This is a genomic window from Vibrio rotiferianus, from assembly GCF_002214395.1.
Classification (GTDB): domain Bacteria; phylum Pseudomonadota; class Gammaproteobacteria; order Enterobacterales; family Vibrionaceae; genus Vibrio; species Vibrio rotiferianus.
This window is the reverse complement of record NZ_CP018311.1, coordinates 57,672-170,299: the sequence shown is the minus strand read 5'-3', so window position 1 is coordinate 170,299 and position 112,628 is coordinate 57,672. Positions and strand designations below refer to the sequence as shown.

Here is a 112,628-nt window from a genome sequence, read left to right as displayed (position 1 = left end):
GCGAAGGGCGCGATCGCAGGCACCTCTATTGCGGCAATTGTGGGTGCGGTCATTATCTCATGTATTGGCTTAATGGCGATGTTAAATGGCGGCTTGGGTGCGATAGGAGAGTTCTTTGGGTTTAATGGCTTAACGGTTGATGTCATCCTTGGCGTTCTATTCTCTCCTGTTGCTTGGCTGATTGGTGTTCCTTGGGGCGAAGCCATGAGTGCAGGGGCATTTTTGGGCCAGAAAATTGCCCTTAATGAGTTCGTTGCGTTCGCAAGTATGGGTGGGGTAGAACTGAGCGATCGTACAACAGCGATCATGACCATTGCTTTATGTGGCTTTGCTAACATTGGCTCGGTTGCAATGGTTTGTGGTGCACTAAGCAGCATGATCCCAGATAGAGCGGGTGTTATCGGTAAGCTAGGCATGAAAGTACTACTTGCTGCAACTCTTGCAAACCTGATGAACGCAGCAATTGTTGGTTTGTTCGTTTAGATATTTAAAATTGAGTCGAGTTGCTCTAAAACGCCACCTTGTATCATTTACGGGTGGCGTTTTTTATTTGTTATGTTATACCGATGTTTCTTGGGTGCTAAGCGATGCACTTAGGGGTATTTACCTAAAAACAAACAACCAGTTGGAGAGACGATGTATCACGCTCATATCTATTATCCTTTAATCCATGAACAGAAAGCGCAGCAACTGAGTGACCTCATCCGCGAGCAAAGACAAGATGTACTTAGAGTATTCCCGCTGGTGAACAGACTTGTAGGTCCTCATAAAATGCCTATGTTTGAACTACACATGGAGTCGGTAAGCGATGAGTTTGTATCATGGTTAGATGCGCATCGTGGTGACTTCTCCGTGTTAATTCATCCCGTCAGCGAAGAAGAGCTTATTGATCATACTGTTCGCGCCATATGGCTTGGCCGTGAGCTTGGTATTTTTGAAGATAAGTTAGACGCTTAAGCGGTAAAGTCTCCCTCTCTCGGTAAGCGTGCTTAAGCAATGTGTGCTAAACCTAAATATGAGGCGGTAGTTATTTTTCCACCTCATAAATAGAGATAATCATTAGTGCTTAATCAGGCGTTAAGGTTAACTTAACTCTTAATTTTTAGGGAAGTGCAGTTTACGACCCCAACGCTATTGGCAATAAAAGTGACGTTTTCTGAGGGGGAGGGGTATGCTAACACTACTTCTAGTCGTACTTGCACTTTATATCTTTTGGTTGCTGTTTAGGAATGGACCAGCCTTTGCTGAGCATGAGCCCAAGAGCGATAAAAGCTGGGTTGGGCCAACAAGCAACATAGAAGAGTGGCGCGGCTATTGTCATAATGTTGTCCAACCGTTTAGTTCTCAAACGTCGTTTTATGCCATTGCCTACTTTGCGAATTTTGTTGCTGCCGCGAATGCGATTTCATGGTCTACGGTCTACGAAGGGGATTACCCAGTTATCATAAGTCGTTTTGGTAGCTATTTTATCCTGTCAACACATGATGCGTTGCTTACCTCAGGCTTTGTTGCATTAGCTATTTTTATTATCAATTGGCAACTTGCTGTCCATTGTGCAGGTATTCTTAGCCAGTTCCTTGTAAGAGTCTTAATTATTAATCGCACACGCTTTGTCGCGATTAGTCTGGTGTTTTGCAGTTATTTTGCTTACCTACTGACCGTCGGTATCTTTTGGTTGTTTCAAGAACGTTATTCTATTTGGGATGGTCTAAAACTATCCCCGGTATTTCTCATTCTGGCGCTTTTGCTTGCGTTTGGTTTACCCTCAATGAAGCGTAAGCCTTCCAAATAAATGATGAAGTTGCAGAGAATTAAAGGGGAGTGGACAGGAAGCGGAGCTATTCGCCTGTAGCATTTGTATAAGCATTGATGTAGCATTGCCGACCTTTTTCGTCAGTGGGAGGATTTATGTATATCGGCTTTGACTACGGCACCGCAAACTGTTCGGTGGCGAAAATGGAACAGGGTGAGCCTAAGTTGCTCAAGCTTGAGGGAGCGAATCCCTACATTCCTTCCACCCTTTCTGCACCGACTCGTGAGTCGGTTTCTGAACACCTTTTCCGACATCGAGACATCAAGCCTTTTGATCAGGTCGGGGAGCAGGTGTTACGTCGTGCAATTAACTTCAATCGTGAAGAAAGCATAGACCTTGAACTTGAAGATATGGCTTTTGGTCAAGCTGCATTAGAGCGCTATCTTGCAGATCCTCAAGACATCTATTATGTGAAATCGCCAAAATCATTTTTGGGCGCATCGGGTTTACGCGACGTACAGCTCAGTTTTTTTGAGGACTTAGTATGTGCAATGATGGATAACATTAAGTCTCAGGCAGAGAACGATGCACAACAGTCAATTACTGATGCTGTGATTGGTCGTCCAATAAACTTCCACGGTCGTGGAGGAGAGGCTGCCAATATTCAAGCTGAAAATATCCTGTTACGTGCGGCGCAACGAGCTGGTTTTCGGAATGTTGAGTTTCAGTTTGAACCGGTTGCTGCTGGTCTGGAATATGAAGCTACGCTTACCGAAGACAAAACTGTATTAGTGGTCGATATTGGCGGGGGTACTACAGACTGTTCACTTATCCAAATGGGCCCATCTTGGCGCGGAAAGGCTGATCGTACAGCAAGCTTGTTATCACATAGTGGGCAACGTATTGGTGGAAATGACCTAGACATTGCGTTGGCATTTAAAAAGCTGATGTTCCCGTTTGGTATGGAAAGCAAGATGGAGTCAGGAATTGTCATGCCAACGACTCAGTTCTGGAACCCAATTGCGATTAACAATGTTGAAGCTCAAAATGACTTCTACTCGCGTGAAAATCTAGCCGCGCTGAAACTGCTCCACAAACAAGCGCAAGAGCCACAAAAGCTTGCTCGTTTATTGGAGGTCTACCATGAATCGCTAGGTTACAACATTGTCCGCCGAGCAGAAGAGGCAAAGGTTGCTTTGTCTGAAGAGCCATCCTATCGAGCTGGCATTAATTTGCTATCTGAGCTGATTGAAGTTGATGTGTTACGTGATGAGATGATTGACGCTATTGAGTCTCCAAAAACAAAAATGACTGAGCTTGTAGCAGAAGCAGTAAACCTCGCAGGGGTAACTCCAGATGCAATCTTCATGACCGGGGGATCGGCACGCTCGCCAATATTGCGTGAAGCAGTACAAACCGTGTTGCCAAATATTCCTGTTGTTAGTGGCAACTACTTCGGTTCCGTAACCGCAGGTTTGGCGCGTTGGGCTGACGTTTGTTTTAAGTAGTTACTTCTTACTTCCTTTCTATGCAAACGCCTCGCTTCTTTGAGGCGTTTCTATTTCTTGTAAATGGCACACATTTCCCTAAATGGGTGGCTGCACATTATCCTTAATTTGTTGGTAAATAGTGCAAAGTGAATAACTAATCTTCGGTTGGCTCTCGTTTACTGAATTATGACAGTAATTTCGTTTAGGATACGTTACTCTCTCGCACCTTTATATCGCTCGTAGCGCCCGAAAAATAAGGGCTCTGCGGAAAAATAAGAATTTCTGATAATGAAATACGAACAACAAATCGGATATCGATATCCTAAAGGTCGATTTGCGATGGTGAGTGTTTACGCGTTCACTGGTGCAGCCATTTTAGCATCGACCATTTTTTCTCTTCTCTTGTTTTTGTCTATTGATGAAAACCCGATGATGCAAGCATTGTTTGGCGGTTTGGCAATTATCTTTGAAGCAGGTAAGTTCTACGCTTGGTATGAATATGGGGAGCGTAGAGCACATAGGAATTTTTCTGGCGCCCTGACTGCTTTAGTCTTTTATCTGGTACTTGCTGCTATTTCGATTGGAGGCAGTATTGGTGGTATTAACAGTGCGACTAATACAGCGCAAAGTCATATATCGGTAGAGCAAGCAAAAGTAGACGCGTACAACCGTCAAATCGCTTCGATAGATCAGCAGATTGAATTGAATAATTTGGCTGCTGAGAAATATATTCAGATGGAACGTATCGCAACAGGTGTTGCGCGCATTCAAGAGCAAAACAATAAGCTGCGTGAAGAGCAACAACGATTAGCTACAGAGCGTGATAGCTTGCCTCCAGTCGCACAAGGCTCAGTGATTGGTTTGATTGACAGCTTGGCAAAAGCATTTGGTACGACATCATCACAAGCGCAGTTGGGCTTAGTTGTGTTCTTGTCTATCTTGTTGGATTTTTTTGCAGCGTTCTTTGTTGGCTTGATTGGTGAGGAACAACGTTTCCGCCATTATTTCAGACGTTATAATGGAGTTACTCTGGAAGCTATAAAAGACATTGAACCAGAACCAGCGGGATATTTGCCTCACATTAAAGAAGAGGATGAATCTGAAGCGAACGACTCAATAGAGCCAGAAGAGCCAAAAACACTATTAGAACAGGTGAGTGAATCACTTAAGAATCACCAAATTACGTGTACCAAGAAGGCTGTAGCGAAACATTTCAGACTCTCAGCTGAAGAAGTCGATAAGGTATTTGAAGAGCTAAGCGAACTCGGTTTAGTCGGTAAGAAAGCCAATCACCATTATCATTGGATTGGTCAGGCTGAAGCGGCTTAAGCGCCGTGAATTAAGAATGAGAGAGCGTCCAGATGGACGCTCTTTTTTGTTTATTTTAAACCGATATTCACCCAGCCTATTCATATCGTTCTGAGATTAATCCGAGATGACCTTCTTGGTGGTGTTTTGAAGCGGTTTCTTTTGTCATTTCAGAAGACTAGTCGTTGGCGAGGTCAATTTCTCTTGCGATATTATGATCATTCATCACAACGCCATCGACCTCAATGGTTGCACCATCTAAGTTGGCTTCCTGAATACCATCAAGTTGAGTGTTGGTATCAATCAGCACGGTTTTGGTCTGGAATTCTGGTCCGTGGTCATTTTGACAGGCAAGGACAAAAGTTCGGGAGCTGGCATCGTAGCTGTTTACTAAGCCTGTACATTCAAAAGACTCTATTCTCTCGGACGTGTCATTGTTATCTGTTGCAGCAAAGCTGCTTGCTGAAGCAAAAGCGCCGAAAAACATAATTAAAGGCAGTGTCATTTTACGCATTATTATTCCCTCATTTGGTCATACGTATCTGTATTAAAGATTGAAAAGAAAAGTTGATACGAGTAAGAGGGAGAAGCACCACGGGCGCAGTGCTTCTGGTTGTGTTTTTGGGCTTAGTGGCTTTTTAATCCTCGGCTTCCCAAGGTTCAATCTCAAGTGCAACATTAGTGTTGTTGATGATAGTACCTTCCACTTCTACGTGTTTATTGGCGATGTTTGAAAATGACAGACCATCTTCATACATTGTTTTGCCATTTACGACCACGCTTGAGTTATCTATGGTTTGGTTTAGGTCATTCCAACAGTGGTCGATATCGAAAGTTGCTTTATCCACACCGTTTACTTTGTAGTTGGATACCCAGCCAGAACATTCAAACTCATTAACGTTCCAGTCATCATCGTTATCGTCTGCCCAGTCTGGTTTCTCAAACTCTACGTGAGTTGCAACAGGTGTGTTTGCGGTTCCCAATACAGAAGTGACTTCAACCTCAGCGCCTACTGCCAAGTTTGAAATCAACGACGGATTACAAAGTGCGTCATCATCACTTTGGAAGCAGGTTTTGCTATCAATTACAAACGTACCACGGTAGTTCAGTTCAAATGCACTCTGGTCTTGGTTTACCCAAGTAACGATACCTTCAACATCATTATCACCAGCTAATTGGTTGTAGTTTTCAATCTCTACATAAGAAGCATCGAAGACATTTCCATTGAAAGAACCTTCCGCTTCCACCCATTGACCTACTTGTAGGTCTGCAATGCGGTCATAAGCGACCGTGACATTTGCGCCAAGTTTGAACTCTTTCTTATTGAGATCAATGCTTGAAATTCGACCTTCGATTTCATCTTTTTCAGAAAAATCGGATTCAAATTTCACTACTGAAAGAACTTTATATTGGTCGTTCGCTGCGGGTAGAGAAGAAACCATTACCCAGTCACCACTTTCGATATCTGACTTATTAAGATCTGGATAGACAAGCTCAAAACCGTTAATGGTGAACTTGCCAGTGGTTTTATCAATGATCTGAATGTGACCCGTCATGGTTGGCTCTAGTGTGACAATAACGGGTGCGTTAGAGGATTTTTCTTTGCCAGAACCGACTTGTACCATCATATTAGGCTTAATCGAAGCCAGGTTGGTTTGCTTCCCGCCATACATCACTTCTGATACGCGGTAAGTGTAACCATTTACGGTGATTGAATCGTTTTCACTGTTCACAGACTCTACCGTACCGATAACGGTACTCGGTTTTGCAGTAGGCTGGGTAGAAGAGTTACTGCTGTCTCCAGAACCGCCACAACCTGATAATACCAACCCCACTGCTGCTACAAGCGCTAATTTTTTCATTATTTGGACCTATTTTTGAAAGCTTCTTTATGAATTTGGTTGTATCTTATGGCGCGTATTGTGAAGTGATCGTGAAGAAACGTGAGCCCTATGAAAATTTTAATTGTCGACGATAATCACAATGGCTCAGAGACCATTGCTGATTATTTGGAACTCGAGGGAATGACTATTGATTGCGCATACCATGGAGAGGCGGCGCTAAATCTAATCCGAGATAATCATTACGATGTCATCATTATGGACATCATGATGCCGAAGCTTGATGGCATCAGTACGGTCGAGAAACTTCGTCATGAATTCTTGTGCGGTACACCCATTCTATTCTTAACTGCGAAAGATACCTTAGACGATAAAGTGGCAGCATTTAATGCGGGTGGCGATGACTATTTGATGAAGCCTTTTGCCATGCAAGAGCTGAGCTTAAGAGTTCATGCATTGGCTAATAGAGGGCCTAGGCAAGATATCGGCACTCTAAAATTTGCGGACATAGCGCTGGATGTGAGGACTGATGAAGTCACCCGAATGGGCAAACACATTAAACTGAGTCGTATCCAAACTACCATTCTTAAATTACTGCTCAAGCGTGCCCCTGCCGCGGTATCGCGTTCAGAAGTTATTGATAACGTATGGGGTGATGAGCCGCCTGGTAGTGATGCATTAAGAAGCCATATTTACGGTTTGAGAACGGCACTTGATAAAGGTTTTGATGATTCCAGATTAGAGACAATTCATGGACAAGGCTACCGACTCAAAGCATAAAGAATATCCGAGCATATATCGTAAAATCCGTTGGGGCTTTGGCTTAATGACCTTTGCAATGTTTACATTGTTTTGGTCATTGATTTACGTTGCTGAAAATAAGCTTGAAGTATTGAGTCTACACCACTGGCTTGATACTGAAGTTGAACTCTACAAAGACAATTACCAAAAAATGGGCTGGGATGCACCGCTACCTAATGTAATGGAGTTTGATACCTATTGGAGTGAAGCTCCCACACCAAGTTGGTTATTATCGTTTAAGTTCCCTGGATTTTATGAGTATTTGCTAGGCGATGAAGACAAGCACTTTGTGGTGTTTGACCACCCTTCAGGAAAAGGGGTGATGTACATTGTTTTTCAAGATGACTCCGATGATTATCTTGATGAATACGAAAGCTCGTTACATCAATTTACCTTCCTGTTAGGCGGGGTGTTTTCAATAATCATGGTGGGATATGGCGTTTATATGGTGCGTATTCTGTCTCGCCCACTGACTAAGATTGAAGATAAAATTGCTTATATGCCGCCAGATCAACCAATGTTTGAAGTGGATACCAACTTTAGCGAAACACGCCATATAGAACAGACACTACTGGACAGTAAGAATGAAATCGCGGGTTATTTTCGCCGTGAGCAGGAGTTCAGCCGTTTTGCATCGCATGAGTTGCGTACCCCAATCATGGTAATCAAAGGTTCTGCTGATATTCTCAGTCGGGTGCCAGAGCAGCCACGGGTGGCACAGAAAGCAATAACACGAATGCAGTCAGCTGGTGAAGAAATGCGAGTGCTGACAGAGGCGTTCCTTTTACTAGGCAAAGAGAAAATTGAGCCACAACACTACGGCGACCATGAGTTGCTCTCATGCCTTAATAGACAGTTGGAAGAGCTAGCCCCTCTTTTTGCTAAACAAGGTGCGGAGTATCAGCTAAAAGAGAGCGCCAGTGGTGTAGCACATGCTCCGGAAAGCTTTGTCACCATTGTGATTAATAATCTGATTAAGAACGCGTTCAGCTACAGTGTGGGTGACATCGAGATCGAGCTAGATAGTACAGAGTTAGTTGTGACAAATCGTCACGATGGCAATGAAACATACAACGCTGGATATGGGTGTGGCTTAGTGATTGTGCAGCGTATCTGTGAGCGAATGAATTGGCACTTTGAGCTAGAAGACGATGGAGTAAGGTTTACCGCGAGAGTGGGCTTTAGAGCGGATATAGCGGAGTAATTAAAAGGCCTTGTCGTTGAGCGATAAGGCCTTTAAAGATTTAAAGCGTGTCACGCATTACTGGATATCTAGTAGCTCTACGTCAAAAATAAGTACGCTTGCTGGAGGGATAGGGCCTGAGCCACTTTTCCCGTAACCTAGAGTGCTTGGCACGAATAGGCGGATTTTTTCACCAACAACCATATGTTGAAGGCCTTCTTGCCAACCTTTGATTACTTGGTTAAGACCAAAAGAAATTGGCTCGCCGCGATTTACAGAGCTGTCAAATACAGTTCCATCAATAAGAGTGCCGTGGTAGTGCACTTTTACTTTGCTATTTGCAGTTGGGTGAACATCCCCTGTTCCTGCCTCTAGGACTAGATACTGAAGGCCACTCTCAGTGGTAATCACACCTTCTTTTTTGCCGTTCTCTAGTAGGAACTCTTGACCTTTAGCGAAGTTTTCATCTGCGACCTTGTGGTTTGTCCATGTACGATAGATAAAGAAACCGGCAAGAATGAAGATAATAATAGGAAACAGAAATTTAGACACAGTGGCTCCTTGTCTTACTTTGGTTGTTTTAGCAGATAGTTAATAGTGTCAGCCATAGCTTCAACAGTTTCATGGCCACCAGTAATAACTTGGTATTTACCATTCACAATGAAAGCGGGTACCGAGTTAATTTGACCACGGGTAGTGATTTCTTCTGCTTTGTTAATGTATTCAAATAGTCGAGTTTGCTGAGCTTCATCCAGTTGGTATGGGCTAATCAAATTACGAGATTCAAATGCCTTTTCAACTGCTGTTTGGCGCTGTTCTGCGGTTGCATCTGCTCCCATTTGAACAGCCGCAAATAAATCTTCCATAAATGCTTTATCTGGTGTGCCGTCAAGCTGCATTACCGCCGTGTAGAAGATGATTGCACTAACTTGCGCGCTCTCATTAAATGTCACGTGCATTTTTTCTACAGATTGTTCAGTGAGCGATTCAATTTGAGGAACAAAAGTTTCCATTGTTCGACAGTGACCGCAGGTAAGTGAGAATGCTTCTGTTAGAGGAGCAAGGTTGTACTCAGCGAGAGAAACTGGCAACACATCATATTGTTTGCCTTGTTGTGGCTGATTGTTGCCGTTATCACAAGCAGAAAGTCCAATAACTGCTGCAGCTAAAAGGATCCCTTTAAGAATAGGTTTAAGCATAAAGTGGCTCTAAATTAAGTGGTTATACCTTAGTTTATAGGCTAAAGCGCCATACGAAAACCGTTTAAATAGATTGTTACACTAAGAGTTTTAAAGTGCTTCAAAACTAAGCGAGATGGCATAGATTGTGCTTCACTTTTGCACAAGCAACATAAAGTTATGGTTCTATTCGGCTAAAGCTTAGTTCAAGCCCGCCGATAAACATCATAAGTAACTACTGTATTGGGATTCGTATGAAGTATTGGTATTTGGTCATTTGCGGCATTTTAAGTGGGTGCAGTAGTCTTGACTCGGAGATGATTCCGGGAAACATGCTAGATGTTGCACCAAGATCAAATGAGCAGTTAAGGCATCCAGAGTGGGGTTATAGCACGATACCTTATGTTTCTGCTAAACAGCACGTTACAGTGGTGAAGTACGATGAAAAAAAGCCTCAAGGCGTGACTTCCCTAGAGATGTACCTTGATCGCAATCAGATTGCGCATGAGGTGCTAGCTGGTGAGAATGTCATGATACGCTTGAAAGAAAAAATAAACTTTCAGTTTGATTCCTCTCGCTTATCAGCGAACTCTCAAAGTTGGATTCAAAATTTAGGCCAGTACCTGTCAAGTCGTCCTGATGTCGATGTTGTGATTGATGGGCATGCAGATAGCTCTGGCGCAGAGTCATACAACGAGGGGTTATCCGAAAGAAGAGCGAAAGAAGTCGAAAGTCAGCTGCTTACAATGATTCCTCGACAGCGTTTGTTTTCTAGAGGTTTTGGTGAATTGGTTCCTAAGTGCAGCAACAGTAGCTCTATAGGAAAAGCCTGCAATCGACGCGTAGAACTCATGTTGATCGTCAATCAATAAAAAGAGGCACTGACTAGGTGCCTCTTTTGCCTTTGTTCTAGGGGGAACTTAGGCAAATTCTTTTTCGATGTACGCCACGATGTCTGACGACTCGTATAACCACTGTGTTTCACCCTCTTTTTCAATGCGAAGGCAAGGTACTTTCACTCGACCGCCACCTTGTTCTAGTGCTTCACGGTGTGCTGGGTCGTTTTTCGCATCACGTACTTCAATATTCACTGATTGACGCTTCATCGCGCGACGAACTTTTACGCAGAAAGGACAAGCTTCAAATTGGTACAGTGCGTAGTTTTTCGCTTTGTCATCAACACTTTTCTGTTCTTCTGTTGAGCGCTTTACGCCGCGAGGTGAGAATACTGCGTTGAGAAGTAGAATGATTTTTCCCAAAATCCAACGGATAAACTTCATAATGATCCCTTGATGTTCAGTGGATGAGTGTCCTTGAGTGTCATGCAACGAACTTATTTCAGCGAAGGAAGTCGTTGCATGTGAGGGCGTAGTCTATCAGGTGTTTGGTTTTGACAAAACCATGTTTTTTATGAGGAAAATAAGCGCTTAACCCAACTAAACAGCCCTTGTTTTTTTGCTGGGTTCGCTTCTTTACCCATGTAGAAGCTTTGCATCAAATCAGTACGAAAGGCATCTAAATCCATTCGTTTTATCACGAGCTCATGTTGCAAAGTATTCTGGGTTTGCTCCGCGTGATCGTGAGCGAGGCTAAAATCCATATTTAGGTAACCTTGGGTGTATAGCCACAAGTGTGTCACCAATACTAAGTCCTCGGCTGACTGATTAGTGAACTTCTCCGCGTGCTCTTCACCTAGCGTGTCATTTAGAACTTGTTGCATGTGATGCGCTGACGTTGAATGCTGTTCATACAGTGCACTCGCTTCTATGTGAGATTTAGTCAACAATCCAAGTAGATGCAGCGCAGGTGCCGTATCAGGCTTGTTTTCACATACTTTTATGAACAGGGGCGCTTGTTCTTTTGTCCAACGTCGTCTAGCTGCTTTATGCTGACATACAAAGGGAATATTCTTGACGCCTATCTCTTCAATAAATTCATTAAGAGGCGTCATTCGTCTGCAATTCCTTTACTGTTACTTCGATATGTTGCTCGTTGATATCAACAAAAATAGAGGTGCCAGTAATCATCACAGACAGACTAGTACCACGATCAAGATGTTGTGCGATCAGGTCAATCGCGTCGTAATCTAGGCTTGCTACATCCACAGGGAGCATACCAAACTTACCAGCCATCTTATCCCACCATACCGACGCTTTTGTGTTGTAGGCATAAACCTTCACATGCTTTGCAAGGCGAGTCGCTTTTTTTATGCGGTCTGGCTCCGGCTCTCCAATCTCAATCCAGTGGGTAATGGATTGGTCGTCTTCCACATGCCATAGATCGGGTTCTTCTGTTGTAGAAAGGCCCTTGGTGAACTCAAGTTCGTCCTGTGCATTTAGGCAGAAAGCAAAAATGCGCGCTAGCATTCGCTGCGGTTTCTCTGAAGGGTGAAGAGCGATCGTCAGGTTTTTCGAATCGTAGTAGTCGTTGTTCATATCAGAGATAGCGATACGAAATTTATAAATAGTGGGCTTGATTGCCATTGTTTTTAAAGGGCTCCGAGAGTTTGAGGTGTACTATAGGTGTACCAACATGGTTTTGTTTGATTCGTAGTTAATATTTTTATGTCGGCTTTTTCCTTTTAGTAGACATCATATCAACTACTTACCATTGAGGTATACCTTAACGTATATCTAAATGTACGAATAAAAAATACAGTAAGGATTTTGGTAGAGTAATAAGCTCTCCTAACTTTGTTGCAAGTTGCGTTGAGACCACTGAGCCCGAGAGGGCTCAGATGTTTTACTCAGTAACTCCAACTCATATCCCCAACATCTAAGTTGAGGTCTATTCCTTTATCTACTTTGGCTTTTTCCACCACAACAGGTTTGTCCGACTGTATTCTTAAATCGATCTCTGACTTGTTGTTTACGGTTTGGGCTGTGAGAGGTTGGTAACCACCACTCAAGCTTGAATGGCCCAAAGGTTGGTACTTCTCGTTTTGTCTTGATTGCTTGTTGATTTGACTGCTATCGCTAGACACGTAGTCAGTGGAGGTATCCCAAACATCTTGCTTTTGTGAGCTCACCGATTGATTGACGGTTTCATTGGTAGTGATACCTAGCTCAATATTGCGGTTTTGCATCTCCTTCATCAGTTTTGCTTGAGCCTGTACTTGGTCCGCGCCGTTTATTTGAGTTTCGATAATGTATGGATTGTAGGGCTGAATGGTTGGTGGCTCATCACCTTGGTAAATGGCTGAGTAGTATTGCTCCTCATAACTTTTCTTTGTTTGGCTAGTGACCTCATTGGTGTTTAGGCCAAGCTCAATATTACGGTTTTGAAGCTCTTTCATCTGCTTGGCTTGGGCTTTGATTTTTTCCTGACCATTCACTTGGTGATCGACAACATAGGACTGTTGGTGCTGTTCATTCGTCACTGAGTTTGCCGTGTCATTTTTCTCAGTGATAGAGCGTTCAACTTGCTCTTTGTTAATCTGCGTGTTGGTAATATCCGTAGTTGTAACACCAAGCTCTACATTGCGGTTTTGAAGCTCTTTCATCTGTTTGGCTTGAGCTTTGACCTTTTCCGTACCTGTTACTTTGGTGTCTATCACATAAGGATTATATGACTGGTAGGTTGAAGGCTGTGCTAGCTGGTAACCTTGGGCTTGCGTTTTTTGATGGGTGGCTTTATCTGGATCCTCTTTTACTTCTTCGTCCTCACCCCAAAAGCTATTCCAGGTACTTTTGATTTTCTCGACTATGTCGCTAAAGCCCCCAAACTTTTCCAAAAGCATATCAATGCCATTGATAAAAATACCCAGTGGTGAGATGTCGAATAGAATTTCAAAGATGGAGTTCTCTGAGAAATACGCTTTCATCTTGCTAACTATCGCGGAAATGCCACCAAGCTTATCAATCAAATAGCCAGCGATAGCAATCACAGCACCAATAGCAATGATGATTTGACCAAAAGGGTTAGCGAGAGCGACGGCATTAACGCCAATGAGTGCAAGTTTTACCCCTGCAAGAACACCAATCACAGTGGACATATTATCACTCAGCCAAAGAACGCCACTGCCAAGTGTGCGAAATGCATTGAACGCGCTTTTCACTATTTCTCTGAGTTCTGCAATTTTCTCTTCCCGCCAATCCATATCTTTCATGTTCAGAGCTAGATCTTCCATGATGAATGAAAGCTCAGCCATGATAGGAGTAAGAGCACTGATTTTCAGTGAGTTTACGATCGCGCTTAGTTTGCCTAGTGACTCGCTAAATGCTTGGGCGTTCTTGGTGGATTCTGGCTCCACAGGACCACCTGTATCATTAAGTAGCTGCTTGGCTTGTCGGTAGCCTTCCACACCACCACGAAGGACGTTAAGCATCTTTTCACTGTCACCACCAAAGAACTCATCAGCCATGAAGTTCTGTTTGGCTGTGTCGGTTTCCTTGGCGATTTCACGCAATAACACTTGATAGGCTTCACCAGCATCTTTAGCGTTCATCAGGTCTTCATAGGCTTGATGGTTGCCCGTATCTTTAAAGTAGTCATTCATCGCGCCAGATTGGAAGGTTTTCATCTCTCCCCAACGCAATGCCATTTCTTTAATTGCTGCGTCCATATCTTCTGCTTCAGCACCCGATTGAGTTGCTTGCAAGCGCATAGCCTGAAGTTCTGCCACTGGCATGTTGATGTCGTCCGCAGCACGTTGCAGCTCATCAAGTTCATTTGCAGTGTCATTGATAATAATCCCGAAGCCGGCCATCGAACCCAATACACCAGTAGTGGCAAGCGCTCCGTTTTTTACCCCTTCAACCGTTGGCATTTTGAGAGCCTTGTTGATGCCCCGCGGAATCTTCATCACCTTTTGAAGGCCAACGTATTTCTTTTGCAGCTTGGTTATTTCTTTGCCGTGGTTCTTATAACTCTGGTTAAGCCGGTCATACTCGTTATCAAGTTGCTTGGTATTGATGCCGTTTTTCTTTAGCTGCCTACCGAGTTTCTTGAGATCGTTTCTGTAATCACTTTGCTCACCAGTTAGTTTGCTGAGCTTATCCTGCTGTTTGGCAATTTTCTCTGTTAGGGAAGCGTTTGGGGTTTGAGCTGCTTTTGCCGCTCGCTTCAATTCATCAAGCTTTTCACTGGCGGCCGCGACAGCAATATTGTTCTTTCTAAGCGCGTTGAGCGATTTGTTGTAGGTATCAATCATACCCATTGAGGTTGAGTCTTCCGCTTGGGCTTTTTCTACCTTTTTCATTTCTTCGCCGTAACGGTTAGTCTCTTCACTCATTTTTTTGAGTGGTGCTGTGGCTTTGTCGATCACTCCCATGACGACAGAGAGGCTCATTTTCATAATCAGTCCTTACAAAAAAGGAGAGCTATGTGCTCTCCTGTTGGTATCGTTCTATTGCTAGCTCCCGAAAATGCAGTAGCTCGTCAAAAGTCAGTTTGTCTATTTCGCTAGGCTGCCATCGAAACGCCATTGCCAAGTCTGCATAGAGAGGCTCTACATGCGGAACGTCTTCTACTAACGCTCCGTACTGACGAAAAAAGTCGCGAGTGTTGTAAGTAGCGGCGCCCAGTTCGCAGGGTCGAGGTTTAGCATGTCGCGTTCATCAAGCTCGGAAATTCGAGGAATGACTTGCTTACCTGCATCAAAATCTGCCTGGCAAATATCATTGAGGTTAACCCCACGAAGGTGACCAGAGTGTGGTTTTTGCAGCTCAACCTTAGTGATTTTAACCGTCTCTCCGCTCACCACTTTCTCAATTGGAATAGCAAGCACTGCAATCTTGCTTGTGCCTTTATCTTTAATCGGGTTGGTCATAGCCTAACTCCTGCTTCAGTTCTTTTAGTTTGCCTTTACAGCCGCCTTTGTTTGGGTCTAGTTTCATCACTAACTCAAACAGGTCATGAGCTTCTTTACGGTTGCCATCTTCGTAGTGCCAATCACCGACCAAGCGGAAGATTTTCACTTTGAGTGGAACGTTGGTTGCCAGCTCGCCTTTTTGAAGGTCAAGAACGGCACCAGTTAGGTACTCATGGTTAAAGCCTTTGTTGGCTTTATAGGCTTCGTGCGAGTATTTGAAAACATAGCCTAAGAAAGCGGTTTGTCCGTCCATCTTCCAGCTTGAAGGGGTATCTAACCCCCCATCAATCGCGAGCCTGAATTCATCGTGAATGGTTTCGAGTTTGCCTAAATCAACATGCCATAGAAACCAATGCCACATCACATCGAGGTTGCCGTAATTCCCCTTATGGGTTTGAAGTAACTTTTGGATAAGTGGGCGGTACTTCTCGATCAACGTTTGTTTAAATGGGTCTTTCTCTTTTGAGCCGGACAACGTGCGTAGGTAAGAGACATCCTGCTTTAGAATTTGCTGGACATCTTCCCACGGTTTATCAGCAAAGCTAGGGCGAGATATGTTACTTGCCACTGTGCTTGCTGCTAACGTTACTGCTTGGGGGGCTGCGTGTTGAGCGCTTCTCTTCATCAGTATGGCTAGCATTGGATCACTCCTTATTGTGGAATCATCTCAACACCATTAAAGAGCACTTCTAGCTGCCCGTCTTTGGTGTTCAAAGTCAGGGTTTCAACGGTCCATGCTTCTTTTAAGGTGTAGACCTTGCCACTGTCAGTTTCAACGGTGATCGTTTCATCCACAAACTCTGCGATGGTTTTTTCATCGGTATCTTTGGCGTGAATGATGGTGCACTTAATTGATGGAGCGTCTTCATAAGACTCTGAGTAGCCGAGAACGCCATCGTCACCTACCTGAGGCTCACGCTTAAGGTTACCAAAGCCAATCTCTGCGCCTTCTTTGATGGGTAAGCGCCCTAATGAGCCAGCATTAATGACGGCACGGCTAGTAATTTTTGTTGCCATAATTTACTTCCTGAACTGAATTTTACCCGCAACAATAATCAAGCCATTCACGAACTGTGGTGAGTCTTGATAGTTGACGCGTTGTTTGTTGTTGTCATCGAGCTCGACAATCAGTGAGGCTTTATAGCCGTCAAAGTCTTGCACGATGCCTGCTAATTCCAGATCTCGGTAGAGTGAGAGAAGCTGGCTTTTGAACATAGTCGGCGTAACAATGGGCTGACCAGGCGCAAACTTGGTGCCGTCTTTGGCGACCTTATGACGAGGGTACACACTCGTGATAAGAGAGCGTTGCTTTTGGCGGTAGTACATGGCTGTCGCCGGCGTCATTACGTCTAGGTAGCTGTTATCTGCCATGCCAGCCCCATTTTCGGTGTATGCCGTGACTGGGCGCTCAACCAATACTTCCTTGGCAGAATTGACGGTATAGGTACTTAGCCCTTCATAGAGGAACAGGTTACGCTCTGCCCAATCCCATTCACGTTCTGCAAGGCTATAAACGCCGTTTAGCTTGAGTGTTTGCAGTGGGCGACATGGGTCTATCGCCAGTGAAGGCGCGATTTGTCCAACCCATGCCCCGATCGCTTTTGCATCAGATAAGGCTTTGTCTTCTGTGTCACCAAAGTTGTTGATAGGCAAGAAGCTGATCAACGGGCAGTTACTGCCAGCACCGTAGGTAATGAGCTCCGCATGAGTGCCTTTTTTCGGGATGTAAGCAAGACCAGGGATTTGCTCTAATGCTTCATAACGCTTTTCAAGGAACAGCCCAAGCTCACGAACGGTAGTTTCATCATTGAGTGAGCACATAATGTGGTGATATTGAACATCCCCCAGTGCAGCAAGTGCGCTTGCAATGTCACCATTTTCGACACTAATCGCGAAAATAGGCATGGTTTCATCTTGCTTACGGAAGTACTCAATCATCTCAACAATGTCTGATTGGCTTGCATCTTTGCTGAATTTATCAGCCGCGATGGTTTCATCCATACATAGCGTGACTGTGTTTGGGGCAACCTTTGCTTCAGCCACCGCATTACCAATAGCAAGAATGCATTGCAGGTCTTCGGCGCTGTTGGCCAGGCTGTTGTCAATTTCGATATAGACACCGGGCACTCGTGCTGTGCTTGGTACCTCTTTAAAGCCAATTCCCATTAGTTCTGCTCCTTATTGGCTGTGGCTTTAGTAGTGGTTTGGACTTCCACCACGCTTTTGTCGCTAAGGCGGCGTAACCAATAAGCATTGCGAGGTTTGATTTCACCTGCGGCTTTTAGAGGATCGCGTGTCTCTGGGTCTCGAACGACCAGAGCTTTAGCGGGTTTAATTTTGAATGTGGGTTGTTCAGTTTTTTTCATTACGCTGCATCCTGTAGTGCAAAGTGTTCTGCTGCCATCGCCATGAGTTCGCGCTCTAGCTTTGGTGTCCAGCCGATAAAGGCACGTTGTGGCATTTCATAGTTTCGCTTGGTGAGAAGGCCACCTTCCCAACGACCCGTTTTATTATTGAAAAAACCATTTACTCGAGTTGAGAAGGTGATTTTTGAACCTTCGTTGTGCTCTCGGCCTACCTTGCCTGCAATGCCTTTTAACCCGACCGCAAAGTTTTCTTCTGAAACCTCTGTTCGCAAACCGCGAATAAAGCCATACAACATGTTTTTGTTGTTCACGGTGTTCAATGTCGCGTGTAAGCGTCTATGTTTTTCGCCATGTTTGCCGTGTTTACCACGCGATACCACAGTGACTTTGCGGCTGGTTCGCGCTTGATATGGGTTGTTCTCAATATCACGCTGTGAACGGATTTGACTGCGGAAAAACTGGCGTGCGTGATTCGCCATTTTTTTGTTTAACTCAAATTTTTCTGTTGCGGTGAGGACCAGGCTTTCAACAATCTGAGTGAGTTGCTCTGGGGTTTGAAGTGTTAGCATGGCAAATCATCCTGATGACCGATGAGGTGAACCAGCTCACCGAGCTCCTCTAAATCAGCAATTTGCTCAAAGTCACTCACACATCGATAACGAATGTCGTTTTGCAGCCAGTCACCTTGCACATCCTCTTCTAGTGAAAACTCCTCACTCAAATCAATCTTAAGGCGGATGTCGCACTTACCGTCGTCGAGCAATTGGGTGGCAAAGGTAGGGAAAGGCAGTCCTTTGCTTGGTCGCTCTGGGTCATATTTGTTCAACCAGCTCACCAAGTGCATGAAGAGTGCTTTCGGCCGAATCGCAACATCTTGCATGTCAACCACCGCGGTGTAGTCGACGGTAAACCCATCGACTTGTTCAGCTTGAGAGGAGAACATCACTCCGTTCTCTGCCCAAACCGTTAAGTTTTTGGCGTCGGTGACATGCTTCTTAAATAGCTCGGTTAAACTTTGTAGTGATTCCATTACACAACCTCAAAACAGTAGGTTTCTTCACCGTTAATCAGTAGGTCAACCGCTTGGCGATATTGCACTTCGCAGTGCTGCTTTTTATCGGTGAGTGCTTGTTGTCTGTCGGCAGCTTCGGCAGTGGTGTCACTGCTGAGTTGGATGCCAATCAATTCACTAGCAGTAAGCGCAAACACGGCCTGCTTGTAGAGAGTCTCGCCTGAATCTTCATCTTCAAACCGTGCTTGCGACAATTCGTTCAAGTGAGCAAAAGGTTCAATGGTGTCCTTTAGCTCTCGGTGCACCTTTATGCGCGATACCGTTGCTTGGTGCAAAATGCCCGGTTCTGTCTCATTGCTAAGGAAATGGAACAGAGACTGAAACTCTGACACCTTGAGCGCTGGGTATTTGTCAGTTTTTGGTAGCTCTGAATTAAAAATCTCATTTTTATCACCAACAAATTGCATTGCTTCACGCCTTTTGGTTGAAAAATGCGGGCAGACAAACACTGAAGGCTGCGCAGGCATTGGAGTAACCCAGACAGTTAGAGTGTTAACGCCCGCATTGAGGGGGTGTTAGTTAAGGGTTATACCCATGCTCCGTTAATCCAGAGCTTGACGTTTTTGAACTCGACAGCGGCCGCTTTGCCCAACTCTTCAATGACGTAAGCCATGTTCATTGATTCGAAGTTTTCCACCTGGTCTTTGGCGTCATTTTTCTTGCCAACAGAGCGACGTACTGAATCAATCTGAATGTATAGAGATAGGTTGTCGTAGCTAGTGACCATGATGCCCGTTGAAGGGAAGCCCGGTACTTTTACAGCGGGTAGTCCACCATAGGTTCCAATGACTTGAAGCTCTTGGATCTTGCCTTTTTCGCTTGGCGTGTTGCCGTGCGCTTCGTAGAACTTGGCTTTGTCGTAACCAAGCAGATCAGAACCGATAATAGCGACTAAGTTACTGTCGTCTTCACAGGCAGGGTGAAGCAGCGTTTTAACGTTAAGCACGGCTAAATCAAGGTTGATAAAATCACCTTTCTCTTTGCCTGCTGAACCATCACCACCTTCACCGATACGGATCTTGCTAGAGCCTTCTACTACTTCTGAAATCAGTCGGTCAGCATTGTGAGCACGCATCGCTTGATACCAACCGATATTGACATCTTCACCGTGTGGATTAGCTGCGCGGTCTGTGGTCTTCGCAACACGCTCGCCATACCAACCAATCGTGACTTTATTAGCATCAATCTGTTTACGTGTTTCAGAAGAGACGATCTTGTTGAAGTTTTTGTCGTGTGCCCATGCGTCTAACTTTTCATAACGTATTGCCGTATCAAAGTTGGTTTGTTCACACATGTATGGCATAGCGCCAATACTTGAAAAGTCTGTCGGTTTGCGCTCACCTTCGCCAGAGGTATCGGTACGGCTGGCAATCATGCCTGTAACACCAAGGCCGATAGATTCGCCTTTCTGGTTTTTAACCGGCACAACGTTTATTTTGCCTAAGAACCAGTTGCTCTCACGGATTTGAGCGATGATTTTCTGGGTGCCGTTTGGGGTTACGTTAAACTTCTGAGTTGGGTCGGCTACTTCATTTTGTTCACCGACCTTTTTAATGTAAGCACTCAGCTTCGTTTCTGTTTTTCTATCCATTTCACTACCTAATTGAATTCGTTATTGGTTGAGAAAGAACGCGTTATAGATACAGTTCTTCTTCGCCGTCTGAGCCCGCTGCTTGACGCTCATCTTCGTCAGTAAGTTTGCTGAACTTTTCGATTGTGCCGCTCAGTTCACCAACTTGGTTTGAAAGGGTTTCTACCTGGCTCTTTAGCTTGGTGAGTTCGGCGTCATCGCCAGTATTATCAGAACCTTCTTCTTGGCTTTCTTGCTTGTTGTTAGCTGACAGACAAGTCACGAGCTGACCTAACTGACTGTTTAGCGCTTTGTTCTGCTCAATGCTTTGCTTAAGCAGCTCTTCAGTTTCTTTACTCATCTCGGTTTCATCCTCTTGTTGAGAGAGCTGCTCATCAGCGTTATTGCCGTTGAGCCAGCATTTAAATTTGTTAAATAGGCTTTGCTCTGAGTGTTCAGAGTCCTGCACAGAGAGAGAAGACAAATTCACGGTCTGCCCTGTAGACACATAGGTTTTGTCAGCAGATTTATTTGACAGTTGGATTTGCGTAGTGCCAAGAGAAGCAGGGTTGTCAGTCAGCGCTAAGCCTGTGAGGTAGGCTTTACCTGTTTTGCCAAAGTCCTCTTGATACTCAACAGACGTATGCAGTAACTGACCATTTTCAACAGTGCGTAGAAGCATTGAGTTAGGCTTTATGACTGCCCAAAGCTCATCATCTCGTTTTTCAGTAGACAAGACTGAGCCGTATTTCCAGCTCCATTGAAAGTGCTCTTCGTTGATTAGAGCGTTGTACTTTTTCGGGTCGTAAGTTTCAGCAATGTCATCAATAACCTGCTGTGGCACCTCACGCCCATCGACGGTTGGGCCTGCCTTCAAAATACAAATTGGCTCAGACTTGAACATCATTTCTCTCCTAAATTCGATGACTCCAATCTAACGAATGCCCTTATCTTTTTGTATTCATGGTGATTCTAGAACTCTGATATAGAAACCGCTCAGGCTGAGTAATTACGGAGCCTGTAGCACTATGCAAGCATGGATACCAATGTAGTTACTGAGAATGAGCCAATCTACACCCATGCGCAGACCCAAGCGCTGGGGTTGTACTTGCGCCAATATAAACCTGCCGAGATTGCAGAGCAGGTAGACGTTGCCACGCGCACTGTACAGCAGTGGATTTCACGCTTTGGCTGGAAAAAAATGCGGGATGATTCGCCCGTAGAGCTGATGCTGCGTCAACGTATTGCTTACTTGATGTGGATTGACCACAAACTAGAGTGTCAAGAACGTGAACTGAAGATGCTGCTAGACCAGCACTACAAGCGAGTGGAAGCTGATAAAAAGCGCAGCCGACCTGCTGGAAGTGGGGAAGGGGAGAACAAGCGAGGACGCAAAGCAAACAAGGTCAAAAACGATATCTCTCACATCACCAAAGAGATGTTGGATGAGTATCGTGAGAAGACGTTTTTTGAGTACCAGAAAGAGATCCACCGGCACAAGCAAGATGATGCGATCAATGAGATTCGCTTTTACCTTAAGTCTCGCCAGATTGGTCTCACGTTTTATTTTGCATTTGAAGCCTTTGAGGATGCCGTGCTTAACGGAGATAACCAGGTGTTTATCTCGGCCTCTAAGAAACAGGCTTACATCTTCAAGAACTACATTCGGAAGTTTGCTCTAGAGATTGGTGATGTAGACCTTAAGGGTAAAGACGACCTCGAACTGAGTAATGGTGCCAAACTTGGCTTCATGTCGACGAACGTGTCGACATCTCAGGGCTTCAACGGTCACATGTATTGGGATGAGGTTTTTTGGATCCCTCGCTTTGCCGAGCTGGACGACTACGCGGGTGGTATGTCTATCCAAGCGAAGTTCCGCACCACATATATTTCTACCCCTTCGACTATGGCTCACGAGGCGTACCCGAAATGGGAAGGCAAGAAAGAGCACAATATCGACATCAGCCACAAGGCACTAAAAAATGGTGCGTTAGGGGAAGATTTTATCTTTCGTCAGATGATCACCGTCGATGATGCGATAGCCAAGGGTGCGAACTTCTTCAACATGGATAAGCTGAAGCGCAAATACCCAGTTAAAGAGGTATTCGATAACTTGCTACGTTGTAAGTTTTTGGATGACAGCGCTTCGTTCTTCTCTCTTAAAGCGCTACTGGGCTGTAAAACAGATACGTCACTTTGGAATGATGTGGACCATGAAAAAGCGCACCCTGTTGGTAGTGCAGAGGTATTGGTGGGCTATGACCCAAGAGGCGGCGGAACCGGGGACGGCTCAGACGATGCTGGCTTGGTGGTTTCTCTCAAGCCAAGACGTAAAGGCGGCATGTTCAGGCTGATTGAACGAGTGAGGCTCAAAGGCTCTAGCTATGAGCAGCAAGCAGAAGCCATTCGCGCTATTACCGAAAAATACAATGTTGTCCATTTAGCTATAGATACAAGCGGGGTTGGCTCCGCGGTTGCGGAACTGGTGCGTAAGTTCTACCCCGCGTTGCTTGAGCTGAACTACTCGCCCGAAGTTAAACGGATGATGGCGTATAAGGCGCGAGAAATCATTAACAATGGTCGATTGCAGTTTGATGCCGAGTGGGATGACTTGGTGCATTCCTTCCTGATGATCCGACAGCAGACGACCAACATTAGCAACCAAGTAACGTTTGTTTCTAACCGAAGTAAGATTGGCTCACATGCTGACCTTGCTTGGGCTTCAATGCATGTGATGTGTTGGGAGCCGATTGATATTAATACCGACGATGACACCACCGTTGAGATTTTCTAAGCCAAACCGTGGAGAGGCAAAGTGATTGAAATTGAATTTTCGAACCCTGTGAGCGTGATGAACAGTGACATACTCAGTTACTTAGAAACCGCGCTGATTGATGGATTGTACGAGCCACCTATCCCGCTTGATACGTTAGCAAAGGCTCTACGAGTGAATCCCATGCATTCCAGTGCGATTGAGTTTAAGCGCAATACTTTGGTGTATGCGATCACCTTAAGTGGTTTGCTCTCTCGCCAAGACTTAAAGCGCTGGTCACAAGATTACTTAACCTTTGGGAATGGCTATTTGCAGGTAATTCGTAATTTTGGGGGGCGAGGTCAGGTGGTCAAACTTAAACACCTTCCAGCGTTATATATGCGACGCCGTGAAGATTTAGGTTGGACGTACAAACCCAAAGAGTACGACGATGACGGACGAATCGACTTTAAACATGGTCAGGTGTTCCACCTTTGTGATTACGATATTGCCCAAGAGATTTACGGCTTGCCGGCACATGTGAGTGGGCTAACCTCCATTTGGTTGAATGATGATGCCACGCTCTTCCGTCGTCAGTATTACCGTAATGGTAACCATGCTGGCTATCTGCTTTATATGAACGATCCGAACATGACCCCAAAGCAAGAGCAAGAAATCAAAGACAAACTCAAGGCGAAAGACGGCATGGCGTTCAAAAATATGTTTGTCAATGCTAAGGGGAAGGACACCAACCCACCAGAACTGAAGCCGATTGCTCAGGTAGAAGCGAAAGACACGTTTAAGGACGTAAAGAACCAAACCATGAATGATGTGTTAGCCCTCCACCGTGTTCCGATTGAGCTGATGAGCGTCCGTCGTGAGAGCATCACGTCTCTGGACTTAAACAAAGTGGATTGGTTATTTCACAAGAATGAGTTATTGCCCCTGATTGACTCCATGAAAGAGTTGAATGACTTTGTGGGGCAAAAAGTTATCAGTGAGAATGAGTATAAAAAACTCGAAGTTGCTTAGTATCGAGCTTAGATAGATTTGTTTTTAATTATTGGCTTCGTTCAACAAATTTACGGTTGAACATCTGTTGTTCTTCGGTATTGTTTGTGTGCTTAAGGTGTTCGAGCAAACGCCGAGTTGTCCGCTTCTCTTAATATAGATCTGACTATTGTGGTGGCTAATTTAAAGTTTGTTTTAAGTCAATGCTTTAAAAGAATGCCAGCACAAGCTGGCATTTCGTTCTTTTGGCTAAAATATTAATAGAAAGGGCTTAGTCATTAAATGACGATAGTGCACTCTTCAAGACGACCTTATTGTAGTTTTTATCTAGATCGTCCTTGTAAGGCGTCGACTTTCCATTTCGGAAGCTGTAGTACGTTTGAATGGAAGGCAGTGAGAAATCATACTGAACCTTAGACACACCTTTGTACGGGTACAGAGAGAAGTGGAATAAAACGTCACCTTCATTTGTTCTAAAGACGCCAGACTTCTCTGAGTCATTTTTCTTGTTTGAGCTCAAATATGTAGAATTGTGGAGGCGCTGTATATTTGCAAAAGCGGTGACATCATCGTTAGATAATGTGATACTCCCATTATAACGTGTTGTCGCGGGAATTGAGATGGCGATTCCCTCTAGCTTTTTCAGTTTTGAATTGACCTGTTTCCCAAATTTCTCAAAATTAAATTGATAGTTTTCGACCTTGGCTCCGTTGTTAAAATAGAGCGCTCGCTCAAAGTTACCCTTGCGGCCTTCACCAATCTCGATCTCTCTTGGAGTGACAGTGAATACGTGATAATCACCTTCAGTGGTAAATCTCATATCAAGCCAAGGCGTGTAATATTCAATCATTTTGCCCGCACCCAACTCTTTTGAGTTGACGAACGAGTTATAAGCATTACTTTTGTCAAAGAAATTTAGGCTATTTTTGTCAAAATCATAGATGGTCGAATGAAACATCACTTCGGATGCCGTTCCGTCCTTATGAGATAGGGTATAATAAACCCGCTTTCGAAACTCCTTAAGGGGTACCTTTGCCGAAATCTTAACTTGGTAAAAATACTGATCGCCTGACTCGTGCCATTCTGCATAGTCGGCGGGCTTAGCTCGTTCCTCACCTAGGTTCCCAATATCTTGGAGTGTATTTGTTATGTTATTTGCGACATCATCAATAGTAGATTGGCAACCAGATAATGAAAGGGTAGCGATTAATACTGTAACTAGCGGTCCAAATTGTCTCATATTACAACCATTCCTTTATGCATATTGTATACTAATTGGTCATTAACTCACATTAAAGGCCTGTAATGCAATATGATTAACAGTGTATTGATTCATAATGTTGATGGGTCACTCAATTTATTGGTTTTAAAACACTTAATGCGTAAAAAAATGGGGCTCAAGCTGACTTCAATTCACAATTTATACGCAGGCGTCAAAGCAATTTTAATTGCCTTCGATTAATCCTGAACAAAACGAGATATCGTTTACTATCACTAACAACCAAGGATTTTGAGCACCTCTTGGTTAACGGCGTAAGCTCAAGAAATAAATTGCGAGCTGTACCAGCAAGACTGGACGTTTCCCTACGCGACTTTCGGATACCAAAAATTGTCCGCATTTTCTAATTTAAGTGATTAATCTAATAAGATTTTGTCCAAATTCGAGCTTGGCGATAATGCGTGTTTAACATACGGTTAAGTCACACATTATCAAAGATATTAGATTGCGCATGAATCAATTCAAAGTCATTGCAGCTGTGCTTCAACCCACAATTGCAATGACCTCAAGCGTTGAGCATTTTCAGTACAGGTTTGGAAATTCGCTACATCTTCGGCTAAGACTTCGGCATCTCGCTGGTATGGAGTGGTTGCGGTGGTACCATCAGTGACGGTGGCGGGTTGCTGAATACCGATTGCTCTATTATGCGCTCGCACGGACTCGGCGCGGATGTGCAGCCAGTCAGCATCATTAGCAATGCACTGCTTATTAGTATTTTCTTGGGCATACTCAATTACCTTTTTCTCTATGGTTCGATATTGAATTCGGATGTCAGGCTGTTGCTTGGCAAGGATAACTGCTAGGGTAAAGGCTTCATCTTGCTTTTGTTCATACTTATCAAACAGGGCATTCTGCTCTTGTTGGGCTTTGGCTAAAGTGGTCGTTACGCCATAGTCATAAGAGAGATAAGCGATAGCAGTAAAAGCAGCAACGACGCCGAGGTTTTTAACTAACGTGAGGTGGCTTGCTAACATGATCACCACCCATTCAAACAGACGTGTTGTTCTTTGTTTCTGCGTTTGGGAATGCCACCACAGTTGCTTTCGACAATGAGACAGTTCTTACCATTTACGTAAATCCATCTAGGGTATTGTTTACATGCTCCAATGTTGTCGCCCTGGTTGAACTTCTTAAGGAGAGTAGAGCTTTTGAATTTGCCTGCCCCAAGGTTATAAACAAAGCTCACCATCATGTCGTATTCGCCTTGTTTTGGCGTTTTAGTGATGTACTTTTTAACCACCTTCTCAGCCGCAGTAACGCTTTCAACAAACTTCTCTGCTGCTTGACGTTCAGTAATCTTGGTGTGTTCTGTTACGCCTTTGGTATGGCCGAGCCCGACAGTCCAAACATTGGCGCTGCATTGGTAGGCTTTAAGCCGGCATCCTTCTTCATTAGCGATATGACGCAAGCCGTTTTCGCTCACGCTCAGCTCTGAGTCAATATTAAAGACAATGGCAAGTATGGAAGCGACAGCGCAAACCGTACCCTGAATCGCTCTGGTTTTAAGAGTCATGCGGCACCATCCTCTTGAGCGTTTAATTTAGCGAGCTTCGCTTTGTTGAGCTTGATGGATACGGCGTAATGCTTAATCGCCATAATGCCGGTGACGATACCTACTGCCGCGGCTATTAACTGCGCGATATCATCTACACCAAAACTCACCATAGTGGATAAAATAGAGGTGACGGCTTTCTTTATCCCGGTGGCATCTAACAGTGATACGACAAGCGGTTTTGCTCCAGTTTCGTTCATTTAATTTCTCTCGTAGCTTGTGAATAGTGCCCCCATAAACCAGTCTAAAGTGCTGAGTTTTAAAGGGTAGCGGTTGGATTTCTAGCGATGGGATATAGAAGCGGATAAAGAAAACCCAGCGGAATGCTGGGTTTTACAGTTAGTTGATTATTTGTGAGCCACTTGGCGTGGTTGGGCGCACGGGCCTGTCACCGTAAGGAAAGTCCGGCTGCATAGGATAGTCTCGCAGGGCTTGCTTATAGTCTTCTACTTGAGTGAAGTAAGGAAATGACTCTCCGTAACTTTGACTGTCGATGTAAGCCAACTCTTGATTACGCCATGCTTTTTCTTCTTCAATCTTTTGTTGAGTTCGTTGCTCAGGTGTTGTCGCTGTAGCTTCAATTCTTACCGCGCATCGACCATTTACCCAGCGTTCTTCTACGTATTGTTCGCCGTTTTGAGGCTTTTCAGATACTTCTACGTCATTTACTAAAAATTTGATTTGCATGTTGTTACTCCACGTCAGACCACGACATACACAGCGTTGATACATAGGTTGGAGAAGCATTAAAAAAATGCATCTCTATCGTACGTCCTACAAAATACCCCTGAGAAACTAGACGAGCGATGGCGCTATATGCTGTCCAAGCAGATGTAGTGTCGTCTAGCTGGTATGTGTCGGAAGTGCCAGTTATATCCGCCATCATATCAACACCATCGACCATTAGTTTTTGTAATCCGGCTTGGTAATTTAAGTTCACACCCGTCAACATTACGCGGCCACCTTCAACAGCATTTATGGTCATGGTGTAAGCGGAGTTTCTTTGTATGTCGACTTTTTCATAGCAATTAATCTCCCTATCATCCCCGCCCTGAATGAAAGGGTTCATACCATTACCAACAATGTTCTTAATTTTAATTCCGCCAGTGCTCGCCGCTGGATTTGCTAAATCTACTTCACTCATACGTACCATTCCCCGTCAATAGACTTAAACGTGTATTGAACATTGCGGGTAACAATGTTCGTCGTTTCGTGCTGTTCGCCTGTCGAAAGCACTGTGATTTTTTTGCGGTTCGGAGCGGTAAATGGCTGCTTGTTTTCTTCTGTCACCGCAGCAAGTACGAGCACGCGACAAATGCAATCTTCGCTGGCTTCTGGTAGCTGAATCGGCTTGATGACTTTAAAAACATTCAGCTTATTAAGCGCAATATCATCATCTTGTGTTTCGATGAAGTTTGGTTTGTTATTTCTGCTTAACGCTGCGCTTAACTTCTTTGCTGTTACTATTCGCTCATCATCAACACCAGCGGCTACTTCCTCTATTGTTGCTACTTCTGCGATGCCTGGTGTTTCTTCATCAGCAAAAGGCATGGTTGCCACTTCGACGGTAATATTGTCGATGCGTGATGCTGAAAGATTTAGGTCAAACACCTCAGTTACGATGGAGTTAGCACGCTTTAGAGTCATCACTTTGCCATCGTCACTGTCCACACCAAATAGAGTTTGGGCTTCATCGTCTAAGTGGTAACCGATCTCTTTGCCTTCAAACTCTTCCTTTCCAACGAAGTCGGCTTCAAAGTGAAGATGGCCTGTTTTAATGATGCGTCCACGAATCACAGGCTTGCGGATGATTTCCGCGCGTAGCTCGGTTTGGTCTTCAGTTGGTGTATAACCTTCTGTGCCGATACTGATGTGAGATATTTTAAACTCGACACCCAGATCACCGGCACGAACGGATGCAGCTCGACCTGCATCTGTAATTACTAGCGCCATTATTGAGTTACCTCGTGTGTATGTGTTGTCCGGATATGCCGCGCATTTGCAAGCCCAGTAAAGTGCTCGATGGTTGGGCATATTTCGTATTGATGAATATTTCGCGTGACTTGGTAGTTAACGGCTTGCATGTAAAGCGTGGTCTCGTTGTTGTAGAGCCATTGAATATCAGTATGCGGTAGCCGCTTATCTTCAAAGGCTTTCCATGCATCCCCGGCGCTTGAGCGTGACGATGACTTAAGCGAGACATAAATGAGGTTTGGTGTTGCTACGTCGTCGTAAACCGTGCCACTTTCTTTTCCTGCCACTTCAAACAGCAGGGCTTGATAGTCATTGATTTTCCAGCCAAAGAGATCATCTTTAAACTCTGAAAGTAGGGATAGCTCTACTTCGTCATGCGTGGTTTTGAAGTCTTGTGCCATGCCCTCAATCAGGCTGGTCAGCTCTTTGTTTTCGACCTCTTGCCAGTAATCGCCTTTGGGTAATAGTGCGCGGATAGAGTCAGCAAAGTCGCTCTCGCTGTAATCAATGATTAAGTCGGAGGTGTCCATGTTACGCCTCCTATTGTGTGAATTTGATTGTTCTCAATGGTCACTTCATCAAGTGGCGCTTTGAGAATAAAACCACTGGTAATCTCTGCTACCACCAGAGTGATGTCCGTTGGGGTAATTGATTCCGGTTTTTGCGTATCTTCATCGATCACTCCCATCTTGCCTTTGATTAAGTCTTCCAGTGCGGTGATAACATCTTCACGTACGCTTTCGTCTTCAATGCCCTGGATCTCAATATCAATCGGCATTTTCTGAGGTTGATGAGCAAATGGGTGACAACCTGCAAGTCGGTTTGTCTCAAATGCTTGCTGGACCAGGTTCATCACTTCATCACTGACGGCAGGGTTGTTATTTCTCGCACCTATATAAACCTCAACCATGCCGCGCTTTGGGGTGTTATCGAGTGCCCAAGCAAAATCGACATCAGCATGAGCAGAAATCGCCCATGACTCATAGTCTTCACGTTTACCGATCATTTGGTTTTTATTGAAGGCATTAACTACGCGGCCTCGCCAGTGTTCAAGCTCTTCAATGCCACTACCGCCACTAATGCCGAGGCTAACAATGTTGTTTGGGTCTACGCCGTTGAGTGCTTCTGTCAGCTTAAGCTTTGCCCCGTTGGGTAGATTGCTATCCGTACCTGCTTTAAGCGCGATGACCGCTACCGCTTCGTCGCTATGTTGCTCACGAACGGTTTTGTATTCGTTTCCGGCATCATCAACCAGTACTCGACCTTTGGGGATGGTCACGACCGCCCCTGTCTGGAAAAAGCTCACTGGCCCCGTAGCGAACTGAGGTTGTAAGCGAGGCTCTTTATGCCTTGTTGCATGTAGGTATAACCAAGCCTCCGAACAGCTTTCTGGGTGTAGCTCTCGAAACAACAGGTCTTGATAGCCATACTGCCCATAGCTAACACCTGCAATGGCACTGGCGATGGCATCAATAGCAGGGTTGTTTTGACCTGTTTTCGCTATGAGCGTCGCTTTGGCTCGGTCAATTAGGTATTTCAGGCTGCGTTGAGTGCTCATAGCTCAACCTCAAACTTGGTTCCATCGGTTAAGGTGATCATAACGTTTCGTCCCATGACATTAGGTGCTTCTTCCCATGTGGTGACATCAATGCGTTTGGCGTAGCCTTCATCAATCAGCCATTGCAGGGCATCTTGATAAAAACGCCTGGCTAAGCTGATGGTTTGAGCTGTGACTTTATCGCGCTTAAGTGTCCAATCACGTGAGCCGACAATGTTCAGTAATTCGTTGCTCCAAGTACCGCCGCGCTCGTCGTTGTCCATTCTTGCTCTATCGTTCTGAGTAGACTCAGCATAGTTATGAACACTTTGTTGTACGGCGTGGGTCATCCCCTCTCTTGAACTAATGGGGGAGGTTAGGGCGTTAAGGTTAAAGCGGTTCATTGATTGGGCCCTTGTGTTACTTTGCTTGCTCCATCATCTTGGTAGTTGTGTGTATGCTTCTCGACACTTACCCCACCAAACGTCCCTGATTTACCACCAACAGCGCCGGTTGCGCTGATATTTTTCGTCACAGATAAACTTCCGCCTATGCTTACATCACCTGAAAATGATGACTCTGGTGCGGTTATTGAAACTGATGGTGCTTTTACCGAGGTTTCTTGCGTTGAGGTGACCTCAATCTTCGCCATTGAGTTAATTTTGATGCCGTTATTGGTGAAGTGGACGAGGTTGCCTTTATCGTCCAGTACTGCCACTTCACCTGGCTCTAGTTCAATTTGGTGGCGTTCGTCTTCCACATTTACGGTCACACCACGAGCCGTCACCCCGCCAATAAACAGGTTGTAGGTTTTGGCGCCCACTAAAGGGCGGCTCATAAATCCGTAGTTGTGCACGCGCTTTATCTTGTCGTTCGTACGACCGGTGGCAGTTTTGATTTGCAGCATTCCGGTGGTTGCGCCTGTCACGGTTCCTGTTCCGGTAATGTTTTTAATACGCGCCATTAGCCGTTGTTGCTGCTGCTTTTGCGCGATGGAGCTATGCATTACTTCTGCTCCTTAAATGGTCTGAATAGTTCAATCGATGTACTTGCTGAGCTTTCGGATACCGATAGGCTTAAAGCTTTAATTACGAGCATTTCGTTAAAACCTTGTTGCTCATCCATCACTCGTATCACTCGGTTTAATCCATCAATGGCAAGCTCTTGGAACACGTCAGCAATCGTGCTGGTTGCGGTGAGGCTTTCGGCTATGGCGAGGTCACGTTCATACCTGGCGCGAGAAAAACAGGCCTTTGCGTTTTGTAATTGGTCACAGATGATCACCATGACTCTTTGCTTATTCACGTTAGGGTTGGTGATGACAGCGTATGAATCATCCCACGCACCTTGAACCTCCGTGTGGTAGAACTGCTTATGAAAGGTGCGCTTAATACCAAGGTTTTCGATGTTTTTACCCACCTGTAGGCCAATACCTTGAATGGTTGCGTGAGCCGTGTGCTCAATGGTTAGAACACCGTTGCGCTCAATCAGCATGTAACCCTGCTCACGGATGATTTGAGCAATGTTATCAACGGGTGATTCAGCCGTAATTTGAAACTCATCAACCAGGGGCATGGCGCCTATCCAGCTTTGTACCGACAGCCCGAACGGTTTCGCGATGTTTGCCAGCAGCTTGGCTACGTTCTGGTTATAGAGCGCATCCATAGTGATACGTGAATCAATCATGTTGGCACTTCTGGAGCGGCCAGTGATTGTTAGTTTGTGAGCGCTGCTTTCAGTGCTTGAGTCAGTATCATCAATTTGCCCGGTTAGGATTGGCTTATCATCCAAGCGAAATTCAACAGGTAAAGGTGAGGTAATGCTCATCGGCGGAATGTCTGCACTGAAGGTGTGTGCGAGTTGCTCTACAGAGTAGTTCAATGATGCCGAGTAAAACGGAACAAGGTTACCGTTGATAAGTAATGTGACTTTCTTCATTTCACATTCCTCACGGCAATATCACCACGCATAAAGAGCGGATGTTGCAATGCGTTCAAAGCCGTCACCATTGCTTCACTACTTTGCTCATCATGAGCGAGGACTAGTGCTGAGGTGTACTTTGGTTTCACCACGGTTCGGTGCGGCGTAATACCTGCAATGACTTTATCGCGCTGAGTTTGTACGTTGCCTTTGAGAGAAGTCAGACCTTCGTACAGCTCCAGAGCTTCTAATGTAGAGTTGGCTGTTACTTCTCCTATGTTGGTATCAAGCGCAGATAGCAGGGCGTTGAGGTCGTTTAAAATGACATTGCTATTCATTTCTCCCCCTATGCGGTTACATCGTAAGTGTCAACCACTTCAAGCTCAGTGAGGTTTTCGCTCATCTTGACCGCGGCAGTCACCAATTGAGTGTTGTAGTGAGTGCTGGGTGCTTCTTCTCCCATCAACCCCAGCATGAACGCCTGAGCCGAACGCGCATGATTTGCGGCTTCGCTGATTGAGTCAGGCTCTAGCTGCACACCTTCCGCAACGGCATCCACAGCGATGCTCATAAGGCTGGCAAAGTCTTCAGGGTCATTGCTGATGCTGCTAATCGCTGAGTAGGCTGTGTTTAGTGCGTTGTTGATGTCCTGCTTCTTCTCATCATCCAAATCAAGGCGATTGGTGATGTCTACCAGGGCATCATGCATCTTGGTGAAATCATCTTGAGTTTGAGCAATTTCAGCTACGCTCATTTCTTCCACATCTTTGACGAACACCTTAGTCGAGATTTTTTCGACGGCGCTGGCCTGCTCTCTAGTTCTCACAATGCTTGGCGCAGAGATAGTTGGAGATATGCCGGCACGCACGAAAGAAAGGCTAAGCGTGACCAAGCCGCGCTTGGTGCTGATATTTTGGGAATAAGATTGGTAGACGAGTTTTAACTCACCAAGCCAAGGGTGTTCGAGTTCGCCTTCTGGAGAGGCTTCACAGTTCGCGATAAAGGCATTGGCATCTGCAAGGGAGCTCGTGCCAACAAAGACGATTTCAAAGTTGAAGGTACGGGCCTTGCTGCCCATCACCTTGATGTGTGGCAGGTCTTTATAAGGAATTTCAACAACGTGCAGACGCTGACCGCCATCAATGGCCGTCGATAGGATGTTGAGCTTATGCCCGTTCCATCGTCCGTGCTCGTATTGTCGTTCCCACATCAGAAAACCCACCAAACCCAAGGAAAAAATCAGAATTTCGCAGAATGAGGAAAATTCGGTAGTGGGGGAGGCGCTTGGGGCTTGCGTCGGCTCACCCCTCCCTCCACACCAAAATTCAACACTGCAATTTTGCGCAATCAGAGGCGCAATTCATTTCGGTAGGTTTATTTGACCACAGCCCTTGTGGGAACTACATCAAGGACTGTTTTAGATTGTAGTTTTAGAGATCGTCCGAGATCGTTTTTTTGCGTTTTTTGGAGAAAGATGATCTTTACTATTGTGCAGCTTTATCTATTTGGGTAAAAGGTGGATTAATCATGTCAGCTAAAAAGCGGCTTACTTCCCATGCCATGCCTAACTCTGGGCAGTCGCAGTATTTCACTATCTCATTGCGTTCTTGGCATATCCAAGCATGCCCATTGTTACGATATTTATTGAGTAAGGGTGCTAAGTTGTACCAGTCTTCGACCTTGACTTCACCTTCCCCCATGATTATCCCTTGTGCTATAGAGTGATTTCCTCCAGTAACCTGTCCCAACATAATGGGCCAGTAATAGTTTACTGAGTGGTTTGTAGAAGGTTTAAAGTTTCCCATTAATCTATCAGGACCGATGCTTCCTAAGTTTCTAATAATTCGCTCTGGATGCCACGGAAATGTAATGATGGGTTCAGACAATGAAATATAGGTATCAACCCTTCCTGCATAACAAGAGTGTAATTCACCAAAGCTTCCAATTACCAAGTCTATACAGCCCGTTGCTTGATGGTCGTCTACTAAATAAGGCTCTAGCATTTGTCTAGACTGTAATCTGCGCCAGATAGTACGAATTAGATCTTTTAGCCCTTCTACGTTTTTTCTCTCTGCGAGCGCTGATGCACGACGTAGCAAGTGAGTCATCTCTTCGGTGTTGCTCAAGTCCTCGGTTTTCTTTCTTTTTAACACTCGGTTACCTTCAATTACTTATTGTCTTTTGTTTCAGATATTTAACTCCGCATATGAGAAGATGAAAACGGAATTGGAATTAATTTGTCGTATACTTCACATTTCTCCTGCAGCGAACATATCTATCTGGTTTAAGTCACCTTTGCACAGTTCTGGTTGTAGTTCAGGGTCAGGCTTCTTACTTGTTTGCTCAATGATTTTGTGTACCGAGGTTAGAGTGGTGAAAGCAACTCCACAGTTTAGGTTTAGACACTGGCAGTAAGCCTCACGAGTCTCTTTGGTAATCGCTCGTGAGGTTGCAATTCTGGCTTTACTTTCGCACTTAGGGCAGGTGATCAGCATTTTGTTTCTCCTTAATCCTAGTATTTTCGCTCAGTACCCACCCCTAAGTAATGAACGACAGAATTAGCTCTATTCACAGGAACTCTTATACCTACCTCAAACAGTCTGTTTTGATTGCTTTAATGTAGTCAAAGGGAGCATTTTCCCGGTTAATGAACTCCTCCCATTCTGGATCGGAGCGGTTTAACTCTTGTTCCAAAAAGAAGTTATCGATAATTTTTTGGCTTTTGGGTGGAATTCTATAGTTATTGCCACTGGACCAAGGTCGGTCGCTCCCGCTCCCTGCAGAAGCCTCCGACAAGTCGGAGGCTTTTTTAACTAACTTCCACTCAGTCTCACGGGTAAACACCACAAGCCCTGAGCCCTCAAGTCCATCGGTTGCAGTGACAATTTCACCGTATTTGTTTTCACGTTCTTTCTTGAGTAGCTTTATTGGACGCATAGATGCACTTAGTCGGTGACCGCCCATGTAATCCATATAAACTGAAAAGAAGCCGTTATCAGCAGCTCTACGAGTTTTTTCGAACAAGCAAAACTCTTGCTCTTCATCAATACGGCGAAGCTCTCGCCAAATTGTTACAGGTGGTGTGCGTTGAAACTGGAACTGACGAAAACAGAATGTGCGCGACCAGGCTGTTACGTTCTTCACCGTATCCTGTAACTTTGCTCGTCTATTGTCGGTATCGGTCAAACCCTCAAGGGCATGACCATCTACGTTTTTCGAGATGTATTTAGCTAGATACGCAACAGCACCGCCAGATTCTTCACTGATAAATTTTGCATCAAAGCGAGCTTTCATTGCTTTGGTCTTTGGGGTTCCGTTATCAAAGAATAAGTCTTTCTTTTCGCGGAATTGATAATTTTGAAGGCCACCGATGAATGCTTTTGCTTGGTCTAATGGCATAAAAAACACGCCGTGCCAGTGTGGTGTTCCATCTTGGTGGGGTTCAACAACTCTCATTCCGTAATAGGTTAGATTGCGGTAATCCGCCCAAGCGCGGAATAACTCCCAGCCTTTGCTTAACCAAGCATGAGCATCCTTAGGAGTACTGCCGTCAAAGTTAGGGTTTTCAATCCAGTATTTTCCGTGCTGCTTTAAGCGGTGGAAGCGACTAGGGGAGGTCATCGTAATGAATACCGCGATGTGATTGTTACTTTCTGCATATTCTTGGCATCCAGCAATACGAGTCATCAACTCATGGCGGCGGTTAGCGGGGTTGCTTTGTGATGAATCAACCACAGTTTGTAGATCTATTGTTTCGCCGCTCTCTGACTCAATTGCCATAAGCTCAATCCATTCTCGCTGTCTGTCTTGGCGAATGGTTAGCCATTCACAGGCAGAGATAGAAGCATAAGGTGAGCTATGTGGTGATACCATGCCAGCAGCGCGGCGAGCATTCTCAAATACAGCCACACTGATTCTACCAATTGCTCTACGCCAAAAGCCGTCGTCCATCAAACGTACAATTGCTGAATAAGCTTGCTCATCATCTTCTACATAAGTGAACTGAGGTAGCCACAAAGATGCTCCAACGAACTCATTCACAAAGGAAAGAGTTGCCATAGGCGAGAGTCCTTTCTCGGCTGCTAGGCGCACACGATTACCGCAACGGCTTGCCATCTCAACGGCTAACTTAGCTCGCTTAATTTCATTATCTACTTTCCACCAAGGCTCAGGTATTACTGAGAATGCCGCGGCTGCAGCAGAACTTCGTTTCTCAATAAAGTCTATTGCTTTTTTGAAACCATATTTACGCAAGCGGCTAGCAGCAGCCTTATCTATATAATTACGAATATCAAAAGGTAGCTTGAGCTTGTTGGCTGTGGTAGAAGCAAATTCAAACACTCGCTCTCTTGGTGTTTTCTTACCATCATGCACCCACTCACCATTGATGAACTCAAGTTGAGATGTACCTTTTTTGTTTTCCAAATACGCCATCAGCTCCCTATGAATATTGCTAGGGAGCCGATTAAGTGGATTATTGAGATTAGTGTTGTGTTGTTTCATTTTGCCCTGGGCGTTGTACTGATCGATCTGGAAGGTTATTGGCTTTAACAGCTAGTCTTGTTCGCCACCTTGTATCGGTGTCAGCTTTTGTCTTAGTTTTGTTTTTCGGCTTACTCTTGATTTCCCAAGGGTCTAAGCACTTATCTTCAGTGCAAATATAATTAAGAGGCCCATTTTTACTGCTCTGTCTCTGGCGCTTATTCAGCCCTAACTCCTTCCTCAGCACTTCCATACGATTCAATGAGCGCTCTGTTTTTACTGGGTCAAAATCAGATAGCCCCTCCATATCAGGACAAGGCATATGAGTAGGGCTGGTTGCTCTTACCCCTTTGTCATAAATAGAAATAGCAGGGCAGTATTCGACATCTTCAACAGACATATTCACCTCTCTTTGCCGCATTATTGGCCTAGCAAATGCGGCTTTCTACAAATTGATTTCGTTTAGAACGATCACATCCGAAGCCTTTAAAGCTCATCTACAGAAATACCCAACTCTATCGCGAGCTGAATATCTTCGATTCTGTGGCGAGTTTTCTCTGGCATCTTATTCACCAGTTTTACTGGGCAAGTAGCTGGTGCTGGAGCTGCAATATTCGGAGAGGTTGCTCTAGTCTTTCGTTTTTGTTTAGGCCCGCTACTAAGCTGAGTTTTGCGCTTGTATTGTTTGCGCTTTTTCGCACAAATGGTCTCTCGATTTTTCTGGTAGTACTGGCGCTGGTACTGCTGCTTTTCTGTGAGGTTCATACTTCGGTTAACTCCTGTGCATCGACAATCATGTAGCCGCCAGCACCTTCACCCTGACTAAGAATGCCGCGGAGTAGGTGATTACAATCTAACTGAGCGCAAGCTTGCTTTACGGCATCTTCTAATGAATCAAAGTCACCAAGCTTAGTTACTTCAGGTTCAAATGTTTTGGCGTGGCGCTTCATAGCGCCATCACCAAATAATCGAAGGGCGAAGTATTCCATCACGCCCCCTTTACTTCTTGTTGCATTGCAATAAGCGCTAATCCGGCTTGTGCATGAATATCATTCCACATGCGTATTAGGTTGCTTTGAAAGTTCTCTTGTCCCTCTACAGGGTTAGAGCGGAATTTATTGATGTTAAGAATCGCCACGTTTTGCCAATGAAGTGCCTCATCAATAGTGGAAATTTGGATATTGATTGATTGTGTTTCCATGATTAACCTCCAATCACTTCTAAGCAGTACTGTTCGAACTGAAATAGCTCTTCATCGTTCCAACGGCCAAGGTCACGTAGGCCAAGCATCTCCAAATACAAATGGCGGTTGCTCATATCAAGCTGCGACCAGTGGTGCAGTTGAGGTTTTGCTTTTTCGTGTAGACCAGAGCGATACCAGCTCGCAAAAGAGTGAGAAAAAAACACGCGAGCACGATCGCCTTGCATCGCTTTTTTGATATCGGATATCACCTCAGATTGTGGGCGGTGTGTTTCGATTAACGTTTGTTTCTTAGCAATCGCATCAAGCCAGATAAGAATTTCGTGCTGTTGCTCTTCACTACTTGCATTAAAACGATCAGTGATTTGCTCAAAAGAGCTAATCAATATTTGTTCTAGATAGTTTGAATTATTTCCCATAGCTACACCCCTGTAGAAAGTTAAGAAAGACCCGGTATAGGTGCTCCATTGGCAATAAAGTCCACTCCCATTGAGAAGAAAGGTTGAGCGCTGCCAGAGCGGTTTTCTAGGTCATTGATTAAAAGCACTAAGTTGCTAATGCCTTTTTGTGCTCGGTTGATGATTTTGTTTCTGATAGAGCGAGGTAGGTACAGATCACCTGCATGCTCAAGCGCCATACGAGAGAAGTCACCGGCACATTCCGAGTTCTCTAATACGCGTCTTAAAAACGTTTCTTGGGTTGCTTCACTTGCATCTCGGGGGAGTTGTGCTGCTACGATATCTAGCTCACGAAGAAGTGCGTAAACAATGGAGTAGTCATCCGTTGCTTTACTGATGGCAATAAGCATTGGTGGAGTCAGCAGTCTTGCTTGTTCAGGGTTCAGCATATTGCGCATTACGTTGCGTTTGATGCCGAGAGCGTCAGCAAGGTCACTCATATTGTGTTGGCTTGAAAAGGCAACACAGGCTTCATCAAAGTTGTATTGTGCAGAGCCTAAAAACTCGCACATTGCTTGATTCGCTTCCATATCCGATACTCACCTTGTAGCAAGTGAAGCGAAAACCAAATGCGGGATGACAGCAGGGGTGTGAAAAGCTATCCTAAAAAGGAACGTAAGTTCACACATGAAAGTCATGTTTATTGAATTGTTCTTTTGTGTTCTGAGTCTCGCCAAAGTCTAAGAAGGCACATAGGAACGAAGCACTGGTTTTCATACTCGGCATTGAGGCTTTGCTTCAATGCCGTTTTTATTAGTGGTGTCCAAACTTTCCGTAAATGGATTCCCATTCCTTCTTTGCTTCTGCTTTTTTTCGGTCGATATATTCGGCAAGGTCATCAACAGAAACAAAAATAGGTGCTTTAGTACCTTTGTTTGTTTCTGTTTCTTCATGGAGGCGAAAGGTAGGTACTGGAAATTCATTCGCGCTGACTTTTCCTTTAGCAGTCGCGTACTTCATTCCAAAATATTCTTCTGAGATCTCAGATAGTTTGACCACTGGTGCACCAAATACGGCGTGCAACGCATATTGAGTATTCATAAGGTTAGCCTCATTTCCACTAAACCACTGACGTGGTATAGTCTTAGTTAATCGCGCTTAACCTCCGTTCGTCTGCAAACATATCGGAGTTAATGTGCGTTTATAATTGTTTGTTTGTGTGAATATCCTGCGCTTGCACATAGTGTTTGTCAACTGTTTAAAAGTGTTTGTATGAGAGAGTGGTATTTAAGTTCTGAACTAGTTGGGCTGGAAGGTATGGCTAATTCAGCCACGGGCGTGAGCCAAAAAGCCAAAAGAAACAATTGGTTAAATAGAAAAAGCTCTACTGGCAGTAGAGCTTTGGAGTACCATATTTCTAATTTTCATCCTGATGTAAAAAGACAACTAATTGAGAAGTACGTCACAGATAAAGACGAAGCCCAACAGCTAATGGATTTGCCCCCACCATCGGAAAAAACAGCTGTGCCTTTAGTTGCGGATATACTGGAGCACACGACGCTCACAGAAGAAGCTTTGGAACTTGAACTGAGAAAGTTTGTAGAAAGTAATCCAGGCGGTACGCCTATAAGTAACTTTATTGAGCAAATGAAGCTTCTTCGCCGGAAATATGACAAAGATAACGTTACAGAACTGTCTAACGTGAAATCAGTAAAGCTAGCTTCTGAGATGGGGGATATGTGTGCTGTACCTGTCTATAACGTTTATGCCTCTTGTGGTTTTGGTGCTCAAAATGACGCTGAGTATCAACTAAGAACAGAATTCCTGCCTTGTATGTGGCTAAAGCGCTTTGGCTTAACAGAAGAAACAGCGCGCATCATTATCTGCCACGGAGACTCAATGGAAGACACGTTGAGTGACGGTGATGAAGTTCTAGTGGATATTCGTGAGCTTGATCACCCAGTTAAGCACGGTGTGTATGTTGTTCGTATCGGTAAGCACGTTTACATCAAGCGCCTGAAGTACGACATCATGGCAGAAGGCTATGAAGTGATTTCAGACAATAAAGAAGAATATGATTCATTCATCGTGAACGAGGAGAAACTCAATGAGTTTGCGGTGATAGGAAAAGTAGTTACCACCGTCATGAAGGCGGTGATTTAAAAGTTTAAGGCATCCTATGGGGTGCCTTTTTTATTGATGCTTTTGTAAAAAAATATAATGACTAAAACAATAGAAGAATATAAAACCGATTTATCAGATGTGATTGATCATATCAAGCTTTCTCATAGCTCAGACTTTGTTTTCAACTTAGACGAAGAGGGGTGGAGCTTATCCGGAGTACAGAAGTTTAACTTTTTTGTCGGTGCAAATAATTCAGGTAAAAGTAGAGTACTAAGGCTTGTTTTAGATAAAAGTAAAACTTGGTCAATTGGTAGTGACTTGATTTCAGCCAAGCAGGTAATGGAAGCCATTGACTTAGATGAAATTGAGCAACTTAGGTTTCGGTATACTAATAATAGAAATGCATTACGATCAGCGATTGTTCAGGCTAAAGAAACCACTCCAGAAGTACCAATAGCAGATTTAATTCAAAGAATCGCAGGGAAAGCCGAAGGGGAGTTCGGAGGTCGTGGTGGCGAATTAGAAGTTAAAGCTCATGAGTTGGTGTCTCCCCACCTAGATTCTAAAAAGCTTGGGTTATTGAACGATACTTTAGCATATAGGTATAAAGAGCCTATTTATATTCCTACGCTTCGCACCCTTCGTCATATAAGTGATGAAGACCATTACAAACTTAGGACTGTTCAAGATTACTTTCCGGGTTGTGATATAGATAATTCGGCTTCGACTAAATTCATCTTTACTGGTCATGATATTAGTGAAGATTTAAAACAACATTTGTTAGGTACACACAAACAAAGAGAAAAGGTTCGGCAATTCGAACAGTTCCTCAGTGAACAATTTTTTTATGGGGCAGACATCGCTATTACCCCTAGAATTAAAGACAATGTAGTCTGGTTCAAAGAAGGAGATAAAGATGAGTACCCTATTTATAATCTAGGTGACGGCATTCAAGCCATCATAATTCTAACTTATAAAGTGTTTATGGCTGAGGAGCCAACCATCTTTTTTATTGAAGAACCCGAAAAGTATCTACATGCGGGTATGCAACGAACGTTGATTGAGGCGTTGGCGTCAATTCCTCACCACATGTTTTTTATGACTACTCACTCTAACCACTTTCTCGACTTGGCTCTTGAGAGAGGTGATGTAGCAACACACCAAGTCTCTCAGCGTGAGGGCAAGACATTTACATGTAGCTCCACTGAACTCAATGATCTACTTGATGAGTTAGGTGTACGGGCTTCTTCAGTTCTTCTAGCAAACTGTTCTATTTGGGTTGAAGGTTTAACAGATAAGCTTTATCTGCGTGCTTATATGGCTAAATTCCTTAAAGAGTTGGAAGAAAAAGACTCTGAACCAGAGCGGGTGGAGCGCTTGAAGAGTTACCTTGAGAATCTTCATTATGTGTTCGTCGAGTATCAGGGGGCGAACATTACTCACTGGGCATTTAACCATGATGAAGCAGACATGGAAAAAACTAGTGCATATCTACTCAACAACAAAATTTTCTTGTTAGCTGACGGTGATATTGATTGGAAAGGGGAGCGAACAGAGAACCTATCGAAGCACCTTGGAGACCAGTTCTATCAATTGAAACTAAAAGAAATTGAAAACTATATACCTGTGGAAGTGATGCAAGAGACAGCAAAACTTCGCTGGAATGCGATGAAGCTGACAAACAACTGTACTTTGGACGTTTCTACGCTAACTCAAAAAGCGTATGAGCATAAGAGAACAGGGATTGGCAAGGCATTAGAACGTTGTGTAACCTCTAAACCGACTAATCTTGAGAAAAGCTTTTTTGAGGAAGTCAGCAAAAGTCGGACTGGTACTATTCGCGATAAAGTTACCTTTTGTAAAGAGGCTGTTCGCTATATGAATAGTCACCCAGATGATTGGGCGTTGACTAAAGAATTGACGGACTTATGTGACAAGTTATGGAAGCATATAGAGCGCAGTAATCAGTCGAGTTCGAAGTAAACTAAGAATAAAGCAGTTTTAAAGGAGCCAATCGGCTCCTTCTTAATCTCAAGCGTTAGTGGTAATTTGAATTAACCTGAATGTAATTTGCCACTTTCGTCTCTTTGATGTGACTAGGTGCCTGATAGGTTGTCCTAAATTGGTTCTGCCCCAAAGTTTATTAACCCATCTACTTTGTGCTAAATCAGCACTGCTAAGTTGCTGTACTTTTCCTAGTGGTGACAACGAATAAACGGTGCTCGCCACTCAAAAAAATGTATATCACAAGACTTTCATGCATAGTGTCAGGACGGTATTCTTATTACTATCTTTGTAAGTCTACTATGCTTACTTCTCTTTTTGGAATATAGGTACACATAACTTAGCTTCCAAAATTGCTTTATTTTGATAGCGTTCTAAATCTAGTTGCAATGCTTGCCGTGCGCTGGGGTGATTAATACGGAAACAATGTGTCTCATTTACTTTAAAATACCACAGCCTTCTTGGCTCTATCACCTTACTATCTGAGTAAATGAATGCGCTCTTAAGGTGTGAATCTCTGGATGAGCCCGTAGTAAAAATAGCCACATCAGGCTTTAAAATATCAAATTGCGCCTTTAACAATTGGTTAGAGAGATTGGCTATCATTGAAAACGCAGTGCTTTTCTCGGGACTCTTTCTGTTGTAACTCATGCAGAACTGATTGGAATAAACAGCGCTACAGCTTGATTCTTTCCCTCCCCCAGAAAGTTCTGATGAGCATTTATTATAAAATCTTAGCAGCTTATGCTTCCCTGGTGGCATCTTACTTTGAATTAAACTGTCAGACATTGACTGCTTAATTATTTCTCTTGAAACGTTACTACCATGTCTTATTGGGCAGTTAATTCTCCACGTTTTAGGTTCTTGCCCGATAAACAGCACTTTTCGCTTTGATTCAAAATAAGACTCATCAGGGCAGGCTAGGAAAGTTCCAGAAAGGTTTTTGGTTGAGTAAATTCTTGAAAAATCGGTTTTTTTTAATATTGAATAATATGCTTCTTCTAATTTCGCAACACTACCATTATAGCTTGACAAAACTATGTATCCTTCTAATTAGTAATTATTAAGTGTTGCACTTAATCTATTTTCGAATCAGCTAAAAATAGCTTATAGCAAGAGTTTTAACTGATCTTTGTCCATTTGCGAGCTACGATACAAGCAGGCCGACTGTGCGATCTGGTAGTGAGTTACCAGAGGCTGTGCAGAGTGTGTTGAGAAACAATTATAAAAGGAGCCAATCGCTCCTTCTTAATCTCAAGCGCTAGTGGTAATTCTAATAAATTCGCCGCTAGTTAGCCTCTTCGGCTTCTTCATATACACGGCCATATTCTTTTAGAATTGTCGCCCAGCTAGCCAAGCTACTTGCTCTTCTCGCTATACTAGAGCCACCTAGTCCTTTAACTCGCTCTTTTACAAATCTTTCTGCCGAGCTCGGGTCAATATCTTTGAGGCTAGTTACTTCAGCCCATTGCATCCATGCCCAACCAAAGTCACTAGATTCAAAGCGGTCTGCTAAAAATTGATACTTGGCAGTCCTGTTTTTCTTCTGAGCTAGGAACCGACCCGCGGTCGTGACAGTATTATTTGTTTCGAGCAAACCTAAGCACTTTGCGGCATGTGTATGGTAATCGACTTGCCTTTCTGAGCTGATGCCTTCAATAAGCTCGTGATTAAGCTCCCCGCCATTTACGCGATGTTCAACAATACTAATGACCCGATCTAGACAGTTAGCTTGAGGTACCTTACTTGAATCAATAAAAGTTTTTGTACTCTTTTCAAGTTTTTTAATTATAGGCAACAAGCTTGCAGAGCTAATTCTTACGGGTTCTTTTAGGGTCTCTGATGTTTTAGATTTTAGAGTGAGCTCTAACTTATCCATGTTTACAACATCAAGAAGGTCTTTGAATCGATATGGGTCAATTTCGTATTCTTCTAGCTTTGCTTCGATACTATCTTTATCTTTGAGAATACTTCCAAATAGCTCAATAGCAACCCCAGCTCTTTCTTGGTTACTTGAACCTAACTTGACATCAAATGAGCTGTATTTAGCATTGAATGGATAGATAGACGGCGACTTGTTGTGCCTATCTTTCATTAACAATTTTATGATGTCACCGAAAGCACCGAGAACTTTTGTCACCGCATCATCATCAGGTGAACCACCACTTCTTTTCGCTATTCGAAGGTTAAAATCCCAATTAGCCTCAGGGGCAATGGATTGAATTTCATCGAGCTCAATTGAAAAATCCTTAGGGGGGAGGTTCACTTGGCTTAGTGCATCTTCATTTAAGAATTCTAGCGAAGTTGATTTGTTCAGTTCTGCTGCATGTGTAGACATAAGAAGTAATTGCTTAGACTGCGAGAAAGCCTGATGAAAGCTACATTCTTCTCTTAGCAACGCATCTAAAATATTCTGAGACGTAGGCATATAAACCCACTTTGATGTTTGCCCATTATTGTAGTCACCACTCCAGTACACAAGGTATAAACGCTCTAGCTCATCTTTAACTGAAAAGCACTTAGGTCCAAAGAAGTCATCATAAATTTCAAAAAAACTTAGGCGTCCGAGAAATGTATCTTTAGGTAAAATATTCATTACTCCTCCACCTTATGTTTGATATGTTTGTGTGGTTCTGCACCTTCTGGCGCCCAAAGTGTAATATGCCCATCAGGAGACACTTCTTCAGGGATGACCCCAAGCTCAGCTGTTAAATTACCATAAACTGTTTTCCAATCCCCAAATTGTTCAGGAAACGGGTAGTTTTTTGCGACACGTTGAATTTTGGAAAGTTTAGACCAGAAAGAAATCCCATATGACTTAGGGATATCTTTTTTTGCGTAACGATAACCTGGCTTTTCATCTCGATGACGTTGAAAGTCTGCTTCGGTTGGTGGAGTAGTGCGAACTAGGCGGTAAACTTTGCCTTCAGCTGGTACAACCCCACATTTTTCCGGGATCCCTTCAGGAAAATCTGCAGGCCAACAGTGGTTTGAGTTAGAGGTATTATTCATCGAACTACTTTTGATTGCTTAGTATTTTACTTGCTAAGTGATATGCATATTGCTGCATGTTATCATGGCCAACATACTGTTTAATAGCAGTTTATCGACCTTTATCTCACAAAAATGATGCAGTGCGGAGTGTATTCGATGTCAAATCAAAATAGTATTCGGAATGATAACCCTGAAAGCTCGCCAAGGAGTCGTGTGGCTTTATTAGTACCTCCATACATCTTTATCTATTCATTAACAGCTTTGTGGTTGGTAGTTGATGGTTGGCTAACAGGCTTTAAATCTGTTTTAGGGTTATGGAGTGATTTGTCTATAGTGCCTCCGTTTGTTATCTCTATGATGTTTACGATGACAGGGGCTCTACTGGGTAGCGCTATATTAGGGATTATTTCATTTCATCGTTACTATGCAGTTGAGAAATCTTTCGACGCCAACCATGTTTGGGGATTCCTTTTTTCGCCATTACTTGCACTGATTATCGGTGCTTTGTTCTTTGCATTATTGAAGAGTGGTTTGGTTGTATTATCAGGGGCGAGTGGTGAGGTTACTGAGCCAGTCAGCGCATCTTTAGGGTATTTCGCTATCGGCGGGGTTGTTGGATATAACTGGGATGTGTTTGTCAAAAAGTTAGAAGAGTTATCGAAAAATTTAGCGCCTGCGCAATAGTTATATAAAGAGCCGCATTATGCGGCTTTTTTAGATCTTGCGCTCATGTAGCTTATGCGGAAACAGCTGGGTGTAAACTTGCCACAGAGTGTTTAGATTGCGGTGTCCCGTCACCTGAGCGACTTCTTCAATGCTGAACCCTTTCTCAAACAAGCGACTTGCACCTTCACGGCGTAGGTCATGATACCTGAGATTATCAATTCCGATCTTTTGGCAAACCTCTCCAAACCCTCGACCAACTGAGCGCTCATTATAGGGGAAGATACATGCGCTTTTACGTTCTTGACGCATGACAATGTCAAAGGCGCCGCCTAATAGTGGCACAACCATGTGGTTACCGGTTTTCTTACGAGGGTCTTTTCTGTCTCGGACGATAACAGTCTTCTGCTCTTCGTTTAGGTCTTCCCATCGAATTCGGCATACCTCACCAACTCTCATACAGCTAAGAATGCTAAAGTCGAGTAAATCAGAGTAGGGGATTTTGTTCTCTCTACGCTGTTCGCGTTCTTCTAGTGCTTGTTTTAGCAGTTCTAGTTCGCCGGCTGTTGGACGTCTAGTTCGTTTCTCAGATTTACCAATTAGCTTCATTTCAGTGAGAATTGGCGTGGTTTCAATTATGGTGGCAAGGTTGGCAGCTACATTGAAGACAGGTTTGGCCTTTTTGAAGATAGAGCGCAGGTAGTAAACATCACTGTAAACAGTTGAAGGTTTAGTTCCGGTGGCGCAGCGGTTTCTACAGTGGTCTATTAAGTCTTTGGATGTGAGTTCATCAGTATGGATTTTAGCAATGTCACAGTCGCGCAGAAACTTGATGATTGTCTGCTTAGAACGCCCTGTATTGTCCCACAGCTCTCGATTCTCTATAAACATATCAATCAAGTGCCCAATGGGGATTGAGCGTTCCTGAGCGCCTCCTTCTTCTAATTTTCGGACTTCATTCTTTGCCCAAGCAGTGGCGAGCGTCTTTTTCTTATGTGTTTTAGAAAAACGCTTTGCGATTTTGCCGCGGTGTTTGACTGTAACCGTTGCTTTATAGCGAGACTCACCACTTGCTAAGGTTCGTTTTTCGATACTAAACGATGCCATTGTTTGTGATCTCCAAGGAGTACCAGAAAGGTATTTTGAGGGGTACAAAAGGTGTACCGTGTATCGGAGATTATAGCACTTTATATTAAATCATCTACATTGAGATACTTCGTTAAGTAGTTGAATCTGTTGTGATAGTGAGGGCTATCTAGATGGGGTAAGGGTTGGCGGTATTAGGTGAAAATTCAGTGTAACTTATAAATAGTGGGTTTCAGAGCCATGTTCTTAGTCAGTCTCAATGTGTGAGGAGGTTGTTATCCCTATCAAAGTCTAAGTCGTACAAAATAACATTAGATATGATGCTAAATACCTTAGGGTTGTTGAGGTATAGCAAGGTCGTGGCACTAGGATACATCAACTCTAAAGCTGAGTTTGCATTTTATTGAGTAAAGTTAGTGTTTTACCTATATGCAGATAGTAATCTTGTAAAAATTAGGCAAAAAAATAGCCAGCTAAAAGCTGGCTACTATATCAAAATCTATAAGTCTTAAACTAGAGTGATTTTCTCAGCTTGTGGACCTTTTTGACCTTGAGTGATTTCGAATTCTACTTTCTGGCCTTCAACAAGAGTACGGAAGCCGTCACCTTGGATTGCAGAGAAGTGAGCGAAAACGTCAGGACCGTTTTCTTGTTGGATGAAACCGAAGCCTTTAGTTTCGTTGAACCACTTAACTGTACCAGTAGCTTTGTTAGACATGTCTATTTCCTAAATATCTAAATTTTGTGTAAATCTTCGCCTTTCAGGCGCTTATAGCGTGGAAAAATAAATTGCTATTGCGTACCACAGGACGGCGGACTTACTAATCATCCAACGAAATGTGAGAACAAAGAACTTTCTTTCTAGCCGTCGTTGAGTCTAGGTTAAATTCAGAGAGAGTCAACATATATCGGAAGGATACATGGAAATATTTGTATTTAGTCACTTTTTAACCACTGTTTTTTTGATGGAGTTGCAAATAAATGAAACAAGCATGAAGTTTTTCAAGAGATTTATGAATTTAATTCTACAAAATTGACTAGTTTGCGAAATTATTGTTCAATCTGGTTTGACCAATAAGGAGTATGTATGAGTAGTTTAAAACATAATCCCTGCCCGGATGAATTGAGTTTAGATACAGAATTTGGACGCGGGATAATCAAAGATAATGCACTTAAAGCGGCAGTCACGAGCAAGTTATTCAGAACGAGAGTAGTAAAAGCGAAGAAAGGTAAAGGAAGCTTCAACCGGAAAGCGAAGCATAGAGGCAAAGAGCCCTATTCAAAGTCTTCACTAAAGTGGATTTTGAATAGGGCTCTTTTCTTATCTGAGGGTGACTGCGGAGCTGTGTTTTAACGTTCTATTTTGGGTGAGTAAATGGAGTATGCGGTGATTTGCCCAGCAACGATTGCAGAGAACATAAACAGTGCAGAAAGCCCGATACTTGGGATTGGCAGAATTGACTGTTCAAACACCGATTGACTCGCACTGACCAAAACACGACTGCCTGGAACCAAAATAATGATCCCTTGTACGATATAAATAGATCCTGTCAGTTCCATTTTCTTTGCGATCCAAGTGCCGTATAAAGTGATCAATACAGTCGTTATCCAAGTTCCGACCACCCATCCACTGTCAAACCCTAGATAGAATGGCCCCCACATGCCGAGCATTGCTACTGGTAAACCTAGTAAAATATCGAGCGGACGAGCATTAAAGATAACGCCAAGGCAGCTTGAAATGAGAAACAGGCCACTGATATGCATCCAAGTTGGAATTTCATTAGTGTAAGCGATAGATTGTGCTTGCCCCCAAATGGCCTCGCCAATGTTAAGTCCCATTGTAATGCCCACAAACAGTTTGATCAGCGTGAGAGCGCATTGTCCTAATAAACTGGTGCCAGATACCAAGTCATTAAATGCTAAGCACTCTAAAGAGTTTGAAATGGAGAGGCCGGGAACAAACAGTACAATAGTGGCTATGCACAAAGCCCATACCGGAATAGGCAAGCCTGTACTAGAAAGATATGCGACGATGATGCCGGTAAAAAGCGCAGCGATAAATTCGACAGCAATAGCGCGGCGTGCTCGACATACCATTTGGCATCCCCAAACCATTAAGCCGAGTAAGAAAGCAAAGCCAACCGCCTCTAAAGTACTACCGACCAGCATCAAATAAGCTGGTGGAATCCCCATGTTTGCCAATGCTATCACCCACAAAGGATAGCCAGCTGGTTCGGGTACCGGTTCACTGCTTGGTTGGTTAATACGTATGATGGTATTTGCTAACAAGCTTAAGTTGATCGAAGCTGGCTTGAGGCGTTTTAGTACAACAGCATTGTTGTCGTCGGGGAATTGATAATTGATAGCCGTTGGTGTTGCTTGGATCATTACATCAACCCCATGCTTTTGAGCGTAGTGTTGAGTGTACTTTTCTACTTTGTAAGGCGCGCAACCACTGCGATGGAGAGTATCGCCAATCTCAACAATTTTGTTTATTCGATATTGTGAAGGCATGATGAATTATACTGCAAAAATTTTGCATTAAAGTTAACAAAGCTCATCGCTTTCTTGAAGCTAAGAATATGAGGGAAAAGCAGGACTGTGCTCTAGGTCTGATGGCATGCGGTATTTCGTAGATTATTTAAGCAGAACCAGAATTTTTGAGATTGGGAATTGCGAAGAAGCACTTTAGTGCTAGCGGAGGTGTACATCAGTAGTACAAATTTATAGAATTCTCAATATTGATATCGTGAATTAGATATGCGTCACATTTGGTACTCAATTACACTCACATTATTTGCTATACCTAAGGTTGTAGCCCATCAGTATTTGCGTAGAGAAAAGGTATGATGTTGTACGTGCATAAAGTATTAACACGGCTTAAGGTCGGACGGTTCTACCTTGTTCTTCTTCTGGCGATCTTCCTTCCTTGCTTTAGTTATGCTCACGTAACGGAGCCTAACGCTTTAGTTGTTGCTAACTCTAAAGCATGGAAACCATTTTCTTACCTAACAGAAGATGGCGAACCTGCTGGAATCTTAATCGACTATTGGAAAGCCTATTCGGAAAAGAACCATGTTCGAGTCGAGTTTTTGTTGCTTGACTGGGATGAATCGTTGCGTGCTGTGGAAGAGGGTAAAGCGCATATTCATGCTGGACTCATTTACTCCAAGCCAAGAGATGAATATCTAGAGTTTGGTGCAGTCATTATGCCCATTGATACACAATTGTATCTCGCGACTGAACTGGTCGGTTTGAATGTCCAAGAGGCACTAAGAGGCAATTCAGATACGAAAATTGGAGTCGTGAAAGGGGGATATGAAGAGTACTTTATTACTAATAAGTACCCTGATATAGAGGTAAATACTTACGAAAATAATGAATTGCTATTAAAAGCAGCGGCGCGGCAAGAGATAAAAATGTTTATTGCGGATGAGCAAGTGGTCAACTTTCATTCAGCGACATCGAATGTGATATTTAGCTTTGTGCCAGTTATGCATTTGTACAGTCGAGATCTCCGAATTGCAGCATCAGAGAGCAGCCCTATTTCTATCGGAGCTTTGTCTCGTCAATTTGAAAACATACCCCATTCAGAAAAAGATCGCATTATTAACCGTTGGACCAATATTCAGAGAGTCTATCCGATGTATTTGCTTCCTCTGGCCATTGTGCTGTTTTCGGCGGCTGCGATGTTTCATATTTTTAGTTTGCGAAAAACCGTTCGTCAAAAAACGAAAGAGTTAACGTCAGCCAATAAAAAACTCTTAGAGCTGACGCTGACCGACCCATTAACGAAGCTGCAGAACCGACGCCATTTTATTGATCAGTTATCACGTTATAGTGCGGGGGGCAGTAACCTGACGTTAATGATTTTCGACATTGACGACTTTAAATCCGTCAATGATCGGTTTGGCCACATTTGTGGAGACGAAGTTATTCTCTCTGTCGCCAATACTGCGAAGAAGAAAATGCCAGCCGAGGTGTCGCTAGCAAGGATAGGAGGAGAAGAGTTTGCCATTATTTCTTCTCGTCTGACAGAAGCTCGTGCTCGACAACTTGCAGAAGAGCTATGTATTGCTATTGCAGCAAATGCAGTGATGATTGACGACCATGTGGTTAAAGTCAGTGTCAGTCTAGGGTGTGCGTTCTATCCAGAGTTTGATTCACCACTGTCGCTGGCGGATGCTGACGCTCTGATGTATCAGGCCAAATCTGCGGGTAAGAACTGTGCTGTCTTCCAATGTGTACGTAGAGATAACGTGGCGCCTTTACTCCGTAAAGCTGAATAAACTTTGAGCGATCTCTCGCCGACCTTCCACCCCTTCTTGCTATACTGATTTGAACTCCCTGTTTTCGTTGTTATTTCTGACGTGAATAGTGTTGGATTTCAGTGTCGAGGACGGTTATGCGTACTGCTTTTTTATCTCTATTGTGTTGGTCCATTTCATTTACTGTTGTGGCTGAAAGTGCTTTTGATATCGTGCAACAGTCAGATCAGGCAATGCGCGGTGATTCCAGTTATACCGAATCGACCATGGAGATCATTCGTCCTGATTGGACTCGGTCGATGACCATGAAGAGTTGGACCAAAGGGACGGATTTGTCTTTGGTGTTGGTTACGGCGCCAGCCAAAGATAAGGGCAGCGCTTCTCTAAAACGACACAGAGAAATGTGGAATTGGGTGCCGAGTATTGAACGCGTTATCAAAATTGCACCTTCTATGTTGAGCCAATCGTGGATGGGATCAGACTTTACCAATGATGACTTGATCAACCAGTCTTCTATCGTAGTTGATTATCAACATGAATTGAAAGGCGAGGATACGTTTGATGGCGACAAGGTTTGGGTAATAGATGCCGTTGCAAAGCCTGACGCTCCCGTAGTGTGGAGTAAAGTAACTCTATGGATTTCTATGTCGACGTATCTACAACGTAAAGTGGAATTCTACGACGAGTTTGATGAGCGAGTGAACGTGATGGCGACTTATGACGTGAAAGAGATCGGCGGTAGAAAATTAGCGACCAGAATGGAAATGCAGCCGCTTGATAGGCCAGAGAACAAAACAGTACTCATTACTCACCAAGCACAGTTTGATTTCGATATCGATGACAGTTTTTTCTCTCAGCAACAGATGAAATCGCTGCGTGACTAAGTTTGGATAAATGAAAGGCTAAGAGAAGAAACGGATAAGCGAACATCAGCGGAAGGATACGAATCAATGCTTGTGAAACTGGCTTGGCGAAACCTCTGGAGACAAAAGCGCAGAACACTACTGACGGCGTCTGCGTTGGCATTGGTGCTGTTTCTTTCGCTTATTACACGAGCGTTTCAAGAAGGGAGTTATACATCCAATATCAAAAATGCCGCCAAGTTTTATACGGGTCTAATTCAACTGCAAAACCCCGAGTTTGGTGACTCTTCCAGCATTGATGATGTTTTGCCGCAAACCAACATCTTCATTTCGGCGGCGAAAAACAATCCCAATGTTGACGTGGTACTGCCTCGAGTGGAATCTTTTGCTTTAGCGGCAAAAGATGAACGCTCAAAAGGCGTGATGGTGTTAGGCGTGGAACCTGGCGCCGAAGACACGTACTCCAATATCAGCGACAAATTGATTGAGGGAAGTTACATCCAATCAGGGCAAAAATCAGTGCTGGTTGGTGGTGGTTTAGCCAATTATTTGCAACTCAAGGTTGGCGATGAACTGGTGCTATATGGTATCGGTTATCGAGGGCAGACCGCGGCAGGTTTGTATCAAATCTCGGGCATACTTCATTTTCCTTTGCAGCAGCTTGATTCTCAGTTGGTGTACATGCCGCTCGATACTGCGCAAAACCTGTATTCATTGGATGACCAAGTCACCGCATGGGTTTTAAATACGGAGAGTTTAAGAGCCTTACCTAATACCGTTGAACAGCTTAAAGCCGAGTATGGCGATAACGTTGCCGTGAAAGATTGGAAGGCATTGTCGCCAGAAATGGCACAGCAAATCGCCTTAGATAAAGCGGGCGGCATTTTCTTGATTTACATTCTCTACGGCATTGTTGGTTTTGGCTTGTTTGCGACTATCTTAATGACGACATTGGAACGCCAGCGTGAGTTCGCTGTCATGTTGGCAACCGGAATGCTGCGCTCCAAGCTCGTCCTTCTGCTCACGATAGAGTCTCTGTTTATGTCCGTCATTGGCATTCTTATTGGGCTAATCGTGAGTGCTCCTGTGTTGGGGTATTTCTATTTTAATCCAATCGAAATTACTGGTGATGCTGCCAAGTTGATGCGCGAAAGTGGTTTTGAGCCTATTGTGCCCGTCTCGCTCGACCCACATTTGCTGCTCAATCAAATCGCAGTCGTGCTATTGATTCTTTTGTTGTGTTTGCTTTACCCAATGATTCGCATGCTTCGAATGCCCATTGCAGCAGGGTTAAAAGGAGGTGCTCATGCTGGTTAAGTTGGCTTGGCGTAACTTGTGGCGCAACAAGTTGAGAACCTCAATCATGCTCGGTGCCATGGTATTTGGTTTGATGGGCGTGGTTGCCATGATGGGATTCATGAATGGCTTGGTCGATAGCATGATCAAGAACGCCATCTCTTGGCAAACCAGTCACTTTCAGATCCAGCAAAAGTCCTATTTGGTCAATCCTGAGCTTAAAGATGTGATTTCCGATGCGGATAAGATAACCAAAGTGTTGGCGAGTTACCGAGAAGTGAAAGCTATCTCTGAGCGATTTCTAGCAGATGGCATGGTGGCGTCAGCGCGCAGCACACGTGGTATTCGCATCAACGGCGTTAATATCGAGCAAGAGCAAAACATCACGCCACTCTCGAAACATATTGTCGACGGAGAATGGCTGAGCGAAGAAGGCAGAAATCCGATTTTGGTATCGAGCAAAATAGCCGAACGATTGAAGCTACGAGTCGGCTCCAAAGTCGTGCTCACTTTGTCTGATGTCAATGGGGAGGTTGCAGGCGCGGCATTTCGTGTTCGAGGTATATTCAAAACACCATCGACAGGGTTTGATGACGGTAATGTTTACGTCCGCAAAGCGGATCTTGAAAAGGTCGCGGGGCTGAGTGGCACACACGAAATCGCGATACTCCTTACTTCTAATAACGATACTGAGCTCAAGCAGATACTTGCGTTCACTCACTCTATTTTGCCGCCGGAAAGTAAAGACTTGCTCAGCGTGAGACCTTGGCAAGAGATCCAACCTTTGCTCTCGACCATGATGAGCACAATGGATGTTTCCAACCAAGTGATGCTGGTGGTGTTTGTGTTGGCGATGACCCTTGGCATCATCAATATCATGTTGATGTCGGTGTTTGAACGCACGCGAGAGTTCGGTGTGTTAATGGCTGTAGGCATGCAAAAACACAAGATACGCTTGTTGATTGTTTTTGAAACCTTGTTCCTCGGATTAAGCGGTTGTGCGCTTGGGTTACTCGGAAGTGCAATCATGCTCAAGGTGCTGAGTACTACTGGATTATCGCTGGCTAGTATGGCGGAAGGGCTGGGGGCTTATGGCGTAGATACCTTGCTCTATCCACGGGTATCGCTAGCGGAATACCAAATGATCATTGTCGCGATTTTTGTTGCTAGCTTTATTGCAGCACTGTACCCCGCACGACAAATCTTAAAGCATCGACCAGTGGATGCCATGGCGGAGAAAAGCTAATGACCATCAAACTAGAAAACCTAACTAAAATTTACAACGCCGATGGTGATTATCCCGTGCATGCAGTGCAGTCGGTCGATCTGGAGATCAAGCAAGGTGAGTTCGTTGCGATCATGGGACCATCTGGTTCGGGTAAAACGACGTTGCTGAACATGATTGGCGGTATTGATGCTCCAAGCTCTGGCAAAGTGGAAATCGACGGCTGCATGATTTCATCGATGTCAGAAAAAGAACTGATTGCCTATCGTCGCGATAATATAGGCTTCATCTTCCAAGACTACAGTTTGTTACCTGTGTTAACCGCGCTTGAGAATGTGGAATTCGTCATGCAACTGCAAGGAAAAACCGAGCGAGAGTGCCGTGAACGTGCGACGTCCTTGCTTGAACAAGTGGGGTTAGCGGAGCAAATGAATAAGGTGCCAGGTAAGATGTCTGGTGGGCAGCAACAGCGTGTTGCGGTTGCTCGTGCCCTAGCGCCGAAGCCTCGTTTTGTCATGGCGGACGAACCCACTGCCAATCTAGACGCCAAAAGCACTGCGGAGCTGCTCGACATTATGGAGCAACTTAGCGAACAAGAGGGAACGACGTTTATCTTCTCGACCCACGATCCGCGGGTGATAAAACGTGCACACCGCATTATCGTATTTGAAGACGGTCGCTTAGCGCGTGATTTCAGTAATATTGATAATCGTGCAGAGAGGTCGCATGCATAGAGCTGTTTCCTATTTGTCTGCGACTTGCACCAAAGCTCTCCAATTCAATACCGGCTTGCTCAAAACAAAAGTAAATGCAGTGTTTATTAAGGCGTTAAGTCTTTCATTGCTTAGTCTTCAGGCTGGTTCTGCCTTGTCTGCTGTCCCCGGATTAGAGCCTCAAAAGTCATGGGATTTGGATGGCTACATCAAATACATGGCAACCTACAGTATTCCTGATGGAACTGATAATACGTTCGATAACCTGATACACAATCGACTTAACTTTGAATACCGTTTTTCCTCTAGCTGGCGTGTGAATGTTGGGCTACGAAATCGAGCACTTTGGGGCGATTCTAGCGACTTCCCTGGCTATGCTGATTTGGTCGCGTTGGATTCTGGTTACATGGATTTAAGCAAAAACTGGCACGAAGATGATGTGGTCATCAACAGTCAGCTTGATCGTCTATATCTCACTTGGCAGCAAGATGACTGGGGAGCGCAACTAGGGCGCTTTCGTATCAATTGGTCGATGAATACGATATGGAATCCAAACGATATCTACAATGCGTATTCGATTTACGATTTTGACTATGAAGAGCGGGCAGGCACGGATGCGGTCATGCTGAGCAGGAAGCTAGGCTTTGCCGACGGCGTAGATTTGGTGTTTTCACCAGCTCGTCAATCAGGGCAAGACAGTGCCTCACTGCGTTATTTCGCCAATCAATCGGGATGGGATTATCAGTTTATTGTAGGGCGAGCTCGGATGGATTACGTACTCGGCGCTGGTTTTGCAACGGATGTGTTTGATGCGGGTTTTCGTGGAGAGCTCACGTGGTTTGATCCCATTGATCCAGAATTTGAGGGTGAACCGACCGAAAAGACCACAGTTGCCAGTATTGAATCGGATTACAGCTTTGGCGGAGGACGCAGCTGGATGGGGCGTGCAGCGTGGTTGTTTATCTCCGAACCGCAAGATATATCGAGCGCATTGGCATATTTGAACCTTCCTCTCGACGTAAAAACGTTGAGCTTTACACGAAATACTTGGTACGCCGATGTGAGCTTTGATTTAACCCCGTTAAACCGCGTCACACTCTCGACCAGTTACTATGATGATCACTCTTATTTCATAGGAGCATCGAGCAACTACTCCCTCGCAAATGACTGGCAGTTACTTACCGTGATCCAAAGTTTTAATGGTAATCACGATAGTTTATTTGGAGCCACTCCAGCAACATTGTTATTCGCTAATATAAAATACTCTTTTTGATTACATGTCTTTAACATTTTAATGGTTAAAGTTATATTTAGGGCTCATCGTTGTCAGGAGTTTATGGATGAACCTTACGATATCAGGGAAGTTGCAGCTCAGTTTTGTGCTGCTAGCCGTACTTTTTATGGCATCAGCGGTATTTACTTATCGCAACGTCACCACCGTTGAGCAATATGCCTCTTCATTACTTAAATCCGATTTACCGACCGTAGACATCAGTCGCGGTATCCAACAATCCGTTCAAGCCTCGCTTTCTTCTATTCGGGCCTACATGTTGTTAGGTGGTGATGAGCAAGAGAGCATGCGCTTGAGTGAAAAGATGCGCAATATCATGGCGTCAACTGACGAATCTCTTCCGACTTTACAAGCTTTGATCTCACAACAGGACTTTCAAGCGGTTCAAAGCCAATGGGACGCAGTAAAAGAGTCTCTAAATAAGCTGCTGGAGCTTAGCCACAGCGACGAGAACTTACCTGCTCACAACCTCTTCATTAACGAGGCAGCACCTATAGCGGAAGTGGCGCTTGACCAGCTTCAAAGCCTAATTAATGAAGAGTCTGGGAACCCATTTGGTGGAGACAGAAAACGCCTGTTTAAAGTCTACGCCGACAGTTACACATCGTTAGCCAATGCACTTTCTGCTTTGCGAGATTTTCTTTTATACGGGAAGCAAAGCTACTTGGATAAATACCAAGACTTGATTAAGTACCACAATCAGTCTGTAGCGGAAATCGACAGCAAACTGGATAGACTCACCGATAACGACCAATCACTGTGGTCACTGTTTAAGGAAATGCAGCAACTGTACTTTCCTCTGGCAGAGCAGGTGATTGCATTGCGTCAGTCTCCAGAATGGAACGAATCAAACTTGCTGATGGCTAACGAACTGTTACCAGCTGCGGATGCTCTAGACCAAAGCTTAGAGACGATTGTATTGGCTCAGCAAAATCGTGCCGATCAGAGCGGGCAGGGCATCAATCAGTCGATCAAAAACGTACTTACCACCATGTTGATTGCAGCGGCGCTGGTTTTGTTTGCCGCAATAGTGATTTCAAAATACATGGGCAGCACCATTGGTCGCCGAGTGAAGAACTTGTCGGAGCGAGCAAAGACGATCGCTTCAGGAGATGTTTCTCAGCCTCCATTGGTTGTTGTAGGTAAAGATGAATTGGCTGATCTCACCGATTCGATTAACCGCATGAACGAATCTTTGGCAGGTATAGTTTCCGGAGTTAATGGTAAAGCTAGTCAGGTTGATATCAGCATGGAAGCACTGTTGGAGTCAGCTCAGGTCACTTCATTGAATATAGAGCAGCAACAAACCAACATTGTTGAAATGGGGCGTCAACTGGATGAGATTGCTCTCGCAGCAAGAAACACTTTGGATCAAGCCAACCAATCGGTGCAGAAGCTTTCTGATTCAAAAGGCGAGATTGAACAAGGTCGTGATGCTCTAGAGCAAAATAAAGTCACCATGGAAAGCTTACACGGCAGTATTGAAACCGCCAGTACGCAAGTGACACAGTTAAGCAAAGAGAGTGAAGCCATTGGGCGTGTTACTGAAGTGATTGAAGGCTTGGCAGAGCAAACTAACTTACTGGCATTGAATGCGGCGATAGAAGCGGCGCGTGCAGGTGATCAAGGGCGAGGCTTTGCGGTGGTTGCTGACGAGGTTCGTATGTTGGCGACACGCACGACTGAATCGACAACAGAAATCAACGGTATCATCAATGCCATTCAACGCTCGACTAATTCTGTGGTTGAGGAGATTGAACACAGCCAATCACTTGCGGAGCAGGGCGCTGAACACATTGATAAAGCAGTAACTCGTTTGCTTGTTACTACTGAGCAAATTGGCTCTTTGAATGAACAAATGGCAGAACTTGCGGCAGCGGCAGAGCAGCAATCTCATGCAACCAATTCGATCACTGGATTGATGTCAGATGTCACTCATTCAGTGGGGGAGGTTTCGAATAACAGTCAGCGAGCATCAGAAACTTCGATTGAAGTAAAAGAGCAAGTTACCGAGTTGAATCAGCAAATGGCGGCCTTCAAGACCACTTAGAAGCGGCACCTTGAACTCTTAACCTAATGTGAAAAAGCCCCAACCATTGTTACATGAAAATGGTTGGGGCTTTTTTGTTGAATGATACGCCGATATTCGTCTGCTTGCTCATTGGAATTGGCTATTTAAATCATAGCTAAAACCAAATTTTTTTCGTCGAGGCAGAGTCGTAATATGACTCCATCGGCAGCAAACACTGCAAAAGAATTTTTAACTTTACACCAATCTAGAGAACAGTTGGTCACTACGATTGGTAATACTCTTCTAGGAGCAAGATTATGAACAAACAAGCAAACCTAATTGGTCTAGATAGCGAACAATCAGCACAACTAGCTCAACAGCTCAATCAGCTACTAGCACACTACCAAGTGTTGTACATGAACTCACGTGGTTACCACTGGAATATCAAAGGTCAGCAGTTCTTCGAACTTCACGTAAAATTTGAAGAGATCTACACTGATCTACAAACAAAAATCGATGAGCTTGCAGAGCGTATTCTAACCTTGGGTCATACGCCAGCGCACGCATTCAGCAACTACCTAGAAGCAAGTGAGATTAAAGAACATCAAAATGCGACTTCTGGTGAGGAGTGTGTACAAGGTCTGGTTCAAGGCTTTAGCGTTCTACTTCTAAAACAGCGTGAGATCCTACAAAATGCTGGTGAAGCTGACGATGAAGGTACAGCTGCATTGATGGGTGACTACATCCGAGAACAAGAAAAACTCATGTGGATGCTTAACGCTTACCTACAAAGTTAAGCAATGCATCGCCCGAGTACTCGATAGGAAATGCATGAACAAATCGGGAATAAGTTAGAAGGAGCACATTAGTGCTCCTTTATTTCGTTGTGATGAAACAAAAAATGAGCGCCGTGTGCAAGCATTTGATTATATTTGGCTGATTAGTAAGCAGTTGAACAAAAAGCGCTTTTCTTTTCCTACAGTTGTGGCATATTGAGGTTGTCACTTCGATGCGCGGGCATCGTATAATGGCTATTACCTCAGCCTTCCAAGCTGATGATGCGGGTTCGATTCCCGCTGCCCGCTCCAATTCTCGACTTACCACGATATCAATTTCATAAATCAATCTCGTTACCATGTGATGGTAAGGTTAAGCAATTTTGCCCTCTATCCCAGCTAGAGTTAGTTTCTAGCCATTAGTTAGCTAACCAACGACCTCGCATTACATAGAATATCTTTGCTTCCCTCAAAATCGATGTGAACTCATGTCGACAATTTGAATTGTTAAGCTTTGTGGTCAACACTCGAATAAGCACCTATTAAACAATCTAATACCAACTCGTATTGAGAGAATTCTGCTTTCGATAGCTCAAAGCCGTGTGTTGGTGTATCGAATAATTGTGAGAGGACTGATGTTATGTTGAAAAGAGCAATTGGCGCATCGTTACTGGCTTTGATGCTAGGCGCTTGTACTACGGTTAGCACCGATGTCGACAAGCAAGCCGACTTCACGCTGTATAAGACTTTTGATTTTGGTGAGAAAGGTTCAACGCCAATGAGTCTCGACGCTCGTCGAATAGAAGAGGCTATTGAAGGGCAACTGCAGAGCAAAGGTCTTTCTATGGTGGAGGCAGGAGGGGATTTGTATATCCATCATGATATTCAGCAGGAATCTGAGCTTGTATCATCTGGCACTTCGTTTGGTGTGGGGTATGGCTGGAATAGTTTTGGAGTCGCTGTCTCTAGCCCAGAAAGGTATCGTGAAAGAAAGTATGGCAACTTAGTCGTAGAGCTTGTCGATACCAAAGCGAATCAAGTTGTTTGGAAAGCCATATCGAAACGTAAGTTGACGGAATCCATGAGTACTGAAAAGCGTGAAGAATTTATCTCAGAAGAAGTGCAAAAAATGTTTGAGTTGTACCCGCCAAAAGAGCAATAAAACGGCACTTTGATATCAAACTATGACCAAATTATTGTGATGTGAGAATTTCATTTGCATTGCGCTTCAAGTGGGGTTAAAACGTCTTATCGTTACGTTTGAGGCTCCCCTTGGTGCGTACCTTCCTGTTTGGTTTGCTCACTCTTGTTTTTTCTGGTTTGGTGTTTGCATCAGGGCAGAGTAATGCTTTCCGACAATCCCATTTCGCCACACCAGCAGGGCTAGAGCATATCGAAGAAGAAAAGCTCAGAACGACTTTCTTTTTCCGGGAGTTAAATGCATCTCTCCAAGGTCGCCAGCAACTCCGCTTAAATTCTACTCGTCCAATATCCACTCAAGATCGTCCGCCCCTTTACAATGAGACTGTTCGTACAACGAGCGTTTGGGTGTCGCAATCAGAGCAATCTCTATCAAGTGCTTTACGCTGTGCTTATGCAATGCTGCATCGCGCAATGGATACGAACCACAATACTCGAGCGCGGGGTCTAGAAGAGGCAAACTTGCTATACCGATTTATTCATTATCAATAGTCAAATCTTAACGTTTTGATTTATTGGAATAATTTGGAGAAGTATATGTTTGATTCTATTTTAGATGTCTTGTTAGCTCTATGGCACCAAGATTTTTCTGCTTTGATGGCGCCCGGTAGTGCGGGTTTGATCTACTTTGTAGTAGGCATGTTGATATTTTTAGAGAGTGGCTTTATACCAGCGGCTCCTTTCCCTTGTGACAGTGTGGTTGTTTTGTCTGGTACCCTTGCTGCAGTCGGGATTCTGGACCCGGTATTCATATTGCTATTGCTAACGGTATCCGCAGCGTTTGGTAGTTGGGCTGCGTATTTTCAAGGGAAATGGCTAAACCGCCTGCCTAAAGTGCAAGGCTGGGTAAATGCAGTGCCTGAAAGACGCCTTCACCAAGTGGACGTGCTTTTAGGTAAACACGGATTGATTGCGCTGTTTTGTGCTCGTTTCGTTCCTGTCGTACGGTCATTGCTACCGTTAATGATGGGAATTAGAGGCAAGAAGGTGAACAAGTTTCACTATTTCTCGTGGTTAAGTGCATTGTTATGGACGTTGTTGCTTTGTGGTTTTGGTATGTTGTTACCTTTGTTACCAGAAAACATCAGCAAATTAGTCACCATGGGGTTGATGGCAGCACCAGTAATCACGCTAACCATTGCCATTATGAGCTTCATTATTGTTAAAGTGCGTAAAACATGGAGCAAGTCAAAGGCAACCCCGCAACTTCCTCAATAGCTTCATTCGTGTGTTTAAATGTGCATCAAAAATCAAAAAGGCGCTGTGGTAGCGCCTTTTTAATTCAAGTCAGTTTAATTAGTATCCGGCATTGTAGAGCAGTTCACCGGCTTCTTTACATTCACTCTGGTAAAACTGTGTGAGTTCTCCTTCATCTATACCTTTTGCTTTGAACTCGGTCTCGGCAGAGGACAATTGGCTAAAGGTATAGCCGCGCTTGGTCATTAAGTAATGGCGGAACATAGCACGATGTTCAGGTACCGCGGTTCTAATGTTGGATGCATTCGCACACTCTAGCAATGTCATATCACTCATATCTTCAGTTTTAGCGGCCATAGCCGTAGCAGTGAATAAAGAAACAAAAGCCAGAGCGGTAACAGTCACGATTTTTTTCATAATCAGGATCTCGAGTTAATTCAATGTTTAGAAGAGATCATCCATGGCTAATACTGACGGTTTCCATTTTGATGTCAGTACAGTCGATGCGCGAGCTATAAGTCGCGACTGTTTTTGAATACGTAAAGTAAGTTAGCTTGCTTCCAGCCTGGTAGGTGATGACCTCCATTGCTAGCGAACAAGTCTGCATTATTAGGCAAAGGGACTGCTTTAAGGGCAATTTCCAAAAGGGCTGGGGGGGAGAAGGCAACAAGTAAATGGTAATTCGGAGAAATATTCGATACGGGCTTACCATCGTTGCTAGATGAACGCCTGTATGGGAGTAGGCCAAGCAGCTCACGCTTTAAATGGCGAAAGTAACCTTCTTGGCTCCAAGAGTCATGAGCCTTCCACGCGCAACAGGGCGTTTTTATTACGTGAGTTAGCTTAGAGAGCTTCTCTGAATATGTGTGTTGGGCTTCTGAGTATTGGTAGTTTTGCGCTGCAAGCATTTGCCCTGAGAACAGGGAGAGTGACAACAAAAGCAAAAGGCGAAATACGTGAACCAAAACTAACCCTAAAACACAATGGAATCGATATTCGTTTGCTACCTGAAGGTGGCGCTTGCGTATACTAACGACTTGCTAAAAGGATGAACAGTTTTTTGTCACATTAAAAAGGGAGCTGATATGCTCCCTTTGTAAAGTTAGTTCAAGAACCCTTATGCGCTGGCGTAGATAACACTGCCGCCTTTAATCGTATCGATGATTTTACGTGAAAGGTTTTGTGGTAAAGCTGGGCAGCCCCAGCTGCGACCAAGATAACCATTTTTTTGTATAAAAGAAGGGTTAGCGTAGTCGGCACCATGAACCACAATGTATCGCTCACGTGCTTTGTCGTTAACACCAGACGTCAGGCCATCCAAGCGAAGCGAATAACCATTAGAGCCATAGTAAGTGGTGTCGGTTAAGAACGTCCCCAAAGAGGTCTTACGAGAGTTCACGACATTAGAGAATTTCGTCGCGGTCTTCTTACCACTGTTTACACCGTGAGCGACATAGGTGTTGAAAATAAGCTTTTTCTTGTCTAAATCGACCACATAAAATCGTTTTTCAGTAGATGGTTTGCTGTAATCGATGATAGTTAAAAGAGGCTTTTTACGGTCTGAGGTCTTCTTGTAAGCTAAAAAAGCATCATTGAACAAATTAAAATCAATGACGCCATCCAACTGCGCTTCTTTATATGTCTTTTCAACAAGTTGCTTTGTCGCTTTTGTTTCTGTCGTTTTTTGTGGTTGGTGAGCAAAGGCAAATGGTGAGACTGCCAGTGATGTCCATATCAATAATAAAAATAGCTTTTTCATTGTTACTAAATAAAACTCTTGGTGTAGCAAATTTAGCGAGCGCTTCTTGCAGTCGTTAATACAGCATGTACATCAATTTAATACTATTCTCAATGTTGTCTATTATGCGTAGTGACACATATTACTCAAATATGATTAGTATTTGGTGGATATTGTTCAACTAACTGATTGAAATTAATCAACATTAAGAGGTTAATCGATGACTTTAAAAATCTTCAGAACAAATACTATCCGATTTGGGTAATTAATAAAACTGTGTTTACTGAGATTTACTAAGCGGGGCATTAAATAAAACAATGTTTAATTATCGTTTTAATAAAAATCCCTTTTTAATTCAAATAGATTATTTCTGCGAAAGTATTACGTAAAAAATTATTAGACTGTGATCCTAGTCGTAACAAACCATTACTTGCAAAATCTTAATGTAATGGTGCCACTATGGATTATTAAGCATATTCAACCAAGTGTTCAGCTAGGCTGTTGTATATCGTCAACTTATTCACTTGCGTTGCTCACATCATTTACTTGTTTTGTGTTAGCTTGCTAGAAAACGGTTATCAATAGGCGAAGAAGATGGAAGTTCATGAGTGTGTCTCGTTTATCCTAGTTAAGGATGATCAAGTTTTGTTGGAAACCAGAGCAAAGGATAAAGACTCAGATCCAGGTGCAATAGCGATACCTGGTGGCCACATGGAGCCGGGGGAGTGTCAGCAAACAACTCTGTTCAGAGAGGTGAAGGAAGAGTTGAAAATCAAACCCTCTCAGTTCGGGTACTTGTGCTCTCTGTACCACCCAACGATCGAACTGCAATTAATTCACTATTATATCGTTACAAGCTGGCAGGGTGATATTCAGAGTTTAGAAGCAGAATCTGTTGATTGGTATTCGATAATAAAAGCGCCAGTTTCAACAAAAGTCGACAGCATTGCATTAAGTGAATATCAGCGACTAAAAGAATCGTTGAAGCCTTTGTTTAATCCGTAGAGTTCGGAAAAATCGCAAATGTGCGGGTGATGATTTTTTAAAAGTTGGAGTCATTTTAAAATATATTGAAATGTCCTTCTTTTAAAAATTGATACCTCGCGAAAACTTGATCAAAAATAAACTTCACTTTCAGCCAGTTATGCTAATTTTTGAAAATGAAAGCGAATAGAGGGAAGTGTATGTCGAAATGGTTAGACTGGGCAAAGCAACTTCAAGCAATAGCTCAAGCAGGGGAGGCGTATAGTAAAGACGCCTTTGATTTGGAACGATTTAAAATGGTTGAGTCCATTGCACATCAAATGTTTGCTGACATCAGCCAAGAACCAATGGCTGATGTTCAAAACCTGTTTATTGCTGAAAAAGGTTACCCGACACCGAAAGTCGATCTTCGAGCTGGCGTTATTAAAGATGGCAAGATTTTACTGGTGAGAGAACGTGAAGATGGTGGTTGGACATTGCCTGGCGGTTGGGCTGACGTATGTGAAACACCAAGTGCTGGAGTAATTCGAGAAGTATTAGAAGAATCTGGTTTAGTTGTTGCAAATCCAAAGCTGATCGCTATACGGGATAGGGCCATTCACGATTACCAACCACCTTATCCATTCCATATCTACAAAATGTTTTTTTTATGTGAGTATGTCTCTGGTGAACCAAAAGAAAACATAGAAGTCTCCGAGATTGAGTTTTTTGACCAACACAAGATCCCTCAACTCTCTCAAAGCCGAACGCTACCGAGAGACATTGATATGGTGTTCGATGCTTTTTACAGTGAAGATTTTCAGGTACACGTCGATTAAGGAAGATAATGAAAACAATAGGCCTAATTGGTGGCATGTCATGGGAATCCACCGCGAACTATTATCGAATCATTAACCGTGAAGTGAAAGCGCGTCTTGGCGGTTTGCATTCAGGGAAAGTCTGTTTGTACAGTGTCGATTTCGCCGAAATTGAAACGCTTCAACACCAAGGCCGATGGGGTGATACCGCCACAATTCTTTCTCAGGCTGCCAAATCGGTAGAAGCTGGTGGTGCTGACTTCATTTTGATTTGTACCAATACCATGCATCAAGTCGCTGACCAAATTCAGCAAGCAGTAGATGTACCGGTTGTCCATATTGCAGATGCAACCGCAGAGAAGTTGGTGGCTGATGGAGTCAAGAAGGTTGGTCTGCTTGGCACGCGATTTACCATGGAGCAAGACTTCTACAAGCAGCGACTTATCGACAAGTTTGGCGTCGAGGTCGTCGTACCGAGTGTGGATGACCAAACGATTGTCCATGAGGTTATCTACAACGAGCTTTGCAGAGGTGAAGTGCGTGAGGATTCTCGTCAGCAGTACCTTGCTATTATCGACAATTTAGTTGAAGAAGGCGCTGAAGCCGTCATTCTTGGTTGTACTGAGATTGCGATGCTAGTTGAACCTCAGCACACTGGCGTAAAGCTTTACGATACAACGGAGATTCACGCGAAGGCTGCGGTAGAATTTGCACTCAATAAGGCGTGAGTCTCAACATAATTGAACGACAGGATTTAATCACTCAGGGAAGAGTTATTAATTATAGATGCGGACAATGTCGCCAGTTTACTAGGCAGAAGGGTAGCGCAGACATTTGCGGCGCGTGGGGCCATCCAACCGATGCGAAACGTGCGGCTAGTGACTATTTTATGCCAACTGTTAGCGCAAAAGAGCGTGTCGCTTCTTCAATGAAAAACAAAAATGGCTAAGTCTTTCTCATTAATTGAGAATTTCTTAGCCAATCAGTATGTATTGAATAATGCAAACGATTGCTCGATTTGGTATGTGTTGTATAATCTGCGTCGCGTCACACTTTGGTGACACGTATTACATTTCAGGACTCCCATGTTGAAGAAATCTCTTGCTCTAATGCTTGCTGCGTACTCACTTCCTTCCGTTGCTGGTTCGACCATCGGTATCGTCGGTGCGATGGATGTAGAAGTTGAAGCGCTATTGCCAAAAATCCAAAACCAACAAGTAAAAAAAATTGGTAGTCATCGCTTTTACACGGGTGAGTTAGAGGGTAAAACGGTTGTCGTGACTAAATCGGGCGTTGGTAAAGTGAATGCCGCAATGACAACTACACTCCTGATTCAATCTTTTGGTGTTGACCAACTTATTTTTACTGGTATTGCTGGTGCTAGTGATCCTAAGTTGGACCCACTCGATGTAGTGGTTTCAACACGGTTGGTTCAGCATGATGTTGATCTAACAGTATTTAATATGCCAAGAGGACTGCTGCCTGATTATCAAGAACGTTACTTCTATGCAGACAAAACACTGCAAAAGTATGCGTTTGATGCGGCGGTTGAAACCTTAGGCAAAGAGAGCGTTTATCGTGGCATTATTGCATCTGGTGACCAGTTTATTGCAAGCAAAGTGAAAGTGACGGGCATCTATCAAGAATACAATGCGATGGCTGTAGAGATGGAAGGTGCGGCACTTGGTCAAGTGGCCGAAGCGTTTAAAGTGCCGTATGTGGTCATTCGAACAATTTCTGATAAAGCGGATGGTTCTGCGGATATTGTTTATTCCGATTTAAAAAAGGCAACCGCAGATAACTCCGCCAATATTACGCTTAATATGCTTAAGCAAATGTAAGTGTCTTAAAAAGCAGCGATAAAACGCTGCTTTTTTGTGCTTAAGTCACCCTATGCACTGACTGACTCTTCAAATCGAACATCGTTTGCAGAGCGCCACCAATGATCGAGCTGCTCTCTGTTCATCGGTTTGCCGAACAAGTAACCTTGCATGAAGTCACAGCGGTAAGCAGAAAGCCATTCATGCATTACGTTGTGTTCAATGCCTTCAGCGGTCACAGTTTTGTTTTGCGCATGGCAAAGCTCGATGATTGGCTTAATAACATGTTCATTATCGGTGTGCATTAAGGTCAGCAGAAATTCTCGGTCGAACTTGATCTTTTGAACGGGGTATTGAACCAGTTGGGTCAATGATGTGTAACCAGAACCAAAGTCATCGATCGCCAATCGATAGCCAAGTTTAGAAAGTTCATCGAGTAACACTGTTCCTTGTTGATCACTTGCGAACGTCTCCGTTATTTCAAGCTCAATGCACTGCGGAGGTACAGAATTTACCTGGGCATGCTTGTGTATATATTCCGCCATTGATAGCGAGTTTAGCTCAGCTGATGAAAGGTTGATGGATAAGGTAATGTCTTTGCCGAAAATCTCTTTTAGGTGATGGTATTCCAGCATCGCGTTGGAGAAGACCCAACGATCTATCTTGTTAAACTGACCGCTTTGTTCTGCAATTGGAATAAACTCGGCGGGCGGAACAACTCCTAGGTTTGGTGAATCCCAGCGAAGCAATACCTCAAGGCCTTCAATCTCATTTGCTTTGTTATTCATGTATGGCTGAAATACTAAGTGGAACTCCTTTTCTATATCTTCTTTTCGTAGTTCGCGTTCTATATCGCCTTTTCTCTGGGCGGCTTCATCCATTTCCATGGAATAGTAAGAGGCTTGGTTTTTACCAGCACGCTTTGCCTGATACATCGCGGCGTCAGCACAAGATAAGAGTTTCTCAATATCTTGCCCGTCTTGAGGAAATCCAGCGATACCGACACTTGCCGTCACAGGTAGTCCACCAAAATGGTGATGATTACAATTCTTAATCGGTTCAAGGAGTGCATTGGTCAACTCATCGGCTATGGAAGAGGATTGGTGCTTGCTGCTTAAAAGAATGGCAAACTCATCTCCTGACAGACGAGCACCAAAACAGGTACTATCGTGTTTGTGAGCGAATAAAGCACATACTTTTTGAATATGCCCAGCAAAGGCTTTCAGCAATTTATCGCCCCATTCATGGCCATACTTATCATTCACGAACTTAAAATTATCTAGATCGACATAAATAACCCATAGGTTGTCTGTGCAAGAGGCAAGTTCTCTACAGGCTAGGGTTTGAAAGCGAGAGCGGTTTGCTAGTTGCGTTAGCTGGTCTGTTTCAGCAAGGCGTTTAGTTTGTTCATAACTTTTTCTTAGCTCTTGGTACATGTCAAAAAAGCGCTGCGACAAGCGCCCAATCTCATCATTGCTGTTGAGTTTTTCGATGTTATCTCTCGTATTGCTCTCAATGTCTGTTAGCTGGTTATCCAGCTTGGCGATTGGCTGCATAACATAGAGGTATAAGACGATGACAATTAATGCGATGGTGATGAGGCCAGCGACACCAAATGAGAGGGCAAGTTCTAGCCAAACCTTTTCGACTTTATTCCACATCAGATATTCCGCAGGCGATAGAATGGCATAAAAACTGGGTAGCAGCTCTATCGTTTGCGCCAATGGTATATCGAGATAAATGGGCTTGTCAGAAAAGGTGATGACGCTATGGGTATCGTATTCAATTTCGTGTTTTATATCATTAAATGACTCCAGTGATACGGATGCCACAATGAATAGGTTAAAGGCTGGGTTAAATGTTGTCGCTACTTCACCGGAACGGCTATCAAGGACTTGATACTTTAATAAGATACTCTGACCGCTGGAGTTGTAGATGAACCCTGTATGGCTAAAGGCCTGTTGGTTATTAAAGGTTTTCGTTACGTACGCTGAAATCTTGGGGTCTAGCACGCCAGTGGGCTGGTAAGTACTTTCTTGGAAATACAGCACTTGGCTTTGGCCGTTAAGAATTGCCATGTTAGTGTCGCCGTTGTAGCCATGGCTTAATACTTCCACCGTTTCTGCTAACTGGCTTTCTAAACGAGTAGATTGTTCATTTGAGCCTCGGTTGGCTAAATAATCTAGCACCGCATAACTTTTTGATAGGGTATGTGCGTAGCTGTTAAGAAACACATTCGCTTGGCGAAGTTGACCTGCAAGCTGATCCATCTGAAGTTGGATATAGCTGTCTTCGCGTTTTATCAACGTGACTTTTTGAATGCTGTAGATGATATAGCTAGACACCAATGCACTGAGCAATATGACTGGCGTGACAAGCAAAATGATTCTATTGCTAAGTTTCATGTGGTGATAATTTTAATTTTCCATTGCTTCTCTTCTAATTAAGAAGCCACTTATTGCATAGATTGATTTTTCAACGAATTGTATGTTGTATATGAAACAAAGTCTTACAAATGTCGTAAATTTGTGAAGGGAAGGGTGATTTATAAACAGGGGGCTTTGTATTCTTGAATTTGAGACAAAACTGGACTTGGAAATGATCGTTAACCTCAGTTTCGTGGCTGGTTATTCATCATCGAAACGTTTCGATGGCAAAGTGTGACCTCACTATCCTTTTCTTAATCAGTTAGTACTCAATTGCGGATCATTCTCACACCTTATCGATCTGTGACTGGTCAATTATTCCTATCGTTCTATTATTGCATCGAAACGTTTCGATGAGTGTTCTGTCAATATGGAAATTAATCCAAGAGAGATGCTCACAGTTGTATGAACGTGTAACCGAAAGGTCGATGAGATGAAAAAAAGTACCCTAATTAACTCAGAAATTTCTTACTTGGTGGCGACGTTGGGTCATACCGATGAAATCACCATTTGTGACGCGGGCTTGCCAATCCCTGACCATGTTCAACGTATCGATTTAGCGTTGACTCATGGCGTTCCTGGTTTCCTTGATACCGTTCGCGTGATCCTGTCTGAGTCCCAAATTGAAGGGGTCATCATTGCTGAAGAATTCGCAAAAGTTAGCCCTGTTCACCATGATGCGCTAATCACTGAGCTAGCAAAAGAAAGTGAGCTAGCAGGTAAGCAGATCGTGATTAACTATGTGTCGCATGAAGATTTTAAAGCTCGCACAGAACAAAGCCGCGCTGTTGTTAGAACAGGCGAGTGCACACCATACGCGAATGTGATTTTCCAAGCCGGCGTGGTGTTTTAAGCCGCAACTAATTGAGGACAAATTATGACTCAAGCCATTCTACAACTCAGCGACATCGAGAAAGCGTTCCCGGGCGTTAAGGCGTTGGATAAAGCCAGCCTTAATGTTTACCCAGGTCGCGTGATGGCGTTAATGGGCGAGAACGGGGCAGGTAAGTCGACCTTGATGAAAGTGCTTACGGGCATCTACCACATGGATGCGGGAAGCATTAAATATCAAGGTCAGCCAGCGGCGTTTAAAGGTCCGCGTGACTCTCAAGAAGCGGGCATCAGTATCATTCACCAAGAACTGAATCTGATCCCTGAGCTGACAATCGCTGAAAACATCTATTTAGGTCGTGAATTTACTGGCTCGATGGGTCGTATTCAGTGGGGCAAGATGTACGAAGAAGCAGACAAGTTGCTTCAACGCCTTAATGTAAAGCACTCTTCAAAAACATTGCTTGGTGATTTAAGTCTTGGTGAGCAGCAAATGGTGGAGATTGCCAAAGCGCTGTCTTTCGAATCTAAAGTCATCATCATGGATGAGCCAACCGATGCACTAACCGATAAAGAGACGGAATCACTGTTCAAAGTGATCAACGAGCTTCGCGACCAAGGTTGCGGCATTGTTTACATCTCGCATCGCCTAAAAGAAATCTTTGAAATCTGTGATGACATTACCGTGCTACGTGACGGTAAGTTCATTGGCGAATGCCAAGTGAAAGACACCAATGAAGACGGACTGATCGAGATGATGGTTGGTCGTAAGTTGGAAGAGCAATACCCACGTATCGATGTGAAGCACGGCGATGTTTGCCTTGAAGTGATTGGCTTGACTGGTTCTGGTGTTCACGACGTCAACTTCACCCTTCAACGCGGAGAAATTCTTGGTGTCTCGGGCTTGATGGGCGCAGGTCGTACTGAGCTAATGAAAGTGATTTATGGTGCATTACCAAGTGAGCGTGGTGTCATCAACTTAGATAACAAGACCATTAACCCGGTTAGCCCACAAGATGGCTTGGCAAACGGTATTGCTTATATCTCTGAAGACCGTAAAGGTGATGGCTTGGTGCTGGGGTTATCCGTGAAAGAGAACATGTCTTTGTGTGCGTTGGATAAGCTCACCAAAGGTTTCCAAATCCAACACGGTGAAGAAGTTGTGGCGGTTGAAGACTTTATCAAATTGTTCAACATCAAAACGCCAACGCGTGACCAAATCATCGGCAACCTATCTGGCGGTAACCAACAGAAAGTGGCGATCGCAAAAGGGTTGATGACCAAACCTAAAGTTCTGATTCTGGATGAGCCTACTCGCGGTGTCGACGTAGGGGCGAAGAAAGAAATCTATCAGCTAATCAATAAATTTAAAGCCGACGGCATGAGCATCATCTTGGTTTCATCTGAGATGCCCGAAGTGCTAGGTATGAGTGACCGTATCATGGTGATGCATGAAGGTCGAATTACAGGCGAATTTGATGCGAAAGACGCCGACCAAGAAACACTACTCGCTTGTGCCGTAGGCAAGAGAATGAATGAGGAAGCAGCATGAGTACTAATACCATGAGCAAACCAAACGAAACTGGCAGCAAGAAGCTGTTCACCAAAGAGTGGCTGATTGAACAAAAATCATTGATTGCACTGCTGTTTTTGATTGTTGTCGTGTCATTTTTAAACCCGAACTTTTTTACGGTAGACAACATTCTTAATATCTTGCGTCAAACCTCTGTCAACGCGATCATCGCAGTCGGTATGACACTAGTTATATTAACAGCGGGTATTGACTTAAGCGTAGGCTCTGTACTTGCGCTATGTGGTGCCTTCGCGGCTAGCATGATTGCGCTAGAAGTGCCAGTACTCATCGCGGTTCCAACAGCATTGTTTGCTGGTGCGGCACTGGGTGCGATAAGCGGTATCATCATTGCCAAAGGTAAGGTGCAAGCCTTTATCGCAACGCTGGTTACCATGACGTTACTGCGCGGTGTAACCATGGTTTACACAGACGGTCGACCTATCTCAACAGGCTTTACTGATACTGCAGATGCGTTTGCATGGTTCGGTACAGGTTACGCACTTGGTATTCCAGTACCAGTTTGGTTGATGGTGATTGTCTTTGCTGCGGCATGGTACCTACTAAACCACACTCGCTTTGGTCGCTATGTGTACGCACTTGGCGGCAACGAATCAGCAACGCGCCTTTCTGGTATCAATGTTGACCGTGTGAAGATCGGTGTATACGCAATTTGCGGTATGTTGGCAGCGCTTGCAGGCATTATCGTGACGTCTCGTCTGTCTTCAGCACAGCCAACTGCGGGTATGGGCTACGAGCTAGACGCTATCGCAGCGGTTGTTCTTGGCGGTACTAGCTTGATGGGCGGTAAAGGTCGCATCATGGGTACCTTGATTGGTGCTTTAATCATCGGCTTCTTGAACAATGCGCTGAACCTACTCGATGTTTCTTCTTACTACCAAATGATTGCGAAAGCAGTGGTTATCTTGCTAGCGGTACTGGTAGACAACAAAAACAAGTAATCCATAACAACTAATACATTAAAGCTAAATCCTGAATACAAACCGAGCCAGAGGACGTGTGCTGGCTCACCCTACACAAAGGACTAGAACGATGAAAAAACTCGCAACTCTTATCTCTGCTGCACTTCTTTCTTCAACTGTATCGGTAGCGGCGCAAGCTCAAGATACCATGGCGATTGTAGTTTCTACGCTAAATAACCCGTTCTTCGTAACGATGAAAGACGGCGCAGAAGCGAAAGCGAAAGAACTGGGATACGACTTGATTGTACTGGACTCGCAAAATGACCCAAGTAAAGAACTGTCAAACATCGAAGACCTGACGATACGCGGCGTAAAAGCGATTCTGATTAACCCAACAGATTCAGACGCGGTGTCAAATGCAATTCGTATGGCGAACCGTTCTAAGATCCCTGTGTTGACACTAGACCGTGGTGCAAGCCGTGGTGAAGTGGTGAGCCACATCGCTTCTGACAACGTGGTTGGTGGTGAAATGGCGGGTCACTACATCATGGAAAAAGTGGGCGAGAAAGCGAAAGTCATCCAACTTGAAGGTATTGCTGGGACGTCTGCGGCGCGTGAGCGTGGTGAAGGCTTCATGACCGCAGTGAAGGGTAGCAACATGGAGCTACTAGCAAGCCAACCTGCGGATTTTGACCGCACTAAAGGTCTGAACGTAATGGAAAACTTGCTTGCAGCAAACCCAGACGTACAAGCGGTATTTGCTCAAAACGATGAGATGGCACTGGGTGCGCTTCGCGCAGTACAAGCATCAGGTAAAGATGTGCTGATTGTTGGTTTCGACGGCACTGAAGATGGTATCGCAGCGGTTAACCGTGGCAAGCTAGCGGCAACTATTGCACAGCAACCAGATCTAATTGGTGCGCTTGGTGTAGAAACTGCAGATAAAGTATTGAAAGGTGAGAAGGTTGAGGAGTACATTCCTGTTCCGCTAAAAGTGCTGGCTAAGTAAGTTTCGCGCTAGGCTCAGGGATTACTTTTGAGAACCATGGAATGACCCAATGAGGTATTGGGTCATTCCAAACAATGCAAGTTGTACGTTGGAAACTGAAATCTAGCTGAATCGTAATGCGCTTACCTTTTGCAAAGAGCGTAAGCCATATACCCAAGTGACTTCAAGCCAAGTCATTCTCGCTGAATTGAGCATATCGAGGTTACTTGGGTATATACTCCTGTTCAAACTAAAGGGTTCATTAAGAACCGAGGATAACCGTATGAATAAGTTAGTGGTGTTAGGTAGTGTAAACGCTGACCATGTTCTTCAAGTGCCTTCTTTCCCTCGCCCTGGCGAGACGCTGCATGGTCGCAACTATCAAGTTATCCCAGGTGGCAAGGGTGCCAACCAAGCTGTCGCGGCAGCTCGATTAACTGCCGATATCGGTTTTATTGCGTGTGTGGGTGATGATTCGTTCGGCATCAACATTCGTGAGAACTTTAAAATGGATGGCATCGACATCACAGGCGTGAAGATGCAGCCTAACTGCCCAACTGGCATTGCCATGATTCAAGTGGCAGACAGCGGTGAGAACAGCATTTGTATCTCCGCCGAAGCGAACGCCAAACTTACCGCAGAAGCGATTGAACCCGATTTAGAGCGCATTCGTCAGGCAGAATACCTGTTGATGCAATTGGAAACGCCAATGTGTGGCATCGAGAAAGCAGCGAGAATCGCGAAAGATGCCAAAACCAACGTGGTTCTCAACCCTGCGCCAGCGCGTGAATTGTCTGATGAGCTGTTGTCTTGCATTGATGTTATCACACCTAATGAAACGGAAGCCGAAGTGCTAACTGGTGTGACCGTAATTGACGATGATAGCGCGAAAGAGGCGGCAAATATTCTGCACTCAAAGGGCATCGAAATTGTGATGATTACGCTCGGGGCAAAAGGTGTTTGGCTGAGTCAAAATGGCCGTGGTGAAATCATTCCTGGTTTCCGCGTAGAGGCCACGGACACGACCGCAGCTGGGGATACGTTTAATGGGGCATTCGTCACTGGTTTATTGGAAGACTTACCTTTAGAATCAGCGATTAAGTTTGCTCATGCAGCAGCAGCGATCTCTGTGACTCGCTTTGGCGCGCAAACTTCGATTCCAACCCGTCAAGAGGTTGAGGAGTTCCTTGAACAACAATAATCAAAAGGAGAAATAGCATGGCAACGATGAAAGACATCGCAAAACTGGCAGGGGTTTCCACTTCAACTGTGAGCCATGTTATTAACAAAACTCGCTTTGTCAGCGAAGAGATCTCAGAACGAGTCAACAACGCTGCCCAAGAGCTTAATTACTACGCGCCTTCAGCATTGGCGCGTAGCCTCAAAGTCAACCGCACCAAAACCATTGGTATGTTGGTGACTACCTCAACAAACCCATTCTTTGGTGAAGTGGTAAAAGGCGTTGAGCGCAGTTGCTACCACAAAGGCTATAGCCTGATCCTGTGTAACACTGAAGGCGATAATGAACGCATGCGTGACTCCATCAATACGTTGCTACAAAAGCGCGTTGATGGGCTTATTTTGATGTGTTCATCGTTAGAAGGGGAGCGCATTGATGTATTCGAGCGTTACTCTGACATTCCGGTTGTAGTGATGGATTGGGGGCCAATGTTGTTCACGAGCGATAAGATTCAAGATAACTCGCTTCGTGGTGGTTATCTGGCTGCTAAATACCTTATCGACTGTGGCCACAAAGAGATTGGTTGTATCACGGGGCCATTAATTAAGCACCAAGCGCAAATGCGTTATGAAGGCTATAAGCGTGCAATGATTGAAGCTGAACTGGATTTCAATGCCAACTGGATTGTGGAGTCCGATTTTGAGTGTGAAGGTGGTTATCAAGCCCTCAAGAAAATGGTTCAACGTGGTCCGCTACCAAGCTCGATTTTTGTATCCAATGACATGATGGCGATGGGCGTGATTAATGCAGCAAATGAGCTTGGAATCAAAATTCCTGATGATCTTTCGATTATCGGATATGATGACATTCACATCGCAAAATTCATGTCTCCGTCACTCACTACTATTCACCAGCCCAAGTATCGCTTGGGGCAAGCCGCAGTCGAAACCTTACTGACTAAACTCGAAAATTATTCTAAAGAACCGAATGTAGTGCAACTAGAGCCAACACTCGTCGAGCGAAATAGTGTCCTGCACAAATAGATTTAAGGCTTAAATTAGGGATTGCATCCGGTTAATGCCGAATTATGATCAATCACGAAATTAGGGGGACAAAAGTCCTCCTTTTTTATTGTCCAAAGCTCCTAAACTGCCTTGAGTTAATTTGTATTAAAGCTTAAGGATTCAAAGTGAGTAAACAACCACATATTTGTGTCGATAAAACACAGGTTGCACCACGAGTTATTGTTTGCGGTGAACCAAATCGAGCTAATCGTATTGCATCTTTATTGGAACAAGCAGAATTGGTCGCTGAGAACCGAGAATACCGCGTCTTTACTGGCACTTATAAAGGTCAACCTGTTTCTATTTGCAGTACCGGCATTGGCTCACCCTCTATGATTATTGCAGTAGAGGAGTTAAAGCAATGCGGTGTGACACATATTGTCCGTGTAGGCTCCGCGGGTGCGATGCAAGAAGGGATTCAGCTTGGTGAATTGATCGTAGCCGAAGCGGCTGTGCGCGATGAAGGAGGCTCTAAGTCATATGTCGAGCCGTCATTTCCTGCTTATGCAAGCTTCGAGTTACTTGCCAGCTTTGAACGCTTTTTAAATAACCAGCGGGTCACATATCATCGTGGTGTTGTACGCTCTCATGATAGTTTTTATACCGACGATGAGGAGCGAATTTGCCAATACTGGAATAGTAAAGGTGTGCTAGGCGCTGATATGGAAACTTCTGCTCTATTCACCGTAGGCAGATTACGTGCTATCGAAACTGCCTCTATCCTCAATAATGTTGTTCTGTACCAACAGGATGTTAAAGAAGGTGTAGGGCAGTATGTCGATGCTGAGCGAGATATGATGGATGGTGAGAAGCTTGCATCCATTGCCGCGTTAGAAGCGTTGATGACTCGGAACTGATAGCGACCAATGAACCGTTAATAGAGTGTGTTCTCGCTTTGGAAAAGTGCAGTACAAGATACGGCTGATTCTTATCGCGACATCGTTCTCCTAAATACGTAGAATGTGTCGTTTACGTGTTATAGCTCAGATAATATGGCGGCGTTATGAGAATTAGTCCGTACTCAACGGGGCGTTTCAAATCTTTCCTTAGTGATCAAAGCAAAGCGTTTAAAGACCTTGTTTATCAATGCCAAATCAGTACTCGTTACTTTGATGCTGGTCAGGAGATCCTCCAGCAAGGTGCAAAGTTAGACTATTTATACATTGTTCCTGTGGGTCGTGTTTCAATGAGTATTCTCGCGGCGAACGGACGTAGATTTCAGCTAGGTGAAGCGAACTGTGATTATCATGTTTTTGGTGAAATGGAGTTTTTTACCAAAACCGCCTGCCAGTGGAATGTGATTGCAGACGAGCACCTTCAGGTGGATGTGATTTGTTTAAACCTTCTCACTGAAGCATTACACAACCACCCTGAAATGATGTTCTTTTTTGCTTCTGCATTAGCGGAAGATTATCAAGACTCGCTGGATATCTATACCAATCGACTATTGCATCCTATCACTTACAATATCGCCTATGATTTGCTGGTGCAAAAGCAGACCAATACAATGCTAGGTGGGTTTGGCAAGGTAAACCAAGAGGCAGAACGATTTGGTACTTCAGGTCGGGTTTATCGCCGTGCAGTAAAAGATCTGATGGACAAAGGTCTGATTAGAAAAGGTGAGCAGGGGCTTGAGATTGTCGATGAAGTAGCGCTAAAAGCCTTTCTTGATGCCTACGAATAAACCGCAATGAGCAAGTCTATATAGCGAAGCTGCGGACTACCGTACTTTGTTTGTTTCGGAATATACCCAAGCATCTCAAGATTACTTGGGTATAAGATCATTTAGCGTTTATTTAGTCTAGAAAACGCAGTGCTTAGCAAAATCAGAAGCTTCGTTGGCAGTCCAATCGCCTTTTGGTTTCTCTTTCATGTCATTACACCATGCCTCGCTGCCCACTTCAGTACACGCCATCAGTTGTGCTGCTACAAATAAAACTAATGCTAACTTCTTCATTCTCTAGTCCTTTTTAATGAGTTGTTTAAAAGTAGTATAAAATAACGCTAATGTGATAAACACTAAAATTATAACTTTGCGCTCATCGTCTCAAATTCTATATAGGTGTAGAGTAATTCGTTGATTTATTAAGCCAATTAAGAAGTGTAACGAATGTAAAGTTGTTAAATAATCGGTTGAATGCCTGAATGAGTAACGATATATTGCGAATGCGCATGATAATGGATCTCATTTAGGGCTAAAATAATGGAAAAACTCGTCAGTGCGGCTCTTATTTCGCTGCTCACAATCTCACCTTCTTTTGCTGCAACCGTCAAAATCGATCACTACATGGGAACAACAGAAATTGAGCAATCGCCCAAGCGCGTGGTTGTAATTGGCTTTGGTCCACTCGATACTTTGGATAGTTTCGGTATTGATCCTGTGGCGGTATCTAACGCTTCCCACCTGCCTAAATATCTCTCTAAGTACGGTAAATACAATTACACTTCTGCAGGTAGCTTGTTCGAACCAGATTTCGAAACCATCTATATGCAAAAGCCGGACTTGATTTTGGTTGGACCCCGAGGTTCAGCAAAATACGACGAGCTTAGTGAAATTGCACCAACGGTTGTCTTTGCATCAGGTGAGAACGAAGATTATTGGCAGGGCACAAAAGCGCAATGGCGCAATGTTGGCAAGATCTTCAATATTGAAGGCAAGGTTGAACAAAAGATCGAAAACTTAGACGCTCAGTTCAAGGCGATTCGTGACTATAACCAAGCTCATAATAACGATGCGCTTACGATTCTAAGTATTGGTGACAACATCAGTGCATTTGGCGCGAAATCTCGCTTTGGCGCGATTTATACGGACTTTGGTTTTAAGGAAACCGTACAAAACCTGAAAACAGGAACACATGGCGACGTTATTTCTTATGAGTTTATTCGTGAAACCAATCCAAAGAACATCTTAGTCATTGATAGAAACTCTTTGCACGCAAAATCCGATCACGATTTAGCAAAAGCGCTGAATAACGATCTGGTTAAAGCGACTTCGGCTTATAAGAACAAGAAAATTACTTTCCTAGACGTTGATGCTTGGTACTTAGCAATGTCCGGTGTAACTGCCACAGAAAAGATGGTGAGTGAAATTAAACACACCATCGATCTGTAAGCGAAGGACGCTGAGGTTAACTTTGAAAAAGTTATTGCTTGTTCTTGTTGCTCTAAGCGTCGCATCGTTGTTTGTTGGGGTGGCAAATATGACACCCCACCAGTTGTTTTCAGGCGATGCAAAGGCACTAGAACTTTTCTTTACGAGTCGGATTCCACGTTTATTTTCCATTCTCCTTGCTGGGGCAGGGCTTAGCATCGCTGGATTAGTGATGCAGCAAATTAGTCAAAACCGATTCGCCGCACCTTCGACGACAGGCACCATTGAATGCGCCATGCTCGGTTATGTTATGAGTGTTGTGCTCTTTGGCAATGGTGAACAACTGTGGCTCGTTTTCGCTGTCTCCATTTTGGGCACCTTAGTGTTCATTCAGTTCATTCAACGAATTCAGTTCAAAAGCGTGGTTTTTGTGCCTCTCGTCGGAATCATCTTTGGCAACGTTGTGGATGCTGTCACTACTTTCATTGCCTACAAATACGATGCGCTGCAAAGCCTTTCAGCTTGGAGTGTCGCAAACTTTGCTAACATTCTGCGTGGGGATTTTGAGCTGCTTTATATTGCTGTGCCTGTCGCGCTTTTAAGTTACCTGTTTGCTGCTCGTATCTCTGCAGTGGGCATTGGCAAAGACTTTGCGGTAAACCTTGGTCTTAACTATCAGCAAGTGGTGACTTTAGGCGTACTTTTGGTGTCGGTAATGTCAGCCAGTGTGGTGATGATCGTTGGTCAACTGCCGTTTCTTGGACTTATCGTGCCAAACTTAGTCAGTTACTTCTACGGTGATAATCTCAAACGCAACATCCCGCTTACTGCTATGTATGGGGCGATTCTCGTTTTAGCGTGTGACTTAGTTAGCCGAGTGATCATCTTCCCTCATGAAATGCCGATTTCGATTGTGATCAGTATATTGGGTGGTGTTGTGTTTATCGCGATGTTGTTGCGAGGTAAGCAAAGTGCGTGATTCCAATAAACTTCTTTTATTGGCGGCCATAGCGCTGCTTTTCGCATTTTTGTTCATCGGTATTGGCTTAACCGCCGACAACTACCAGTACTTCCTGTCACGACGCGTACCCAAAGTATTGGCCATGGTGTTGGCTGGTGTGGCGATTGCTCAATCTTCATTGGTGTTCCAAACCATTACCCACAACCGAATCCTCACCCCAAGCATAATGGGGTTTGATGCGCTGTATGTGTTAACACAGGTTCTCATTGTTTTGCTGTTTGGTGGCTTGAGTGCTCTTGTACTTAATGTCTATATCAACTTCTCCATTGCTGTATTGGTGATGGTGGGCTTTTCACTTTTGTTGTTTGGGTTCTATTTTTCAAAAGGTGGACGCAATCTTATTACGTTGCTTTTGGTCGGGTTAATCTTTGGGCAGTTGTTTAGCAATATTGCGGTGTTCTTCTCTCTTCTGATGGACCCAAATACCTTTGCGTTTGTGCAATCTAAACTGTATGCGAGTTTTAACAATGTAAAGGTGAATTTGGTGTACCTAAGCTCACCAATGTTGCTATTAGCCTGTTGGTTACTGTATCGCATGCATCGCACTCTCGATGTGTTTTGGCTCGACCAAGACAATGCAAAGAGCCTGGGTGTGGATGTGCCAAAAGTAACGCGCAATGTTTTTGTTCTCTCTGCGGTGCTCATCGCTATTTCTACTGCATTGGTTGGGCCCATCATGTTCTTTGGTTTATTGGTGACGAATTTGAGCCGTGAAATGTTCCGTTCTTACCAGCATCGAACCTTGTTGGTTGGTTGCTCCTTGATGGCGATTTGCGCCTTGCTTTCAGGGCAATGGATTATTGAAAACCTATTTTTATTCGAAACGACGCTGAGCGTAGTAATTAACTTTATTGGTGGTATCTACTTCTTGTATCTACTGCTAAAAAACAAAGTCGCATAAACATGATTGTTATAGATAAACTTACTAAAGCATTTGGTTGCAACAAAGTGGTTGATGAGGCCGATACCCAATTTGAAAAAGGGAAAGTGACATCGATTATCGGCCCTAATGGGGCAGGGAAGAGTACCTTGCTCTCGATGGCATCGCGATTGACCGATCGAGATGGCGGGAGTGTCATGATTGATTGCAAAGAGATTGCTGAATGGGACACCAAAGAGCTCGCGAAAAAGTTGGCGGTGCTACGCCAAGCAAACACGATTACGATGCGTTTTACTGTCAAAGAGTTGGTCTCATTTGGACGTTTCCCGTATTCGAAAGGTAACCTAACCAAAGATGATCACGCGCTAATCAACCAAGCCATCGATTACTTAGACCTGAAAGAAATCCAAGATAAGTTCTTAGATGAATTGAGTGGTGGTCAACGACAGCTAGCGTTTATTGCGATGGTGATAGCCCAGGATACGGATTATGTCTTTCTTGATGAGCCCTTGAACAACCTTGATATCAAGCATTCATTGCAGATCATGAAAGTGGTTCAGCGTCTTGCGCACGATATGAACAAAGCCATGGTGGTAGTGATTCATGATATTAACTTTGCGGCTTGTTATTCCGATGAGATCCTTGCTCTGAAGAAGGGAAAAGTGGTTGCAAGTGGCGGGGTTGAAGAGGTGATTCAGGCATCCACGTTAGAAGATATCTACGAGACACCTTTTAATATCATCGAGCTTAATGGCAAGCGTATGTGCACTTACCACTAAGTGTCTTTTCAAATGCTGGCGAGCTTACTTGGTGAGCTCGTCCATGATCGGGCAGCGGCTTTTTGCATCCCCTGGGCAAGAAGAAACCCAGCCTTCCAACTGCTTTTTAATCTCCAATAAGTGGGCAATTTTTTGCTCCACTTCATGAAGTTTGTCCATGGTTCGTGCTTTTACTTCGCTACTTTTACGGTTTGGGTTGTGTGCCAAGTGCACGAACTCTTTGCACTCTTGTAGTGAGAAACCTGCGTTCTTTGCTCGAGAAACCAAGTTGAGTTCTTGAATGTGTTTTTCCGAATATTCGCGATAGCCTGAGTCGCTGCGTGTTGGTGACGAGATAATACCTTTATCTTCGTACATACGAATGGACTTAGATGATAGGCCCGTTAATTTGGCCACTGCACCAATATTCATGATGACCTCTGTATTTCAGATAACCTTTATCGCGAGTATAACCTCAAGTGTTGTTTGACCCAAAGGCTTTACACGAGCCAGTCCTTTCTTAGTGGCTATTAACCACTTCATGAGGTGCAACACCGAATACTTTCTTAAATGCGCTCGTGAAGTTTGATGGGTGGTGGTAGCCAGCCTCATAAGCGGCTTCAGTTATGGACATGAGCCCATGCTCCAAGTTTTGACGCGCAATCTCTAAGCGGCGATGGCGTATATAACCATTAACCGTCATGTCTAGCGACTGTTTAAAGCGGCGTTGGAGATTTGAAACACTCATCGAAAACTCCTCAGCTAAACGTTCTAAACTCAACTCTTCTTCAAGGTGTGTTTCGATGTAGCTAATGATATTTTCAATTCGAGCATCGACCGAATGTTTCTTCTGTTCGGATTTTTCACAGTATTCGTCAGGCATTTGGCCTATCGCATAGGAGACAACTTGGTAGATTAGACTTTCAACTTCTAGACGCTCTTTCACGTTGAGTGGAGGCTCACGCCGAGAGAGTGTAAGGATAAGATCAATGACTGCCGAGTTAAGCTTTAGTTGATAAAAGGCGTTATGCGTTTCAATAAAGCGTTGATGATCAATACTGCCTTCTATTCTCGACTCTAACCATGCGGGTTTGATGGCTATATTGATCTTGTTCATATGGTTATTTTGGATAAGTGAACGGTGGAAATTTGCAGGTTTGGTCAAGTTCACAACGACACCTTGCGGCGATGAATTTGCATCAAAATCGAACTTAAGATCGTCGTAGCCAAATGAGAGTTTGCCTTCTAAAAGAATGGTAATCAGCAAGGCGGGACGAGCAGTAGAAACAATATGAGAATCTACGAGTTCTATGCAACCTCCACCATGGACAAAAATCTGGTCATTGTACTGATAGGAGAAGAAGCTTCCTTCTGCCAGTTGCGTTTGACGGCTTTGCCCTTGACTTACGATGTACTGCGTTTCTGTACCCTCAAGTTTTTTAGTTATAGCTATTTTGGCAATTCTAGTTCTTTTTTTAGTCTCTTCCGTCATTTGACGTTTCCTCATAACACCTAGGCGATTCTGCATAAGTGATTCGTCTTTTTATTTATCATTAGCGACCCTATCATACGTGAGAATTATTATCATTTATATTTAGGAAGACGTTTATGGAAAGCCCTGTTCGCTCACCAATTAAGCTTTCAAGCCTATGCCTGGCGGTGAGTATGGCACTTGCTCATCCAGTTTTAGCCCAAGGCCAAGATTCTCATTTCGAAGAGGTCGTTGTTTGGGGTACTAAAGTATCCAGCAACACTGAATCCATGTTTGCCGACGACATGTCATTAAAACAAGCGGACCATATGTCCGATTTGCTGCGTGAGATTCCGGGTGTTGATGTTGGAGGTACGCATTCTGTCAACCAACGCATTACGATTCGTGGCTTAGGTGAAACCGACCTTGATATCCGCTTAGACGGTGCATCGCAGCATGCCAACATGTTCCACCATATTGGCAACCTGACTCTTAACCCAGATATTCTCAAGTCCGCGGATATCCAAGTAGGTAATAACTCGGTGACGCAAAGTGGTCTTGGTGGTTCGGTGTACTTTGAAACTAAAGATGCACGTGATCTACTGCGTTACGATGAAAACTTTGGTGCGCGTGTGTATGGTGGTTATGCGTCCAACGACAATCAACAGGGCTCATTAACGCTTTATGGATTGCTGTCTGAAAACGTGGACGCGATGGTCTACGGCCATTACGTAACACGAGATGACTTTGAAGATGGCGATGGCAATAAAACCTTTGGTTCCGAGGGCGACGTTTATAACATATTAGGCAAACTAGGGTACGAGTTTAGCGACATCCATCGCTTTGAAATCTCTTACGACATGTACCGTGACAGTGGTGACTACAACCCGCGCCCTGATATGTCGGGCAGTGCGAACAACGGGCTATCCAATAATCTACTGGTTCCGACGGATTACGATCGTGACGCGGTCACTCTTAGTTATGAGTTGCGCGGTGAGCAACATCAAGGTGACGTGACGCTTTACAATACCGAGACTGAAGTGGTACGTGATGAATCAGTGATGGCACCGCGTTGGCCAGCTAATCGATTATCGGAAAACTCCGCAAAAAACCAGAACGTTGGCTTAAGTGCAAAATTCCAATCATTGCTGACGTTGGGTAACCTTGACCACCGTGCGACATACGGTCTTGATTATATGGATAAGACGTCAGAGAGTTACTACGGTAGAAGTAAGTTCATGTCTGAATCAGCGGTTTCTACAGCGCTATTTGTTGAGGACCAAATTTTCATTTCTGATGCTCTTTCTATTACTGCAGGTTTGCGTTTTGATGATTATCAGCGTAAAGCGGAAACGGGGGATAACGATTACGATGAAGTGACCTGGTCGCTCGCAGCGGAATGGGCGGTAACGCAAGAGTGGACACTATTCGCTAGTTCACGCTCACTATTTAAAGGTCCAGAGTTAATGGAAACCTTTATCGCATACCAAGATGTGGCGTACTTAAAAGAAGGCTTGAAACCGGAAACGGGCCAAAACACACAAGGTGGTGTGCGTTTCAATAAGAGCATGGATGAGCACTCCTTTGGTGCAAATCTGACGGTATTCCAAACAGATATTGATAACTACATTGCTGACGAGTACCAACGCGATACTCAAACTTATCTTATTTACAATTTAGGTGATGTGGAAATCAAAGGCTTCGAAGCTAGCGCCTTCTACGGTTTCGAAAGCTTTGGCAGCAAACTGTCTTACTCTAAGTCAGACACCAAAAACAAAGATACTAGCGGTCCAGTAGCCGGCGGCAATGGGCGCAGTATTGATATGGGTGACAGCATCTCGCTGACGTTGGATTACCAATGTGATTCGCTAGAAACCATCTTTGGTTGGAACTCAATGTTTGTTCTTGAAGAAGACAACGTCTTTGATGGTCAGCCTAAAAAAGACAACTATGACGTGCATAATTTATATGCCCAATGGGTGCCTTCCAATATCGATGGTCTATCAGTAACGTTCGGTATTGATAACGTCTTTGATGAGTTATATACGTCCCATGCCTCTCGTTCGGGTACCGCGCGAGGAATCACGCTGGATGACTACGAACCAGGAAGAAACTATAAGTTATCGGCCGCATACCAGTTCTAATCTTAAGAGTAATAACAACCTTAGATATTTGGCTTTTGAGCAGGAGGTTATACCAATCACAGTAATTGATCAGAATTAGCGCAGGAAAAATGCTTGAGAACAAGGCTGAAATTCTAGATAAGTAGTTATTCTACAATCAAACTTTTAAACGAAGTAATCGAGCATTATGACAAGTTAGAATGACCGGTTATTTACTACGATTGGTATTACCCCACCAATACAGATTGGGAGTAGGGTGGGGATTCTGCATCGGATGCGTTAGAACGAAAAAGGCCCGCTGGTTATTCACCTAGCGGGCCTTTTTAAAACTAAATTTTTACGCTTTTTCAGGCGTTAGGCTTTTTTTTTCCTGCTGCATTTTTGCAAGGAAGTACACGTTAACACACGCGATGAAGCCGTTAGTCAGTACTACAGGCCATGAATCAATCATTAGACCGTAAGCGGTGAACAGTGCACAGCCAACAAAGTTAAGAATACGAAGCTTAACGATATCTTTCATTGTTAGCGAAATTGCAACCATGATTGAAGCTGCATAACCCAAAATTTCAACCATATTCATTTCCATTATTTGACCCTCTAAATCTGCCGAATTCTGTCGGTACCAATTCTTCTCATCTTGAGATTAGTGAGGAAGCTCCATGCCTCGAATGGTCTTGTTCGTTTTGATGGGTTAACTATAGCAATGGAAAAACCGTGATGAAAGCCTCAATTAGAGGTTAAGAGAAGGTTAGCGATTACGCAAACGTTTAAGAGAAAAATCATTGATAGTTTTACTTATTATGTTGATTAATAGTAAGAGGGTATTTATCTGCTTAGTTGATAGAAACACTTTGAACATGAACCTTTGTTTAGCGCATGCTATTGAGGAGGGGGGGGGCGTCCTGAGTTTGTATCCGTAAGGAATTGTGAACTAATTGTCCCTTATGAGTTGAACCTGAGTGATTATCTACACTATAATGCAAGTGAGAATTATTATCATATAGATGTAGTATGCCGATTGTTATTAGTTTTATATTTACGTTTGCTTTGGTACTGCGTACTAAACCCCACTATTGGTGTGTGCTGGCACATTTGTTTTCGCATGTAAGTATGCTGTTATTGATCCCTCAGGGTTACGTTCTTCAGTATTTGATTGTTATGTTCTTCTCAGCACCAATATTAATTAGGTTATCGAAGAGAAGTGAGTATTTCGATGTGTTTTTCGCTTTTATGCCTTTACTAGTAGGGAGCGGTGGGTTGGCGTTAGCCTAGTGGTATTTCCTTTTCGTATTGAACAGAATATATACTCAAGTGACTTCAAGATGCAGGGTTCAGAGCGTTGTCATTGATTCCCTGCTTACCGAAAGTAGGCAAGGAAAACAACGAAGCGGAATAGCTAGCTCTTTTCAGGTTGTTGCTTCGCCTTCAAACCAAGTCATTCTCGCTGAACCAAGCATTTCGAGGTTACTTGAGTATACACGAGTAGAATAATGCATTGAATTAACCTAGCTCGTGTATGTATTAATACCGCACCGCTTGCCACATCATGGCAGCGAGACTTCATTAGTCGCAAGGATTTAGTATCATCCTATAGCCTGAAGTATCACTACTTGGTGCAGCGTATCTGATTGAACATTGTGATGTATCTTTATTACCTTGTTCATAAACTAGTACCTCAGTACTATCATCTGGATTGACTTTAATTTGCCAATCAGAATCAGTTTGCGCCAAGTTTGGCAGTAACGGGATTAGTGAATGTTGATCCGCATCCGGATAGCCGTAGCGGAATACGCAGTAGTCACCAGAACCACAGTGATCAAATGGAAGGTCATAAGGGCCATCCCCTGAAGAGTCGGCAGTTTTATTTGATACATAGGCTTTATGCTCCAACCCTGCAATAGCAAGCTTGCCATAACCCATATCAAAGGCAGAAGCCATCGCTCCTCTCATTCCTTCCAACCTCGCTTGTCTCGCATCATCTTGCAAATTAAGGAATCGCGGCGCAGCCGTAACTGCTAGGATTCCCAATATAACGATCACAACAACAAGCTCAATTAAAGTAAAACCGGATTTTTTATTCATAAACCATCTTTAAGTTTGGTTGATACGATAGTCTAATATTTATTATTTTATTGGTGCTATAGACTATTATTGACCACAACAAGCGATACCGATTAGTGCAATCACTCTATTGCTGGCGTCGATTATACTGCTTCAGCTAACCTTCTGAATAGTGAAAAACAGAAAGAAAATAAAAGAAGGATTGAACGCTGAACAGGAAATATTTTGATTGTTTTTTTAATAACTTTGATGAATTCTACACGGGGTGAGAAATTATTATTTATAAGTAATTTATATTTAATTAAATCTCCAATAACTACATCATATATAAGATAACGTCGATGGATTTCGATTCTACTAATTTGCTTGCTATGGGACTGATATTCCTCGGTTCTTACGTACAAACTGCTATCGGTTTCGGCTTGGCTATTGTGGCTGCGCCCTTACTTATTCTTTGGGCCCCGGAATATGTGCCTGCTCCAATTTGCCTTGTTGCGCTATTTATTTCTTTGATGAATGCGATGAAGCATCGTAGCAGCGTTGAAATTGGCGGTTTAAAGATGGCGCTAATTGGTCGAATTCCTGGATCGTTAGCGGGTGGGGCGCTACTGTTTTTTGTTTCCACAGAAGCTCTCACGCTTTGGATTGGTTTTCTTGTACTTTTTGCCGTGGCAGTCAGTGTTCTTCCATTTCGTATAGAGCCGACTCCGGGTCGTATGACGTTTGCTGGTTTCTTCTCTGGCTTATTTGGTACAAGTTCTGCAATTGGTGGACCTCCAATGGCTTTGTTGCTGCAACATCAAGAAGCCAACCAGTTACGCGGTAATCTTTCTGCTTTCTTTGTTTTTAGCTCTATTATCTCGCTAGTGGTGCAAATTCCGGTTGGATTCTTCACACTTCACCATTTGGTGATCACTTTACCGCTTTTACCCGCGGGGGCTCTTGGTTACTGGTTAGCAATTAAAACAACGCAAACTTTACCAAAAGAAAAAATTCGCTTTGGCGCGCTGACACTCTGTTTTGTCAGCGGTATTACGGCAGTGATTCAAGGTCTAGCCCTGTAATAGCGGATCTTCGTTCTCAAATTCACTTTACAAACTTACTTTGCTCTATAGAATCGCGTCACTTTTTATTTGTCGAGTTAGTTATGAATAACAGTCGTTACGGCAATTTTATGGCTGCACTATCTTTCATTATTTGGGGATTGCTGCCTGTTTATTATCGCTTCCTGCCAAATGCGTCAATGGATGAGCTATTAGCGCTACGTATTATTGGTTCTGTGCCTGTAGGCTTTATTTTGGTGCTTGCAATTACTCGTCACAAGCCCAACTGGAATGTGATTTGGCAAGATAAAAAATCGCTTTGCTATACGTTTGTGGCGAGCAGTTTGATGTGTATCTCTTGGGTTGCGTTTACATGGGCGTTAACGAATAACCGAGTCATTGATGCGAGTTTGGGTTTCTTCATTGGTCCTCTAATTTCGGTAGCTCTGGGAGTCTTTGTCTTAGGCGACAAGCTCTCAAAAGGGCAGTTTACTGCGATTCTATTGGTGACGGTTGGTGTGATGTACCAAGTGATTCAATACGGCCAGTTACCGTTAGTGGCTCTTACAATGGGGATGTTCTTCTCACTTTATGGCCTGTTTAAGAAGAAAATTAAATTTGATTGGAGCACAACTTTATTTATAGAGGCTGTGGTTCTTACGCCTTTTGCGGTAGCGTATTTATTGATCAAGCAGTGGTCTGTAGGTGAGTTGACGTCTACGGTAGATATGACGACTTTCATGCTTTATTTAGGAAGTGCGCCAGTGACCATATTACCATTGATCTTCTACTCAATCGCGATTCGTATCACTAACTTGTCTACTGTTGGTCTGATGCAATACATTGAACCGAGCCTTCAATTCGTGTTGGCCGTGGTCTTTTTTGGTGAGTTGTTCGATAGTGTAAAAGCAGTGACTTTTGCCTTTATTTGGGTTGGTCTGTTGTTCACTATTTGTGAAGGCGTTGTAAAGCGATCGAAACGTAAAAAGTTGGCAAACCACTCACTTTAGTCAATTCCTTCTTTGGATTCATAGAACTGGCTTATATAAGATGTATACCCAAGTGATCCTCGCTCAACCAAGCATCTCACGGTTACTTGGGTATAGTTAGCCTCGAAAGAATGCTGGTACTGTGCAAGTGTTCGAACATAACAATATCTAAAGAAGGAAGTTTTATGATTACCGCTCTCTACGCGTCCGCTCTCGCTCTACTGCTCATCTGGCTTGCTTTTCAAGTCATAAAACAACGTCGCAGCAACAAAATCGCTTATGCGGATGGTGGTGTTGAGTCTCTTCAAATCGCTCGCAGTGCCCAAAGTAACGCCAGTGAATACATACCTATAACTCTGATTCTAATGGCCCTACTGGAATACAATGGTGCATCGGTTTTATGGATACATCTTGCTGGTATTGCTTTTGTTATTGGGCGTGTCATTCATGCCAGAGGAATATTAGCAGAAGACCTAAAAGGTCGAGTGACAGGGATGAAGTTAACCTTCTTTACTATGATTGGTTTAGTGGCTCTTAACTTAATCTATTTACCCTACGGAAACTTATGGTAAAAAAATCGACCTATTTACCTCCAGCATGGTCGCTTGTTCTTGTTGGATTAATACTCAACATTGCGGCAATTATTCTAACCAGTGTCGTGTTAGATAAATTGGGTAAAGAAACGGGACTACTCGCGGAGAAAAAGGCTGAGAACCTCTATTCGATACAGTTGGCTTGGGACAGCGTTGAAACGCTAGAAAGGAAGCGGGAAGTGTTGTTATTGCACTTACACCTTGCTCAGTTCGAATTGCCATCTGAAGAGGTGAGTCAAGTTTTACAAGGGCATTTGTCAGCTTGGACAGGTAAGAAAGTCAGTGCTATAAACGTCTCGCAATTATCGAATTTGATGTCGGAGATCAACCAAGCCCAGAGCAATGATAGAGAGCGAATCGACAGTTACTATCTAGAGAACTTAGAGATTAGCGAAGTGATGTCAACCTTGGAAGAAAAGATTGCTTGGTACAAAAGCATAGGCTTGTTTCTTCAGATATTTGGGTTAGCGCTTATTTTAGCTCGGGATCTTGCTCGTAAGCCGTAAGTTTTGCAAAGCAAGTGATTGCGATTTGCAAAGAGATGTTCGCATAATGCACTCAATTTAATGTAAAGGCAGGTGTTGTTAATTGAGTTTTACTGCAAGTGATTAAATAACAATTGGTTTTATTGCACCTGTAAGTTGGCACGGCGAATGCTGTAGTACTTATGACCCTTTTAAGCCGAGGGTCACCTAGCCAACTGACGTTGTTAGTGGACCAGATTGTTCACACGTATACACAGCCAATCACAAGTTTTGTGGTTGGCTTTTTTTTCACAATCAATTCACGTTTTAATTGTTACAGTTTCCAGTCGAATAATGTCGAAAGCTGTGATAGTTTTCGCGCGCATATGAAGTCTAATTGGTTGTATTAATGAAGAAAGTTGTACGTTTAGTTGGTGTTGTCTCTATTTTTGCTGCGCAATCGGTAAATGCAATGAGCGAAAAGGATTGGGATGTGCTTACCGATATTGGTGCTTATGGGTTGGTTGCAACTGCGGCCGCGGTACCAGCCTACAAAGGAGATTGGGAAGGATTTTGGCAAGCAGGCTTTAGTATTGGCGCCGCCTCTGGGATTGGCTTAATTGGCAAAACAACCATTGATGCGGAACGCCCAGATAAAAGTGGCAATGACAGTTTTCCTTCCAACCATACTGCCAACGCTTTCGCTTCGGCAACGAACCTTTATTTGCGTTATGGCTGGGAAGCGGGTTTACCTGCTTATGGTGTTGCTGCGTTAGTCGGTGTTGGGCGAGTTGAAGCGAAGAAGCATTACTGGCGCGATGTACTTGCTGGAGCAGCACTTGGTACCTTAAGTGCGTATGTATTTACTGATGCTTATGATGAAAATGTACAGCTTGTCCCTTGGGTAACGAGTGAAGACGTCGGTGTATCAATCACTTACCGTTGGTAGTCTGAGTTCTGAACAGTAAAAAGCCTCGGTATTAACCGAGGCTTTGTTGTATCTAAATGTAAGAACAGCAGTGCTTAGAACTGAGCTTTAATCCAGATCATACGGTGGTCAGAAGAGACATCTTTACCGTTACCGTACTTGCCGATGCGAGCATCGTTGAACAGTTTACGACCTTCTTCGTATGATGCGGCCCAGTAAACACCAGAGTCCACAACGTTTAGGTTTGCTGATGGCATTGCATAGTCAACACCAAGACCGAACGTAGACGTGATGCGGTTTGGAATTGGGTGCGTAGAGTTCTTGTCTACGGCATGCTCAGCTGCGCCAAAGCTTGTTGGGTAAAGCTCACCATTCATCACATCTTGGTTTACCAGTGGGTCATTGTGGAATGCTTGCATGATGTCGCTAAAGCCGTCGCCATCCAATGGATCTAGGTTTTGGTCGCCCATCATTACAAACTTCGCACCTTCCGCTAGACCACCTTTGTTTCCTGCGTCATCGTAGAAGTACTCTTTGCCTTGTACATAGTGATGCCAGAATTCAACTTCAGCACCATTTTGTACTTTGTTTTTACCTGGATCAAAAACAGGAGGAGTAGGGTGAGACATTAGTAAGTGAATAACTTCATCACCTTTCTCTGTAGGGATGATAATTGGTGCGTCTACGTGGTTTTTAGAAGACAGGCGAACGACATCCCACTCATCTGCAGTGTACCAGTCGTCTCCACACTCCATGCCATCAGGGATAGTTTGCGAACCGTCACAGATTGTAATCGTTGGGATTTGAGCACCTTCCATGTCTTTCCATTTGAATTCTTGGAAAGTACGTGTGTTTTCTGTATCGATCTTGTATTTAGACATCAAAGCGAACGCATACTGGCCGTGGTAGAAACCAAAGCCCCACGCATCGCCAGGAAGTTGACCTGCGGTGCCGTTGTTGTCTAGGTCAAGGCCGCTGTTTAAGCCCGTGTTTGTTGAGTAAGATTCTGCGTAAGGGTATTCGATTGGCTCAAGGTTTGCGTCGCCGCCTGCGCCTTCAAGGCTTTGTGCGATAGATAGGTAGTTCTTCTGGAAGCCTTCCAGTGCCACTTTATCTTCGCCAGTACCATCGTTGTTGAACTCTGCCATCATTAGCACGTCAGGACGGTTTTTCTGAATAATAGCTGCCACGTTACGGATTTGAATGACTTTTTCAGCCATTGTTTTATCTTCATCTGCGATGGTGCCATCAAGGTAAGCGGTGACAAGTTCCGTTTGTTTTGCTGGCTCAACTTGCATTTCTGCTACAAGGTCTTCAAACGTACTGCGATCAAAAGAAAGGTTATAAGTGGCGATCTTTACGTCTTGAGGTTGAACATATTTGATATCGTCATCATCACAGCCAGTTAAGAGTGCTGCGCCAATAAGGAGAGCTAAGGGAGTTTTGAAATGTTTCATGGGTATGTCATACCTTATAATTGGATTCGCGCAAATACTAAAGTTATCAGTAGCATTTGTAAGCGATCTTTGTCACACAATCGATTGCGTATTTGCATATGTAACCAGTTTATTTGTGATTTGTGAGGCGAATGCATCGTTTTCAACACCAGAAGGTTATATTCAAACTGTTAAATATCGATGATTAAGTGATTTGATTAACATGAAATCATTGGGTGGATTTATTGAAACCGCCAACTAGAATCACTATAGATAACCACTCAAATAACTACAAAATAACGCTATTTACACGTAGACGTTCAACTCTGTCAGGTTGGCTGTGCTTAGTTAATAAGACCGGGGATCAAATGATGGAAACAGTAGCACCTCATCGTTACAGAGTTGTCGCGACGACAATCCTTCTCTCAGCAATATGTTTTTCACCTTATTCTTTTTCCGCAAAACCAGAAAGATTAGAAAATAACCATGGATATCTCGTTGCTCTTGAAAAGCGCAATCAGTCTTCAACCCAAAATGTCGGTAAGGCTTTGGGGCTTCAAAAAGAGCATAACGTAGAGAAAATTCAATCCAACCAAGGAAAAAATGGCTACCTGCATACCCGCTACAGGCAAACGTACAAAGGCATACCATTATGGGGGAAGCAGATTGTTGTTCACCGAGATATCAATGGCAAAATACAGCGAATCAACGGGACGTTGGTTAAAGACATCACTAGTGATATTTCCAATGTGTCACCATCGCTTAAAGCGGCAGAAGCAAAGGCCAGAGTTCAAAAACAATTTGTCTCAGATGGCTATCAGATTGAAGACCAAAAGCAGGCGTTAACCATCTACGTTGATAACAATAATGTTGCTCATTTGGCTTATGAGATTCGCTTTTTTGCCGACTCTGAAAAAGCTCATAAACCGACAAGGCCAACGTTTTTAGTTGATGCGCACACTGGCAAAATTTTGCATCAGTATGAAGGATTAGCTCATGCCAGTGCTGATGGTCCCGGCGGAAACCTCAAAATTGGTGAGTATCAATACGGTGTTGATTACGAATCGTTAAATGTCCAGCAATCTGGCAGCACTTGTATTATGGATATCGATGGTGTGGTCAAGACAGTCAACTTGAATGGCCGCACTTCAGGCAGCACTCATACATTTACTTGCCCAACTAATACTGTAAAGCAAATCAATGGTGCTTACAGCCCTCTTAATGATGCCCACTATTTCGGTAAAGTCGTGTACGACATGTACCGAGATTGGCTGGGTATCGCACCATTGACTTTCCAATTAGAGATGCGCGTCCATTACAGAAAACGTTATGAAAATGCCTTTTGGAATGGCTCTAGCATGACCTTTGGCGATGGCGATACTTATTTTTATCCGCTTGTGAGTTTGGACGTTTCCGCTCATGAGGTCAGCCATGGTTTTACGGAACAAAATTCGAACCTCATTTATTCCGAACAATCGGGTGGTATCAATGAAGCGTTTTCAGATATTGCTGGTGAGGCCGCTGAGTTTTATTCACGAGGCAGCAATGATTGGAAAGTCGGTTATGACATTCGCAAATCCGCTAACGGCGCGTTGCGATACATGGACAATCCGCCTCTAGATGGACGCTCAATCGGTCATGCTTCCGACTATGTCAGTGGTATGGATGTGCATTACTCGAGTGGGGTGTTTAACAAGGCGTTTTATTTACTTGCAACCGAATATGGTTGGGGGACACAAAGAGCCTTTGTGACTTTTGCTTACGCAAACCAGAACTATTGGACGCCTGATGCGACTTATGATTCAGCTGCTGCTGGTGTGTTAGCTGCTGCACAAGCGTTAGGTTATTCCGGTACGGACATTACTAATGCATTCGCACAAGTTGGGGTCTCTACAAGCGGCGGTGTTGTTGAACCACCAGTGACATCTTGTGACATCACAGTATTGGTAAATGGTGTAGGGTCGTCGGTTGACTCTGCTTCGACAGGTCAATGGCGTTGTTTCACCATTGATGTGCCAAGTGGAGTAACAGAACTTAATGTCGTGACTTCGGGCAGTAATGGCGATGCCGATTTATACGTTAAATTGGGCAGTGCGCCTTCAGAATCGGATTATGATTGTCGCTCTTATAGTAGTAACAGCAATGAGAGTTGTACCTTAGCATCACCAAGTACAGGTACGTGGCACATTGGTGTTTATGCTTATGCGGCATACAGTAATCTTTCTGTGACAGCAACCTACGTTGAGGAGGAAGCGCCGCCGCCTCCACCAGAAAGTGATGTGACAACGACCTCGACAAACAACGGGAAAACGTGGACTGCTCGAGTCACTGGTTCGGGATTGATGGAGGGCTATTGGTCTCTTGGCGATGTATGTAAATCTGATACTGAGTGTGTATTGAGTGGTATTCCGAAGAAAACCAGTTCCGTTAACTTTACCCTGAGTGATGGTCGAGTCTTTACAATACTGAAACCATAGACGTTGCTGTCGATCTCAAAGGCTCTGATACTGTTCAGAGCCTTTTTGTTTCTGTGTTTTTTGTATTTAGTCTTTTGGTTATAATGCGCGCTCACAAGAAGTGAGGACGACCTCACCGCTCTCATCACTATCGGGGACGACCCCAATCATTTGGAATCTCTCAATGGCTTGGGCAATTCTTTTTCTTGCAGGTCTATGCGAAGTCGCATGGGCAGTTGGGCTCAAATACACCGAAGGTTTTAGTAAGCTTGCACCATCTGCATTCACTATTGGGTTTATGGGGTTAAGCTTTTGGTTACTGGGTATCGCGCTTAGAACGTTACCGCTAGGTGTGGCTTATGGAGTTTGGGTCGGTATTGGCGCGATAGGTACCGCAATTGCCAGTATCTATTTATTTGATGAACCAGCGACGTTAATTAAGCTTATCAGTTTACTGCTCATTGTTGCAGGTATCGCGGGTTTGAAGTTCGCAGCTTAACCTTTGAATCACAGGTGAAAGAAAAGCCAGAGTTCTGCTCTGGCTTTTGCTATTTGAATGATGAGAAGCCCTAAGCATGTGAGAGTTTACGAGCGCTTTCTCATAAACAGTACTAGATGTTGACCAAAGACATTAATTAGAGCTCCCGTTACAATCAATGCGCCGCCTAAGTATGTCCATGCGGAAGGCAGTTCACCAAAGAAGACGATACCCAACATGATAGAAAATATGATCTGAACGTATGAGTAAGCTGAGGCTTTCCCGGCTTCCTGCGTTTGCATTGCCTTCGTTAATCCTAGTTGCCCGACCTGAGTAAATACACCGACCAAAACGAGCATCATGGTTAGATACAAATCTGGCATGACGAATTGATCTCCAATCAAAAGAATCGATGTAGGCAATGCCACTAAAGGAAAGTAAAAGATGATGACGGAGCTGTCTTCGGTCTGGCTTAGCTTACGCACGATTACATAGGCGATAGAGCTACCAAACGCACCTAAGATAGCGATCATCACACTGAACATTGGTAAGGCATGCTCCGCGTCTGGACCGGTTTCCGGTCTCACCATGACGTATACCCCAAGTAAACAAAGGGCGATACAAATAAACGTAGAGAATTGGATTCGTTCTTTAAGGAAGAAAACGGCAAGTAAGGCAGTAAATACTGGGTGGATATACTGAAAAATGGTTGCTTCAGCTAATGGTAGCGTTGTAACAGAATAGTACACACACATCAAAGCCATGGTTCCAACGGCACCGCGAGCAAAGAGCAAGGGCTTATTATTACCCCAAACTGAAATGCCTTTGCGTTTTACATCGAGATAGCTGATCACTAGCGAAACCAGAGCCCTAGCAGCTACGATTTCAAATACAGGTATACCGTGTAAGCTAACGTGCTTTACCGTTGCGGACATCAGTGCAAAACCAAAAGCGGACAGCACCATAAAGCGCACGCCAATCGGAACCATTGAGTTGAGTGAGTTAGGCATCTTACTGCTCGTTTATTGCGGGAGATCGCACTTTAGCACACTAAACTCACAAAAAGATCAGCACCTTGTGATTAAGCCCCCTTATCCGCATGATACAAGGTAGACTGTCCCGTTCTGATTGAAAACAATAAATCTATAAGGAAAATGCATGATTCCTATTCAAGCAACGCATGTGTCTGGTGTGGTGATTTCTGAGTTCGACGGCATAAAGAAAATGCTGTTGCTAGAGCGAGTGAAAGGTGGCTATTGGTGTCATGTCGCTGGTGGCGTCGAAGAGGGCGAAGCTGGCTGGCAAACCATCGTACGAGAGCTTAAGGAAGAAACACAAATCGAAGATGTCGAGCTTCATAGCGCAGACTTTCTCGAACAGTTTTATGAGGCGCACAAGAATCGAATCATGGTTATCCCTTGCTTTGTTTTGTTCTGTAAGCCGAATCAAACTGTAACGCTAAATCATGAGCACAGCGATTACCGCTGGTGCACGTTGGAAGAAGCAAAACAGCTCGCGCCATTTGCCAATCAACACCACCTGTACGAGCATGTATGGAAGCACTATGTTGAAAGCGAACCGACACCTTTCACTTTGATTAAGCAAAGTTAACTACGGAATCACTATGTACCAAGGGTATGAACAACATCAGACACTGCAAATTTCGGAGCGTATTTCCATTGAGCCTTTGCTGGCAAAACACGCGAATGTTCTGCTCGAAGTAGTCAATAAAAGCCGTGACAGCTTGTCTCGATATCTACCTTGGACAGACTTTGTCACGAATAGAAGAGAGGCCTTGCGTTATATCTCACAGCGGGTCAACAGCATTGCACTCGATTCGTACTGGTTTGCCCTTTTTCTGGATAACCAATTTGTTGGCGTGCTAGGGGTTAAAGGTATGAACGAAGATACGCGAGTTGTCGAGATAGGTTACTGGCTAGCGGAGATTGGACGCGGTCATGGGGTGGTTCACCAGGTGCTCTCCGTTATTATACCGTCCGTCAAGCAAAGAGGGCGCGCTAGCGTGATCCAGTTCCATTGTATGGAAGACAATATACCAAGCATCAAAATTGCAGAACGTGCTGGTGCGATATTAAAGGAATACGTTGAACATGATTTTGAAACCCTAGATTCTTCTCAACGACTGGGTATTTATGAGCTGGATCTGGCTACAATAAGTAATTGAAAGTAGTAGCTTAAAATTCGTTGCGGCGATATAAAGGGGTGAGTGAGCTGGAAAGGAAAAGAGCAATGGAAATAAGCATTAATACCATTACTTGGCAAGACGCGATGCCAATTCGCCATCAAGTACTATGGGCAAATAAACCCATCGAACATTGCCAAGTAGAAGGTGACGAGGAAGCGGAGCATTTTGGCGCATTCGTCGACAACGTATTGGTGGGGGTGGCGTCGATATACCGAGATGACAATCAAGCTCGATTGCGTAAGTTTGCTGTTTTGCCCGAGTATCAATCGCTGGGCATTGGCTCGTCCATGATTCGATATGTGTTAGAAAGCTTTAAGTTTTCACCTGTTGAGTATTTCTGGTGCGATGCGAGAGAATCAGCACTGACGTTTTACGAAAAGTTTGGGATGCGCGTTGAAGGTGAGCGCTTCTACAAATCTGACGTTGCTTATTACAAAATGAAGCTTGCGCTTTAACCAGAGCAAATCTGAGTTTGAACTCTAACTTCCTTATTGCGTTAATAGTCAGAATGTTGCCCTTGTGTTAACTTTGAATCGTACATAAGTGCGACATTGCCCTTGATTGGGTGCACAAGGAGAACATCATGAATGCGATCGTCGACGTTGAAGTTGGTCAACTGCTGCAACAAAAATTGGATAAGCTCAAAGCCGCATACAATGCCGAACCTTATCCGATCTTAGAGGTAAGAAAACAGAAGCTTAACCTTCTTAAGCAGACTATCTTGAATAACCAGCAAGGGCTGGTGGAAGCCTTAAGTGCCGACTTTGGTTACCGCTCTGAATTTGATACGGCAATGACGGATGTATTGCCGACGGTTGCGCAAATCAATTACACCCTAAAACGCCTCAATAAATGGTGTAAGCCAAGTCGTCGTCATGCAGGTTTGTTACTTGCTCCTTCAAAAGTCACCGTTGAATACCAACCGGTTGGCGTAGTAGGCATCATCTCTCCTTGGAACTTCCCAGTCATTCTAAGTCTATCGCCATTAGTGACTGCGCTTGCTGCAGGTAACCGAGTGATGATGAAACTCAGCGAATTTACACCGATGACCAACAAGGTGATTTCTGAGATTTGTCGAGCATTGCCTGAAGATGTTGAGGTCATAGAGGGCGAAGCGGAAGTTGCTCAAGCGTTCAGTAAGTTGCCGTTTGATCATCTGTTGTTTACCGGTTCAACCAATGTGGGTCGCGCAGTTGCTCGTGCTGCTGCGGAAAACTTAACCCCAATTACGTTGGAGCTCGGTGGTAAATCTCCAGTCATCGTGGCGGATGACGCTAACTTGAATAAAGCGGTTGATGCGATTCTATTTGGTAAATGCATCAATGCCGGACAAATTTGTGTTGCGCCAGACTATGCCTTTGTACCAGAGGGAAGAATCAACGAGTTTGTCGCACTGTTTCTACAACGTTTCGAAGCGCTGTACCTCAAAGGTCAAAACGACCAAGGCTTTACTCATATCATCAATCAACGTCAGCACGACCGCTTAAAGGCAGTATTGGAAGATGCCAAAGTCAAGGGCGCAGAAATACACACCGTGTCCGAGACGAGCGCAGAAGGCCGACTATTATATCCGCACCTAGTGACCAATGTTTCGCAAGAGATGACCATTATGCAGGAAGAGATTTTTGGTCCTCTTATGCCAATCAAGCCTTACCGTGATATCCAAGAGGTCATAAGTTACATCAATCAGAATCAACGCCCACTTGCGCTGTACATCATGTCAGAAGATAAGAGTGTTATTGAGCGAATTACCCGTAATACCCACAGTGGCGGGGTTGGGGTGAATGACACCATCTTGCACGTCGGCGCGGAAGACGCGCCATTTGGTGGTATTGGTGAATCTGGTATCGGTCACTACCATGGCGAAGAAGGCTTTAGAACTTTTAGTCACGCCAAAACCATTCTAAGTACACCAACGTGGTTACCGCGTGTAGGAATGTTGATGGAGCGTCGTGGCATGGCAATAAAAGCATTACAAAAGTTCTTTATGCGTTAACGCTACTGACATTGGAACACCCAAGAATAAGAAAACCGCCCAGTGAGGCGGTTTTTGTTTGTTGTTAATTCGTATTATTGAAACAGTGTTAATGGCTACCTAAACATCCGGTAGCCATTGAATGTATTACTCTACACAGTTCCAGCCTGTGGTATCAATCGAGTTAATCCAATCGGCAATTAACTGAACACCTTCATCGTGAACAACGTGTCTGCCTAGTTCTGGCATCATATTTCCGTTGTCGACATTGATGCGGTAGTGCAGCACAGAGTTTTCTGGATCACCTGGTACAATCACGTACGGAGATGGACCTTTGTGGAAGGTGATACCACGCGCACAAATGCCCATTTCACTGATACCTTCACGCCAGTATTCAAACTTGAATGGATTACTCGCTGCTTTGCCTTCGGTGCGGTGGCAGTGCGCACAGTTCACATCAAGGTACGCTTTGGCGTAATCCAGTAGCTCAGCATCCGTTAGATTACTTGCTCCCGCTTCGGTATCAAACACTGGGGTCTTAGGTAAGTTCTCCGGCGTATCTGGTAAAGCTTCTGTGAATAGCCCCAGCGTTTCCCAATGCACAAGCTGGTTAACTGGTGAACCATCAGAGACATCCTGAACACTGTTTAGGTTACGTGCTTTAGGACCAATCGGAGAGAAACCTTTTGGCTGTGTGTTACCAGTAGGATCGGAGACATCAGATTCTACTTTGTGACACAATGTACACTCATTTCGGCTTGGTACTTCATAAGTGAAATTAAGCGTTTCGCCGTTATGTATTACGCTGCGCTCAAAGGGTACCGATACCGCAGTCAGGTAAGCGTCGGTTTTGTCTTCGTTCCAGACGTAAGGCAGGGCAATCCAACCGCTGTCACGACGAATCAATAGGCGAGTCTCAATGAGCTCTTCGTTTTCACCACGAGCATTCTCAGTACTCGAAGGCAGCGCAAAGGTTTTGATCAATACGGTACCGACTGGGAAGTCGAACACCTCTTGCTCACGATAGCTTGCAGAGGCCTCAATCGGCATCACAACAAAGCGGTATTTGCGTGCGTAGTCCGTAAAGAGTTCAACGTTCATCTCATACAAAGTACCTTTCGCAGATGCCGCTAAGTTGAGGTTTTGTGTTGGATCTTTGGCATCTTCAAACAGATTGTATTGCGACAAGCTCATACAGTTTTCACCGTATGTCGCGCTTTCACGAGTAATCGCATCCCAGTTAATACCCGTCACGTCATCTAGGGTGCAGCTTGCGTTGCCGACGATACCGTTTGGTGTATCTGGATTATCAGGATCCGTCGCTCCGTCTTCGGTTTGATTGTAACCATACACCACGCCATTAATTGTGACGGTATTGATGTCTAATGGTGTCTTGGAATCACAACCTGCGGTAAGTAATGTTGCTTGCTCGTTCTCATATAAGAAATCTGCATTGGCTGGGTTTTCTGCATAACGACCAATCGCGGTTGGGTCCATGTTATCAACCAATACACCAACACTTGCGCCATTGTTCACTAAACAGTTGCTATCTGCATCGGTAAACTCGGTAAGGTAATTCCAGTTGGTTGTTCCTGTCATACCGTTGAGCGCATCACGCAATGGTGCAAACATTTGTGAACGAATCAGTGACTCGCCTGCGCCATCGTAAAACAGAGCAGGGAAGGCTTGATGATTTAACGTATACGCTAAAATCATATCTTCAATCAGAGAACCATTTGGATTGGCGCCCGTGTTGGTAATGGTGTTGTCGTGGAAATACATGTTGGTCGGAACAGGGTTCCAGCCCTGCATAACTGCATTGCCTTCAGATGTCCCATTGAGTGGGCTGTAAGCGTTGGGATCGCCGTTCACCAACAAGTAACTCGTCATAGCAAGTGCCATTGAGTCGTGGTTAGTAATCGTGTTGTTGAAGAACTCACTATTACGTCCGGACAGAATGACAACGCCAGTACCAGGAGGGACGATGCCCACCACGCCACAGCCGCCAAGCCCATTTTGACAGGTAGTATCAACGTAGTTCTCTAAGTTGTTGTCACGAATGACGTTATCAAAGATACGTACATCATCAATTAAGCGACCAATAGTGGTCGCGCCCGGTAGGTCAAACAGCAGCACACCGCCCGTGTTTCCGAGCGCTAAGTTGTTGTAGACATCCACATTTGAACTGTTTTCTATCTCGATACCCGCGATGTTCTTTTCCGCTACGTTGTCACGGATAACCGCTCCGATGGTTTGACCCACATAGATACCCGCATCAGCACTGCCGTAACTCCACGTATCTTCGATCAAGACGTTTTGAGATTTTACTGGATAGATGCCGTAAGTACCGCGTAGGTTACCATCTTCGTCACGTGCACGAGGCACTTCGAGCCAAACCGCCGCGACATCACGAATAATGATGCCTTCGACCCCGTCAGCTTTAAGACCGTTCTTAGAGGCTTCTGCAATTTGGAGATCGGATACGGTGATGTTCGAACCACCACTGATGGCAATACCATCTTTGCCGTCTACACCACTGAAGTCGAGGTAGGTTTGGTTGATACCTGCACCACGTAACACGAGGTTATTCTTCGAATCGACCGTCAATTGATTGTTCATTTTGAAACAACCGGCGGGCAGTGTTACCACGCTGTTGTCTTCGGCAAGTTCGACCAGGTTTTCAATCGCGGTGACTTGTTCCGCGCTCGCCCATTCCTGACCGTTGCCACATAATTCTGGTGTACCGTATTCAGATAATTCATAACCGCTAGAGGTTTGCGGTTCATCATAATCGTCACTGTTACAACCCATCAAAAGACTGGAACTGATGAGTGCAGCGACAACCGTTTTGTTTATTCCGTGCATGATTTGCTTCCCTGTAATTAGTGTTATTGACTCAGTCAGGAATAATTAGAAAGAGTGGTTGTATTGGATTCCGTATATGTAGGCGTCCCCTTCGGAGCGATAGGCGATATCAACGCCCGGTAGAGCGTGCGGCTCAAGCGGCTCAGTGAACGTGACTTCTTCGGCATCAATAAAGGTGAATCCAAAGTCGATTCGACTGTTTTGATTGAAGGCGTACGTGGCACCAAAGCTGTAATTGATTCGGTCGGAATCTGGCAAGCTGATGCTCTTGTCATTCACGTTAGGCGTTTCGTCGTAAGCAATACCAGCGCGCAGAGTGAAGGAAGGGTTGAGTTGGTAAGTTGCCCCAAACGCATATTTGAAGGCATTTTCGAAGTTCTCATCCTTTTGCAGAACTTCTTGCCCATCTACGGTGGCGCGGATTTCTTCAAACACATCCCAACCCGTCATCATCACACTGTAGTGAATAGCTAGTGGATCGGTAATCTGATGGAAACCAGAGAACTCAGTAATGCTCGGCAGATTTAGGTTTAGGTCACCCGTCACGGTTTCACCCGGCATCGAAATCGCACTTGGAATATCTGAGTAATAATCGCCTTCGAAATCCACATCCACTTTAGATCGATAGCTTAATCCGAAACGGTGCCTCTCGTTGATCTCCCAAAGTGCACCAAGATTAAAACCGTAACCCCATCCGTCGCCATCTAAGGATTTTGCAATATCTGTGCGTGCAAAGTTTGCACCCGTATCGGCATTGATGGCATCGGCAAGAATACCCAACGTACGTCTGAGCTTGGCTTTACCATAAACAATGCTAGCGCCAACACCAAGGCTGAACTCTTCGTTGATTCGGTAGGCGATGGTAGGGTTAAAATTAATCGTTTCTAAACTGGTTTCCCCACCAATCGGTCCGGCTAAATAGTCATCAGGGTATTCGGTTGCCAAACCAAAGTCAGTGAAAATACCAAGCCCCCATGACCACGAGTCATTGATTGGGGCTGCGATATAAAAAGATGGCACAACCACATTGTCGACGACGTCATTGTTGGTTAGCTGATTATTGAAGGATTCTGAAGGTCCGTTACCGGTTACGCGAACCTCTGGCATGATGTAAGCAGCACCTACGGACAATTGACAAGAATCGAACATCGTAATGGCTGCAGGGTTATGTGCGACTACTGATGCACTGTCTGCTATGGCGGCTTCGCCTGCATTAGCGCGCCCTAGGCCAGCGGCTGAATGTTCGGATAATTGAAATCCAGCGGCGTATAACTTAGGGGAGCTGAGCGCTATACCTATTGCAAGCGCGAGTTTTGCATTCCTTGTCTTCATATCACTCTGAAACTCCATGTGTTTTTAGGATGCGTTTTAAATAAAAGTGCCTAATAACCTATACAGGGGATGAGTAGGTTATTTGCTAAACACTCAGCTCAAGCATAAAAATAATTAACATAGTTGTAACATTGAATTTCAGGATTTGTTATTTCCATCTCATATAACTATCAGTTTGTAATTGCCACTATAACTATCTGTAAATGTTATACTTAGGCGATATTTTTCTAAGGCTTCTATTTGATGAAGCTCCTCTTTACTGTTTGATGTTCGCTTAAAAAGCGATGCTTAAGTGTTAGCGAATGGTAGATGGTAATAAAGTGAATTTAGTACGATTGTTTTAAACGTGTGTTTAATTGAATTTTAAGGCTCAAAGCGAAAGTTGGCGAAAATGGCGCAATTTATCACTGAATCGAATGCTAAACTTTATGAGTGATTAGAGCTTTTACTTAAGGAGTGGGAAGTCATATGGAGCTGTATTTCTTAGGAACGTCCTCTGGGGTTCCAACTAAATCCCGTAATGTTTCTGCGACTGCTTTGCTGGAGAGTAAGGGGAAAGGGTGGTTTCTAGTTGACTGCGGAGAGGCGACTCAGCACCAATTGCTACACACTCCGTTATCACTTAATTATTTGCAAGCCATCTGTATTACTCATATTCATGGCGACCATTGCTATGGCTTACCGGGCTTGCTCGCCAGTGCAGGCATGAATAACCGCAAAGATCCTCTGACGATCATTGCACCAGAGGGGATTAAACAGTGGTTTGAAGCGACTCAATCGTTCACCAAACTCTATCTACCATTTGAACTTCACTTCATTGAAGTCGAGCAGTTTGATTCGATTGAAATTGGTCAGTTTACGATTACTGCTACCGCACTTTCTCATCGCGTTCCTAGCTTTGCTTACTGTTTTGAAGAGTCAACCATTCGAATGTATCCAGACATTGACAAGCTTGAGCAATCAAACATTCCGAGGGGAGCAATCTGGGGAGAACTTGTCCGTGGCAATGATGTGGAGTACCAAGGTCAAACCCTAATGAGTAAGGCGTTTACTAAGCTTGCACATCCACCGAGAAAAGTGATTATTTGTGGTGATAACGATACACCGGAAAAGCTTGATGGTCTGATTGAGGGCGCGCATCTGTTGGTACATGAATCAACGTACTCAGAAGCGATGAAAGAGCGAGCGAGAGAAGTCGGGCACGCTTATTCATCACAAGTCGCCAATTACGCGCAGGAAAAACAAGTCCCGAACTTAATTCTCACTCACTTTAGTCCTCGCTATCAGTTCAGCTCTGAAGCGGAAGTATCGATCGAGCAGATTCGGAAAGAAGCTCAAATAGCTTATTCTGGTCATCTCTTTCTTGCTCATGATCTCGCACATTATCGAATTGACATGGCGGGTGTAGTTGAGGAGGTTAAAGATGCTGAGAGTAAGGATGAATAAAGGCTCTTGCTGTATGAGCAATTCAAAATGTAATCGTCACAACAAGAGCCAACATTGTCTATATATCAGGTTTATCGTAGCCTGATGCTAGTGGAATACTTCACTACTAAAGCGTAGAAAACGACTTTCTCCCATCAGTTCACGGAACGCTTCTTTATCTAACTTAATCAAGGTTTCGTGATCGCCTGCTTCCAAATACACATGGTCTAAGTTGGCAAGCATTTCGTCGCAAATAGTTGCCATGTGATAAGCGCCTCCGACGGGTGGTATTGCACCGTTATCGCAATCGGTAAATAGACGGTAGACTTCGCGCTCTTTGATTAAGTGGAAAGAGGCATTGAGCTCGTCATTCAATCGAGACAAGCTGATTTTATTATTCGCAGGCAAGACAGCCATCATATGATGACCTTGGTGATCTTCTAAAATCACGCCTTTTGCCAAGTTATTGAGAGGGATACCCGCTGCAACACCGCTTTGCAGCGAACTATTACTATGACTGTGATTCACGGTTTGAAAGTGAATATGATGCTCAGTCAAATAGTGGTCGAGCCGGGTTGACATGGTCATGTTAGCCTCCAGAGTGTTGATACCCACATAAAGTATAGGTAAATCTTTATTCTCCTGACGCATTACTTGAGCTGTTCTACGCTTACTGAAAGCCAGCCACAGAGTATGGCATTGAAAAAGGGAAGCAAAATGAGCAAACCAGTAATAGCGGATAACAAACCCATCAAAGTTGAGCTTGTGCAAGGGCAAGAATATTACTTTTGTCGATGCGGGCGATCTAAGAACCAACCTTATTGTGATGGCTCCCACGCCGGAACCGATTTTAAACCCATGAGCTTTGTCGCTGAGAAGGATGAAGATGCGTATCTGTGTCAGTGTAAACACACCGCAAATGCGCCTTTCTGTGATGGGACACATAAGCAGTTTACCTCTGAGCAAGTGGGACAAGAAGGCCCGGGTATCCAAGCAGGAAATAACGAGATCCCGATTGCAGTGGCGACGCAAGAAGAACCCACGGTTGAGTTTATTCACCAACTGGCAAGAGAAGGGCTATCAAAGTTAGGGCACCATGGACCGATGACGGCGATGGGTGTGCCTAGAGACCAATTGCCACATTGGGATGACCTGCAAATGATGGTCGCACAAATGGCAACCAAACCTCTGATGGAAGATGTGCCAGTCAAAACCGAATTGGTGATTGGTCCAAAAGCGAAGAAGCCGCTGGTACTAAAAATTCCCTTGTTTGTCTCTGACATGAGCTTTGGCGCATTATCAGAAGAAGCTAAAATCTCGCTCGCGAAAGGTGCGGAGTTAGCCGGAACCGGAATTTGCTCTGGAGAAGGCGGCATGCTGCCAGAAGAGCAAGCAGCGAACTCCCGCTATTTCTATGAATTGGCAAGTGCGCAGTTTGGTTATGACGAATCTAAGTTGCTCAATGTTCAAGCCTTCCACTTTAAAGGTGGGCAGGGAGCAAAAACTGGGACTGGTGGTCATCTACCAGCCAATAAAAATGTTGGCAAAATATCGCAAGTGCGTGGCATTCCCGAAGGGCAACCTGCGATTTCACCACCGACGTTTAAAGATCTGCATACTGCAGAAGATTTCAAAAAGTTTGCTGATCGGGTACGTGAAGTGACAGGTGGTATCCCGATAGGCTTCAAGCTCAGTGCAAATCATATCGAAGAAGACATTCAGTTCGCACTCGATGCCAGTGCGGACTACATCATTTTGGATGGTCGTGGAGGAGGCACGGGTGCAGCGCCTGCAATGTTCCGTGATCACATCAGCGTGCCAACCATTCCCGCTCTCGCTAGAGCAAGACGCTATCTGGATGCACAAGGTGTGAGTGACTGTGTCACGTTGATCGTTACGGGTGGACTGCGTGTTCCAATGGACTTTGTAAAAGCGATGGCGCTCGGTGCAGATGGCGTTGCGATTTCTAACAGTGCGATGCAGTCGATAGGTTGTGTAGCCGCGAGAATGTGCAATACCAACAATTGTCCAGCAGGCATTGCGACACAAAAAGCCGACTTAAGACAGCGGTTGAATGTGGATAAAGCGTCGGTTCAATTGAAGAACTTCTTTGAAGCCTCGGTTGAGTTGATGCAAGTGATGGCAAGAGCGTGTGGACACGATGATCTCAGCAAGTTTAATCAACACGACCTCGCCACTTGGAATCGCGATATGGCGTTGCTTTCTGGGGTGAAATACGCGGGCGTAGACAAGCCTTAACGTTTCTCTTTCTCTGATTAGCGCCTGTTTTACTGTGGCTGCAATTTGTACGATTGATAATTGAGCTCATATGGACCATAATAACAAGACCATTTGGTCTGTAGGAGCTCAGTATGGCAACGGCAACATTAAAAAGCTTTAAACCGAAGCTGCCTCATAAGGCAAACTTTTGGTTTATGCTGGGCATTGAAGATGCTGAAACCGGTCGTACCGATGCGGTTCATAAAGGCTTTGAGCCAAAGGTATACCGTAATATCGTCGAGCGTGTGAAGCTTTCTCAAAGCGAATTCCAACACGTCACATTGATCCCGGTGAGCACCATCAAACGTCGACTCAAAAACGAAGAGCGCTTCAACACGCAAGAGAGTGATGCCATCTATCGTTTAGCGATGCTACTTAAGCTAGCAACAGAACTGTTTGATGATGAAGAACGCGCACTAGGTTGGATGCGAGAGAATGTTTATGGTTTGGGTGGAAAGCGCCCATTAGACATGGTTTCAACCACGGTTGATTTTGAAATCGTCAAAGATTTGATTGGACGACTAGAGCACGGAGTATTCTCGTAATATGAAGCTCTATCGACTGACTCAAAAGAAGTTCTCTGAGTCTCCATTTAGCCCAATCGGTGCCAAGCTATACGGCGGGCGATGGAACTCTAAAGGAACCGAAGCACTGTACTTTTCTCAATCCGAATCTCTTTGCTCGTTAGAAGTTTTCGTGCATGTAAACAACGATCCGGCGATTACCAAGCTTTACGACTTGTATCGTATCGAGATGCCGGAATACTTAATTGCTGCTCTGGATGAAGAAGATCTGCCGGTCACTTGGCGCTCCATTCCTGCTAGTGAATCTACACAATACATTGGTGACCAGTTTCTCAACGATCCACATCCTGAGTTTGCTGCACTGCAAGTGCCTTCGACAATTTCTCCTCGTGACAACAACTACGTCGTCAATCCAAACCATCCCAAGATGAAAGATATCCTGAAGAAAGCAGAGAAGCTTGATTTTGCTTTTGACCCAAGAATCTTCAAATAAAAAGCTCAGCGCCTAGAGTAGCGCCGAGTTTTTCTTTCTCTCTTTTTTCATTGGGTTAATGCTGAGCAGTTAACTGTTGATTGCTCATTACTTCTTTCTGGTAGCTGCCTAATACGATCTCTGCGCCTTTGTAGGATAGGTGGTTCGCATCGGTGTACATGGCGTTGTTATCTCCTACTTTCATTGCGCATTTGCCTTGCTGACAGATGTAATTGGTAAGGTCGACAAACTCCACATGTTCAAATTGTTCAAAATAGTGAGCTAACGTAGCTACGCGATGTGGGTGTGATTGCCTTGGCGTGAAGTCACATTTATTGCCAGTGTTGTCTCCAAACAGTCGCGCTTTCCACAAACATTCACCAATGGCATGCGGTGCGGAAGGTGTTGGACCAAAGACCAGAACCTCTCGGTCTTCTAACTCGTTCAAAAGGCGAGTGAGCGAAGCTTGGTAGTCTTTTTTGGATAGCTCTTTATTGAAGTTAGAAGAAATCACCACGCGAAGGATAGAAGGGGTATTCAAAATGGTTTCTATTGCATCAGTGAAGAAATTGCTGCAAGACAAATGGTTTGCACCTGAAACTTTATCGACATAGCCAACCGCGCAAGAGTCTTGCGTAAGTTGAACAACCCCTGTTGGTGTGTCATTTGAGAGCTGCTGAACAAAGACCATGCTGTGACTGTTCCCCAACACTGCGACAGTAGGTTCTGAAGATGATGAACAAGTTTCGTTGATGGTTGTATTACCGTTACATGCGATACCGTAGCCGTTGTTCACGCGCATGGCTTCGAAAAACGCGCTACGGTCGGGAAAGCCTCCGTTTTTATGGCCGACGACACCAAAAGCAAGCAACGGTAGGGTGATTAACACAAGTGAGGCAGCAAGTGTGCTCATGCCAATTTTCTTGCGGCTACGGAAAGGCTTTTCAATAAAACGCCAAGTTAGGTAAGAAAAGGCAAATAGAGCGACAAGATAAAATGCGAGGCTGAACTCTTGTCCGGCAGTGAGTACGTATCGATAAAAGACCAGTAACGGAATATGCCATAGATAGAGGCTGTAGCTTATTAGCCCAACAAAAACCACAGATTTGAGGCTTAGAGCTTTACCAAGCGTGTTGTCTTTGGATGAGAACAAGATGATAAGCGCGGTGCCAATCACAGGAATTAACAGCATGAGCCCGGCGCCATCTTTTGATTTATCGAACAACAAGGCAGAGGCAAGAACTAGGGTTAAACCAATCATGGCAAGTGTGTTGTTGGGCTTGATGACGGTTTTACGCATTACTAGGGCAATCAAAGAGCCTGCCGCCAACTCCCAAGCCCGGGAGAAAATCATGTAAAAGGCGAAATCAGGATCACCACTGGCGTACCAAATAGTCATCAAACTTAGTGCAAATACTGCGATGAAGAAGGTGAGATAAGACATGAGCTTGCCACGTGCCAGCAACATAAGCAAAAGAGGGATCACAATGTAATATTGCTCTTCGACACCTAAGCTCCAAGTATGAAAGAGTGGGTTGGCTTGCTCTTCCAGCCCAAAATAATTGTGGCCTTTGAGGTACAGCAACACATTAGAAGCGGACAGAATGGAAGACACAGAAAACTCACCAACTTCTTTATGAGCGTGGGGAAGGAACAACCACCAAGAAAGTAAATAACACACTGCAACAACGAGCAGTAGTAAGGGCAGAATCCTACGAACACGGCGCTCGTAGAAATCGGAAAGGCTGAATTGGCTCTTATCTAAATCGTTTATCACAATAGTGGTAATTAAATAGCCGCTGATAACGAAAAACACGTCTACGCCAATAAAGCCACCAGCAAAGGCCTGTATGTCTGCATGGAAAAAAATCACCAATAGGACGGCAATCGCTCTTAATCCATCAATCTCTGCTCTGTATGTCATTGCCTTTCTCCCTAGTCAACGACATACCTAACGCAAAATGCGCACCAAAATTCGGTCGTTGAAAATCAGAGTCTTAGAGGCGGTTATAAGGATGAGAACAGTTTTGCAGGGTGGCTTCTTATATTGACTTTCATTTTGAAAACAGAATGCTCTCTGTTTCTAGCAAAATGATGTGCTACGGATGTAAATCAAAGATCAGTTGAACGGAAGTTTTTATACTCGGAGCTAAGTGAACAAACTCAGAAACGAGGCTATGAGCCAAAACGACATTCAAGCCAAGATTGCCAGCTTTACTTGTATCGAAGAAGCTTTGGATTACTTCGATATTGGTTTTGATAGCCGCTTTATTGATAAACACAGAGTGGAGTTAGTGAAGCGCTTCAATGGCTATTTGATTCTGACTAAGCCTGAAGATTGGTTTGCGGCTCGCCGTGCATTAAAGAACGCATACTGCAAGGTTCAACGTAGTTTACTGGATAAAACTACACGCTCAGCTTGTCGTGGTTGCACTTCTTGTCAGCGTCGTTAGTACTCTCTTCAACAGCGAACAATAATGTCAGTAAGCTCTGAGCGCTAAAACACAAACCCCGCAGATGTACTCAAGCGCATCTGCGGAGTTTTTGTCTATTCAACTTGCCTATTCAAATAAGTAGGCTGAACTAAGCCAGCCCACAGACTTAGTTTGCTTGGTAAGTTGGATAATCCAACAGACCTTTTTCGTTACCACCAAACAGCGTCGCAGGATCGTGAGCTGCTAGCGGGTAATCGTTCTTGATACGGTTCGGTAGGTCAGGGTTCGCGATGAACGGGCGACCAAAGCCAACCATATCTGCCAAACCACTTTCTAGCGCTTGAGCAGCTTTCTCTGTGTTGTAGCGACCAGCGTAAATGATGGTGCCCTTGTATGCTTCACGCACGGCTGTTTTGAACTCAGCAGGGGTATCTGGCGCGTCATCCCAGTCGACTTCCGCAATGTGCATGTAAACGACGTTTAGCTTATTAAGCAGTACCGCAGCAGCTGTGTAAGTTTCTACCGGTGTATTATCTACAGTACCGTTTAGTGATGTAAACGGAGCCAGACGAACACCAACGCGATCAGCACCAATCGCTTGAGTCATGGCTTCAACCACTTCACCCAAGAAACGCAGACGGTTTTCAACTGAACCACCGTATTCATCTGTACGGTTGTTTGCTTCAGAATCGATGAACTGGTTTACAAGGTAGCCGTTTGCTGCGTGCAGCTCGATGCCATCAAAGCCCGCTTCAATCGCATTCAATGCCGCTTGACGGTACTCTTCGATCACCACTTTGATGTCTTCTT

123 protein-coding genes and 1 tRNA gene (2 of these 124 cut by a window edge) are annotated in these 112,628 nt (G+C 44.2%); 59 read left to right on the top strand and 65 right to left on the bottom strand.

Annotated features, from left to right (window positions below):
- From BSZ04_RS00960 to BSZ04_RS00940, 5 genes are all read left to right on the top strand, one after another.
- Positions 1-483, top strand: partial view of a NupC/NupG family nucleoside CNT transporter gene (locus BSZ04_RS00960; RefSeq protein WP_038886423.1) — the final stretch only. It extends 723 nt beyond the left edge of the window; 483 of the gene's 1,206 nt are visible here — the last part of the coding sequence; its start codon lies beyond the left edge, outside the window; the stop codon is at positions 481-483.
- A 153-nt stretch (positions 484-636) separates the two neighbouring features.
- Entirely contained in the window at positions 637-957 is a 321-nt protein-coding gene (locus BSZ04_RS00955) for a DOPA 4,5-dioxygenase family protein (RefSeq protein ID WP_010452236.1), read from the top strand.
- 214 nt (positions 958-1,171) lie between these two features.
- A complete protein-coding gene (locus BSZ04_RS00950; RefSeq protein WP_038886420.1) occupies positions 1,172-1,792 on the top strand; it encodes a hypothetical protein in 621 nt (206 codons plus the stop codon).
- Between the two features lie 116 nt (positions 1,793-1,908).
- Positions 1,909-3,261: a molecular chaperone gene (gene yegD / locus BSZ04_RS00945; protein ID WP_088879243.1), complete on the top strand. Its 1,353-nt coding sequence runs from the start codon at positions 1,909-1,911 to the stop codon at positions 3,259-3,261.
- A 270-nt stretch (positions 3,262-3,531) separates the two neighbouring features.
- Positions 3,532-4,572 carry a Preprotein translocase subunit SecY gene (locus BSZ04_RS00940; protein WP_071234365.1) on the top strand — a complete coding sequence of 347 codons (1,041 nt, stop codon included), beginning with the start codon at positions 3,532-3,534 and terminating at the stop codon, positions 4,570-4,572.
- A gap of 157 nt (positions 4,573-4,729) precedes the next feature.
- Here the strand turns inward: BSZ04_RS00940 and BSZ04_RS00935 are convergent, their stop codons facing one another.
- Both BSZ04_RS00935 and BSZ04_RS00930 read right to left on the bottom strand, forming a co-directional pair.
- Positions 4,730-5,065: a hypothetical protein gene (locus BSZ04_RS00935; RefSeq protein WP_088879242.1), complete on the bottom strand. Its 336-nt coding sequence runs from the start codon at positions 5,063-5,065 to the stop codon at positions 4,730-4,732.
- 124 nt (positions 5,066-5,189) lie between these two features.
- The gene (locus tag BSZ04_RS00930) at positions 5,190-6,413 is read right to left on the bottom strand and encodes a DUF5666 domain-containing protein (protein WP_088879241.1); all 1,224 of its coding nucleotides are present in this window, start codon (positions 6,411-6,413) and stop codon (positions 5,190-5,192) included.
- Between the two features lie 90 nt (positions 6,414-6,503).
- Between BSZ04_RS00930 and BSZ04_RS00925 the strand changes: the two genes are divergently transcribed.
- Together BSZ04_RS00925 and BSZ04_RS00920 are read left to right on the top strand one after the other, a co-directional pair.
- Positions 6,504-7,172 carry a response regulator transcription factor gene (locus BSZ04_RS00925; protein ID WP_088879240.1) on the top strand — a complete coding sequence of 223 codons (669 nt, stop codon included), beginning with the start codon at positions 6,504-6,506 and terminating at the stop codon, positions 7,170-7,172.
- Complete coding sequence (locus BSZ04_RS00920; RefSeq protein ID WP_088879239.1) at positions 7,144-8,397, top strand: sensor histidine kinase; 1,254 nt, start codon at positions 7,144-7,146, stop codon at positions 8,395-8,397. Before BSZ04_RS00925 ends, BSZ04_RS00920 begins: the two co-directional genes overlap by 29 nt.
- Positions 8,398-8,454: 57 nt before the next feature.
- On the opposite strand, the gene BSZ04_RS00915 is transcribed toward BSZ04_RS00920, so the two are convergent.
- Positions 8,455-8,928, bottom strand: coding sequence for a BamJ family beta-barrel-assembly machinery protein (locus BSZ04_RS00915; RefSeq protein ID WP_088879238.1), 474 nt, complete (start codon positions 8,926-8,928; stop codon positions 8,455-8,457).
- Positions 8,929-8,942: 14 nt separating this feature from the next.
- Complete coding sequence (locus BSZ04_RS00910) at positions 8,943-9,575, bottom strand: thiol:disulfide interchange protein DsbA/DsbL (RefSeq protein ID WP_088879237.1); 633 nt, start codon at positions 9,573-9,575, stop codon at positions 8,943-8,945.
- Between the two features lie 233 nt (positions 9,576-9,808).
- On the opposite strand from BSZ04_RS00910, the gene BSZ04_RS00905 reads away from it, so the two are divergent.
- Positions 9,809-10,426, top strand: coding sequence for an OmpA family protein (locus BSZ04_RS00905; protein ID WP_088879236.1), 618 nt, complete (start codon positions 9,809-9,811; stop codon positions 10,424-10,426).
- Positions 10,427-10,474: 48 nt separating this feature from the next.
- Here BSZ04_RS00905 and BSZ04_RS00900 read toward each other — a convergent pair whose 3' ends face one another.
- From BSZ04_RS00900 to BSZ04_RS00830, 15 genes are all read right to left on the bottom strand, one after another.
- Positions 10,475-10,834 carry a glutaredoxin family protein gene (locus tag BSZ04_RS00900; protein WP_071236500.1) on the bottom strand — a complete coding sequence of 120 codons (360 nt, stop codon included), beginning with the start codon at positions 10,832-10,834 and terminating at the stop codon, positions 10,475-10,477.
- A gap of 128 nt (positions 10,835-10,962) precedes the next feature.
- A complete protein-coding gene (locus BSZ04_RS00895) occupies positions 10,963-11,505 on the bottom strand; it encodes a hypothetical protein (RefSeq protein ID WP_071236501.1) in 543 nt (180 codons plus the stop codon).
- The gene (locus BSZ04_RS00890; RefSeq protein WP_088879235.1) at positions 11,492-12,037 is read right to left on the bottom strand and encodes a YaeQ family protein; all 546 of its coding nucleotides are present in this window, start codon (positions 12,035-12,037) and stop codon (positions 11,492-11,494) included. The genes BSZ04_RS00895 and BSZ04_RS00890 overlap by 14 nt, the downstream gene beginning before the upstream one ends.
- Before the next feature lie 263 nt (positions 12,038-12,300).
- Entirely contained in the window at positions 12,301-14,850 is a 2,550-nt protein-coding gene (locus BSZ04_RS00885) for a hypothetical protein (RefSeq protein ID WP_088879234.1), read from the bottom strand.
- Positions 14,851-14,875: 25 nt separating this feature from the next.
- Positions 14,876-14,980 (bottom strand): GpE family phage tail protein, encoded by a 105-nt coding sequence (locus BSZ04_RS00880; RefSeq protein ID WP_082038263.1) that lies wholly within the window; start codon positions 14,978-14,980, stop codon positions 14,876-14,878.
- Positions 14,981-15,024: 44 nt separating this feature from the next.
- Complete coding sequence (locus BSZ04_RS00875) at positions 15,025-15,324, bottom strand: phage tail assembly protein (protein WP_088879233.1); 300 nt, start codon at positions 15,322-15,324, stop codon at positions 15,025-15,027.
- Entirely contained in the window at positions 15,308-16,006 is a 699-nt protein-coding gene (gpM, locus tag BSZ04_RS00870) for a phage terminase small subunit (RefSeq protein WP_088879232.1), read from the bottom strand. The genes BSZ04_RS00875 and gpM overlap by 17 nt, the downstream gene beginning before the upstream one ends.
- An 11-nt stretch (positions 16,007-16,017) precedes the next feature.
- The gene (locus tag BSZ04_RS00865; protein WP_045419968.1) at positions 16,018-16,383 is read right to left on the bottom strand and encodes a phage tail tube protein; all 366 of its coding nucleotides are present in this window, start codon (positions 16,381-16,383) and stop codon (positions 16,018-16,020) included.
- A gap of 3 nt (positions 16,384-16,386) precedes the next feature.
- A complete protein-coding gene (locus tag BSZ04_RS00860; protein ID WP_088879231.1) occupies positions 16,387-17,532 on the bottom strand; it encodes a phage tail sheath subtilisin-like domain-containing protein in 1,146 nt (381 codons plus the stop codon).
- Entirely contained in the window at positions 17,532-17,732 is a 201-nt protein-coding gene (locus tag BSZ04_RS00855) for a DUF2635 domain-containing protein (protein WP_088879230.1), read from the bottom strand. The genes BSZ04_RS00860 and BSZ04_RS00855 overlap by 1 nt, the downstream gene beginning before the upstream one ends.
- The gene (locus BSZ04_RS00850; RefSeq protein WP_088879229.1) at positions 17,732-18,301 is read right to left on the bottom strand and encodes a virion morphogenesis protein; all 570 of its coding nucleotides are present in this window, start codon (positions 18,299-18,301) and stop codon (positions 17,732-17,734) included. Before BSZ04_RS00850 ends, BSZ04_RS00855 begins: the two co-directional genes overlap by 1 nt.
- Complete coding sequence (locus BSZ04_RS00845) at positions 18,295-18,762, bottom strand: phage tail protein (protein WP_088879228.1); 468 nt, start codon at positions 18,760-18,762, stop codon at positions 18,295-18,297. The genes BSZ04_RS00850 and BSZ04_RS00845 overlap by 7 nt, the downstream gene beginning before the upstream one ends.
- Complete coding sequence (locus BSZ04_RS00840; RefSeq protein WP_088879227.1) at positions 18,762-19,211, bottom strand: head completion/stabilization protein; 450 nt, start codon at positions 19,209-19,211, stop codon at positions 18,762-18,764. Before BSZ04_RS00840 ends, BSZ04_RS00845 begins: the two co-directional genes overlap by 1 nt.
- Before the next feature lie 119 nt (positions 19,212-19,330).
- Complete coding sequence (locus tag BSZ04_RS00835; RefSeq protein WP_088879226.1) at positions 19,331-20,395, bottom strand: phage major capsid protein, P2 family; 1,065 nt, start codon at positions 20,393-20,395, stop codon at positions 19,331-19,333.
- 43 nt (positions 20,396-20,438) lie between these two features.
- On the bottom strand, positions 20,439-21,278 hold the full coding sequence (locus tag BSZ04_RS00830; protein WP_088879225.1) for a GPO family capsid scaffolding protein: 840 nt from the start codon (positions 21,276-21,278) through the stop codon (positions 20,439-20,441).
- A 132-nt stretch (positions 21,279-21,410) separates the two neighbouring features.
- Here BSZ04_RS00830 and BSZ04_RS00825 point away from each other — a divergent pair, with 132 nt between their 5' ends.
- On the top strand, positions 21,411-23,168 hold the full coding sequence (locus tag BSZ04_RS00825; protein WP_088879224.1) for a terminase large subunit domain-containing protein: 1,758 nt from the start codon (positions 21,411-21,413) through the stop codon (positions 23,166-23,168).
- A 21-nt stretch (positions 23,169-23,189) separates the two neighbouring features.
- Positions 23,190-24,158: a phage portal protein gene (locus BSZ04_RS00820; protein ID WP_088879223.1), complete on the top strand. Its 969-nt coding sequence runs from the start codon at positions 23,190-23,192 to the stop codon at positions 24,156-24,158.
- 250 nt (positions 24,159-24,408) lie between these two features.
- Here the strand turns inward: BSZ04_RS00820 and BSZ04_RS00815 are convergent, their stop codons facing one another.
- The 24 genes from BSZ04_RS00815 to BSZ04_RS00705 form a co-directional block, all read right to left on the bottom strand.
- Positions 24,409-25,377 carry a hypothetical protein gene (locus BSZ04_RS00815; protein WP_088879222.1) on the bottom strand — a complete coding sequence of 323 codons (969 nt, stop codon included), beginning with the start codon at positions 25,375-25,377 and terminating at the stop codon, positions 24,409-24,411.
- Positions 25,378-25,883: 506 nt separating this feature from the next.
- Positions 25,884-26,390 (bottom strand): hypothetical protein, encoded by a 507-nt coding sequence (locus BSZ04_RS00810; RefSeq protein WP_088879221.1) that lies wholly within the window; start codon positions 26,388-26,390, stop codon positions 25,884-25,886.
- 2 nt (positions 26,391-26,392) lie between these two features.
- Entirely contained in the window at positions 26,393-26,929 is a 537-nt protein-coding gene (locus tag BSZ04_RS00805; protein ID WP_088879220.1) for a lysozyme, read from the bottom strand.
- On the bottom strand, positions 26,926-27,168 hold the full coding sequence (locus tag BSZ04_RS00800) for a hypothetical protein (RefSeq protein WP_088879219.1): 243 nt from the start codon (positions 27,166-27,168) through the stop codon (positions 26,926-26,928). Before BSZ04_RS00800 ends, BSZ04_RS00805 begins: the two co-directional genes overlap by 4 nt.
- A gap of 139 nt (positions 27,169-27,307) precedes the next feature.
- Entirely contained in the window at positions 27,308-27,655 is a 348-nt protein-coding gene (locus BSZ04_RS00795; RefSeq protein WP_088879218.1) for a hypothetical protein, read from the bottom strand.
- A 4-nt stretch (positions 27,656-27,659) separates the two neighbouring features.
- Positions 27,660-28,112: a hypothetical protein gene (locus tag BSZ04_RS00790; RefSeq protein WP_088879217.1), complete on the bottom strand. Its 453-nt coding sequence runs from the start codon at positions 28,110-28,112 to the stop codon at positions 27,660-27,662.
- Positions 28,109-28,921 (bottom strand): hypothetical protein, encoded by an 813-nt coding sequence (locus BSZ04_RS00785; protein WP_088879216.1) that lies wholly within the window; start codon positions 28,919-28,921, stop codon positions 28,109-28,111. Before BSZ04_RS00785 ends, BSZ04_RS00790 begins: the two co-directional genes overlap by 4 nt.
- Positions 28,921-29,472 carry a hypothetical protein gene (locus BSZ04_RS00780; protein ID WP_088879215.1) on the bottom strand — a complete coding sequence of 184 codons (552 nt, stop codon included), beginning with the start codon at positions 29,470-29,472 and terminating at the stop codon, positions 28,921-28,923. The genes BSZ04_RS00785 and BSZ04_RS00780 overlap by 1 nt, the downstream gene beginning before the upstream one ends.
- Positions 29,454-30,500: a baseplate J/gp47 family protein gene (locus BSZ04_RS00775; protein ID WP_088879214.1), complete on the bottom strand. Its 1,047-nt coding sequence runs from the start codon at positions 30,498-30,500 to the stop codon at positions 29,454-29,456. Before BSZ04_RS00775 ends, BSZ04_RS00780 begins: the two co-directional genes overlap by 19 nt.
- The gene (locus BSZ04_RS00770) at positions 30,497-30,883 is read right to left on the bottom strand and encodes a phage GP46 family protein (protein ID WP_088879213.1); all 387 of its coding nucleotides are present in this window, start codon (positions 30,881-30,883) and stop codon (positions 30,497-30,499) included. The genes BSZ04_RS00775 and BSZ04_RS00770 overlap by 4 nt, the downstream gene beginning before the upstream one ends.
- A complete protein-coding gene (locus tag BSZ04_RS00765) occupies positions 30,880-31,485 on the bottom strand; it encodes a phage baseplate assembly protein domain-containing protein (RefSeq protein WP_088879212.1) in 606 nt (201 codons plus the stop codon). The genes BSZ04_RS00770 and BSZ04_RS00765 overlap by 4 nt, the downstream gene beginning before the upstream one ends.
- A complete protein-coding gene (locus tag BSZ04_RS00760) occupies positions 31,485-32,417 on the bottom strand; it encodes a phage tail protein (RefSeq protein WP_088879211.1) in 933 nt (310 codons plus the stop codon). The genes BSZ04_RS00765 and BSZ04_RS00760 overlap by 1 nt, the downstream gene beginning before the upstream one ends.
- The gene (locus BSZ04_RS25165; protein WP_231896285.1) at positions 32,414-32,737 is read right to left on the bottom strand and encodes a hypothetical protein; all 324 of its coding nucleotides are present in this window, start codon (positions 32,735-32,737) and stop codon (positions 32,414-32,416) included. The genes BSZ04_RS00760 and BSZ04_RS25165 overlap by 4 nt, the downstream gene beginning before the upstream one ends.
- Before the next feature lie 8 nt (positions 32,738-32,745).
- Positions 32,746-33,609, bottom strand: a complete 864-nt coding sequence (locus BSZ04_RS00755) for a DNA circularization N-terminal domain-containing protein (protein ID WP_231896284.1) — start codon at positions 33,607-33,609, stop codon at positions 32,746-32,748.
- A 274-nt stretch (positions 33,610-33,883) separates the two neighbouring features.
- Entirely contained in the window at positions 33,884-34,552 is a 669-nt protein-coding gene (locus BSZ04_RS00750) for a DUF6710 family protein (protein ID WP_088879210.1), read from the bottom strand.
- Between the two features lie 96 nt (positions 34,553-34,648).
- Positions 34,649-34,894, bottom strand: coding sequence for an Ogr/Delta-like zinc finger protein (locus tag BSZ04_RS00745; protein WP_088879209.1), 246 nt, complete (start codon positions 34,892-34,894; stop codon positions 34,649-34,651).
- A 91-nt stretch (positions 34,895-34,985) separates the two neighbouring features.
- On the bottom strand, positions 34,986-36,902 hold the full coding sequence (locus BSZ04_RS00740; protein ID WP_088879208.1) for a replication endonuclease: 1,917 nt from the start codon (positions 36,900-36,902) through the stop codon (positions 34,986-34,988).
- Positions 36,883-37,281 carry a hypothetical protein gene (locus BSZ04_RS25120; RefSeq protein WP_197697121.1) on the bottom strand — a complete coding sequence of 133 codons (399 nt, stop codon included), beginning with the start codon at positions 37,279-37,281 and terminating at the stop codon, positions 36,883-36,885. The genes BSZ04_RS00740 and BSZ04_RS25120 overlap by 20 nt, the downstream gene beginning before the upstream one ends.
- Before the next feature lie 86 nt (positions 37,282-37,367).
- Positions 37,368-37,646, bottom strand: coding sequence for a hypothetical protein (locus tag BSZ04_RS00730; protein WP_088879207.1), 279 nt, complete (start codon positions 37,644-37,646; stop codon positions 37,368-37,370).
- Positions 37,643-37,870, bottom strand: a complete 228-nt coding sequence (locus BSZ04_RS00725) for a hypothetical protein (RefSeq protein ID WP_088879206.1) — start codon at positions 37,868-37,870, stop codon at positions 37,643-37,645. The genes BSZ04_RS00730 and BSZ04_RS00725 overlap by 4 nt, the downstream gene beginning before the upstream one ends.
- On the bottom strand, positions 37,870-38,082 hold the full coding sequence (locus tag BSZ04_RS00720) for a hypothetical protein (RefSeq protein WP_088879205.1): 213 nt from the start codon (positions 38,080-38,082) through the stop codon (positions 37,870-37,872). Before BSZ04_RS00720 ends, BSZ04_RS00725 begins: the two co-directional genes overlap by 1 nt.
- A 2-nt stretch (positions 38,083-38,084) precedes the next feature.
- Positions 38,085-38,501 (bottom strand): hypothetical protein, encoded by a 417-nt coding sequence (locus BSZ04_RS00715; RefSeq protein WP_088879204.1) that lies wholly within the window; start codon positions 38,499-38,501, stop codon positions 38,085-38,087.
- Positions 38,502-38,521: 20 nt separating this feature from the next.
- Positions 38,522-39,070: a phage regulatory CII family protein gene (locus BSZ04_RS00710; protein WP_088879203.1), complete on the bottom strand. Its 549-nt coding sequence runs from the start codon at positions 39,068-39,070 to the stop codon at positions 38,522-38,524.
- 223 nt (positions 39,071-39,293) lie between these two features.
- The gene (locus BSZ04_RS00705; RefSeq protein WP_088879202.1) at positions 39,294-39,581 is read right to left on the bottom strand and encodes a pyocin activator PrtN family protein; all 288 of its coding nucleotides are present in this window, start codon (positions 39,579-39,581) and stop codon (positions 39,294-39,296) included.
- A 216-nt stretch (positions 39,582-39,797) separates the two neighbouring features.
- Here BSZ04_RS00705 and BSZ04_RS00700 point away from each other — a divergent pair, with 216 nt between their 5' ends.
- The gene (locus tag BSZ04_RS00700) at positions 39,798-40,643 is read left to right on the top strand and encodes a helix-turn-helix domain-containing protein (RefSeq protein WP_231896283.1); all 846 of its coding nucleotides are present in this window, start codon (positions 39,798-39,800) and stop codon (positions 40,641-40,643) included.
- A 57-nt stretch (positions 40,644-40,700) separates the two neighbouring features.
- Positions 40,701-42,587 (top strand): AAA family ATPase, encoded by a 1,887-nt coding sequence (locus BSZ04_RS00695; RefSeq protein WP_088879200.1) that lies wholly within the window; start codon positions 40,701-40,703, stop codon positions 42,585-42,587.
- A gap of 327 nt (positions 42,588-42,914) precedes the next feature.
- Here the strand turns inward: BSZ04_RS00695 and BSZ04_RS00690 are convergent, their stop codons facing one another.
- The 3 genes from BSZ04_RS00690 to BSZ04_RS00680 form a co-directional block, all read right to left on the bottom strand.
- Positions 42,915-43,643, bottom strand: a complete 729-nt coding sequence (locus BSZ04_RS00690; protein WP_088879199.1) for a hypothetical protein — start codon at positions 43,641-43,643, stop codon at positions 42,915-42,917.
- Positions 43,644-43,896: 253 nt separating this feature from the next.
- A complete protein-coding gene (locus tag BSZ04_RS00685; protein ID WP_088879198.1) occupies positions 43,897-45,204 on the bottom strand; it encodes a DUF6575 domain-containing protein in 1,308 nt (435 codons plus the stop codon).
- Positions 45,204-45,620 carry a hypothetical protein gene (locus BSZ04_RS00680; protein ID WP_088879197.1) on the bottom strand — a complete coding sequence of 139 codons (417 nt, stop codon included), beginning with the start codon at positions 45,618-45,620 and terminating at the stop codon, positions 45,204-45,206. The genes BSZ04_RS00685 and BSZ04_RS00680 overlap by 1 nt, the downstream gene beginning before the upstream one ends.
- Before the next feature lie 195 nt (positions 45,621-45,815).
- Here BSZ04_RS00680 and BSZ04_RS00675 point away from each other — a divergent pair, with 195 nt between their 5' ends.
- The gene (locus tag BSZ04_RS00675) at positions 45,816-46,286 is read left to right on the top strand and encodes a hypothetical protein (protein ID WP_167381294.1); all 471 of its coding nucleotides are present in this window, start codon (positions 45,816-45,818) and stop codon (positions 46,284-46,286) included.
- 30 nt (positions 46,287-46,316) lie between these two features.
- On the opposite strand, the gene BSZ04_RS00670 is transcribed toward BSZ04_RS00675, so the two are convergent.
- Positions 46,317-47,372, bottom strand: a complete 1,056-nt coding sequence (locus BSZ04_RS00670) for a tyrosine-type recombinase/integrase (protein WP_088879196.1) — start codon at positions 47,370-47,372, stop codon at positions 46,317-46,319.
- 487 nt (positions 47,373-47,859) lie between these two features.
- Positions 47,860-48,069 carry a cold-shock protein gene (locus tag BSZ04_RS00665; protein ID WP_005433440.1) on the bottom strand — a complete coding sequence of 70 codons (210 nt, stop codon included), beginning with the start codon at positions 48,067-48,069 and terminating at the stop codon, positions 47,860-47,862.
- Positions 48,070-48,438: 369 nt separating this feature from the next.
- On the opposite strand from BSZ04_RS00665, the gene BSZ04_RS00660 reads away from it, so the two are divergent.
- Complete coding sequence (locus BSZ04_RS00660; protein ID WP_088879195.1) at positions 48,439-48,705, top strand: alternative ribosome-rescue factor A; 267 nt, start codon at positions 48,439-48,441, stop codon at positions 48,703-48,705.
- Here the strand turns inward: BSZ04_RS00660 and BSZ04_RS00655 are convergent.
- A complete protein-coding gene (locus tag BSZ04_RS00655) occupies positions 48,702-49,865 on the bottom strand; it encodes a threonine/serine exporter family protein (RefSeq protein WP_010452481.1) in 1,164 nt (387 codons plus the stop codon). The genes BSZ04_RS00660 and BSZ04_RS00655 overlap by 4 nt on opposite strands.
- A gap of 332 nt (positions 49,866-50,197) precedes the next feature.
- Here BSZ04_RS00655 and BSZ04_RS00650 point away from each other — a divergent pair, with 332 nt between their 5' ends.
- From BSZ04_RS00650 to BSZ04_RS00595, 12 genes are all read left to right on the top strand, one after another.
- A complete protein-coding gene (locus BSZ04_RS00650; RefSeq protein ID WP_088879194.1) occupies positions 50,198-51,640 on the top strand; it encodes a transporter substrate-binding domain-containing diguanylate cyclase in 1,443 nt (480 codons plus the stop codon).
- 116 nt (positions 51,641-51,756) lie between these two features.
- Entirely contained in the window at positions 51,757-52,503 is a 747-nt protein-coding gene (locus BSZ04_RS00645; RefSeq protein WP_088879193.1) for an outer membrane lipoprotein-sorting protein, read from the top strand.
- A 66-nt stretch (positions 52,504-52,569) separates the two neighbouring features.
- Positions 52,570-53,799 carry an ABC transporter permease gene (locus BSZ04_RS00640; protein ID WP_088879192.1) on the top strand — a complete coding sequence of 410 codons (1,230 nt, stop codon included), beginning with the start codon at positions 52,570-52,572 and terminating at the stop codon, positions 53,797-53,799.
- Positions 53,789-55,024, top strand: coding sequence for an ABC transporter permease (locus BSZ04_RS00635; RefSeq protein ID WP_088879191.1), 1,236 nt, complete (start codon positions 53,789-53,791; stop codon positions 55,022-55,024). The genes BSZ04_RS00640 and BSZ04_RS00635 overlap by 11 nt, the downstream gene beginning before the upstream one ends.
- On the top strand, positions 55,024-55,737 hold the full coding sequence (locus tag BSZ04_RS00630; RefSeq protein ID WP_009704729.1) for an ABC transporter ATP-binding protein: 714 nt from the start codon (positions 55,024-55,026) through the stop codon (positions 55,735-55,737). The genes BSZ04_RS00635 and BSZ04_RS00630 overlap by 1 nt, the downstream gene beginning before the upstream one ends.
- Complete coding sequence (locus BSZ04_RS00625; protein WP_162531018.1) at positions 55,730-56,989, top strand: hypothetical protein; 1,260 nt, start codon at positions 55,730-55,732, stop codon at positions 56,987-56,989. Before BSZ04_RS00630 ends, BSZ04_RS00625 begins: the two co-directional genes overlap by 8 nt.
- 67 nt (positions 56,990-57,056) lie before the next feature.
- Positions 57,057-59,057: a HAMP domain-containing methyl-accepting chemotaxis protein gene (locus BSZ04_RS00620; RefSeq protein ID WP_088879190.1), complete on the top strand. Its 2,001-nt coding sequence runs from the start codon at positions 57,057-57,059 to the stop codon at positions 59,055-59,057.
- Between the two features lie 278 nt (positions 59,058-59,335).
- A complete protein-coding gene (locus tag BSZ04_RS00615) occupies positions 59,336-59,815 on the top strand; it encodes a Dps family protein (RefSeq protein ID WP_045385706.1) in 480 nt (159 codons plus the stop codon).
- Between the two features lie 216 nt (positions 59,816-60,031).
- Positions 60,032-60,106 (top strand) — tRNA-Gly (locus tag BSZ04_RS00610).
- 328 nt (positions 60,107-60,434) lie between these two features.
- A complete protein-coding gene (locus tag BSZ04_RS00605; RefSeq protein ID WP_088879189.1) occupies positions 60,435-60,956 on the top strand; it encodes a DUF4136 domain-containing protein in 522 nt (173 codons plus the stop codon).
- Positions 60,957-61,069: 113 nt separating this feature from the next.
- Positions 61,070-61,486: a hypothetical protein gene (locus BSZ04_RS00600; RefSeq protein WP_143693303.1), complete on the top strand. Its 417-nt coding sequence runs from the start codon at positions 61,070-61,072 to the stop codon at positions 61,484-61,486.
- A gap of 45 nt (positions 61,487-61,531) precedes the next feature.
- Complete coding sequence (locus tag BSZ04_RS00595; RefSeq protein ID WP_010452407.1) at positions 61,532-62,212, top strand: DedA family protein; 681 nt, start codon at positions 61,532-61,534, stop codon at positions 62,210-62,212.
- A gap of 78 nt (positions 62,213-62,290) precedes the next feature.
- Here BSZ04_RS00595 and BSZ04_RS00590 read toward each other — a convergent pair whose 3' ends face one another.
- The 3 genes from BSZ04_RS00590 to BSZ04_RS00580 all read right to left on the bottom strand — a co-directional run bounded on the left by BSZ04_RS00590 (position 62,291) and on the right by BSZ04_RS00580 (position 63,950).
- Positions 62,291-62,608: a hypothetical protein gene (locus BSZ04_RS00590; RefSeq protein ID WP_010452406.1), complete on the bottom strand. Its 318-nt coding sequence runs from the start codon at positions 62,606-62,608 to the stop codon at positions 62,291-62,293.
- Between the two features lie 95 nt (positions 62,609-62,703).
- Positions 62,704-63,156, bottom strand: coding sequence for a hypothetical protein (locus BSZ04_RS00585; RefSeq protein ID WP_231896282.1), 453 nt, complete (start codon positions 63,154-63,156; stop codon positions 62,704-62,706).
- Positions 63,157-63,308: 152 nt separating this feature from the next.
- The gene (locus BSZ04_RS00580; protein ID WP_088879186.1) at positions 63,309-63,950 is read right to left on the bottom strand and encodes a murein L,D-transpeptidase catalytic domain family protein; all 642 of its coding nucleotides are present in this window, start codon (positions 63,948-63,950) and stop codon (positions 63,309-63,311) included.
- Between the two features lie 573 nt (positions 63,951-64,523).
- On the opposite strand from BSZ04_RS00580, the gene BSZ04_RS00575 reads away from it, so the two are divergent.
- The 4 genes from BSZ04_RS00575 (at position 64,524) to BSZ04_RS00555 (ending at position 67,551) form a co-directional block, all read left to right on the top strand.
- Positions 64,524-64,934 (top strand): NUDIX hydrolase, encoded by a 411-nt coding sequence (locus BSZ04_RS00575; protein WP_088879185.1) that lies wholly within the window; start codon positions 64,524-64,526, stop codon positions 64,932-64,934.
- A 179-nt stretch (positions 64,935-65,113) separates the two neighbouring features.
- The gene (locus BSZ04_RS00570; protein ID WP_088879184.1) at positions 65,114-65,731 is read left to right on the top strand and encodes an NUDIX hydrolase; all 618 of its coding nucleotides are present in this window, start codon (positions 65,114-65,116) and stop codon (positions 65,729-65,731) included.
- An 8-nt stretch (positions 65,732-65,739) separates the two neighbouring features.
- Positions 65,740-66,438 (top strand): aspartate/glutamate racemase family protein, encoded by a 699-nt coding sequence (locus tag BSZ04_RS00565; RefSeq protein WP_088879183.1) that lies wholly within the window; start codon positions 65,740-65,742, stop codon positions 66,436-66,438.
- 357 nt (positions 66,439-66,795) lie between these two features.
- Positions 66,796-67,551, top strand: a complete 756-nt coding sequence (locus tag BSZ04_RS00555; RefSeq protein ID WP_088879182.1) for a 5'-methylthioadenosine/adenosylhomocysteine nucleosidase — start codon at positions 66,796-66,798, stop codon at positions 67,549-67,551.
- 50 nt (positions 67,552-67,601) lie between these two features.
- On the opposite strand, the gene BSZ04_RS00550 is transcribed toward BSZ04_RS00555, so the two are convergent.
- Positions 67,602-69,935, bottom strand: coding sequence for an EAL domain-containing protein (locus BSZ04_RS00550; RefSeq protein ID WP_088879181.1), 2,334 nt, complete (start codon positions 69,933-69,935; stop codon positions 67,602-67,604).
- Between the two features lie 454 nt (positions 69,936-70,389).
- Here BSZ04_RS00550 and rbsD point away from each other — a divergent pair, with 454 nt between their 5' ends.
- From rbsD to BSZ04_RS00510, 8 genes are all read left to right on the top strand, one after another.
- The gene (gene rbsD, locus BSZ04_RS00545; RefSeq protein WP_071235895.1) at positions 70,390-70,809 is read left to right on the top strand and encodes a D-ribose pyranase; all 420 of its coding nucleotides are present in this window, start codon (positions 70,390-70,392) and stop codon (positions 70,807-70,809) included.
- A gap of 24 nt (positions 70,810-70,833) precedes the next feature.
- Complete coding sequence (gene rbsA / locus BSZ04_RS00540) at positions 70,834-72,339, top strand: ribose ABC transporter ATP-binding protein RbsA (RefSeq protein WP_088879180.1); 1,506 nt, start codon at positions 70,834-70,836, stop codon at positions 72,337-72,339.
- A complete protein-coding gene (gene rbsC / locus BSZ04_RS00535) occupies positions 72,336-73,319 on the top strand; it encodes a ribose ABC transporter permease (RefSeq protein ID WP_005452248.1) in 984 nt (327 codons plus the stop codon). Before rbsA ends, rbsC begins: the two co-directional genes overlap by 4 nt.
- 91 nt (positions 73,320-73,410) lie before the next feature.
- Positions 73,411-74,289, top strand: coding sequence for a ribose ABC transporter substrate-binding protein RbsB (gene rbsB, locus BSZ04_RS00530; RefSeq protein ID WP_088879179.1), 879 nt, complete (start codon positions 73,411-73,413; stop codon positions 74,287-74,289).
- A gap of 262 nt (positions 74,290-74,551) precedes the next feature.
- Entirely contained in the window at positions 74,552-75,469 is a 918-nt protein-coding gene (gene rbsK, locus BSZ04_RS00525) for a ribokinase (protein WP_088879178.1), read from the top strand.
- Positions 75,470-75,486: 17 nt separating this feature from the next.
- Positions 75,487-76,491 carry a substrate-binding domain-containing protein gene (locus BSZ04_RS00520; RefSeq protein ID WP_010452383.1) on the top strand — a complete coding sequence of 335 codons (1,005 nt, stop codon included), beginning with the start codon at positions 75,487-75,489 and terminating at the stop codon, positions 76,489-76,491.
- A 146-nt stretch (positions 76,492-76,637) separates the two neighbouring features.
- Entirely contained in the window at positions 76,638-77,369 is a 732-nt protein-coding gene (locus tag BSZ04_RS00515; protein WP_088879177.1) for a nucleoside phosphorylase, read from the top strand.
- A 146-nt stretch (positions 77,370-77,515) separates the two neighbouring features.
- Entirely contained in the window at positions 77,516-78,196 is a 681-nt protein-coding gene (locus tag BSZ04_RS00510; RefSeq protein WP_088879176.1) for a Crp/Fnr family transcriptional regulator, read from the top strand.
- A 117-nt stretch (positions 78,197-78,313) separates the two neighbouring features.
- On the opposite strand, the gene BSZ04_RS00505 is transcribed toward BSZ04_RS00510, so the two are convergent.
- Positions 78,314-78,469, bottom strand: a complete 156-nt coding sequence (locus BSZ04_RS00505) for a DUF3012 domain-containing protein (RefSeq protein ID WP_005452237.1) — start codon at positions 78,467-78,469, stop codon at positions 78,314-78,316.
- Positions 78,470-78,715: 246 nt separating this feature from the next.
- On the opposite strand from BSZ04_RS00505, the gene BSZ04_RS00500 reads away from it, so the two are divergent.
- From BSZ04_RS00500 to vctC, 4 genes are read left to right on the top strand one after another with little or no spacing between them, the layout of a single operon-like run.
- Positions 78,716-79,624 (top strand): siderophore ABC transporter substrate-binding protein, encoded by a 909-nt coding sequence (locus BSZ04_RS00500; RefSeq protein WP_088879175.1) that lies wholly within the window; start codon positions 78,716-78,718, stop codon positions 79,622-79,624.
- Positions 79,625-79,646: 22 nt separating this feature from the next.
- On the top strand, positions 79,647-80,582 hold the full coding sequence (vctD, locus tag BSZ04_RS00495) for an iron chelate uptake ABC transporter permease subunit VctD (protein WP_088879174.1): 936 nt from the start codon (positions 79,647-79,649) through the stop codon (positions 80,580-80,582).
- Positions 80,575-81,525 (top strand): iron chelate uptake ABC transporter permease subunit VctG, encoded by a 951-nt coding sequence (gene vctG, locus BSZ04_RS00490; RefSeq protein WP_088879173.1) that lies wholly within the window; start codon positions 80,575-80,577, stop codon positions 81,523-81,525. Before vctD ends, vctG begins: the two co-directional genes overlap by 8 nt.
- Positions 81,526-81,527: 2 nt before the next feature.
- Positions 81,528-82,283 (top strand): iron chelate ABC transporter ATP-binding protein VctC, encoded by a 756-nt coding sequence (vctC, locus tag BSZ04_RS00485; protein WP_088879172.1) that lies wholly within the window; start codon positions 81,528-81,530, stop codon positions 82,281-82,283.
- Positions 82,284-82,307: 24 nt separating this feature from the next.
- Here the strand turns inward: vctC and cueR are convergent, their stop codons facing one another.
- Positions 82,308-82,694, bottom strand: a complete 387-nt coding sequence (gene cueR / locus BSZ04_RS00480; RefSeq protein WP_010452367.1) for a Cu(I)-responsive transcriptional regulator — start codon at positions 82,692-82,694, stop codon at positions 82,308-82,310.
- 88 nt (positions 82,695-82,782) lie between these two features.
- Positions 82,783-83,754 carry a helix-turn-helix transcriptional regulator gene (locus tag BSZ04_RS00475; protein WP_088879171.1) on the bottom strand — a complete coding sequence of 324 codons (972 nt, stop codon included), beginning with the start codon at positions 83,752-83,754 and terminating at the stop codon, positions 82,783-82,785.
- A 116-nt stretch (positions 83,755-83,870) separates the two neighbouring features.
- On the opposite strand from BSZ04_RS00475, the gene BSZ04_RS00470 reads away from it, so the two are divergent.
- The gene (locus BSZ04_RS00470) at positions 83,871-85,877 is read left to right on the top strand and encodes a TonB-dependent siderophore receptor (protein WP_088879170.1); all 2,007 of its coding nucleotides are present in this window, start codon (positions 83,871-83,873) and stop codon (positions 85,875-85,877) included.
- Between the two features lie 316 nt (positions 85,878-86,193).
- Here the strand turns inward: BSZ04_RS00470 and BSZ04_RS00465 are convergent, their stop codons facing one another.
- Together BSZ04_RS00465 and BSZ04_RS00455 are read right to left on the bottom strand one after the other, a co-directional pair.
- Positions 86,194-86,442, bottom strand: a complete 249-nt coding sequence (locus BSZ04_RS00465) for a YgjV family protein (protein WP_010452360.1) — start codon at positions 86,440-86,442, stop codon at positions 86,194-86,196.
- A 977-nt stretch (positions 86,443-87,419) separates the two neighbouring features.
- On the bottom strand, positions 87,420-87,938 hold the full coding sequence (locus BSZ04_RS00455) for a type II secretion system protein (RefSeq protein ID WP_088879169.1): 519 nt from the start codon (positions 87,936-87,938) through the stop codon (positions 87,420-87,422).
- 320 nt (positions 87,939-88,258) lie between these two features.
- Here BSZ04_RS00455 and BSZ04_RS00450 point away from each other — a divergent pair, with 320 nt between their 5' ends.
- From BSZ04_RS00450 to BSZ04_RS00430, 5 genes are all read left to right on the top strand, one after another.
- Positions 88,259-88,981, top strand: a complete 723-nt coding sequence (locus BSZ04_RS00450) for a sulfite exporter TauE/SafE family protein (RefSeq protein ID WP_088879168.1) — start codon at positions 88,259-88,261, stop codon at positions 88,979-88,981.
- 83 nt (positions 88,982-89,064) lie between these two features.
- The gene (gene rarD, locus BSZ04_RS00445) at positions 89,065-89,970 is read left to right on the top strand and encodes an EamA family transporter RarD (protein WP_088879167.1); all 906 of its coding nucleotides are present in this window, start codon (positions 89,065-89,067) and stop codon (positions 89,968-89,970) included.
- Between the two features lie 164 nt (positions 89,971-90,134).
- Positions 90,135-90,521: an MAPEG family protein gene (locus BSZ04_RS00440; RefSeq protein ID WP_038887234.1), complete on the top strand. Its 387-nt coding sequence runs from the start codon at positions 90,135-90,137 to the stop codon at positions 90,519-90,521.
- Positions 90,515-91,048: a DNA mismatch repair protein gene (locus tag BSZ04_RS00435; protein WP_088879166.1), complete on the top strand. Its 534-nt coding sequence runs from the start codon at positions 90,515-90,517 to the stop codon at positions 91,046-91,048. Before BSZ04_RS00440 ends, BSZ04_RS00435 begins: the two co-directional genes overlap by 7 nt.
- A gap of 367 nt (positions 91,049-91,415) precedes the next feature.
- The gene (locus BSZ04_RS00430; protein ID WP_162531017.1) at positions 91,416-91,955 is read left to right on the top strand and encodes a phosphatase PAP2 family protein; all 540 of its coding nucleotides are present in this window, start codon (positions 91,416-91,418) and stop codon (positions 91,953-91,955) included.
- Between the two features lie 74 nt (positions 91,956-92,029).
- Here the strand turns inward: BSZ04_RS00430 and BSZ04_RS00425 are convergent, their stop codons facing one another.
- Positions 92,030-93,391 (bottom strand): endonuclease/exonuclease/phosphatase family protein, encoded by a 1,362-nt coding sequence (locus BSZ04_RS00425; RefSeq protein ID WP_038887239.1) that lies wholly within the window; start codon positions 93,389-93,391, stop codon positions 92,030-92,032.
- A 350-nt stretch (positions 93,392-93,741) separates the two neighbouring features.
- On the opposite strand from BSZ04_RS00425, the gene BSZ04_RS00415 reads away from it, so the two are divergent.
- Both BSZ04_RS00415 and BSZ04_RS00410 read left to right on the top strand, forming a co-directional pair.
- Complete coding sequence (locus BSZ04_RS00415; protein ID WP_088879164.1) at positions 93,742-95,847, top strand: M4 family metallopeptidase; 2,106 nt, start codon at positions 93,742-93,744, stop codon at positions 95,845-95,847.
- A gap of 163 nt (positions 95,848-96,010) precedes the next feature.
- On the top strand, positions 96,011-96,325 hold the full coding sequence (locus tag BSZ04_RS00410; RefSeq protein ID WP_010452144.1) for a DMT family transporter: 315 nt from the start codon (positions 96,011-96,013) through the stop codon (positions 96,323-96,325).
- A gap of 86 nt (positions 96,326-96,411) precedes the next feature.
- On the opposite strand, the gene BSZ04_RS00405 is transcribed toward BSZ04_RS00410, so the two are convergent.
- A complete protein-coding gene (locus tag BSZ04_RS00405; protein WP_045384932.1) occupies positions 96,412-97,314 on the bottom strand; it encodes a DMT family transporter in 903 nt (300 codons plus the stop codon).
- 148 nt (positions 97,315-97,462) lie between these two features.
- On the opposite strand from BSZ04_RS00405, the gene BSZ04_RS00400 reads away from it, so the two are divergent.
- The 4 genes from BSZ04_RS00400 (at position 97,463) to BSZ04_RS00385 (ending at position 100,506) form a co-directional block, all read left to right on the top strand.
- A complete protein-coding gene (locus BSZ04_RS00400; protein ID WP_088879163.1) occupies positions 97,463-97,915 on the top strand; it encodes an NUDIX hydrolase in 453 nt (150 codons plus the stop codon).
- Positions 97,916-97,928: 13 nt separating this feature from the next.
- Positions 97,929-98,489 carry a GNAT family N-acetyltransferase gene (locus BSZ04_RS00395; RefSeq protein ID WP_088879162.1) on the top strand — a complete coding sequence of 187 codons (561 nt, stop codon included), beginning with the start codon at positions 97,929-97,931 and terminating at the stop codon, positions 98,487-98,489.
- Positions 98,490-98,554: 65 nt separating this feature from the next.
- Positions 98,555-98,965 carry a GNAT family N-acetyltransferase gene (locus BSZ04_RS00390; RefSeq protein ID WP_047482011.1) on the top strand — a complete coding sequence of 137 codons (411 nt, stop codon included), beginning with the start codon at positions 98,555-98,557 and terminating at the stop codon, positions 98,963-98,965.
- A 128-nt stretch (positions 98,966-99,093) separates the two neighbouring features.
- Complete coding sequence (locus tag BSZ04_RS00385) at positions 99,094-100,506, top strand: coniferyl aldehyde dehydrogenase (protein WP_088879161.1); 1,413 nt, start codon at positions 99,094-99,096, stop codon at positions 100,504-100,506.
- Positions 100,507-100,632: 126 nt separating this feature from the next.
- Here the strand turns inward: BSZ04_RS00385 and BSZ04_RS00380 are convergent, their stop codons facing one another.
- Both BSZ04_RS00380 and BSZ04_RS00375 read right to left on the bottom strand, forming a co-directional pair.
- Entirely contained in the window at positions 100,633-103,350 is a 2,718-nt protein-coding gene (locus BSZ04_RS00380) for an SO2930 family diheme c-type cytochrome (RefSeq protein ID WP_088879160.1), read from the bottom strand.
- Between the two features lie 45 nt (positions 103,351-103,395).
- Positions 103,396-104,682, bottom strand: coding sequence for an outer membrane protein transport protein (locus tag BSZ04_RS00375; protein WP_088879159.1), 1,287 nt, complete (start codon positions 104,680-104,682; stop codon positions 103,396-103,398).
- A gap of 468 nt (positions 104,683-105,150) precedes the next feature.
- Between BSZ04_RS00375 and BSZ04_RS00370 the strand changes: the two genes are divergently transcribed.
- Positions 105,151-106,128, top strand: coding sequence for a ribonuclease Z (locus BSZ04_RS00370; RefSeq protein ID WP_088879158.1), 978 nt, complete (start codon positions 105,151-105,153; stop codon positions 106,126-106,128).
- Positions 106,129-106,215: 87 nt separating this feature from the next.
- Here BSZ04_RS00370 and BSZ04_RS00365 read toward each other — a convergent pair whose 3' ends face one another.
- Entirely contained in the window at positions 106,216-106,695 is a 480-nt protein-coding gene (locus BSZ04_RS00365; RefSeq protein WP_010452123.1) for an aminoacyl-tRNA deacylase, read from the bottom strand.
- Positions 106,696-106,824: 129 nt separating this feature from the next.
- Between BSZ04_RS00365 and BSZ04_RS00360 the strand changes: the two genes are divergently transcribed.
- The 3 genes from BSZ04_RS00360 to BSZ04_RS00350 all read left to right on the top strand — a co-directional run bounded on the left by BSZ04_RS00360 (position 106,825) and on the right by BSZ04_RS00350 (position 109,404).
- Positions 106,825-108,366, top strand: coding sequence for a glutamate synthase-related protein (locus tag BSZ04_RS00360; RefSeq protein ID WP_088879157.1), 1,542 nt, complete (start codon positions 106,825-106,827; stop codon positions 108,364-108,366).
- A gap of 113 nt (positions 108,367-108,479) precedes the next feature.
- Positions 108,480-108,932, top strand: a complete 453-nt coding sequence (parS, locus tag BSZ04_RS00355) for a type II RES/Xre toxin-antitoxin system antitoxin (RefSeq protein ID WP_005426938.1) — start codon at positions 108,480-108,482, stop codon at positions 108,930-108,932.
- A 1-nt stretch (position 108,933) separates the two neighbouring features.
- Complete coding sequence (locus tag BSZ04_RS00350; protein WP_005447071.1) at positions 108,934-109,404, top strand: RES family NAD+ phosphorylase; 471 nt, start codon at positions 108,934-108,936, stop codon at positions 109,402-109,404.
- Positions 109,405-109,459: 55 nt separating this feature from the next.
- Here the strand turns inward: BSZ04_RS00350 and BSZ04_RS00345 are convergent, their stop codons facing one another.
- On the bottom strand, positions 109,460-111,307 hold the full coding sequence (locus BSZ04_RS00345) for an acyltransferase family protein (RefSeq protein ID WP_088879156.1): 1,848 nt from the start codon (positions 111,305-111,307) through the stop codon (positions 109,460-109,462).
- Positions 111,308-111,560: 253 nt separating this feature from the next.
- Between BSZ04_RS00345 and nifW the strand changes: the two genes are divergently transcribed.
- Positions 111,561-111,836, top strand: a complete 276-nt coding sequence (nifW, locus tag BSZ04_RS00340; RefSeq protein WP_005441361.1) for a nitrogenase-stabilizing/protective NifW family protein — start codon at positions 111,561-111,563, stop codon at positions 111,834-111,836.
- A gap of 148 nt (positions 111,837-111,984) precedes the next feature.
- Here the strand turns inward: nifW and BSZ04_RS00335 are convergent, their stop codons facing one another.
- On the bottom strand, positions 111,985-112,628 hold the 3' portion of the coding sequence (locus BSZ04_RS00335; protein WP_088879155.1) for an alkene reductase. It continues 457 nt past the right edge of the window; 644 of the gene's 1,101 nt are visible here — the last part of the coding sequence; the start codon falls outside the window, past its right edge; it ends in the stop codon at positions 111,985-111,987.

Excerpts from the sequence above, each read along its gene's own strand:
- BSZ04_RS00920 (WP_088879239.1), top strand. The coding sequence starts at position 7,144 with ATGGACAAGGCTACCGACTCAAAGCATAAAGAATATCCGAGCATATAT.
- vctC (WP_088879172.1), top strand. The coding sequence starts at position 81,528 with ATGATTGTTATAGATAAACTTACTAAAGCATTTGGTTGCAACAAAGTG.
- BSZ04_RS25165 (WP_231896285.1), bottom strand. The coding sequence starts at position 32,737 with ATGAATAGCAATGTCATTTTAAACGACCTCAACGCCCTGCTATCTGCG.
- BSZ04_RS00845 (WP_088879228.1), bottom strand. The coding sequence starts at position 18,762 with ATGGAATCACTACAAAGTTTAACCGAGCTATTTAAGAAGCATGTCACC.
- BSZ04_RS00905 (WP_088879236.1), top strand. The coding sequence starts at position 9,809 with ATGAAGTATTGGTATTTGGTCATTTGCGGCATTTTAAGTGGGTGCAGT.
- BSZ04_RS00795 (WP_088879218.1), bottom strand. The coding sequence starts at position 27,655 with ATGCAAATCAAATTTTTAGTAAATGACGTAGAAGTATCTGAAAAGCCT.
- BSZ04_RS00580 (WP_088879186.1), bottom strand. The coding sequence starts at position 63,950 with ATGAAAAAGCTATTTTTATTATTGATATGGACATCACTGGCAGTCTCA.
- BSZ04_RS00680 (WP_088879197.1), bottom strand. The coding sequence starts at position 45,620 with ATGAATAATACCTCTAACTCAAACCACTGTTGGCCTGCAGATTTTCCT.
- BSZ04_RS00435 (WP_088879166.1), top strand. The coding sequence starts at position 90,515 with ATGGTAAAAAAATCGACCTATTTACCTCCAGCATGGTCGCTTGTTCTT.
- gpM (WP_088879232.1), bottom strand. The coding sequence starts at position 16,006 with ATGCTAGCCATACTGATGAAGAGAAGCGCTCAACACGCAGCCCCCCAA.
- BSZ04_RS00655 (WP_010452481.1), bottom strand. The coding sequence starts at position 49,865 with ATGCCTTCACAATATCGAATAAACAAAATTGTTGAGATTGGCGATACT.
- BSZ04_RS00410 (WP_010452144.1), top strand. The coding sequence starts at position 96,011 with ATGGCTTGGGCAATTCTTTTTCTTGCAGGTCTATGCGAAGTCGCATGG.
- BSZ04_RS00695 (WP_088879200.1), top strand. The coding sequence starts at position 40,701 with ATGACTAAAACAATAGAAGAATATAAAACCGATTTATCAGATGTGATT.
- BSZ04_RS00400 (WP_088879163.1), top strand. The coding sequence starts at position 97,463 with ATGATTCCTATTCAAGCAACGCATGTGTCTGGTGTGGTGATTTCTGAG.
- BSZ04_RS00395 (WP_088879162.1), top strand. The coding sequence starts at position 97,929 with ATGTACCAAGGGTATGAACAACATCAGACACTGCAAATTTCGGAGCGT.
- BSZ04_RS00405 (WP_045384932.1), bottom strand. The coding sequence starts at position 97,314 with ATGCCTAACTCACTCAACTCAATGGTTCCGATTGGCGTGCGCTTTATG.
- BSZ04_RS00890 (WP_088879235.1), bottom strand. The coding sequence starts at position 12,037 with ATGGCAATCAAGCCCACTATTTATAAATTTCGTATCGCTATCTCTGAT.
- BSZ04_RS00625 (WP_162531018.1), top strand. The coding sequence starts at position 55,730 with ATGCATAGAGCTGTTTCCTATTTGTCTGCGACTTGCACCAAAGCTCTC.
- BSZ04_RS00770 (WP_088879213.1), bottom strand. The coding sequence starts at position 30,883 with ATGAACCGCTTTAACCTTAACGCCCTAACCTCCCCCATTAGTTCAAGA.
- BSZ04_RS00470 (WP_088879170.1), top strand. The coding sequence starts at position 83,871 with ATGGAAAGCCCTGTTCGCTCACCAATTAAGCTTTCAAGCCTATGCCTG.
- BSZ04_RS00815 (WP_088879222.1), bottom strand. The coding sequence starts at position 25,377 with ATGAGACAATTTGGACCGCTAGTTACAGTATTAATCGCTACCCTTTCA.
- BSZ04_RS00620 (WP_088879190.1), top strand. The coding sequence starts at position 57,057 with ATGAACCTTACGATATCAGGGAAGTTGCAGCTCAGTTTTGTGCTGCTA.
- BSZ04_RS00840 (WP_088879227.1), bottom strand. The coding sequence starts at position 19,211 with ATGCAATTTGTTGGTGATAAAAATGAGATTTTTAATTCAGAGCTACCA.
- BSZ04_RS00765 (WP_088879212.1), bottom strand. The coding sequence starts at position 31,485 with ATGCATAGCTCCATCGCGCAAAAGCAGCAGCAACAACGGCTAATGGCG.
- BSZ04_RS00440 (WP_038887234.1), top strand. The coding sequence starts at position 90,135 with ATGATTACCGCTCTCTACGCGTCCGCTCTCGCTCTACTGCTCATCTGG.
- rbsD (WP_071235895.1), top strand. The coding sequence starts at position 70,390 with ATGAAAAAAAGTACCCTAATTAACTCAGAAATTTCTTACTTGGTGGCG.
- BSZ04_RS00465 (WP_010452360.1), bottom strand. The coding sequence starts at position 86,442 with ATGGAAATGAATATGGTTGAAATTTTGGGTTATGCAGCTTCAATCATG.
- BSZ04_RS00780 (WP_088879215.1), bottom strand. The coding sequence starts at position 29,472 with ATGGACACCTCCGACTTAATCATTGATTACAGCGAGAGCGACTTTGCT.
- BSZ04_RS00745 (WP_088879209.1), bottom strand. The coding sequence starts at position 34,894 with ATGCTGATCACCTGCCCTAAGTGCGAAAGTAAAGCCAGAATTGCAACC.
- BSZ04_RS00595 (WP_010452407.1), top strand. The coding sequence starts at position 61,532 with ATGTTTGATTCTATTTTAGATGTCTTGTTAGCTCTATGGCACCAAGAT.
- BSZ04_RS00555 (WP_088879182.1), top strand. The coding sequence starts at position 66,796 with ATGTTGAAGAAATCTCTTGCTCTAATGCTTGCTGCGTACTCACTTCCT.
- BSZ04_RS00880 (WP_082038263.1), bottom strand. The coding sequence starts at position 14,980 with ATGGCGTTTCGATGGCAGCCTAGCGAAATAGACAAACTGACTTTTGAC.
- BSZ04_RS00630 (WP_009704729.1), top strand. The coding sequence starts at position 55,024 with ATGACCATCAAACTAGAAAACCTAACTAAAATTTACAACGCCGATGGT.
- BSZ04_RS00895 (WP_071236501.1), bottom strand. The coding sequence starts at position 11,505 with ATGACGCCTCTTAATGAATTTATTGAAGAGATAGGCGTCAAGAATATT.
- BSZ04_RS00360 (WP_088879157.1), top strand. The coding sequence starts at position 106,825 with ATGAGCAAACCAGTAATAGCGGATAACAAACCCATCAAAGTTGAGCTT.
- rbsA (WP_088879180.1), top strand. The coding sequence starts at position 70,834 with ATGACTCAAGCCATTCTACAACTCAGCGACATCGAGAAAGCGTTCCCG.
- rbsB (WP_088879179.1), top strand. The coding sequence starts at position 73,411 with ATGAAAAAACTCGCAACTCTTATCTCTGCTGCACTTCTTTCTTCAACT.
- BSZ04_RS00785 (WP_088879216.1), bottom strand. The coding sequence starts at position 28,921 with ATGGCGCTAGTAATTACAGATGCAGGTCGAGCTGCATCCGTTCGTGCC.
- BSZ04_RS00345 (WP_088879156.1), bottom strand. The coding sequence starts at position 111,307 with ATGACATACAGAGCAGAGATTGATGGATTAAGAGCGATTGCCGTCCTA.
- BSZ04_RS00875 (WP_088879233.1), bottom strand. The coding sequence starts at position 15,324 with ATGACCAACCCGATTAAAGATAAAGGCACAAGCAAGATTGCAGTGCTT.
- BSZ04_RS00705 (WP_088879202.1), bottom strand. The coding sequence starts at position 39,581 with ATGAATACTCAATATGCGTTGCACGCCGTATTTGGTGCACCAGTGGTC.
- BSZ04_RS00860 (WP_088879231.1), bottom strand. The coding sequence starts at position 17,532 with ATGGGAATTGGCTTTAAAGAGGTACCAAGCACAGCACGAGTGCCCGGT.
- BSZ04_RS00885 (WP_088879234.1), bottom strand. The coding sequence starts at position 14,850 with ATGAAAATGAGCCTCTCTGTCGTCATGGGAGTGATCGACAAAGCCACA.
- BSZ04_RS00740 (WP_088879208.1), bottom strand. The coding sequence starts at position 36,902 with ATGAAACAACACAACACTAATCTCAATAATCCACTTAATCGGCTCCCT.
- BSZ04_RS00645 (WP_088879193.1), top strand. The coding sequence starts at position 51,757 with ATGCGTACTGCTTTTTTATCTCTATTGTGTTGGTCCATTTCATTTACT.
- BSZ04_RS00615 (WP_045385706.1), top strand. The coding sequence starts at position 59,336 with ATGAACAAACAAGCAAACCTAATTGGTCTAGATAGCGAACAATCAGCA.
- BSZ04_RS00725 (WP_088879206.1), bottom strand. The coding sequence starts at position 37,870 with ATGGAATACTTCGCCCTTCGATTATTTGGTGATGGCGCTATGAAGCGC.
- BSZ04_RS00455 (WP_088879169.1), bottom strand. The coding sequence starts at position 87,938 with ATGAATAAAAAATCCGGTTTTACTTTAATTGAGCTTGTTGTTGTGATC.
- BSZ04_RS00925 (WP_088879240.1), top strand. The coding sequence starts at position 6,504 with ATGAAAATTTTAATTGTCGACGATAATCACAATGGCTCAGAGACCATT.
- BSZ04_RS00640 (WP_088879192.1), top strand. The coding sequence starts at position 52,570 with ATGCTTGTGAAACTGGCTTGGCGAAACCTCTGGAGACAAAAGCGCAGA.
- nifW (WP_005441361.1), top strand. The coding sequence starts at position 111,561 with ATGAGCCAAAACGACATTCAAGCCAAGATTGCCAGCTTTACTTGTATC.
- BSZ04_RS00950 (WP_038886420.1), top strand. The coding sequence starts at position 1,172 with ATGCTAACACTACTTCTAGTCGTACTTGCACTTTATATCTTTTGGTTG.
- rarD (WP_088879167.1), top strand. The coding sequence starts at position 89,065 with ATGAATAACAGTCGTTACGGCAATTTTATGGCTGCACTATCTTTCATT.
- BSZ04_RS00505 (WP_005452237.1), bottom strand. The coding sequence starts at position 78,469 with ATGAAGAAGTTAGCATTAGTTTTATTTGTAGCAGCACAACTGATGGCG.
- BSZ04_RS00380 (WP_088879160.1), bottom strand. The coding sequence starts at position 103,350 with ATGCACGGAATAAACAAAACGGTTGTCGCTGCACTCATCAGTTCCAGT.
- BSZ04_RS00810 (WP_088879221.1), bottom strand. The coding sequence starts at position 26,390 with ATGTTAGCAAGCCACCTCACGTTAGTTAAAAACCTCGGCGTCGTTGCT.
- BSZ04_RS00450 (WP_088879168.1), top strand. The coding sequence starts at position 88,259 with ATGGATTTCGATTCTACTAATTTGCTTGCTATGGGACTGATATTCCTC.
- BSZ04_RS00590 (WP_010452406.1), bottom strand. The coding sequence starts at position 62,608 with ATGAAAAAAATCGTGACTGTTACCGCTCTGGCTTTTGTTTCTTTATTC.
- BSZ04_RS00710 (WP_088879203.1), bottom strand. The coding sequence starts at position 39,070 with ATGGAAGCGAATCAAGCAATGTGCGAGTTTTTAGGCTCTGCACAATAC.
- BSZ04_RS00660 (WP_088879195.1), top strand. The coding sequence starts at position 48,439 with ATGAGTAGTTTAAAACATAATCCCTGCCCGGATGAATTGAGTTTAGAT.
- BSZ04_RS25120 (WP_197697121.1), bottom strand. The coding sequence starts at position 37,281 with ATGTCTGTTGAAGATGTCGAATACTGCCCTGCTATTTCTATTTATGAC.
- BSZ04_RS00755 (WP_231896284.1), bottom strand. The coding sequence starts at position 33,609 with ATGTGGGAACGACAATACGAGCACGGACGATGGAACGGGCATAAGCTC.
- BSZ04_RS00685 (WP_088879198.1), bottom strand. The coding sequence starts at position 45,204 with ATGAATATTTTACCTAAAGATACATTTCTCGGACGCCTAAGTTTTTTT.
- BSZ04_RS00605 (WP_088879189.1), top strand. The coding sequence starts at position 60,435 with ATGTTGAAAAGAGCAATTGGCGCATCGTTACTGGCTTTGATGCTAGGC.
- BSZ04_RS00350 (WP_005447071.1), top strand. The coding sequence starts at position 108,934 with ATGAAGCTCTATCGACTGACTCAAAAGAAGTTCTCTGAGTCTCCATTT.
- BSZ04_RS00670 (WP_088879196.1), bottom strand. The coding sequence starts at position 47,372 with ATGGCATCGTTTAGTATCGAAAAACGAACCTTAGCAAGTGGTGAGTCT.
- BSZ04_RS00510 (WP_088879176.1), top strand. The coding sequence starts at position 77,516 with ATGAGAATTAGTCCGTACTCAACGGGGCGTTTCAAATCTTTCCTTAGT.
- BSZ04_RS00940 (WP_071234365.1), top strand. The coding sequence starts at position 3,532 with ATGAAATACGAACAACAAATCGGATATCGATATCCTAAAGGTCGATTT.
- BSZ04_RS00910 (WP_088879237.1), bottom strand. The coding sequence starts at position 9,575 with ATGCTTAAACCTATTCTTAAAGGGATCCTTTTAGCTGCAGCAGTTATT.
- BSZ04_RS00415 (WP_088879164.1), top strand. The coding sequence starts at position 93,742 with ATGGAAACAGTAGCACCTCATCGTTACAGAGTTGTCGCGACGACAATC.
- BSZ04_RS00930 (WP_088879241.1), bottom strand. The coding sequence starts at position 6,413 with ATGAAAAAATTAGCGCTTGTAGCAGCAGTGGGGTTGGTATTATCAGGT.
- BSZ04_RS00730 (WP_088879207.1), bottom strand. The coding sequence starts at position 37,646 with ATGAACCTCACAGAAAAGCAGCAGTACCAGCGCCAGTACTACCAGAAA.
- BSZ04_RS00790 (WP_088879217.1), bottom strand. The coding sequence starts at position 28,112 with ATGAGTGAAGTAGATTTAGCAAATCCAGCGGCGAGCACTGGCGGAATT.
- BSZ04_RS00955 (WP_010452236.1), top strand. The coding sequence starts at position 637 with ATGTATCACGCTCATATCTATTATCCTTTAATCCATGAACAGAAAGCG.
- parS (WP_005426938.1), top strand. The coding sequence starts at position 108,480 with ATGGCAACGGCAACATTAAAAAGCTTTAAACCGAAGCTGCCTCATAAG.
- BSZ04_RS00855 (WP_088879230.1), bottom strand. The coding sequence starts at position 17,732 with ATGAAAAAAACTGAACAACCCACATTCAAAATTAAACCCGCTAAAGCT.
- rbsC (WP_005452248.1), top strand. The coding sequence starts at position 72,336 with ATGAGTACTAATACCATGAGCAAACCAAACGAAACTGGCAGCAAGAAG.
- BSZ04_RS00865 (WP_045419968.1), bottom strand. The coding sequence starts at position 16,383 with ATGGCAACAAAAATTACTAGCCGTGCCGTCATTAATGCTGGCTCATTA.
- BSZ04_RS00520 (WP_010452383.1), top strand. The coding sequence starts at position 75,487 with ATGGCAACGATGAAAGACATCGCAAAACTGGCAGGGGTTTCCACTTCA.
- BSZ04_RS00385 (WP_088879161.1), top strand. The coding sequence starts at position 99,094 with ATGAATGCGATCGTCGACGTTGAAGTTGGTCAACTGCTGCAACAAAAA.
- BSZ04_RS00550 (WP_088879181.1), bottom strand. The coding sequence starts at position 69,935 with ATGAAACTTAGCAATAGAATCATTTTGCTTGTCACGCCAGTCATATTG.
- BSZ04_RS00715 (WP_088879204.1), bottom strand. The coding sequence starts at position 38,501 with ATGGGAAATAATTCAAACTATCTAGAACAAATATTGATTAGCTCTTTT.
- BSZ04_RS00390 (WP_047482011.1), top strand. The coding sequence starts at position 98,555 with ATGGAAATAAGCATTAATACCATTACTTGGCAAGACGCGATGCCAATT.
- BSZ04_RS00800 (WP_088879219.1), bottom strand. The coding sequence starts at position 27,168 with ATGAACGAAACTGGAGCAAAACCGCTTGTCGTATCACTGTTAGATGCC.
- BSZ04_RS00835 (WP_088879226.1), bottom strand. The coding sequence starts at position 20,395 with ATGGATAGAAAAACAGAAACGAAGCTGAGTGCTTACATTAAAAAGGTC.
- BSZ04_RS00475 (WP_088879171.1), bottom strand. The coding sequence starts at position 83,754 with ATGACGGAAGAGACTAAAAAAAGAACTAGAATTGCCAAAATAGCTATA.
- BSZ04_RS00500 (WP_088879175.1), top strand. The coding sequence starts at position 78,716 with ATGGAAAAACTCGTCAGTGCGGCTCTTATTTCGCTGCTCACAATCTCA.
- BSZ04_RS00720 (WP_088879205.1), bottom strand. The coding sequence starts at position 38,082 with ATGGAAACACAATCAATCAATATCCAAATTTCCACTATTGATGAGGCA.
- BSZ04_RS00825 (WP_088879224.1), top strand. The coding sequence starts at position 21,411 with ATGGATACCAATGTAGTTACTGAGAATGAGCCAATCTACACCCATGCG.
- BSZ04_RS00850 (WP_088879229.1), bottom strand. The coding sequence starts at position 18,301 with ATGCTAACACTTCAAACCCCAGAGCAACTCACTCAGATTGTTGAAAGC.
- BSZ04_RS00425 (WP_038887239.1), bottom strand. The coding sequence starts at position 93,391 with ATGAAACATTTCAAAACTCCCTTAGCTCTCCTTATTGGCGCAGCACTC.
- BSZ04_RS00565 (WP_088879183.1), top strand. The coding sequence starts at position 65,740 with ATGAAAACAATAGGCCTAATTGGTGGCATGTCATGGGAATCCACCGCG.
- BSZ04_RS00370 (WP_088879158.1), top strand. The coding sequence starts at position 105,151 with ATGGAGCTGTATTTCTTAGGAACGTCCTCTGGGGTTCCAACTAAATCC.
- BSZ04_RS00700 (WP_231896283.1), top strand. The coding sequence starts at position 39,798 with ATGGCTAATTCAGCCACGGGCGTGAGCCAAAAAGCCAAAAGAAACAAT.
- BSZ04_RS00650 (WP_088879194.1), top strand. The coding sequence starts at position 50,198 with ATGATGTTGTACGTGCATAAAGTATTAACACGGCTTAAGGTCGGACGG.
- BSZ04_RS00775 (WP_088879214.1), bottom strand. The coding sequence starts at position 30,500 with ATGAGCACTCAACGCAGCCTGAAATACCTAATTGACCGAGCCAAAGCG.
- BSZ04_RS00375 (WP_088879159.1), bottom strand. The coding sequence starts at position 104,682 with ATGAAGACAAGGAATGCAAAACTCGCGCTTGCAATAGGTATAGCGCTC.
- BSZ04_RS00760 (WP_088879211.1), bottom strand. The coding sequence starts at position 32,417 with ATGAAGAAAGTCACATTACTTATCAACGGTAACCTTGTTCCGTTTTAC.
- BSZ04_RS00805 (WP_088879220.1), bottom strand. The coding sequence starts at position 26,929 with ATGACTCTTAAAACCAGAGCGATTCAGGGTACGGTTTGCGCTGTCGCT.
- yegD (WP_088879243.1), top strand. The coding sequence starts at position 1,909 with ATGTATATCGGCTTTGACTACGGCACCGCAAACTGTTCGGTGGCGAAA.
- rbsK (WP_088879178.1), top strand. The coding sequence starts at position 74,552 with ATGAATAAGTTAGTGGTGTTAGGTAGTGTAAACGCTGACCATGTTCTT.
- BSZ04_RS00430 (WP_162531017.1), top strand. The coding sequence starts at position 91,416 with ATGAAGAAAGTTGTACGTTTAGTTGGTGTTGTCTCTATTTTTGCTGCG.
- cueR (WP_010452367.1), bottom strand. The coding sequence starts at position 82,694 with ATGAATATTGGTGCAGTGGCCAAATTAACGGGCCTATCATCTAAGTCC.
- BSZ04_RS00365 (WP_010452123.1), bottom strand. The coding sequence starts at position 106,695 with ATGACCATGTCAACCCGGCTCGACCACTATTTGACTGAGCATCATATT.
- BSZ04_RS00635 (WP_088879191.1), top strand. The coding sequence starts at position 53,789 with ATGCTGGTTAAGTTGGCTTGGCGTAACTTGTGGCGCAACAAGTTGAGA.
- BSZ04_RS00570 (WP_088879184.1), top strand. The coding sequence starts at position 65,114 with ATGTCGAAATGGTTAGACTGGGCAAAGCAACTTCAAGCAATAGCTCAA.
- BSZ04_RS00575 (WP_088879185.1), top strand. The coding sequence starts at position 64,524 with ATGGAAGTTCATGAGTGTGTCTCGTTTATCCTAGTTAAGGATGATCAA.
- BSZ04_RS00900 (WP_071236500.1), bottom strand. The coding sequence starts at position 10,834 with ATGAAGTTTATCCGTTGGATTTTGGGAAAAATCATTCTACTTCTCAAC.
- BSZ04_RS00830 (WP_088879225.1), bottom strand. The coding sequence starts at position 21,278 with ATGTTCAAGTCTGAGCCAATTTGTATTTTGAAGGCAGGCCCAACCGTC.
- BSZ04_RS00665 (WP_005433440.1), bottom strand. The coding sequence starts at position 48,069 with ATGTCTAACAAAGCTACTGGTACAGTTAAGTGGTTCAACGAAACTAAA.
- BSZ04_RS00935 (WP_088879242.1), bottom strand. The coding sequence starts at position 5,065 with ATGCGTAAAATGACACTGCCTTTAATTATGTTTTTCGGCGCTTTTGCT.